Origin of the sequence: Rhizobium sp. 16-488-2b (assembly GCF_017741815.1) — a bacterium.
Classification (GTDB): Bacteria; Pseudomonadota; Alphaproteobacteria; order Rhizobiales; family Rhizobiaceae; genus Rhizobium.
Map to the genome: position 1 here is coordinate 1 of NZ_JAGHMF010000015.1, position 115343 is coordinate 115343.

Consider the following 115343-nt stretch of genomic DNA (forward strand, 5'->3'; position numbering starts at 1 on the left):
GGTCAAGGGTGGGGTCATTTTGAGAGGGATTTTCGGGAGGGCGCGATTTTGCACCCAGCCTTTTCCCAGTCTTTGACCCAGCCAATGACCCACCGTTGCACCCACCCTTAAAGTGGAACGATGGTGGCCGATGACGGCATGGCGCTCGCAAGCCAATAGCGGGTTTGTGTCTGCCCGCTGTCGACGACCAACTTTGCCAGGTGCACTTCCTGTGACTGCCGAAGCATGCCCAGAATGTCCTCCAATCGCCTTTTCTCGATCGACCCTCGCAACTGCTTGATGATCGCTCGCACGGTCATGCCGCTCTCACCTTTGCGAGTTATCATTGCGCGCACCCTCAGGTACTCCGCAGCCCTGTCGTTGTCGGCGATGTTTCCATCGGCACCTCGCAGTATCGTCTGTAGCGAGTTCTCCGCGACCGCATTCGCCCACTCTTGGATCTCCCTGGTTATTACTGGCTCCTTCGGGTCGCAGCCCACCGCGACGATCAAGGCTAGCCGCGCGGCATTTTCGCCGACGCGATTGAGGATTGGCCGATACTGTGGATCGATCGACTTCTTCATCCCACGGATTCTGTCGTCGAACTCCTCGAACAGGTCATCGACCCCCTCGCCCCATTCCGCGGTCATGATCGGGTGAGGCTTCTCATCAGACTTCGCGTTCAGGGCAAAGAACGGACCGGTGAACCGCCCGGCTGAAAGACCAAGAAGGTCAGCGACCATGTTCGAGAGGCGAACAGGGATGCTGTCGATATTGTTCGGGGGCTTGCGCACTTTCACGGGCTCCGAGTTGCCGACGTCAATAAGCACCAGTCGCCCGAGGAGGCCCTCGCTGATGTTGCCGCTCGATAGAGCAGCCCAGAACGTCGACGGGGTCGAAACTCCGTGAAGTGTGAAGCATGGAGCAACGATGCGCGCCACGTTGCCGGCCGCCTTCTCATGGCCGCCCCAAAAACCCTGCGGGGCGCCAGTCAGTTCCATGAGAGCACTGGCAATCTCGGCGCGATGGGTCGCGACATTCCTGCCCGTGTGATCTGCCAGCCACCGGCCGAACTCATCCTGTATGCAGACCGAGCTTGGGGATTTTCGTAGCTTGTTGGTCAGGCCCGGAAGGCTTCGGATCTGGTCCATGAAGAGCCATTCCGAGACCTTGTCGCCCCAGCTGGTGCTGTCCGCTAGAGCTGCAGAAGCTCGAATAGTCGCATCCTTGCCAAACCCAGATTCGGCGAGACCGACCAGATAGATGTTCGAGCGCAGGCCGGTCGGTCCCTTGAAGCGTCTACCAATCAACCCGGCCGTGAAAGCCAGGCTGGCGACAAGCGCCAGGTGGGGCGACGGAAAGCGAGCGCATCCGACGATGAATCGCGCAAATTCGCCAACGGCGCCTGGCGGGTAGCAAAGCTCTACAGGAAGGCCGGCCGTACCAGACCTGATAACGTCCATCGAGTCTGGCTCATCGCCCCCATCGTCTTCGTCGTCGACATGGTTATCGTTGGCGGCAACGGGGGTGGCGATCCGCCGCGACGCTGATGCGATGATGCCAGATGACGCGCGTGCCGCTGCGGCTCGATCATCTGCGTGGTGCGCGCCAAACTTGCTCCATAGGCGAATGAAATCGATGCGCGGATCCCTCGACGCATAGCGGGCAAACCAATTGCCTGTCGCCGACAAGAACGCAGCGCAGGCCTGCTCAGCTGTCAACCCGTCAAAGGCCAACTGCTCAACAACCTTGCTCGCCCAATGCGAACGGTCGCCGACATCATCTGCTGCGAGCATCTCAGCCGCACGAGCCGAGATTTCGAAGTCATTTAAGGACGGGAGATCACCAATCGTCACCGGTGAGTGACTTTCGGTGTTGGACTGCCACGGTTCGAGTACCGTGCGAAGTTCGTCGACGCTTATAAGTGAACCATCCCACGGCTCTGCGATCGTGACGGATGCTGGCTCGGGAGGTCGACCGCGCGCCAGCTTCTTGGCGTTCGGCCAATTCAGGCAGCCGGGCACGCGCCAAACGTGCGAGATGTCGATTGTGCAGTGGTCGGCATTTGCGGCCAGCTTTAGAGATCTGGCAATCGGCTTTGCTTCAGCCGGGTCTAGCGGCCTGTCCAACAGGAGGAAGCACTGATAATTACCAGGTGAGCTCTCAACGACATAGCTCGGCTCGAGAGGCATCTCCCCGGAACGACCTGTGTCATCGTCCAGATCGGCCACGAGCGCGAGCACCGCGACGACGTCTGCTTCGGAACCCTTCATTCCGCGACCTAGCGACGGCCGCATCAAATTCGGGCAGATGTAGCAGTTTGCGTTCGGCGTTTCTGCATGTGCGACGATAGCATCGACCATGCCCTCGACATCGCCGACAGCATGGTGGCTGATCACGCCGCCAGCCTTGTCTTCCCCCGTCGGATTGGCAAAGAAAGTCGATACGACAAATTTACCCGCCATGCCTTGAGCAAGACGGTGCAACATCTCGACATGTTCGCGGATAGATGGCTCGTCGAACGCCGGAATAACAGGTGCGCTAAGCAGCTTTGGAATTGGTGCCATCGGCGGTAGTTGCCTCGTCGTAAACTGTTGATGCCAATTTGGTGACTTGCTCTGCGAAAGCGGGATCGAACGTTGCCGTTCTCCGGTTCCCAGATTGCGCTGCATAGACAATGCGGCGCCCATCCGGCGCTTGCAGTAGCCTCACGCCGTAGAGGCGAAGAAGATTTGACGGCTCGAGATCGAACGTCGCGAGCAATCTGAGAGTCCCGCCGCCTTGATAGGCGGCGAGCTCCATGTTGGTGATCCTCACCGGCTGAACGCCCCGGCCGCATCATTCTCGATTTTCTCTATGACGGCCTGCCAAACAAACTCGCGTGTCCTTGGATCCGCGAAGAAAGCATCGCCGACATGGCGCACGAGCCCGGACGCCGGCGGCACGCCGTCGCCGAGAAACTCGACGAAGCCGAACCGGCGACGGTCGTTTGCCTCGCCTTCCGTCAGCGTGGCCTTCTCGGGAAACAGTGCGGGTGAATGGTCGATGATCCGGGCATCGGCGGCGTGCCCATTAAGAAAATCGATTGCCAGACCGTAGCCGCGAACGCGGGGCATTGCCGGCGTTGCCGCTTCTTCTCGTTCACGGCGCAAACGAAAGGCACGTGGTTCGGTTATCATAGAACGCAAAATTTTCCTCCTCGCCGGCGATGCCGGTCGGCTAGTTGTGACGATTGGTGATGTGTCGATTTCTCAGATCATTAAGTTGGTGAGCGGCAAAAGCGTCAACGGCTGGTCAAAAATAAATTCGCCCGAAGAATTAGTGTGGCGGTCGGTGGGACTTTTAGGGCGAAAAGATACGGACACGGGCGGAGGTTTTTCCGGTCCCACTCTAAGCTAAGCTATTGATTAGGCTTGCTTGTGGTTAGCCCTCCGGGCCCACCATTTTTTATTAAAATCAATGACTTATATGTCAATTCGCCTAGAGATGCATCTTGCGACCTAGACCGCACCATCTCAAGAAAATGTTGTGCGAGGATAGGGATTCTACTCGACCAGTAATCTCGTCAAAATCGGCGAGCGGGCCAGAAAGCCCGCCCACCAAGAATCAATAGAGCAGCGTTAGGATCAAAACGATGATCTGAACCGCCGCCTTCACATCAACATCGAGCTCTAGCTTAAAGCGCATGGCTCATCTCTCCTTCAAAACTTAGAGGCGCTATTGCGCGGACTTAATAGGGAAAGAAGCCCCGATACATCGGGTAAAAGCCACGGGATACGCGCCGTGTCACGAACGCCCTAGTACGACCGGCGACGTCGGAACGCCCTTTAACGGATGGCGGCTCCGAGCGCCCATTAACGGTTGGCGTCACCTACGAGCCCTGACGAATCAGGTCTTGCTAGGATACAAGCACGATTAGCCATATTCAAGATGCCATGCCTCCGTGAGAACTGGGCGCGAGCCTGTGGTCTACGTGTTTCCCGTCATTCGCGCGCCCCCACCGCCTCAGCCACCGCGATCTCCGCCATCTTCAGCGCCGCGTCGCGGCTCTTCGCCGCCGCGATGAAGCGGCCGTTGTGGCAGAAGCTGGCGCCTTCAACGCCGGAGGCGGCTTCGAGGTCGCCGTTGGTGAGGCCCGCCCAGGCGGCCGGCAGGTCGGCGCGCAGCGCGAAGCCTTCTTCCTCGCGGCGAATGCCGGTCACGCACCAGTCCTTGTCGCGCGGGTGGACGACGAAGAGCAGGTGGTCGGCGCCGGCCTTGACGATCGCGGGACGGAAAGGCATGCCCATCGGCAGCTCCAGAACGCGGTTGTCGCCGGCAGCGACGATCGCCTTGTGCACCAGCGCCTCGGCCCTGCGCTTGGCGGCACTCTTGCCGATCCGCGCCTCGACGAAGCTGCGGGCAATCGCGAGCGCGGCATGAAAGGCGCGGTCGTCGGCGCCGGGATCGGTCTCGTCGAAGACGGGCTTCAGCGTTTCCAGAAGTGCCGGCAGCGTCAGCCCGGCCAGCGGCCCGGAGGGGCTGAGCGCGCCATTGTCGGTGAGATCGATCGGCAGCACGAAGCTGCCGTCGAAGGAGGCGTGGATATCCTCGATGTCAGCCTCGGGCACACCCGATGCGGCGAGATAGTCGCGCCCGAAATGCTTCCAGATCAGGCCGAACGAGCTGTAGGGCTGGCCGTCCTCGCGCAGCGGCGCGCCGCGCTGGTGATGGTCGAAGATACCAGCGTCCGCGTCATAGGCGCCGCCGACATCATAGATGATCCTGTCGGGACCGGGCGTGATCCATTCCGGCGCACGGCTGCGCATGATGCGCGCGTCCGGAAAAAGCCGGGTCAGAACGACGGTGGAGAGCAGTTCGTCGGCATGAAAGCCACCGGAATGCGTGACGAGAAATTCAGGAATCATGTAGCGGCGCCCTCTTGTCTGCGGATCATCCGCACATTCAGGCACCAGATAGCTGTTGGCGCAAATCACCTCAACCCGCAGGCGCAGCATTTTCTCCCACTGATGCTGCACCGCATCATCCAATTGGGTGTATTGTCAGCGACCGCCGGCTATGTCCTTGAACATAGTTGAAGGTTAACGTTTGCTTTCATACGAAGCTTCTGAATATGACAAACCCGTGAATTTTACGCTTGCCATCGGGAAAAAGCCGCGCAACTATTCGTGTCGGGAGCATGATAGTGACGGGAACCACACATGCCAAAGACTGGAATAATAGCAGTATCCGGGACATCCATGTCCCGTCAGTGCATTTTCACAGCCGATGACGGCGGCGGAAAAATCCGCGGCTGTCCACGCTTTCTCGGGATGATTTTCGGGAAGCCGAGCGTCCGTCTCGCTGACACGTCGAGCGGAAGATGGGCCTCTATCGAACTCGGCAAGGTCGATAAGCGCGGCAACGCGACGTTTCGCTGGATCTGAGAGTTCGAGACGCGCTTTCAGCTGATCCGCTGACCTCTAAATGATGCTCGACGCCCTTGGGAGATGTGGCGCCGAGCAGCAATAGAGGGAACAAAATCCGCAGTCCGACCGTTGAAGCTGCATCGCCGCATTGCGGCTTGGAGGGGCGCCAAGGCGCCGGCATCGGATGGCGCGTCAGACCTATTGGAAGGGTTATCTCAAGCTGTCGCTCGTGACCGCGTCGGTATCGCTGACGCCGGCGACCACTGACAGTAACCAGCTGCGGTTTCATGTGCTGAACCGCAAGACCAGAAATCGCGTCGAAAGCCGCTACGTCGACAGCGTCACCCACAAGCCGATCTCGGACAAGGATCAGGTCAAGGGTTATCCGCGCGGCGAGGACGATTACGTCATCCTCGAGGACGACGAGATCAGCGAGGTCGGGCTGGAGAGCACCCGCACCATCGACATATCGAGCTTCGTGCCGCGAGGCTCGATCGATTGGATCTGGTACGACAAGCCGCATTTTCTGGCGCCGGAAGACAAGGTCGGCGTCGAGGCCTTCTGCGTCATCCGCGAGGCGATGAAGGCGAACGATGTCGTCGGCATCGCGCGCCTCGTGCTTTACCGCCGCGAACGCGCCGTGCTGCTCGAGCCGCAGGGCAAGGGCATCGTGCTCTGGACGCTGCATTTCGGCGACGAGGTCCGCGAGCCTGCTGGGACAGTCGATCTGGCAGCCAAAGCGGATCAGAAGGTGCTGGCGCTGATGAGCAAGTTGGTGAAGGACCGTACCGAGGAATGGAAACCCTCGATGGTCACCGATCCCGTGCAGAAGCGTATCCGGGCGATGATCCGCGCCAAGCAGAAGAGCCTGCCGAAGCCCGTGGCGGCATCGAAGCGCACGCCGGTCAAATCCACCGGCAACGTCGTCAACATCATGGACGCGCTGAAGAAGAGCATCGCCAAGGATGGTGGACGGCCAAAGCACTAGCGCTCGGCCCACTTCTGGCAATCTTTACTTGCGCTTTTCAAGCGGCGCGGCGGCCTTGAAGAAATCCGCCCAGGGATCGCTCGCCAGCGAATTCATCCGCGACGGCGTATTGTCGACCGTGAAATAGGCCGGGCCAATCTCCTCCGTCAGCTCGCTCCAATCGAGCGGCATCGATACGGCGGCGCCCGGCCGCGCGCGGGTCGAATAGGCGGCAACGGCGGTGTTACCGCGGCCGTTGCGGAGATAATCGATGAAGATCTTGCCGTTGCGCTTCGCCTTGGTGGCGGTCGCCAGATATTTGTCCGGCTGATCTTTCGTCATCACATCCGCCAGCCCCTTGGCGAAGGCCTTGACCTGCACCCATCCGGCCCTCGGCTTCAGCGGCGTCACCACATGGAGACCCTTGCCGCCGGAGGTCTTGACGAAGGCAGCCAGCCCCGCAGCCTCGAGCCGCTGCTTGAGTTCTTCGGCCGCCGCTATCACCTCGGCCCAGGCGACATCGTCGGCCGGATCGAGGTCCATGGTGATCATGTCGGGCTTCTCGAAGCTCGCGGTCGTCGCCCCCCATGGGTGGATCTCCAGCACGGCCGATTGCACGAGCGCCACGAGCCCGTCGAAATCACCGATCCGCAGCAGCTTTTCGCCACCCCTGTCCTTCGGGTCCGCGATCTCCTCGATATGGGCGTTCATCCCCTTCCAGGCATGCTTCTGAAAAAAGCGCTGGTGCCCGGCGATACCGTCAGGGCAACGCAGCAGCGCCAACGGGCGGTTGATCACGAATGGCTCCATGAAGCGCCACACCTGCGCGTAATAATCGGCAAGTCCCTGTTTGGTGACACCTTCGTCCGGCCAGTAGATGCGATCGGGATGGGTGAGTGTGACGCTCGATTGCGGCGCCGGCTCAGCCTTGCTTTTCTCGGTCTCGCGCATCACATCCCCCGCCGCCTTGTCCTCGCGCAGCCCGCGAAATGCCGCATGCCGCAGATTGCCGTCCGCCGACCATGCCTGAAACTCCACATCCACCACAAGCATCGGCTTGACGTGCACAAGCCCGCGCCGGGCCTCGGCCGAAAGCGCATCGGCGAAGGCGGTTTTCGTTTGAGCATCCTCCGAGAGACGATCGTGCAGCATCTTGGCCGTCGCGACCGAAAATCCGGTGCCGACCCGTCCGACATAGTGCAGCTTGCCGCCCTTGTAATAGCCCATGGCTAGCGAACCGATGGCATTCTTCGTCGCCGTCGAGGGCACGAAGCCGCCGATGACGAACTCCTGCCGTTTCGAGCATTTGGACTTGATCCACTCGCCCGTGCGCCCCGAGCTATAGGCGCTGTCGCCGCGCTTGGAGATCACGCCCTCCAGCCCGAGCCCACAGGCGTGGTCGAGCACCAGAGAGCCCTTCTCCATGAAATGGCTGCTGTAGCGCAGCGTCGGATCGTCGGGAGCCAGAAGCGTTTCCAGCAACGCCTTGCGCGAGAGCAGCGATACCTCGCGCATGTCATGCCCATCGAGATGTAAGAGGTCGAAGGCGTAGAATACGAAGCGATCCTTGCGCCCGTCGCTGAGATCGCTCTGCAGCGCGGAGAAATCCGAAGCGCCATTGTCGCGCTCGACCACCACTTCGCCATCGATCAAGGCCGATTGCACTGGCAGCTCCGAGAATGCCCTCGCAAGCGTCTCACCAAACCGCTCCGTCCAGTCCAGACCCGTGCGGGTCAGCATCGTCACCTTGCCTTGGTCGATCCGGATCTGCAGCCGGTAGCCGTCGAACTTGATCTCGTGCACCCATTCTTCGCCGGCGGGCGGCTTCGGCTTCAGCTTGGCAAGCGCGGGCTCGATGAAATCAGGCAGATCAGCCTTGACCGCGCCATCCGGCCATTGGCGCGAAGCTGCCTTGGCCTTCGCGGCCTTCGGTCGGGGAGCGGACGCCTTGCGGCCATTCGCGCTAACCGCCCCCTTGGGCCGCGAGTGCCACGCGGCATCCGGGTTCTTGGCCACCTCTTCGATCTTCCGGCCGGTCTTTGCCGATTCAGGCCGCAGCTTCAGGATATCGCCCTTCGCGCGCGCCTGCTCGTCCTCGGCCTTGATCAGCAGCCAGTTCTCCCTGGTTTCGCCGGGCTTGCCGTGCATCCGCACCAGATGCCAGCGCCCCTTCAGCTTGTCGCCATCGAGGTCGAATTCCATATGGCCCTTCTTGTAGGCCTTGCGCATGTCACCATGCGGTGCCCATGTGCCGCGATCCCAGACGATGACGGTGCCGCCGCCATACTCTCCCTTTGGAATGATGCCCTCGAAGTCGCCATAGTCGAGCGGGTGGTCTTCCACATGCACCGCCAGACGCTTGTCGTCGGGATTGAGGCTCGGGCCGCGCGTCACCGCCCAGCTTTTCAGCACCCCGTCCATCTCCAGCCGGAAGTCGTAATGCAGCCGCGTCGCGTCGTGTTTCTGGATCACGAAGCTCAGCGCATTGCTGTCGCGCGCCGCACTGGCCCGCTTTCCGCCGCGTGGCTCCGGCGTCCGCTTGAAATCGCGCTTGGCGTGATAGGTCTCGAGCGCCATGGTCAGCTCGCCTTCTTCGATCCGCCGTTACCGCGCACAGCGCTCTTGGCAGCGGTCTTGCCCGCCGCTTTCCCGCTCGTCTTGCCGCTCATCTTCGCGCTTTCACGCAGCGCTTCCATCAGGTCGATCACCTTGCCCTTCGGCTCGGCCTTGCGCTTGGGCAGCGCCCTGCCCTCGATCTTTGCCTGCACCAGTTCGGCAAGTGCTGCCTCATAGCGATCTTCGTAATCCCGGGGATTGAAGCTGCCCTTCTTGGTGCCGATGATATGGCCGGCGAGCTCGATCATTTCCTTGTCGAACTTGATATCGGGAATATCCTTGAACACCGTCTCGGCGTTGCGCACCTCGTAATCGTAGTTCAGCGTGGTCGCGACGATGCAGTCGTCCTGCGGCCTGATCAGCACCGTCCGCGTCTTGCGGAACAGAACCGCCTCCCCGAGCGCGGCAACCTTCTGGTCGCGCATTGCCCGCGCGATCAGCGCCAGCGCCTCCTCGTCATCCTCGCTGACGGGCGCCAGATAATAAGGCCGGTCGAAATAGAGCTTGTTGATCTCGTCATAGGGAACGAAGCCCTGCACCGTCAGAAGCTTGTCGCTCTCGGGTGCGAACGCGGCAAGTTCCTCGCCCTCGATCATGACGTAGTCGCCGCTATCCAGCCGGTAGCCCTTGACCTGATCATCGCGCTCCACCGCCTTTCCGGTCTCGCTGTCGACGAACTGCCTCTCAACGCGATGGCCAGTCTTGCGATTGATGATGTTGAAGGAGATGCGGTCGGCAACCGATACCGCGGTGTAGAGCCCCACCGCGCAGACGAGATCGCCCACCTTCAGATGCCCCTTCCAGCTTGCTCGCGCCGCCATGTCTATTCCTCCCGCCCCTTGTTGCGCCGGCGCTGATCAAGCGCCACTATCTTCTCCACCGAAGCGATATCTTGGCTGGTGACGACGGGAACCGGATCGCCGGCGATGGCCTCCAGCACCTCGCTCGACAGCGCGCCATGGCGGATTGCCCACTCCAGCGTCTCGCGCGTCTCCCGTTCGGCCTTCAGCTGCGCGTAGAGCGCGATGATCAGCCTGTCGCGCGCATCGAAATGGCTGCGTTTCTGCTCGGTCTTGCGGACATGCGTCATCGAAACCTGCCTCCCTTGCCGATTGGAGCAGAAACAGCGCAGCGCCAGGAAAGTTCCGCGCATCCCTCATACGTCCAACTGTCGCAAATCTGAGACAGGTCCGATGAGCGCCGTGAAAGCCCCAGCGGTCGCTCACATTGCCGCGAGTTGCCAAGAACATTAGTTTTCGTCACACTCCTGTCGATGATCTGTGGTGGTAGGAGCTGCAGCTCTTTGATGGGAGGAACCCCGATGCACGAACACTCTGCCCATGCGGAGCATGTCTATACGTGCACGCAGCGCGATTCAGCCGCGGCAAGTTCTTCGGTGGTCGCCTCTTGGCGCCGCTGCATCGCCATGCACCAGCTGGCGCCCGAAGAGCGACGCACGCCGCTCCGCCTCATGGACCAGGAGTTCAAGCGGGCGCGCGAGCAATCCGAACAGCTGATCGCAAACGCCACCGACGAGCTCGATCGCCTGTTCACCACCGCTGGTAAGGCCGGCTGCTGCCTGCTTTTGACCGACCGCGACGGTATAGCGCTCGAACGCCGCGGCGCGATCGGTGACGACAAGGAGTTTCACGATCTCGGTCTCTGGACCGGTTCGGTCTGGACGGAAGCGAGCATCGGCACCAACGGCATCGGCACGGCGCTGGCCGACGAGCGCTCCGTCTCGATCTTCCGCGACCAGCACTTCTTCTGCTCCAACATCAAGCTCAGCTGCACGACCTCGCCGATCCGCGATCATCGCGGCCAGCTCGCGGCCGCACTCGACATTTCCACCTGCCGCGACGACGTCAACGAAATGACGCTCGGCATTCTCGCGCAGATGGTGCGCGACGCCGCCATGCGCATCGAGATCAACCTCTTCCGCAGCGCCTATGCCGGCGCCCGCTTCGTGATGGTGCCGGCCGGCGCCAACCCGGCGGCCGCCCTCCTTGCCGTCGACCGCCACGACCTCGTGCTCGGCGCCACGCGCGCCGCGCGCCTGGCGCTGAAGCTCGATGATCGCAGCATCGCCGCCGGCATTCCGGCCGCCGATGCCCTGCATGAGACCCGCATGTCCGACGACGAGGACCTCATCGAGGCCGAACGCGCGGCACTGCTGCGGGCTCTCACGCGCTCCAGCGGCAACGTCTCGCAGGCGGCGATCGCGCTCGGCATGAGCCGCGCCACGCTGCATCGGAAGATGAAGAAGCTCAATCTGCACTGATCCTGTTGTAGTCGGCACTGATGTAGCAGCGATGCGACACTGTGCGGTGCGGTATCGCTCGGCGCCGCTGTATCTCGACACAAAAGGCGCGCAGATTTCTTCCCACGGGTTCACGTCCGAACCTGGCTCATCTTAAGGGAGGATGACATGCTGCATCAGAAAATCGTCGAGTCGCCGTTCAAACTGAAATACGGGAACTATATCGGCGGCGAATGGCGCGAGCCGATCGAAGGCAAATACTTCGACAACATCACCCCGGTCACCGGCGGCAAGCTCTGCGAAATTCCCCGCTCCAGCGAAAAGGACATCAACGCAGCGCTTGATGCCGCCCATGCCGCCAAGGACAAGTGGGCCCGCACCTCGGTCACCGAGCGCGCCAACATCCTGATGAAGATCGCCCAGCGGATGGAGGACAAGCTGGAAGTTCTGGCTCAGGCCGAGACCTGGGACAACGGCAAGCCGATCCGCGAGACCATGGCCGCCGACATTCCGCTCGCCATCGACCACTTCCGCTACTTCGCCTCCTGCGTACGCGCCCAGGAGGGCTCGATCGGCGAGATCGACAACGACACCGTCGCCTACCACTTCCATGAACCGCTCGGCGTCGTCGGCCAGATCATTCCCTGGAACTTCCCGATCCTGATGGCCGCCTGGAAGCTGGCGCCCGCACTTGCCGCCGGCAACTGCGTCGTCATCAAGCCGGCCGAACAGACCCCTGCCTCGCTGCTCGTCTGGGCCGAGATCATCGGCGACCTGCTACCACCTGGTGTTCTCAACATCGTCAACGGTTTCGGCCTCGAGGCCGGCAAGCCGCTGGCATCCAGCCCGCGCATCGCCAAGATCGCCTTTACCGGCGAAACCACGACGGGCCGGCTGATCATGCAATATGCCAGCCAGAACCTCATCCCCGTCACGCTCGAGCTCGGTGGCAAGTCGCCCAACATCTTCTTCGCCGACGTGGCCGACGAGGACGACGACTTCTTCGACAAGGCGCTGGAAGGCTTCGCGATGTTCGCGCTGAACCAGGGCGAAGTCTGCACATGCCCGAGCCGCGCGCTGGTGCATGAAAAGATCTACGACCGCTTCATGGAACGCGCCGTCAAGCGCGTCGAAGCCATCGTGCAGGGCAACCCGCTCGATAGTGCCACGATGATCGGCGCCCAGGCTTCCAACGAGCAGATGGAGAAGATCCTCGCCTATCTCGACATCGGCAAGCAGGAAGGCGCAAAAGTACTGACCGGCGGCTCGCGCAACGACCTCGGCGGCGAACTGGCGAGCGGCTATTACATCAAGCCGACGATCTTTGCCGGTCACAACAAGATGCGCGTGTTCCAGGAAGAAATCTTCGGCCCAGTCGTGTCGGTCACCACCTTCAAGGACGAGGAAGAGGCGCTGTCGATCGCCAACGACACGCTCTACGGCCTCGGCGCCGGTGTCTGGACCCGCAACGGCAACCGCGCCTATCGCTTCGGCCGTGAAATCCAGGCCGGCCGCGTCTGGACCAATTGCTACCACGCCTACCCGGCCCACGCGGCCTTCGGCGGCTACAAGCAATCCGGCATCGGCCGCGAGACCCACAAGATGATGCTGGACCACTACCAGCAGACCAAGAACATGCTGGTCAGCTACAGCGAAAAGAAGCTCGGTTTCTTCTGAGCCTTTTCGACAGCAGGGAGGGCATCCGCAACACCCCTCCTTGCCTCTTTCTCCACGAGGCTTCCACGAGCGGAGATGGGCTCTATTTGAAGTCGTGCGCGTGGCCCCCTCATCCGCCTGCCGGCACCTTCTCCCCGCTGGGGAGAAGAGACTCGTGGCCGGTGCGGCATTCCCCTTCTCCCCTCGGGGAGAAGGTGGCGGCAGCCGGATGAGGGGGGCCACGAACGCATCTGGAGGAGAGAAACCGCATACGGAGGAGAACGCAATGGACACCACAGTCAACGGAGAACCCCGCGTTCTCGCAACAGACGCCGCCGTCGCCCTGATCGACGAGATCAGGCGTGATTATCCCGACATCCTCTTCCATCAGTCCGGCGGTTGCTGCGACGGGTCTTCGCCCATGTGCTATCCGGCCGATGATTTCATCGTCGGCGACCATGACGTGAAGCTTGGAGAGATATCAGGCGTGCCTGTTTACATCAGCGCCAGCCAGTTCGAAGCCTGGAAGCACACGCAGCTGATCATCGACGTGGTGGCCGGTCGCGGCGGAATGTTCTCGCTGGATAACGGCAGGGAAAAGCGCTTCCTCACCCGCTCGCGCATGTTCGGAGGTGGCGAGGCATGCGCGATCCCAGGCATAGAGAAAGCGATCTAATGCTTGCGCACCTTCCCCGTCGGAATGGCGGATGAGGTGACCGAAACCGGATCACTTGCCGGAAAGCTGTCTTCCAGCCCCTGCGCCAGCTGATCTTCCATCTCGTCCACATCGCCGGCTGCCCGCGCGCTTGGCTGCGCCGCGACGGTTTCCACGCTCGAAAGCGCGGCGGTCTCATCGAACGACGCCAACTCGCCCATGACGGCCTTGGCCCGATCGATCGCATTGTTCGACGTCAGCGTCCGATCCATGTCCTTGCGCAACAGCACGGACACGACCTCGCCACCCTTGCCGACGAACTCGACCGTAAATCCTCGTCTCCCGCCCTGCTCCGGAATGACCTGCGTGCCGATGACCTGCATGAACTGTCTCCTTTGCACATCTGAGGAGACAACGGCGGCCATTCCACAAAGTTCCGCGAGACCAGCCCCATGGCGCGGCCAAAAAAAAGCCACCGCTCGTGACGGTGGCCGTAGTCATGAAGGTCTTCAAAACCTCCAGAGGGGAACAGTTGCGTCATCGACCAGCGGGCCGGCCGACTGCATAAGCAACTATAGGTAATATTAGTCCCCTATCGTAAAAATTCAATCAATTGCCGGCTGAATTTATCGAGGGACGTAAATCAAATTTCCAGATCCGCCCGGAAACGGGGGATAATTTACCACTTTCAGGTTGCACGCCAGAAAACGGACGCTCGGCACCTGCGTCGCCCGTGAAAATCAGCGCTGCACCGGCGCCGTCGATTCGCGCAGGATGAGCTCGACCGGCCATAGCTCGTGGATGTCGAGCGGCGAGCGGCCGGATACCAGCTGCAGCACCAGATCCGCGCACCGCGTGCCCGCCGCGCGCATCGACGACCGCGTCGCCGAAAGCGAAGGCGCCATGTTGTCGGCGGTCAGATAGGGAAACACATCGTCATGGGCGATGACGGAAACCTCGCGACCAACCTGCAACCCGAGCGAGCGAACCGCGCGATAGACACCAAGCGCCGTCATCATCGAGCCTGCGACGATCGCGGTCGGCGGATTGGACTGTTCAAGCAGCGAGCGGGCGAAGCGGAAACCGAGTTCGTCGGTGAAATTTCCGCTGGCGATCAACTGGGGATCGAGTTCGATGCCGCGGCTCTGCAGCGCCTCGCGATACCCCTTGTCACGATGTAGCGCATAGGTCGCGCCCGGGCGGCCATTGATCATGGCGATTCTGGTATGTCCGAGATCGATGAGGTGCGAGGTCGCGCGGCGCACCGCACCCTCGTTGTCGATGTCGAGCCAGGCATGCGGCACGTCGATATCCGAGCGGCCGTGGACCAGAAACGGCATGCCAAGCTTGTGCAGCAGCGCGATCCGCTCGTCGTTGGGGCGCGGCGAATGCACGATGATGGCATCGACCCGCTGGCTTTCCACCAGACGCCGGTAAAGCTGCATCTCGTCATTATGATCGGGATCGGCCATCGGAATGACGAGAATGTCGGTGTCCTCGGTGAGCAGCCTCTCGGCCATCCCAGCCATGAACTCGGCGAAGTGAAACTCGCCTGCTCGCCCCATGACCACGCCGATCGCGCCTGCCCGTCCAGTCTTCAATCTGACGGCGTTGACGTTCGGCCGGTAGCCCAGCCGAACGGCCTCCTCCGCCACCCGAGCGCGGGTCACTTCGCTCACCTCGGGATAGCCGCTCAGCGCGCGGCTGACCGTCGTCGGCGACAATCCGAGCTGTTTTGCGAACTCTCTAAGCTTCATGCGCCGACACGTCTTTCATCGCCCGCTATTGGACCCTTCACACACCCTATAAGCCAATCCGTCGATATTTGGCACAAAAACCGCACATCAGCCAAACCGATTTCAATATTCAATCACAATCGACGCGCAGCGCCCGATGTTCTCCACATCCACGCAACGTCACATTCCATTGTTTTCACAGAGAAAATCGCCGTAACCAGCCAGTCGAGACCACAACCAAACTACCCGCTTGACTTGATATCGCGCTTCTGACAATTTTTTCCAACCAAATCGTTTTCAAATTTGAGGACGCAATGGTTCTTTTTGGGAGGAAGATCATGAAGTTTCGTTTCACGACGGCCGTCATCGCGGCCGCGCTCATCGGCGTGGCCATGCCGTCCTACGCCGCCAACATCAGCATCTCTGCAAGCTCCACCGGTAAAAACCTCGACCTGTTTCGCAAGCAGCTTGACGCCTTCGAAAAGGCGACCGGCAACAAGGTCAGCATCGTCACCATGCCGTCCTCGTCGACCGAGCAGTTCTCGCAGTACCGCCTGTGGCTCGCCGCCGGCAACAAGGACGTCGACGTCTACCAGACCGACGTGATCTGGGCGCCGCAGCTGGCCGACCAGTTCCTCGATCTGAAGGATGCCGCCAAGGACGTCGTGGGCGATTTCTTCCCCTCGATCATCCAGTCGCAGACCGTTAACGGCCGCCTCGTCGCCATGCCGCTCTATACCGACGCACCCGCCCTCTTCTACCGCAAGGACTTGCTCGACAAATACGGCAAGCAACCGCCGAAGACCTGGGACGAGATGGCGGCGACCGCCAAGGAGATCCAGGACAAGGAACGCGAAGCCGGCCAGAAGGATCTCTGGGGCTACGTCTTCCAGGGCAACGCCTACGAAGGCCTGACCTGCAATGCACTGGAATGGATCAAGTCCTCCGGCGGCGGTCAGATCATCGAGACCGACGGCACCATCTCGATCAACAACGAGAAGGCCGCGGCCGCCATCGAGCGCGCCAAGGGCTGGGTCGGCACGATCTCCCCGGGCGGCGTGCTCGCCTACCAGGAAGAAGAATCGCGCGGCGTCTGGCAGACCGGCAACGCCGTCTTCATGCGCAACTGGCCTTACGCCTATGCACTCGGCAACGGCGCAGACAGCGCCGTCAAGGGCAAGTTCGACGTTGTACCGCTCCCGGCAGCCACCGAAGGTGACAAGCCCTCGTCCGCGCTCGGCGGCTGGAACCTCGCCGTTTCCAAATATTCGCAGAGCCCCGAGGTCGCGATCGAACTCGTGAAGTTCCTGACCTCAAAGGAAAGTCAGAAACAGCGCGCCATAGAGCTCTCCAACCTGCCGACCCTGTCTGCGCTCTACGACGACAAGGACATCGCTGCCGCGGCTCCCTTCATGCCGGCCTGGAAGCCGATCTTCGAAAGCGCCGTTCCGCGTCCCTCGGCTTCGGCCAAGGTCAAGTACAACGAGGTCTCCGCCAAGTTCTGGACCGCCGTCCACAACACGCTGTCGGGCAATGGCACGGCCGCTGAAAACCTCGAGCTTCTCGAAGCCGACCTGACGTCGCTCAAGGGCGACAACTGGTAATCCATCGATGCGCCGGCGGCGGGCTATCCGCTGCCGGCGCTCCGAAGGACGCCACCGTCAATCGTCTCAGGAAGCGGGTATCTCATGAGTGAAGTTGCAGTTTCTGAAGGCCTGAAAGCGCAGACGCGCGCCAGGGCCACCTCGTCGGACCTGAAGGCCGACCGCGTCCGTTCCGCCTGGATGTTCCTGGCGCCGACGCTGTTCATCCTCGCCGTCGTCGCCGGCTGGCCGCTGTTTCGCACCATCTATTTCAGCTTCACCAACGCCTCGCTCACCAGTCTCGGCGACGCCAAGTTCGTCGGCTTCGACAACTACCTCACCTGGATCACGCTGAAGAGCGGCCGCACCGTCTACAAGGGCCTGCTCGCCGATCCCGCCTGGTGGAACGCGGTGTGGAACACCGCCAAGTTCACGCTGCTCTCGGTCACCATCGAGACCGCGCTCGGCCTCATCGTCGCGCTGGTGCTAAACGCCCAGTTCGTCGGCCGCGGCATCGTGCGCGCCGCAATCCTCATCCCCTGGGCGATCCCGACCATCGTCTCTGCCAAGATGTGGGCCTGGATGCTCAACGACCAGTTCGGCATCCTGAACGACCTCTTCATGGCGCTCGGCCTGATAAGCCAGAAGATCGCCTGGACTGCCAATCCTGAAACCGCGATGATCGCCGTTCTGATCGTCGACGTCTGGAAGACCACGCCCTTCATGGCGCTCCTCATCCTCGCCGGCCTGCAGATGGTGCCGGGCGACATCTACGAAGCCGCCAAGATCGACGGCATCAACCCGATCAAGGTCTTCTGGCGTCTGACGCTGCCGCTGATCCGCCCGGCAATCATGGTCGCCGTCATCTTCCGCATGCTCGATGCCATGCGCATCTTCGACCTGATCTACGTGCTGACGCCGAACAATGCGCAGACCAAGACCATGTCGGTGATGGCCCGAGAGAACCTCTTCGACTTCGACAAGTTCGCCTATGGCGCAACCGCCTCGACGGTTCTCTTCCTGCTCATTGCCACCGTCACCGTGCTCTACATGTGGCTCGGCCGCGTCAACCTCGGCGGGAGTGAACGCTGATGCTTCTCACAGCCACCAAGAACACCCTCTTCTATCTCCTCGTCGGCGTCATCGTCATCATCGCGGTCTTCCCCTTCTACTACGCGATCCTGACCAGCTTCAAATCCGGCACGGCGCTGTTCGCAATCGAATACTGGCCGACCTCGATCTCGTTCGCGAACTACGCAAACGTGCTGACGACAGGCAGCTTCATCCACAGCCTCGGCAATTCGCTGCTGGTCGCCGTCTGCGTCGTCGCCGCCTCGCTGCTGCTCGCAGTCACAGCATCCTATGCGCTGGCCCGCGTCCATTTCCGCGGCCGCGCGCTGCTGATGCTGACGATCCTCTCGGTGTCGATGTTCCCGCAGATCGCGGTTCTCGCCGGCCTGTTCGAGCTGATCCGCTGGATCGGCATCTTCAACACGCCGTTTGCGCTGATCTTCTCCTACATGATCTTCACCCTGCCCTTCACGGTCTGGGTTTTGACCACCTTCATGCGCGATCTGCCCATCGAAATCGAGGAAGCAGCGATCGTCGATGGCGCCTCTCCATGGGTCATCATTACGCAGGTTTTCATGCCGCTGATGTGGCCGGCTTTGGTCACGACCGGGCTGCTCGCCTTCATTACGGCCTGGAACGAATTCCTTTTCGCCCTAACCTTTACGTCTTCGGACGCGCAGCGAACCGTGCCGGTCGCAATCGCCCTCTTGTCGGGCGGGAGCCAGTTCGAGATTCCGTGGGGCAACATCATGGCGGCATCCGTCATCGTCACGGTCCCTGTCGTTGTGCTGGTGCTCATATTCCAGCGCCGGATCATTTCCGGCCTCACCGCCGGCGGCGTCAAAGGTTGAAGAAAGCACGATATGGCACAGATTAGACTCGACAATATCAGGAAGAGCTTCGGCGCTCTCGAAGTCATCAAGGGCGTCACCATGGATATCCGCAAGGGTGAATTCATGGTCTTCGTCGGCCCGTCCGGCTGCGGCAAGTCAACGCTTCTGCGGCTGATCTCCGGCCTGGAGGATATCTCGGAGGGCACGCTCTCCTTCGATGGCCAGGCGGTGAACCAGCTCTCGCCCTCCAAGCGCGGCATCGCCATGGTCTTCCAGTCCTACGCGCTCTATCCGCACATGACCGTCTTCGACAACATGGCCTTCGGCATGAAACTGTCGGGCCGCACCAAGGAAGAGTGCAAGGCCCGCGTCGAGCAGGCAGCCGGCATGCTGCAGCTCTCGCCCTATCTGGAGCGCCTGCCCCGCCAGCTTTCCGGCGGCCAGCGCCAGCGCGTCGCGATCGGCCGCGCCATCGTCCGCGACCCCAAGGTCTTCCTCTTCGACGAGCCGCTGTCGAACCTGGACGCGGCACTGCGCGTCGCGACACGGCTTGAGATCGCCAAGCTTCACCGCAGCATGCACGACACGACGATGATCTACGTCACCCACGACCAGGTCGAGGCGATGACGCTCGCCGACCGCATCTGCGTGCTGCGCGATGGCGTCGTTGAGCAGATCGGCACGCCGCTGGAGCTCTACGAGACCCCGAATTCCATCTTCGTCGCCGGCTTCATCGGCTCGCCGAAGATGAACTTCCTGACCGGCGAACACGCAAGCCCCTACGACGCCCACACCATCGGCGTGCGCGCCGAACACATCGAGATCACCAATCACGAGCCCGCCTGGAAGGGCACGGTGATCCACTCCGAAATCCTCGGTTCCGACAGCTTCGTCTATCTCGACATCGGCACGCCAGAACCGCTGGTCGTTCGCGAAACCGGCGTTTCGCGCCACCAGCCCGGCGACAATCTCGGCGTCTCGCCTGTTGCCGGCGCCATCCACCGTTTCGATCCATCCGGACGCGCGCTCGAAAGGATCCCCTTGAAGGGCGCCGCCTGAAACCAACCCAAACAACCGGATCCCGGCCGCTTCCCAACGGTTTCGATCCACCACGCGCATGAAGGAGCATGACTTTGGCTATTCGCACCATCGTATGGGGTGAAAACATCCATGAAAACACCAACGAGATCGTCCGCGGCATCTATCCCGACGGCATGCACACGACGATCGCCAACGCGCTGAACACCGATCCAGCAATCAGCGCCACGACCGCCACGCTGCAGGAGCCGGAACACGGCCTCACCGAAGCGCGGCTTGCCGAAACCGACGTGCTCACCTGGTGGGGCCACAAGGATCACGGCGCCGTCTCCGACGTCGTCGTCGAGCGCGTGGCCAAGCGCGTATGGGAAGGCATGGGCCTGCTCGTTCTGCATTCCGGCCACTTCTCGAAGATCTTCAAGCGCCTGATGGGCACGCCCTGCGCTCTGAAGTGGCGCGAGGCCGGCGAGCGCGAGCGTCTGTGGACGATCAACCAGCGCCATCCGATCGCAGCCGGCATCGGCGAGAACTTCGTGCTGGAGAACGAAGAGATGTACGGCGAGCAGTTCTCCGTTCCCGAGCCGCTCGAAACCGTCTTCATCTCCTGGTTCCAGGGCGGCGAAGTCTTCCGCTCCGGCCTGACCTGGCGCCGCGGCGCCGGCAACATCTTCTACTTCCGCCCCGGCCACGAGACCTATCCGACCTACCACGACGCCAACGTCCAGAAGGTGCTGATCAACGGCGTCAAATGGGCTTATAATCCGCAAGGCGACCTGAAGAGCATCACCGATGCCCCGAATGTCCCGGTGGAGAAGGCGCTGGAGCCGATCACCGAACGCGGCCCGAGACTGCACCAGGCCGGCGAAGCCGGTTACCGCTGAGGAGAACAGCAATGCGTCTACTCGTTCTTGGCACGGGCGTCATGGCCAAAAACCAGGTCGCCAATTTTCTGGCCATCGATGGCGTCGAGGTTGTCGGCGCCGTCGATACCGATCTCGCACGGCTGACCGAATTCGCCGATCACTTCCACATCGAAAAGCGCTTCCGCACGTTGGAAGAAGCAATCGAATGGGGCGAATTCGACAGCGCCACCAACGTCACGCCTGACCGCATCCACTACGCGACCAGCCTGGCGCTGATCGCGGCCGGCAAGCATGTCTTCTGCGAAAAGCCGCTGGCCGAACACTACGACCACGCGCTGGAGATGACGGAGGCGGCGGAAGCCGCCGGCGTCATCAACATGGTCAACCTCACCTACCGCAACGTCGCGCCGCTTCAGCGTGCCCGCGAGATGGTGCTGGCCGGTGAACTCGGCACCATCAGGCACGTCGAAGCGTCCTATCTCCAGAGCTGGCTCGTCTCCCGCGCCTGGGGCGACTGGCGGACGGAATCGCGCTGGCTGTGGCGTCTTTCGACCGGCCACGGCTCCAACGGCGTGCTCGGCGATGTCGGCATCCACATCCTCGACTTCGCGGCCTATGGTGCGGCGACCGATATCGACCACGTCTTCGCCCGCCTGAAAACCTTCAACAAGGCGCCGGGCGGCCAGATCGGCGAATATCTGCTGGATGCCAACGACAGCTTCACCATGTCGGTGGATTTCACCAACGGCGCTCTCGGCGTCATCCACGCCACGCGCTGGGCGACTGGCCACCTCAACGAGCTGAAGCTTCGCATCTACGGCGAAAAGGGCAGCCTCGAAGTCACCCATCGCCCCGATGGCTCGGATCTCCGCGGCTGCTTCGGCGACGACATCGAAAGCGCCACCTGGCGCGACATCGAGGTGCCGCCGGTGCTGACCAACTACCAGCGCTTCGCCGAAGCCGTGCGCACCGGCAAACAGGACGACCCGACCTTCCGCCACGCCGCCAACCTGCAGAAGGTCATCGACCTTGCGATCGTCTCCGAACGCGAACGCCGCGAGCTCAACCTCCTGGCCGCGCAAGAGCAGGACAGCGCCCCCGACAAGCGCATCCCGCCGCTGACGGTGGTGGTGTAAGGGTAGATTGATGATGCGGGGCCCGCGAAAGCGGGCCTTGCTGCCGGGGTGGCCGGCTACGGAATGTTTCGTAGTTGGCGAGCAAATTCGCATCCGAAAAATTCGGTCTTGCCGTGTAGCCCCCTCACCCTACCCTCTCCCCGAGGGGAGAGGGGGAGAGACCGCGGAGGGTGCCGCCTTTCCCTTCTCCCCTCGGGGAGAAGGTGGCCCGACGGGTCGGATGAGGGGGGCGCTGGAGCTGGTGTTTGCCACTTTTCTGCGACACAATGACATTGCTGCATCCCCTGGTTAGGACATCAAATCGGCCCGAAGCTGTTACTCGGTTGGCCAGTATTTCGGGTGCTGTTGAAAGAAGGATTGCGATTTCGCCTGTCCGTCGCGATCTCTCCAACCCCACTCGATTTCCTTTGCCACGACTCCTATCGAGATATTCTGCATCGGATCCCCACCAACATCAGCCTCAATCTTCCCTACACATCCTCAGCAGTCACCTCCGCAATCGCCGGAAAGCGGGTCTCCCTTAACATCGAGAATTCGGTCACACAGTCCGCAGCGTCCAATCATACCAGTCGAATTCCGTTCTTGGTGTCCACTTGATCATAATGAAGGGATACATGGTCGCCAACCATAGCCAAGCGCAAGCCCTGACCTACTTTGTCCGCATCCCCAACGCGGAGGATGAAACGTGGCGATCTACGACGATCAGACCGACGCCGAAAAGGCGCGTTGGTATTCCAACGGCGCGAAGTTCTATGTCGAAGGTCGCCCCCGCTACCCAGCGCCCCTGATAACAGCGGCGGCAGCGGTCGCGGAATGGCAACCGCAGAGCCGCATCCTTGAAATCGGCAGCGGCCCCGGCACCGCTACCCAGGACTTCGCCACCTTGGGAGGCCGATTTACCTGCGTCGAACCGAACCCCGACTTCGTCGCCATTGCCCGCGACGTTCTGGCCCCTTTCCCGAATATCACCTTTCAGACGAGCACGCTGGAACAGGTCGATCTCGCCGGTCCGTTCGATATCGTTCTCGCGGCATCCTCGTTTCACTGGGTCGATCAGAAGCGCGGTGTCCAGCGGATCGAGGAATTGCTCGCGCCGCATGGATTTGTCGTGCTGCTGTGGAACAAGGAACCCCAGCCCGTCGCACAGCAGGCCAAGGCCGTGGACGAGGCATTCCAGCGCTCCGGTTATCCGCAGCCGATCGAGAGGCAATCCCGCGACGAGATCGCTCAGGTGTTTTGGGGACTGGCCAAGCCGCCAATGACGCCAGCTTTTACCGAGAGGCTCTTCTGCCATGTCGAGACAGCCGAGGACTACAGTGTCGAGCGCTTCGTCGCCCTTCATCGCAGCCTCTCGCCCTTTCTGGCTTTGGCTCCAGAAAAGCAGCCAGAGATAGCCAAAGCGCTGATCGAAAACCTCAGCACCTTGGTGGGCCCGACGATCCGGACAACCCGCATATCCGCAGCCCATATCTTCCAGCGATCGGGACGGCGTTAGAAAACGTCGCCGATAGCCTGATATGGCCGAGCGTCGGCGGCCGATAGTGGTCGTGCTTGTATCAGACAGCATCAGCCGCCGACGGCATCGCTCACGCATTTCTTGGTGTAGGCGGTCTTCGCGGCACCAGCCAGCGCCTTGCCGTTCTTGTCCTTGGCGGACATGTCGCAGGCGGCGGCGGCATCCTTCTGGCACTTGTTCATCGACGACGTCAGCGCAGCACCTGCCAGCGGCTTGCCGTTCTTGTCGACTGCCTTGGAGGCGCATGTGTCGGCGGCATGTGCCGTCGCGGCCGACAGGATCAAGGCTGCTGCAATGAGAACCGTTTTCATCGTCTATTCCTCCCACAATTTGCCGTTATCAGCATCGAAAACGCCACCTGATGTTGAGCCATCAGGTGCAGCTATCTAGCGGAATCTTATAGGCTATTTTGGGGCAGTTGCACAACGAGGATCACGCCGGCGGCACTTCGCGTTAGCCGTCAGCCTCGTCCGTCTTCGGCGCGGCGCTGAAGAGGTTTTTCAAGGCGCTGGTCTTTGTCTTCTGCGCCTTGCTGAGCTTCAACGCGCGGTTGGCGGCCTTGGCTTGCTCCAGCATCATCTCGATCTGGATCTGCTGGATTTCGGTCAGCCGCTCCCACTGTCGGTTCAGAAGATGGTCGACCTTTTCGTGCAGGTGGCGGATTTCCAGTTCGGCCTTGAGGTTGACCTTGTAGTCGTTCAGCGCACGCAGGCGATCCTTCGATTCCTGGCGGCGCTGGCTCATCATGATGATCGGCGCCTGCAGTGCGGCGATGGTCGAGAGGATGAGGTTGAGCAGGATGAAGGGATAGGCATCGAAGGCCTGCCGCTCGCCCATCAGCAGATTGATGCCCATCCAGACGGCGAGGAACAGGCAGAAGGAGATGATGAAGGTCCAGCTCCCGCCGAAAGTGGCGACGACATCGGCCACGCGGTCGCCGATCGAGCGGTGCTCCTCGTAATCCTCTTCGATGTTTTCGGCCAGCGTATCGTGACTCCTGAGGCTCTCAACGACCTCGTCCTCGAGGTTGGAGAGCTCGCCGCGTTCGTCGCGCAACAATTCGGCGATATACTGGCCGCGATAATCGTCGACGACCTTGCGATTGATATAATCGTCCGAGTGCAGCCCCGGATGCTTCTGCCGCATGAACTCGGCCAGCGCAGGGCGCAGATCGTCGAAGTGGATGGCGTCCTTCTTCTTGAGCGCAGCGCCGGTGATCGCATCGACGAGGCGCACGGACTTCGCCTTGGCGCGCTCCAGACTGTCGCTGTAGTCCTTCATCTCGACGGTGGCGGTCTCGCCGTGCCCGGCATCGAAATCCACGATCCCACCCGCGAACTCAAGCGACTTCTCTTCTGCCATCCCGACGATCCTCTGTGCCGATTTCTGCGCTCTAAACATCAAATCGAACAGGATTGTGACATTGCTTGGCGATCCGGGCGAGGCCATTTGTGGGGGCGGTGTGAAAGACCGACGGCACTCACGGCGTGACAACGCAAGCGCCTGCTAAACCAACCCAACGGCAGACTTTCGCCAGTCCCGATTAACGGCATCAAAAGCTTTCCGCCCTAGGCTAAAGCCATGACTTCGAGTGGATTTCGAAATAGCCTTCCGGCGGCCCTTCTGTTCATGGTGATGCTGCTGCAATTCAGCGCCGCATCGGCTGCCCCGGCGGATTCTTTCGAGACACGCAGTTCCTGCTGGGCATCCGCCAGCCTGTCTGAAGACGTGGTCGCGATCGCCAGGAACCAGGATCGATGGTCTTGCGGCGACCAAGCCCGCTCCATCGATGCCGAGCGCGTGCTGCTTCGCTTCGACATCAAAGCCGACCAACCTCCTCCCCACTACCTGCTCTCCAGGCGCGCGGCACTTCAGGCGATCCATCTGCTCGCAATCGATCGCGATGGCACGCTGCGCCAGAACAGCATTCCCGCAGCCGCACTCGCAAGCTCCATGGCCGGCGGCTACTTCAAGGTGCCCCTGCCCGATGTGACCAACGAGACGCGGCAGGTGATCGCCGCGATCGACCTCCCAAGCCACCGGATGACGCTGGAGCGCGCCTATCTCGCCTCGACGGATGCAGCCGGCGGCATCGGCGACATGCGCTTGATGCACGTGTTGGCCGGGCTTGCAGGCATGCTCGTCATGCCCCTGATCTTCAATGCAGCCTTCTACCGGGCGCTGCGCGAACCCTTCGTTCTCTGGCACTCGGCGCTGACATTCTCGCTGCTGATGACCATTCTGGTAACGTCAGGCTTGGCGGTCATGCTGTTTGATCCGCCGGCGATGACCTTGAGCTGGATGACGACGGTGATCTTCGGCATGACCATCGCATCGGGAGCGATGTTCACCTATAGCTTCGTCGAGCCCGGCCTGATGCATCCGCTGCTGCGCCGCGTACTCCCCTATTGCGCGGCATGGGCGATAGCGCTGAGCCTGCTTCACGCGGCCTTCCCGTTCGTCGCCCGCTCCATTCAGTCGAGCGCCTATACGGCCGCCTTCGCGCCGGTGCTTGCGATCTTCATCCTGTCGATGATCGATGCGCTGCGTCGCGGAAGCCGCGCCGCCCGGTTTCAGGCGGTGGGTTATGCGCCGATGGTCGTGGTCGGCTTGATCCGTCTGGTGACTGGTATCGTTCCTTGGCTGCACAGCACCGATGCCACGCTGCTCTTCTATATCGGCTGCATGTGCGAGGTCGTGTTCACGACGCTTGGCGTGGCCGAGCGCTTCGTCACCATGAAGCGCGAGCGCGACGGCGCCCGCAATGACGCCGAATTGCTCGAACGCCTGTCCGAAACGGACCCGCTGACGGGATTGCTGAACCGCCGGGCGATCGAACAACAATTCGAGCAGCTCCGAGCCAAAGGCTTCGTGGCCCTTGCCGTTATCGACATCGATCATTTCAAGGCGATCAACGACATCAACGGCCACAGCGTCGGCGACGAGGTGCTGAAGGCCGTCGCCAAGGCGCTCCAGCCCGGCCCGATCGTTCGCGCCTACCGCCTCGGCGGCGAGGAATTCGTGCTTCTCCTCCGCGGCGAGGACGCCGACACCCAGGCGGAATTGCGCCGCCAGGCAATCCCCGCCATCGTCGCCCGCACGGTGCCCGGCCTCAAGCGGCCGGTGACGGCAAGCATGGGCGTGACTGGCATCGTCGGTGAAGAGGATTTCGCGACCCTCTACGAACGGGCTGACAAGCTGCTCTACGAAGCCAAGAGCGCGGGCCGCAATCGAACCCGCGGCGTGATCAACAACACGCCAGCGCTGCGAGACTTTCCGGATGATCGGGCGATGATCGCCTAGATCAACGCGCCCTTTGTGTCAGGTCACGAACGGCATGATATCCACGCCATCGCCGGGAAAGACGGTGATGTGGGGATGATCGAGGAAAAGCCGTGCCGCGGCCTCGGCATTCTCCGCCTCAACCACCAGATAGCCGCAGAGCGCATTGGAAGCCGCCGCAATCCCGTCCTTGCTAACCCGCGTCGTCTTCCCCACCATGCCGCCGCGATCGAGAATAACCGCAGCATTCCGCTCCTCCCATGCCATCCACAGCGGCACACCTTTGGCGTCGATGGCGTCTTGCTCGGCTTTCGGAAGACGCCGGAAAGCGTCGAAATCCTCGTGTTTCATGGTGTAGACGGCAAGAAATCGGGACATGGGAGACCTCTGTGATGACGCGTCGTGTGCTGGAACATAGCATACCGCTGTGAGGTGCCTAAAGAGAGGTTTTGCCGTGCGTTGCCCCCCTCTGCCCTGCCGGGCATCTCCCCCACAGGTGGGGAGATTGGCCGGGTGTAACCGCTCGCTCCACTCTCATTGTTTGGCTGAGAGCAGGCTACGAGTCGATCTCCCCCCTTGTGGGGGAGATGTCCGGCAGGACAGAGGGGGGTATCCCACGGCACGACGTTCGATCTCAGAAGCCCCACCCAGGGCAACCCTAGCGCAACCGCTCCACCAACCGCCCGATCGACACCGCATCCGCATTGGCAAACGCCAACCGCAAGTACCGCTCCTGCCCCACCCCGAAATAGCTCCCCGGCAGGCAAACCACACCAGCCTCCTTGGCCAGCCGCTCGGCAACCTCGGACGAACTCAAATCCTCGAACGGATGGCGAATAAAGGCGAAGTAAGCACCAAGCGCACCGATCTCCCAGCCGGGCAACTCCGCCATCACCGCCCGCAGCGCATCGGCCCGCCGGGCAATCTCCAGCCGGTTCGCGGCCCGCCAGTCGGCCAGAACGGGCATCGCCTCGGCAACCGCCACCTGCGCAGCCCTCGGCGCGCAGATCTGCATGTTGTCCATCACCTTGACGATCTCGGCGATGACACGTTCCCCGGCGGTGATCGCGCCCAGCCGGTGGCCGGGAATGCAGAAGGATTTGGAGAAGCTGTAGAGCAGGATCAGCGTCTCCTCCCAGCCGGGGATCGCAAGCAGCGGATGCGGCGCGCCGTAGTTCTCCGGCAGGAAGTCGCGGTAGGTCTCGTCGACGATCAGCCACGCCCCATGGCTGCGGCAGAGATCGAACAGCGCGCGCAACAGCTCCGGCGGATAGACCGCGCCCGTCGGATTGTTCGGCGTCACGATCGCCAGCACCTTGGCGCCCGAGGCGAGCGCCTTCTCAGCCGAGGCGATGTCGGGCAGGAAGCCGTTATCGGCATCGCATTCGACCAGCACCCTGTTGATGCCAAGCATCGACAGGGTGGTTTCCTGGTTGAAATAGAAGGGATTGGTCAGCGCCACGCTGTCTCCGGCCCGGGCAAGCGCGATGGCGGCTGCCATGAAGGCCTGGTTGCAGCCGGCGGTGATCTGGACGTTATGGGCAGCGACCGGTGCGCCATAGACGTCGGACATCTGCCGGGCATAGGCTTCGCGCAACACGCTTTCGCCTTCGATCGGCCCGTAGCCTGTTGTCGCGGGCGAGGCCGCCGCCTCGCCCAGCAGCCGCAGCATCTCGGGATGCGCGGGATAGCCCGGAACCGCCTGCGAGAGATCGACCAGCGGCCCATGGGCGCCCTTGTACTCGCGTGCCCAGGCAAGCACCGATGGGATGGGCGGCGGGGACAGGCGGGAGACGAGGAGATTGGCTTCAGCGGCGGGCATGGAGGCTCTCAAATCAATGATGGAAACCATCACTCCTGCACAAAACACCCCGCCTCGGCAACACGCATTCGCAGGGCGCGAGGGCCAGTGCCGTCAGGAACCGCAGCAGGCCTTGAGCTTGGCGAGCTTGGGCACTTCGATATGCCTGTTGGCGACGATGGAAATGACGCCTTCGCTCTTCAGCTTCGACATCTGCCGCGACACGGTCTCGATCGTCAGGCCGAGAAAATCGGCGATATCAGCACGCGATAGCGGCAGGTCGAAGCGGCGACTGTCGCCGGCAGCCTCGGGATCGAGATGAGTCGCGATCAGAAACAGGAAACTCGCGACCTTTTCCGCCGCCGTCTTGCGCCCCAGAGTCACCATCCAGTCCCGCGCTTCGTCGAGCTCGCGCATCGTCTGGTCCATCAACCTTTCAGCGAGCGCCGGCGTGCTCTTGACCAGCCGCTCCATGGCGGCCTTCGGGACGCGGCAGAGATGAACGTCTGACGCGGCCTCCGCCGAGACGCCGTTTTCGTTGGCATGCAACCTGCCGAGGAAATCGGGAGCGAACTGCAGACCGACGATCTGCTGGCGTCCGTCCTCAAGCGTCTTCGTCAGCTTCACCACGCCGCTGATGACGGTGGCGTAGGATTCGACCGGCATCTTTTCACCGGCCAGCTCCTCGCCGGCGTGGTGCGTGACCAGCCGCGTATGGGCGGAAAGAGACAGCAATTCGTCGCCCGTCAGCGCGCCACACATACCCTTGTGGCGGACCTCGCAGCTTACGCAACGTATTGGAATATTAGAATTATGTATATCTTTTCGCATACAACCAGCTCCGCCGGGAGCATAGCCAAGCCCGTCGTCGGAGAACAGCGTTTTCTTGATCGAGATCAAGGCAGTCATCGAAAACCCCCGTTATTTCGGTCCTTGAAAGGACACGCTCATGAACGCCGATCTCATCGCCCGCTATTCCGCCCCCGTACCTCGCTACACCAGCTATCCGACCGCGCCGCACTTCCACGAGGGCGTTGGCGAGATGGATTACCGGCAGTGGCTCGAAGCAAATTCACAAGGCGCACTATCGCTTTACGTGCATATTCCGTTCTGCGACCGGCTCTGTTTCTACTGCGGTTGCCATACCAAGCAGGTGCGCCGCTACGACCCCATCGCGACCTACCTGGAGGCCTTGAATAGCGAGATCGAGCTCGTTGCGACATATCTCCCGCTACGGCGAAAGGTCGCAGCCATCCATTTCGGCGGCGGATCGCCGACGATCGTAAGCCCCGACGACCTCATGCGCCTGCGCACCACGCTCGACGCCAATTTCGACATCGGCCCGGATTGCGAGATCAGCGTCGAAATCGACCCGACCCATGTCGATGCCGAAAAGCTGAAGGCATGGCGCGATTTCGGCATGACGCGGGCAAGCGTCGGCGTGCAGGATTTCGAGCCGATCGTTCAGACAGCGATCAACCGGCCGCAGAGCTTCGAGCAGACGGCACTGGTCGTGCGAACCTTGCGCGAGCTCGGCATCGGCTCGATCAATCTCGACATCGTCTACGGCCTGCCGCATCAGGACCGCGACATGTTGCTGCGCACGATCGACCTGTCGCTGTCGATGCAGCCCGATCGCATCGCCATGTTCGGCTACGCCCACGTTCCCTGGGTCAAGAAGCACCAGTCGGTGATCGATACCGCGACCCTTGCCGGCCCCGCCGACCGCTTCGCGATGGCCGCGGCGGGCGCTAGCGCCATCCTTGCGGCAGGCTATGATGCCGTCGGCATCGACCACTTCGCAAAGCCCGACGACAGCATGGCCCGCCAGCTGCGTGACGGCGAACTCCGGCGCAACTTCCAGGGCTACACGACCGATGGCGCCGACACGCTCATCGGCCTTGGCGCTTCCTCGATCGGCAAGCTGCCGCAAGGCTATGTCCAGAACATCGTCGCAACAGGACAATATTGCCGGGCGATCTCGGAAGGTCGCCTTCCCGTCGCCCGGGGGTTCGCGCTCTCGGATGCCGACCGCGCCAGCGCGCAGGCGATCGAAGAGCTGATGTGCCAGTATGCCTTCTCGGTCACCGAGCTGCGCGCCCGTTTTGGCAAGGCTGCCGACGACGCCTGCGACGACGCCCTGCACGCGAGCTTCAACGAGGATGGCTTCGTGTCCTTCGACGGCGACAGGTTCGCGATTACAGATGAAGGCCGCCCCTTCGTGCGCACCATAGCCGCCAAGTTCGATCGCTACCTCGCGCAGGGCAAGGCCAAACATTCCTCCGCCATTTGATCTGAATCAATAAACCCGGGCGAAAAGCTGACTATCGTCAAATCCGGCGCCAATTGCAGCAGCCCCGGCCTGCCGATTGTCAGCCACGCACTGCGCACTGTGATTTCAGAAATTTCTGAAATCACAGTCATAACGGAAACCTGACCATGAACCTTGCGCCGCTCGTCCAATCCTTCGTCCTGCACTTCGGTGAGATGGGCTCGCGCTGGGGCATCAACAGGACGGTGAGCCAGATCTACGCGCTGCTCTACGTCTCCTCGCAACCGCTCTGCGCCGAGGAGATCGCCGACGCGCTCGGCATCTCGCGCTCGAACGTCTCGATGAGCCTGCGCGAACTGCAGACCTGGAACCTCGTGCTGCTCAGGCACCGGCCGGACGACCGCCGCGACTTCTTCACCACGCCCGACGATGTCTGGCTGATCCTGCGCACGCTCGCCGAAGAGCGCAAGAAGCGCGAGGTCGATCCGACGCTCTCGGTGCTGCGCGAAATCCTGATGCAGCGGCCGGCGAGCGAGGCCGAGCGTCATGCACAGGAACGCATGAGTGAAATGCATGCGCTGATTGAACAGCTGACACATTGGTATGACGATGTGAAACAACTTGAAACAGAAAGGCTTGCAACGCTACTCTCGCTAGGCGCGAAAGTGACGAAGCTGCTCGAGGCCAAGGACCGGGTCATATCGCTCGGCCGTGGCCGCCGTCCCAATCCTGCGAACAAGAGTTAGCGCCATGACCAGTGCCTTTCTCGATGCCAAGCAAGACAAGGCCCGCGACGGACGGCGCAAGCGCGCCCGCCCGCCCTCTGGTCTGCGCAGCGCGGCGCTGGTCCAGACGCTTGCCTCCCTCCTCTGGATCCCGCAGGCCGGTCTCCTCTCGATCGCGGTCGGCCGCATCGCCAATGACGGCGGGGTTGAGGCCGTCATCTGGCCGGCGATCGTCATCGGTTTCCTCGGCATCGCGAAAAGCTGTCTCGACGCGGCAGGAGGCAGCCTCGCCTTTCGCGCCGCCCGCGCCGAACTCACCCAGAGACGCGCCCGCGCGGTCGAAGCCCTTGCGCGCCGGTCACCGGTCGACAGCACCCGCCACACATCGGGCGAGGCCGCCAGCATCGTTGGCGAACAGGCCGAACTCATCGTCCCGTATCTCGCACGTTTCCAGCCGACCCGCTTCAAGGCCAGCGCCGTGCCTCTGGTTATCCTGGCATGCGTCTTCCCGATCTCTTGGATTGCAGCCCTCGTGCTGCTTTTCGCCATGCCCCTCATCCCCGTTTTCATGGCGCTGATCGGCTGGCGTGCTCAAGCCGCCAGCGAAAAGCAGCTGGCCGCGACCGGCGGCCTCAACGGCTTCCTGCTCGATCGCCTGCGCGGCCTTGCCACCATCCGCGCGCTTGATGCCGTCGATGCCACGGCAACGCGCCTTCGCGCCGATGCCGAGGACCTGAAGACCCGCACCATGGCCGTGCTGCGCATCGCCTTCCTGTCGTCGGCGGTTCTCGAGCTCTTCGCCGCGCTCGGCGTCGCCATGGTCGCCGTCTATGTCGGCTTCTCGCTGCTCGGCGAGATCCGCTTCGGTGCCTGGACAAATGGCCTCGATCTCACATCGGGCCTCTTCGTGCTGCTGCTGGCACCCGCCTTCTTCGAGCCGCTGCGCGAACTCTCGGCCGTCTGGCACGACCGCGCCTCGGGCGAAGCAGCGATGAAGGCACTCGATGCGCTGAGCGAAGACGGCATGATGCTGCCGCAGGGAGAAGCCGCTCAAGGCCCCCTTGACGCCAATATCCGCTTCCACGCCGTCGCCTTCCGCTATCCCGGCAGCGATACTTCAGCCATCGAGGACTTCGATCTCCATATCCGCGCCGGCGAACATGTCGCCCTGCTGGGCCCAAGCGGCTCGGGCAAGTCGACCCTGCTGGCACTCGCCGCCAGTCTCGCGGCCTGCGAAAGCGGCCGCGTCGAGATCGGCGGGCGACCGGCCGGTCAAGCCTCGCGGACACGGATCGCCTGGATCGGCCAGAAACCGCATATTTTCGCCGGCAGCATCACCCGCAACGTCACGCTCGGCCGCCCGCAGGTCTCCGCGCAACAGGCCGTCGCCGCACTCGACGCCGCCCAACTCGGAAGGCTCGCAAGCGCCTACCGCAACCGTCCGCTCGGCGATGGCGGAGCCGGCTTGTCGGGTGGCGAGGCGCTGCGGCTCGCCATCGCCCGCGCTGCCGTGGACCCCGAGACGCTGATCGTCCTCGCCGACGAACCGACGGCGCATCTCGATAGCGCAACGGCCGACGACATCACCGAGAGCCTGCTTGCGCTCGCCGAGGGCAAGACCTTGCTCGTCGCCACGCACGACCCGCGCCTCGCCGCCCGCATGGGCAGGACGATCCATCTCAATCCGGAACCCGCACGGGAGGCCGCCGAATGAGCGCGTCGCTGACCGATCTCAAGCCCATCCTCAAGCTCTTCATGAAGGAGAAGAAGCGCGGCCTGCTGCTGGGCGCCGTCATGTCCGCCGCGACGGCCACAGCCGGCATCGCCCTGCTTGGCCTCTCCGGCTGGTTCATCACGGCAACGGCCATCGCCGGCACCTCAGTGGCAACCGCCATCACCTTCGATGTCTTCGCCCCCTCGGCCGGCATCCGCCTGCTGGCGATCGGCCGCACCGCCTCGCGCTATGGCGAGCGGTTGACGACGCACGACGCGACGCTCGCCGTGCTCGCCGCGCTGCGCGAACGCCTGTTTCGTGGCTGGGCGCAGGCCGGTGCTGCCCGTGATCTCGCAAGACGCCCTGCCCGCCTGCTGTTTCGCCTCACCGGCGACATCGATGCGCTCGATTCTCTCTATCTCCGCGTGCTGGTACCCGCAGGCGTCGCGATCCTTGCCGCCATCGCCACAGGCATCGCACTCGGCCTGATGCATCCCCCGTTCGGCCTCTCGGCGGCACTGCTCCTCATCGTCGCCGGCCTCGGCATTCCCATTTGCGCCGGCCGCCTCGCCGCCGCCCATGCCCGGCGCCGCGCCTATGGCATCGAGGCGATGCGGGCCCGTACCATCGACCTCGTCGCCGGCCAGTCGGACCTGCTGATGGCAGGCAGGATCGAAGCGCAGACGGCAGCCATAGCCGCCGCCGACCTCTATTCGGCCAATGCCGACGACAGGCTGAACCGCATCGAGAGTAGCGTGACCTTCGGCTTCGGCATCGCCTCGACGCTCCTGCTCACCGGCGCCCTGTTGGCCGTCGCGGCCCTCGCCGGTGCCGGCACCATCACCGCACCCGTCGCCGCCCTCGGCATCCTGATTGCCTTCGCCGCCGTCGAGCCCTTCGGCGCGCTGCGTCGCGGTGCGCTGGAACTCGGACGCACGCTGTTGGCAGCAAAGCGCATTGGCCCGCGCCTGGCCAACGAGGTAGCAGCCCGCCGACACCCGGCCCCCGCCGCCGGACTGACGGTCCAACTCGCCGGCGCCAGCGCCGCTTATGCCGCAGCCGCGACGCCGGTTCTCGCCGATATCAACCTCACCCTGAGGTCGGGCGACAAGCTTGCGCTCGTCGGCGCCAGCGGTGCCGGAAAGTCGACGCTGCTCGCCCTGCTCGCCGGCGAGATCGAACCGCTCAAGGGCACGGTCGCCAACGATCCGGCCACCCTGTTGACCCAGCGCACCGAGCTCTTCCAGGACACGGTCGCCGGCAATCTGCGCCTGGCCTGTCCCAACGCTACCGAAAGCGATCTCAAGTCCGCACTCGCCGCCGCCGGCCTGCTCGCCGATATCGCCGCCCTGCCCGATGGCCTCGACACCCGCCTTGGCGAAGGCGGCATGGGCCTCTCGGGCGGCCAGTCGCGCCGCTTGGCACTCGCCCGCCTCTTCCTGCGCGACACGCCGCTCTGGCTGCTCGACGAGCCGACCGAGGGCCACGACCGCGCCACGGCACTCGATGTCATGGCCCGCCTGTCCGAGAGGGCGAATGGCCGCTCGCTTGTCATCGCCACCCATATCCGCCGTGAGGCGGAGATCGCTGATGTGATCGCCACGCTCGATGGCGCCCGCATCGCCAGCATTTCGCGCCGCGGAGAGACGGCGTTCGAAGAAGCTCTGAATCGGCTGAGACCGGACTGAGCGCGTGCATGACCGCCAGGCAATCCGGCCCGGCGGAAAATCTTCGTACCCCCATGGGGCGTGGGAGAAAGACTATGGAACTAGACATTGTCGACTTATCGCGTTTTCAATTCGCGCTGACAGCGCTCTATCACTTCCTGTTCGTACCGCTGACGCTCGGCCTCGCCGTGCTGCTCGCCATCATGGAGACCGTCTACGTCATGACCGGCCGCCAGATCTGGCGGCAGATGACGAAGTTCTGGGGCGTGCTCTTCGGCATCAACTTCGCCATCGGTGTCGCCACCGGCATCGTCATGGAATTCCAGTTCGGCATGAACTGGAGCTACTACAGCTACTATGTCGGCGACATCTTCGGCGCGCCCTTGGCGATCGAAGGTCTGATGGCCTTCTTCCTCGAGGCCACCTTCGTCGGCCTGTTCTTCTTCGGCTGGGAAAAGCTCTCCAAGGTCGGTCACCTCGTGGCGACATGGTGCGTGGCGCTCGGCTCGAACTTCTCCGCGCTCTGGATTCTCGTTGCCAACGGCTGGATGCAGAACCCGGTGGGATCAGCGCTCAACCCGCAGACCATGCGCATGGAAGTGACGAGCTTCTTCGATGTGGTCTTCAACCCGGTCGCACAGGCGAAGTTCGTCCACACGGTATCGGCCGGCTACGTCTGTGCCTCCATCTTCGTGCTCGGCGTCTCGGCCTGGTATCTGCTCAAGGGCCGGCACATCGAGATCGCCAAGCGCTCGATGACGGTCGCCGCCTCCTTCGGCCTCGCCTCCGCGCTTTCGGTCGTCGTGCTCGGTGACGAAAGCGGCTATCTCGCCACCGAAAACCAGAAGATGAAGCTCGCCGCCATCGAGGCCATGTGGGAAACGGAGCCGGCACCGGCCCCCTTCACCGCCATCGGCTTCCCTGATCAACAGGCGCGCGAGACCCATTTCGCCGTTCATATCCCCTGGGTCATGGGCCTGATCGGCACCCGCTCGCTGGATACTGTCATCCCCGGGATCAATGAGCTCGAGGAACACGCAAAGACCCGCATCCGCGAAGGCATCAAGGCCTATGACGCGCTGATGCAGATCCGCGCCGCCGGCTCGCCGGAAAAGATCACGGCGGAAACCAGGAGTGCTTTCGAGGATCTCGGTCACCAGCTCGGTTATGCCCTTCTCCTGAAGCGCTATGTCGATGATCCCCGCACCGCCACCGATCAGCAGATCGACCAGGCCGCCCGCGACACCATCCCGCATGTGCCGACCCTCTTCTGGTCGTTCCGCATCATGGTCGGGCTCGGCGTGTTCTTCATCCTGTTGACGGCGACCTTCTTCTGGCTCTCGGCCCGCCGCCGTCTCGACGCCCATCCCTGGCTGCTCCGCGTCGCCGTCCTGGCGATCCCGCTGCCCTTCATCGCCATCGAGTTCGGTTGGGTGGTTGCCGAGGTCGGACGCCAGCCCTGGATCATCGAAGGCGTGCTGCCGACAGCCGCCGCCGTCTCCAGTCTCGGCGCCAGCACCGTACTGCTGACGATCCTCGGCTTCGCGGCGCTCTACACGGTGCTGATCATCATCGAGATGACGCTGATGGTGAAGGCCATCAAGAAGGGCCCGGAACCGGACAACGAGCCGGAAGCCGAGCTGATTTCCGAAACCCTCGTTCCTGCCGCGGAGTGATCGATCATGATCCTGCACGAACTCATCGACTATGAAACCCTGCGCCTCATCTGGTGGCTGCTTCTCGGCGTCCTCCTCATCGGCTTCGCCGCCACCGATGGTTTCGACCTCGGCGTCGGCATGTTGCTCCCCTTCGTCGCCAGGACGGATACGGAGCGGCGCGTCGCCATCAACACGATCGGCCCGGTCTGGGAGGGAAACCAGGTCTGGCTGATCCTCGGCGGCGGTGCCGTCTTCGCAGCCTGGCCGCCGCTCTACGCGGTCTCCTTCTCCGGCTTCTATCTCGCGATGTTCGCCATCCTGCTTGCGCTCATCCTCAGGCCGGTCGCCTTCAAGTACCGCTCGAAGCGCGAAAGCGCCCGCTGGCGTGGGAATTGGGACCTCGCGCTCTTCATCGGCGGATTCGTTCCGTCGCTGATCTTCGGCGTCGCCGTCGGCAACGTGCTGCAGGGCGTGCCCTTCCGCTTCGATCCGGCCGACATGCGCATCTTCTATGAAGGCACCTTCATCGGCCTGCTCAACCCCTATGCCCTGCTCTGTGGTCTTTTGTCCGTTGCGATGCTCAGCATGCACGGCGCCGCGTGGCTGGTGTTGAAGTCGAGCGGTCCTGTGGCGGAGCGTGCGCGCGGCTATGGCAGCATCGCCGCCATACTCGTCATCGTGCTCTTCGCGCTCGGCGGCGTCTTTCTGGCGCTTGGTGTCAACGGCTACACGATCTCGAGCGCCATCGTCACCGACGGCCCCTCGAACCCGCTTCTGAAAACGGCGGCACATGAGGGCTCGTGGCTCGCCAATTACGGCACCTATCCCTGGATGATGATCGCCCCGGTCGCCGGCTTCGCCGGTGCCCTCGCCACCCTGATCGCCATCCGCGCCAGGCTGGAGGTTGGCACGCTGCTCTTCAGCAAGCTGTCGATCTTCGGCATCATCTCGACCGTCGGCGTCTCGATGTTCCCCTTCATCCTGCCTTCCTCGCTCGATCCGAAGTCGAGCCTGACGGTCTGGGATGCATCGTCGAGCCACCTGACGCTGTTCATCATGCTCGTCGTCACGCTGATCTTCCTGCCGATCATCCTCGCCTACACGGCCTGGGTCTACAAAGTGCTCTGGGGCAAGGTCGACGAGAAGCAGATCACCGACAAAAGCGGTCACGCATACTGAAGGAGAAATAGGATGTGGTATTTCGCATGGATCCTTGGCCTGCCGCTCGCGGCCGCCTTCGCTGTCCTCAACGCCATGTGGTACGAGCTGATCGACGATGAGGCCAAGAAGAAGAAGTCCTGAGTGACAGGATAACAAAAGAGGCTGCGCTCAATCCGGGCGCAGCCTCTTCTCGTTCACTGAAGGGAATTGACGTCAGTAACTGGCCGCGATGAAGATATCGGCCAGCGCCTCGATCCCAGCCTGATCGTCAGCATCGAAGCGCGAAGGGATCGGGCTGTCGAGATCGATGACGCCGAGGATTTCGCCATTGTGGCTGAGCGGCACAACAAGCTCCGAGCGCGAGGCAGCGTCGCAGGCGATATGGCCTGGAAAGGCATGGACGTCCTCGACGAGGATCGACTGGCCCTTAGCGACCGCCGTCCCGCAGACGCCGCGTCCGACCGCGATCCGCACGCAGGCGGTGCGCCCCTGGAACGGCCCGAGCACCAGCTCGTCCTTCGATTTCAAGAAATAGAAACCGGCCCAGTTGAGCTCCGGCATCATCTCGAACATCAGCGCCGAGGTATTGGCCGCGTTGGCGATCACATCGCGCTCGCCATGAAGCAGCCCGGTCAGCTGTTGCGCGAGCTCGCGATAGAATTCCTTCTTGTCGGCCTGATCGATCTTCGCCGTTTGAAACATGTCGGTTCACTTTCCAGTCGATGCTTGCACGCGTTGGGGCCTGATATAGCGGTCCTGATAGCGCTTGCCAATTCGCCGCCGTGCAGCCTTCGCCCGCAATCACCGCGCGAATTCACGCCGGCTCCTTTTAAATTCACAGGGGATTGAAGGAAGCGATCTTGTCCGGCGGCGATCGGGCCATATGTCCATAATATGTCGGTCGGATATCCGACGCTGGCGGCCGCCGGCGGCATCCGATCGACGAATGCAGACGCGAAAAGGCCGTGCTCGCGCACGTCTGCCTGCCATCGAACCCGCAAGGCGATGGCATCGCGCGATCGTCGGCGCAGGTATTGGCCGACAACGATAGAACCATCCATTTTCAGTTTCAGTTCGAGGTAAAGGCAATGACACCGGAAGACAGACAGGCAGTTTTCAGCCACCGCGAGATTGCCGCAGTCATAAAGGGAATAACGCTCGACGATGGCACCGACGCGCCGATCACAGGTAAGTCGTTGGGCGAAGCCATCCTCTTCGTATCGGAGGAAGCGTCTACAAACGCATCAAGCGCGCATGTGATCTACGGCGCCAACGAATCGCTGAGCTACACCGATTGCCTCAGCATCTACCGCGACTACGGCCCGGCGCTCAGACGCGGCACCAACTGAGGATATAGCCAATCATACGTGGTGGCGGATCGCCGCCACGCAGGCACAGCGTGGCGCGGCTATCACACCTTCGCTTTAAGATGGGCGCGGCCTTCTCCTCAATTGTGCAGGGCAGCATTCTCAACTATACCGCCTGTTGTCGGCAACGATGCCCCGGCGCCCGAAGCTCTCTTCAAATTGAAACTGCTCCCATGACTGCTCCCCATTCGCCCGCGCGCGGCGTTCTCATCGCGTTTGCCGCCTATGCCGTGTTCGCGTTCAGCGACGCTTCGATCAAGATCCTCCACGGCAGCATCCCGTCCTACGAGATCGCCTTCATGGGCGCCCTGTTCGGCACCGCCGCCCTGCCCTTCATCAAGGCCAAGGAAGACTCTTGGCTGGATGTCGTTCGCTCGACCAACCGCACGCTGTGGCTCGTACGCTTCGTCTGCGGCGCGATCGGTGCGATCGCCTCGATCATCACCTTCACGCTGTTGCCGATGGCGGAAGCCTTCTGCCTGCTCTTCCTGCTGCCATCCTTCGTGACGATCCTGTCCGTGATCTTCCTCAAGGAAGATGTGCGCTGGCAGCGCTGGGCAGCCGTTATCGTCGGCTTCCTCGGCGTTCTGGTGGTGCTGCGCCCCGGCTTCCGCGAGCTCTCGGTCGGCCATCTCGCCGCAGCGATTGGCGGCCTGACGGCGGCGATCTCTATCGTTGTGCTCAGAAAGATGGGGCCGGCCGAAAAGCGCCTGTCGCTCTACGGCGCCGCACTGCTCGGCACCATCATCGTCAGCGGCATCCTGATGGCCTCGCAATTCGTCATGCCGACACCACGGCAGTGGCTGTTCATCGCAAGCTACGGCCTGCTCGGCGCAGCCGGCAACGTGCTCTTGATGACCGCAGCACGCATCGCGCCCGCCAACCTCGTCGCACCGCCGCAATACAGCCAGATGCTGTGGGCGATCGCCTTCGGCTATCTGATCTTCGACGACGCGATCGACCTGCCGATGGCAGGCGGCATCTTGCTGATCATCTGCTCCGGCCTGCTAACGCTGGCGCGCGAACGCAAGCGCGGCACGCCGCTGCCGACATCCGTCGTCTCCTCAGACAGCCAGGCGCCGCTTGCTACCTCGGCCGCCGGCGAAAGCACGAACGCGCCGAAAGGCTGACCGGCATCTGCCGCGGCCCAAACAATACCCCGAAACGAAAACCACCCCTGTCCGCGTCTCCACGCAGGCAGGGGTGGTTTCATTTCAAACTATCGCAAACCGGCCTGTCAGCGCAGGACCGGGCAACCGCGAACGTTGCCGAATGTGATCTCGTCAGGCCCACGACGCGTGAAACCCTGCACGATCACCCGGCGCGGCGTGATATCGACCACACGCGCGCGGCGGAACCCGTAGTCCATCGCCTTGTCCTCAGCCAGACGCGGATCGCAACCACGCGGCCGGCCGCCATAATACGGTGGCGGCGGTGGGCGGCCATAAACCGGCGGCGGTGGCGGACGGCCATAGCCTGGAGGTGGCGGTGGGCGTCCGTAGCCCGGAGGCGGTGGCGGACGACCATCGTCTATATAGATGTCCACCTGAGCGGAGGCCGGAACCGTAGCGCCGGCAAGCGTGCCGACGCCCAGTACCAGGGCAATCCCCGCCTTGGTCAGAAACTGCATCATCGAAATCTCCATATCACGCGGTTGCGACCGCGCTCCTTTTTCGATTCTCTCGGCCGGTCGGAAGAACGGCCCTCCCGGATAAACGCATTGTTATGCGATTCGCACAAAGCAGGCCGAAAATGGCGCGGCCAAGGCGATGCAGTTCCTATTGTGGCTAGATCCGACTATCAGCGGATCAGCGACGAATCTCAGGGCAACCGCGAACATTCGCGAAGAACATGCGGTCCCAATGGCCGCGATAGCCACGGCCGGAAACGACGACGCGACGCGGCGTGATATCGGTGACGCGCGCGTTGCGCAGGCCTGCATAACGGGCCTTTTCGACAGCCCGGATCGGCGAGCATGCGCGCGGCGGAGCGGGGCGGTGATACTGAATCTCAATGACCGATGCACGCTCGGGGCTGGCGGCTGACGCAACCGAGAACGTCGCGGGAATGGACGCAATTGCAAGGATGGCGGCGAACGAAGCTTTGGCGATAAAATGGGTCATGTTCATGCTTTCATTGGTTATCGATGGTCTCCCTTGCGGGATTGGACAAACGATAAACGTCTGAAAATGAACGATGTTCGAACCGGTCGTTCACATTTGGTTCAGTTGCCAAGGTGCAGCACGACCTCGCGCCGGTGCGGACTTTCGCGGTGTTCGAACAGATAAATCCCCTGCCAGGTGCCAAGAACAAGCCGCCCGTCCATGACGGGAATGCCGATCGAAACCTGCGTCAACGCCGCCTTGATATGGGCGGGCATGTCATCCGGCCCCTCCATCGTATGAATGATCCAGCGCATCGACGGATCGGACGATGGCGGCACGAGGCGGCGAAAGAATCCGTTGAGATCGGTGCGCACATCCGGGTCCGCATTCTCCTGGATTAGCAGCGAACAGGAGGTGTGCCGCACGAAAACGGTGAGCAACCCGGATTCGACATCTGCGGAATGCACGAAGGCAGCGATCTGATCGGTAAACTCATAAAGGCCCTGCCCGCAGGTCTGCAGGCTTAGAATCTTTTGTTGCATGGCAGCACCTCCGGACAATGAAACTCCGCCCAGAGGTCGCGCACACCCACCGTCATGTCAATGCCGGTGATCGGTTCGTGTCAAAGCCAAAGCAGCGGAACGAAGCCGCCGTAGATCATCCGCTTGCCATCGAAGATATCAAGGCATTCGGTGACTTGCAGTTCAGGATCCGCCATGACCTTCGCATTAATCTCATCGCGCTGCTCGCGTGAATCATAAGTGATCCACGAGAACACCACGACTTCGTCATCGGTTGCCTGAACCGCACGCGGAAACGACGTCAACTCGCCATAGGGCACGTCGTCCGCGACGCATTCGACATAGTCCTTGGCGCCATGTGACTTCCAGACAGCGCCGGCCTTGGCCGAAAGCGCCTTGTATGCCTCGATATTCTTCTTCGGCACGGCAACGATAAAACCGTCGACATAGGACATGATTCTTCTCCCTTGAAGGTTGGTATCGCTTCAAGGACGAACGAGGCGCACCCGAACCGACACCTCTTTCAAAATAGGCGCCGTGCCTGCTGGACAAGATGTCGGGCGCGCCGAGGAGAATCGAGTTACGCTGCGCCCGCGCGATCGCCCTCGATGGCAACGTTGAACGTCCGGAAGCGCTCGACGAGGAAGTCGACGAGGGTGCGCACTGCCGTCGGCAGGCCGCGCGATGCCGTAAACACCAGATAGATGGTCGCCTGCGACATTTGATAGTCAGGCAGCAGGCGGACCAGCGTTCCGTGCCGCAGGCCCTCGGCGCAAACGATATCTGGAAGCAGGCCGACGCCCACGCCAGCATGGATGGCTTCCAGAACGGCAGGCACGCTGCGACAGCTCATGCGCGGCCGATGCTCGTGCCTGTGAAGCGCGCCATCCGGACCGGTGAAATCCCAGACGTCCACCTCGCGCCATTCGGCCATGCCGCCGGTGAACGAGACGGTCGGCACGCCATCCAGCGATTCGATACCCTCCCCCTTGGGCAGCCGCGCCGCCATGTCTTTGTTGGCGACAAGGATGAGATCGACCTTGCTCAAGACACGCATGGTCAACTCGGCGTCGGTCTCTTCCGTCAGTTGAGCTCGGATCGCGAGATCAAGCCGGTCGTTGATAATGTCGACGCGCTGGTCGGTGGCAAGAATTTGCAGCTGGATTTTCGGGTGAAGCAGCAGGAAGTCGGGAAAGATTGCGCCGAGCGATCCTTCAAGCAGCCCCGTGGGCACGCTCAGTCTTATGGTTCCCTGGGGTTCGCCGTTGGCATCGGCAACAGCTTTCGTGGCGCGTTCCGCCTCTCGGAGCATATTCTCGCAGTAAACATATAGTGATTGGCCGATCTCGGTCACACGGAACCGGTGTACCGTCCTTTCGATCAATCTGACACCCAGCCGATCCTCAAGGGCGTTTATATGCCTGCTCAGTTTCGACTTCGGCAAACCCAGTACGCGCCCGGCGGCAGAGAAGCCACCATAACGGACAACCGCTGCAAAATAGGCGTAATCGTTCATGTCCGGGAAAATCGTTTCAGTCGCCGGCATTAGTTATTCCTTTTGCAACGGGATGCTAAAATGCTTCCTTGCGCTGTCGCTTACGCCCCTTGATGGAAGATGCCAACTCCCGTGTGAAAACTTTCGTTCCAAATTTGGAACATAGCGTTCCAATGCCCCCACTTCATTTTGCTGCGGCGCGACATTATCTCGCCGACATGGCCGCGGATGTATCTGCGTCGCGGCGTTGTCGTGCCCTTTGCGGCAATCGAAATAGCGCCGATATTATGTTGCTCCGCAGCTGCCGGGGCGTCGCGTCTATTTGCCTAAGTATTTGATATTGTGGCATATTCGCCACATTTCAGACCTAACAAGTTTCACAAACAACGATTTCGCTGTCATCCGAATTGATAGATTTACTGAAGGATGAGAGAAGACCGTCAGCGGTTCGCTGATCCGCGCGCCGAAAGGCTGTTTACCGGAACGGTTGCCTATCACCTCCCGGTGTGTGGCGGCGGTCTCTTCTAAAAGGAAATGGATTTCAAATGAACATTCGGATGGTTATGCTGACGTCCGCAGCAGCTCTCGCTGCCGCCGCGTCCCCCGTCTTCGCTGCCGACGCCATCGTCGCAGCTGAGCCTGAAGCAGTAGAATACGTTCGCGTCTGTGACGCTTACGGCACCGGCTACTTCTACATCCCGGGCACCGAAACCTGCCTCAAGGTCGGCGGTTACCTGCGTTTTGAAGTATACGGCGGCCCGAACCAGAAGGGTTCGTCTGACTGGAACGCTCGTACGCGCGCTCAGGTTTCGTTCACCGCAAAGAGCGATACCGAGTACGGCCCCCTCACCGGCGTTATCGTTCTGCGTAACAACGGCGACAACACGTCCACGACCTCGACGCTCGACTCCGCCTACATCGACATCGCCGGCCTGCGCGCCGGTCTGTTCTACAGCTGGTGGGATGACGATTTGAGCGGCGAGCCGGACGTTCTGTCCAGCTTCGAAACTCTGCACAACTCCATTCGTTACCAGTACGAATCCGGCGACTTCTACGCTGGCGTTTCGATCGACGAACTGGAAGACGGCTACTACAAGACCGGCGAAGGCTCGAACAACTTCGGCGTTGGCGCAGCAGTTGGCGGCAAGTTTGGCGCCATCAGCTACCAGGTTATCGGCAGCTATGACTCCGACAACGAAGAAGGCGCCATCCGTGGTATGCTCTTCGCTGACATCGGTCCTGGCACGCTCGGCCTGGCTGCAGTTTATGCAACTGGCCCGAACTCCTACTACTCGCAGTCTGAGTGGACCGTTGCTGCTGAATACGCAGCAAAGATCACCGACAAGTGGACCATCACCCCGATGGCTCAATACTTCGGCAACTACGTTTCCGACATGGACAACGGCGCTATCCCGTCGTCGTTCGACGGTCTCGGCGACGCTTGGAAGGTCGGCGTAACCGTTGACTACCAGATCGTAGACAACCTCTACGCCAAGGCAACCGTCGACTACACCGACGTTGACCACGAAGACAGCGTAACCAAGGGCTTCTTCCGCCTGCAGCGCGCTTTCTAATCTGACTATCGGCGCCCCGGTCCAGACCGGGGCGCCTTTCACAAGTTTGCCTTTTCTGATCCGATTGACCTCCGATCAGTTACGGGGATTGGTCCGGTTTCCCTGCCGGACCATCCTTGGAATTTCGAGACAGGTTTGCAGCGACCGATCGCCGAACCCAGCTCTCCGTCAAGCCGTCGGCGTCTCGCCTCCTCTAGACCGGCAGTTTCTCGATCGAATCGACACGATCGGGGTAGAAGGCAAGATGGCCCTTGATCTCGCAGACGGCATCCGAGGGATCTTCATAGCTCCAGATTGCGTTCTCCGAACGCTTCCCATCCGACGTGATGCTGTAATAAGACGCCTCCCCCTTGTAGGGGCAAAAGCTCTTGTGCGTGCTGCGGGTCAGCAACGCCATGTCCACATCAATGCGAGGGATATAGAAGACGGCGGGATAGCTGGCCTCGTTGAGGGTCAACGCCTTGCGGCTATCGGCGACCACATGACCGTTCCATGTGACCACCACACGCTTCGGATTGGGCGCAATCGTAATCGGATGATCCGGGCCGGGTATCTTCATCGCTTGACTGGACATCGGCAACTCCCTGGATGCTCATGACATCGATATGGGGAGCGCCGCGCTCATTTGCAGGCAAGACGGCATAACGATGCGGTGATAGAAACGCGCAGACGCCTTTGATCAGCCTGAATCAACCCGTCAGAAGAACTCGTCAAGCATCTGATATCGCAGCATTTTGCCAGTATCCAACGACACGATGCCATAGTAGCGGCAAAACGCTGCAACGAACGCCTCACCGAAATTCGCAGCAATGCTGCGGCAGGCGAGCGCAATATCCTGGTAGCGATCCGCGACACCGAGGCGACCGCAATCGATATAGCCGGTGAAGACATCGCCCGATGCCACGAAGTTCGGCAGGCAGGCGTCACCATGGGTGACGACCAGATCTTCCTCGCCAGCAGGCATCTGGCAAAGCTCCGAATAGAGATCGGCCGCGCTGCGCCCAAGCCGCGTCTCGTCAAAATCCTCTTCATCGACCAGCCCGGCACGCATGCGCCGCTCGGCGACGGCCAGCCGCTTCGACCAACGGTGATCGAAGGGGCACGAGGCAATGTCGAGAGAATGAAGCGCGCGTAACGCGGAGGCCAGCATGACCACCCGCGCCTCGGCATCAATAGCCGAATCCGACGCGAGATCGCGGCCCGGCAGGGCGCTCATCAGCAGCCAATCATAGTCGTCGTCAGTGCTGAAAGCGACAACCTCGGGACACGGCAGCACCTGGCCTGACAGCCATCGCAAGCGCGCCACCTCATCCGCCAACTCGCCATAGGCACTCCGCGCCTCGCGCTTGAGATAGAGCGCAGGCGCACCTTCACGCTCCAGGCGAAACACTTCGGAGGGAGAGCGCCCCACGGGATCACGATCCCAGGAATAGCCCGCGATAAAGCTGTCCAATGCAACGGGATGAGCCAAGCAAGGCCTCAGGCAGTTGTGCCCGCCTCGATCGAGGCTGCGGCGATCAGTGCAATGTTTCAGGCTGCATTTCGCCGTGGAGGATGGAAAGCGCGTCTTCGAGCGCGGATACCAGCATGTCGGTCAACTCGTCGCCACGGCTTTCGATGATCGCTACCTTGGTGGCTTCGTCCTGCTGTTCGAAAAAGCGCTCGATTTCGTTCGACATGTCATTGTCCCCTCTTGTGCCGCTAACATCCGGCGATGGGACAAAGCTAGGCGGTCATGCTTGTGTCGGACTGGAGCGGAGAATGATTAACGATTCCGTTTCACTTCGACACAGCCAACTTAGCGCATTTCGAAAACGCTTCCAGACCGTTCAGCAAAACTTCTGTTATTTCCCTAACATCCTGCCTCATCACTTTGTTCAATCATCGAGGTCATCCAAGTCGAAAACGCCTCCATCGCGGGCGTCACGGGGCGTGAATGCAGCCGCGTCAGCCAGTAGCTCCCCATCGACACAGTGATCGCGAATGGCTGCGCCACCAGACCCGACGTCAGCTGGCGCTCGAACATCTTCGGCGGAGCAAGCCCGACGCCGATCCCCTGCTGGATCGCCTCCATCATCGCCAGTGAGGTGTCGAAGACGATGCTCTTCTGCATCGGCCCCGGATGTGAAACGCCGGCAGCCTCGAACCACCGCGTCCACTCGTCCGGCCGATAGGAGCGCAGGAGCGTCTCCCCCATGAGATCCTCCGGTCGCTTCAGCCCTTCCGCGAGATCGGGCCGGCAGAGAACAGACAGCGGCGCCTCGAAGAGCCGCGTCGCCTCCGTCGCGTGCCACGCCCCACCGCCGAAGCGGATGGCGAGATCGAGCCCTTCGGCGGCCAAGTCGACCCGGTTGTTATTGGTGGAAAGCCTGAGGTCGACATAGGGATAGCGCTCCTGAAACGACGGCAGGCGTGGCAGCAGCCAGCCAACCGCGAAGGTACCGACCGCGCCGACCGTCAGCACCTCGCGCACATGCCCGTCGCGCAACCGCTCGACAGCATCAGCCATGCGATCGAAGCTGTCGCGCAAAACCGGCAGCAGACTGTCACCCTCCGCCGTGATCATCAGCCCGCGCGGCAGCCGCCGAAACAACGTCACGCCGAGTTGCGCCTCAAGAGCGATCACCTGATGGCTGACGGCCGCCTGCGTGACGTTGAGCTCTATCGCCGCCTTGGTGAAGCTCAAATGCCGCGCAGACGCCTCGAAAGCCCGGAAGGCGTTCAGCGGAAGATATGGCCGAACCATGTTGAAGCCCCAATTTTTCTAATGGCTTCATCTAGTATTGGTCCTTTGTCGCGGGGTCAAACGACTGGTAGCTATCTACGAAAGCCACCAAGAAAGGGCCATTCCATGCATCTCCGCTCCACCCTGCTTGCCACCGCAGCGATCGTCGCAATGAGCACGACCGCGCAAGCCAAGACAATTTGTACTGTCGTGGCCGACGCCAAGACCGGAGAGACGATTGTCCAGGAGGGCGATTGCGAAGGCCGCGTCACGCCGGCCTCGACCTTCAAGGTGGCACTCAGCGTCATCGGCTACGACAGCGGCTTCCTGAAGGACGAGCACACCCCGACCCTGAACTTCCGCAAGGGCGATCCCGATTGGGGCGGCGAGAACTGGAAGAAGCCGACGGATGCCGTCCGCTGGCTGAAATACTCCGTCGTCTGGTTCTCGCAGCGCATCACCCGCGCGCTCGGCGAAAAGGCGCTGCACGACTACGCGACGAAGCTGAACTACGGCAATGCCGATTTCTCCGGCGACAAGGGCAAGAACAATGGCCTCGACCGGGCATGGATCGCCTCGTCGCTGAAGATATCGCCGTTGGAACAGGTGGCGTTTCTGCGCAAGCTGGTGAACCGGCAACTTCCCGTCAGCGCGCGTGCGACGGACATGACGCTGAAGGTCGTCGAGACTATGCCCGAACAGGACGGCTGGACGATCCAAGGCAAGACCGGCGCCGCCATGCCCAGGAATGCCGATTACAGCTTCGATGAAGAGCACCCCTGGGGCTGGTATGTCGGCTGGGCGACGAAGGGCGATCGGACTGTGGTCTTCGCGCGCCTCATTCAAGACGATCGGAAAACGGCAGGTACGCCTGGCGTCCGGACGCGCGACGCCCTCATCACCGAATTGCCGTCGCTGCTAGCGAGCAGCGGCAAGTAGGTCTCGATCAGGCTAAATCGGGCGCCGCAACGGCGCCCGATTTAGCCTATCAAAATTCCGGGAACCCGCGGCTGCGCCACTGCGACTTCGGGATTGCGGCACCGACATCGTAGGCGAACGACAGCACCTTGGTTCCGTCGGTATCGACCTCGCAGCGGAAGCTCATATCGTACCAGCGCGCACTGGCACGGAAAGCGCCGCGCTTGATCTCCAGCACATTGCCCTGCTGCAGCCGGTAGGACGGCAAGAGCTCCGGCCGGAACCTCTGCGGCGAGTGTCTGAGCTGCTCGCGCAGTTCCGTCGTGCAGAGCTCCGCAACGCGCATGCCGCGCGGCATGCCGTCGATCGCCGTCCGCGCCACGTCTCCGCCCGTGTCGTTCTGCGAATAGAGCTTCTTCACCTTGGTCATCGGATCGGCCGCTGGAGCGGCACTGGCGGCGGGGTCAGCCTTGGCGACCTCCTTCGGCTTGGCCTGCGTGATTTCGGTCGTGACCACACCCGTTGCCTCGGCGGCCGGTCCGTTGTTTTCCTGATGCGCATCGGCGACATCGACCTGCGGCAGGTTGATATCGTCAGGCATGGGCTTGGCAGGCGGCTTGTCATCGGCATTGGGCTTTCCGGCTGATGCGGGATCATCCGTCGGCTTTTCCGCATCAGGCGCGCCCGCGGGCTTGCCCGTCTCGGTGGAAGCATCGCCATCCTCGGCCTTCCTCGGGCCACTCGCGTTGTCGCCAAATTCGAAGACGGGACGCAGCGGCTGGATTGGTTGCGGCTTGCCATCAGGTCCCTTCGGCTGCTGGTCGGCCTTTGCCTGTTCGGCCGGATCAGGCTTCGGCGGCTCCTCGGCCTTCTTCTCCTCGGGCGGCTTTTCTTCCGGAGGCTTTTCAGGCGGCGGCGGCTGAGGCGGATTCTCTTCAGGTGGTTTGGGCGCTTCCGGCGCCTTCTCCTCCGGCGGCTTTGGTGGCGGCGGTGGCGGTTCGGCCTTGGCCTCTTCCTGCTTGGGCTCCGGTGGCTTTTGCTCGGCCTTCTTTTCTTCCGGCTTCTGTTCGTCGGCTGGCTTTTCGGCCGCAGCAGGCTGCTCGGGTTTCTTCTCCTCGGGCTTCGGCTCTTCCGGCACCTTCAGCGCAGCCTGCTCCTCCGGCTTCTTCTCTTCGGGCTTTTTCTCTTCCGGCGGCGGCACCATCTCGACATTCACCGTCTCCTCCTGAGGAGGCGGCGTCGGCTGCGGCAGCTTGATCAGAAAGCCGGCGACGACGACAATATGAAGCAGCACCGAGGCGATGACGCCCCAGCCGAACACTCCCAATTGCTTTTCCGTTGCCTTGGCCATACCCACGCAATGCTGAACGACAAGTTGTCGATGTGGCCTTTTAAGAAGGCATCATCAAGCCTTAAAGGCAAAAAACACGCACACCTGACAAGGGCGTGAACGTCAGGGCACATAATCCCCAGCCGAACACCGTCAGAAACGAGAAAAGCCGGACCAACGGCCCGGCTTTTCCAATGACATATGTCCGCGACTTAGCTGTCGAGGAACGACCGCAGCTTACGCGAGCGGCTCGGATGCTTCAGCTTGCGCAGCGCCTTCGCCTCGATCTGACGGATACGTTCGCGGGTAACCGAGAACTGCTGGCCGACTTCTTCGAGCGTATGGTCGGTGTTCATGCCGATGCCGAAACGCATGCGCAGCACGCGCTCTTCGCGCGGCGTGAGCGATGCCAGAACACGCGTCGTCGTTTCGCGCAGGTTCGCCTGAATGGCCGCGTCGATCGGCAGAAGCGCGTTTTTGTCCTCGATGAAATCGCCGAGGTGCGAATCTTCTTCGTCACCGACAGGCGTTTCGAGCGAGATCGGCTCCTTGGCGATCTTCAGGACCTTGCGGACCTTTTCGAGCGGCATGGCAAGCTTCTCGGCCAGTTCTTCCGGCGTCGGCTCGCGGCCGATCTCGTGCAGCATCTGGCGCGAGGTACGAACGATCTTGTTGATCGTTTCGATCATATGCACCGGAATACGGATCGTGCGGGCCTGGTCGGCGATCGAGCGGGTGATCGCCTGACGAATCCACCACGTCGCATAGGTCGAGAACTTGTAACCACGGCGGTATTCGAACTTGTCGACCGCCTTCATCAGGCCGATGTTGCCTTCCTGAATGAGATCGAGGAACTGCAGGCCGCGGTTCGTGTACTTCTTGGCGATGGAGATGACGAGGCGAAGGTTCGCTTCGACCATTTCCTTCTTGGCGATACGCGCTTCGCGCTCACCCTTCTGCACCATCGACACGATGCGGCGGAATTCGGCGATCGAGATGCCGGTTTCTGTGGCCAGGTTCTGGATCTCCTGGCGGATGTCGCGGATCGTGGTGTTTTCGCCCTTGGCGAATTCCTTCCAGCCGCGTGCGGCCAGATTGGCGATCGACTTCATCCAGTTCGGATCGAGTTCGGCGCCCTGGTACTGTTCCAGGAACGAGTCGCGCTTGACGCCGTAGGATTCGGCCAGACGCAGCAGGCGGCCTTCGTTTTGCATCAGTCGCTTGGAGATGTCGTAGAGCTGCTCGACGAGGGCGTCGACGCGGTTCTGGTTCAGCGACAGAGACTTCACAGCCTTGATGAGCTCATCCTTGAGCTCCTTGTAGCGGCGCTCCTGAGCGGAAGACAGCGTGCCGGTCGCAGCCAGCCGCTGCTCGACCTGCTGGTCCTGCAGCTTGCGCAGCTTCTTGTAGGTCTCGGCGATGATGTCGAGCGTTTCCATGACCTGCGGGCGCAGTTCCGCTTCCATGGCGGCCAGCGACAGGTTGGATTCGTCCTCGTCTTCTTCTTCCTCTTCCGGAGGCAGGCCCTCGCCGCCGACATTGGTAATGTCGTCGTCGCCCGAACGGGTACGGCGGGTCTTTTCCTTCTCTTCGGCAGCCTTGCGGTCAGCCTCAATCTTCTCGGGGCTCTGGAACTGCGGAGCAGCCTTCGCCTCGGGACCGGAATAGGTCGTTTCGAGATCGATGATCTCGCGCAGCAGCGTCGTGCCTTCGTTGAGTTCGTCGCGCCAGATGATGATCGCCTGGAAGGTCAGCGGGCTCTCACAGAGACCACCGATCATCGTTTCGCGGCCGGCCTCGATGCGCTTTGCAATGGCGATTTCGCCTTCGCGCGACAGAAGCTCCACCGAGCCCATTTCGCGCAGATACATGCGCACGGGGTCGTCGGTGCGGTCGGTCGGCTCTTTCTTCTTGGCGGTCGCAAGTGCGGTACCGCCGGAGGGAGCAAGCTCGCCGCCTTCGCTTTCGTCGTCGGAGCTGGAATCGTCGTCGCCGCCGTCGCTGCCGCCAGCTTCCTCGGCTTCTTCATCCTCGATGACGTTGATGCCCATATCCGACAGCATCGACATCGTGTCTTCGATCTGTTCGGATGTCACTTCCTCGGACGGGAGAACGGCATTGAGCTCGTCCATCGTCACATAGCCGCGCTTCTTGGCGGCCTTGATCATTTTCTTGACCGCGTCATCGGAAAGATCGAGAAGAGGGCCGTCGGTACCGCCGTCGCGTTCGACTTCCGCTTCTTCGTTCTCTTTGACCTTCGTTGCCATGTATATCGTCGCCTTCCTGACGCTATTCAAACTCGCTGCGGTAAAACGGCCCTATCAAAGCCGGCGCGCCGCAAACGGCCGTCTCGAATCACCTGATCCCAAATAACGGGATGACATTTAATGCCTGATTAACCACGATTGCCGGCGCCGGACGACAGAGTTCATATGTCACCAAATGTCCGGCCATGGTTGTGCGATCTGCCCTTGACCCAGTTCACCGCTATTCAAGTCGAACGGTGATTCCCACAATTTTAGTTCTCGTCAAGCTTTTCCAGCAAAAAAGCGCGAGAAAACTTGGAAAAGGCCTTATCCACAGGCCACAAGCCGCCGAAGCGGTTGCCAAGCATAGATAGGATGTCACCACGGGAAGACAAGAGCGTGCCGCATTCTTCTGAAACGACCAGTTGTCGCACACATCACGCACACCGCCTCGGCCCGACCTCCGTTCACGCCAAGGCTCCAGCCAACCGACAGACTAATGCGACTTGCCGTCCCAAGGCTGGATCTCGATCGTCGCGAGATCGACGGCGGGCACGCAGCGCAGATTGATGCATGCCATCTTGGTGCCATCGGGCATCTTGCCCTCGCTGAATGGGCCGACGCCGCAATTGCTGCAGAAGTGATGCTGGATCACATGCGTGTTGAATGTGTAGGTCGATAATGTCTCGCGCGGCGTCTTCAGGCTGAACTTGTCGCGCGGCACGAAAGCGAGCAACCCGCCGCGGCGCCGGCAGAGCGAGCAGTTGCAGTCGATCGCCGAAGTAAAATCACCCTCGACGTCGAAAGCGATCTGGCCGCAGTAGCAGCTTCCTTCATAGTTCATGTCATTCTCCTCCCATTACCAGTCCATCACCACCTTGCCTGAGTTGCCCGACCGCATCGCCTCGAAGCCCTCGCGGAAATCGTCGATGCCGATGCGGTGGGTAATCACAGGCGCAAGGTCCAGCCCGCCCTGCACGAAGGCGATCATCTTGTACCAGGTCTCGAACATCTCGCGGCCATAGATGCCCTTCAGATTGAGCATCTTGAAGATCACCTTGTTCCAGTCGATTTCGAAACCGGCGGGCGCAATGCCGAGAATGGCGATCTTGCCGCCATTGTTCATCTTGTCGATCATGTCGCGAAAGGCAGGTGCCGCACCCGACATCTCCAGCCCGACATCGAAGCCCTCGGTCATCCCGATCGAGGTCATGACGTCGGAAAGATTCTCCTTCGACGCATCGACGACATGATCGATGCCGAGCTTGCGGGCGAGATCGAGCCGGTGCGGATTAATATCGGTGATCACGACCTTGCGCGCTCCCGACCGCTTGGCAACCAGCGCCCCCATGATGCCGATCGGACCCGCGCCGGTGACCAGCACGTCCTCGCCGACGAGATCGAACGACAGCGCCGTATGCACCGCATTGCCGAACGGATCGAAGATCGCCGCGATCTCATCGGGAATATCATCGGGGATCGGCACGACATTGGCTTCCGGGATGCAGACGAACTCACCGAAGGAACCTGGACGGTTAACGCCGACGCCTTGCGTATTGCGGCACAGATGCCCGCGCCCGGCGCGACAGTTGCGGCACTTGCCGCAGACGATATGCCCTTCGCCCGAGACTCGCTCGCCGACATGATACTTGGTGACGGCGGAGCCCACCTCGGCGATCACGCCGCAGAACTCATGCCCCACCACCATCGGCACCGGAATGGTCTTCTGCGCCCACTGATCCCAATTCCAGATATGCACATCGGTGCCGCAGATCGCCGACTTCCTGACCTTGATCAGCACATCGTTCGGCCCGACCTCGGGCACCGGCACCTGCTCCATCCACAGCCCGACCTCGGCCTTCGACTTCACCAGCGCCTTCATCATGTTCGACATCCAATTCCTCCCAATTGCTGCGTTCCCCCTTCTCCCCACCGGGGAGAAGAGGAGCGCTCACGGCGCTAAATCACACCCAACTCCCGCCCAGCCTCGGCAAACGCCGCAATCGCCCGCTCGACATCCTCGACCGAATGCGCCGCCGACATCTGCGTGCGGATACGCGCCTGCCCCTTCGGCACCACGGGGAAGGAGAAGCCGATGACATAAACGCCCTTCTTCAACATCAGCGCCGCCATATCCTGCGCCAGCTTCGCATCACCCAGCATGACGGGAATGATCGGATGCCCCTCGCCGGCAAGCGTGAAGCCGAGCTTCGTCATCTCCGAGCGAAACAGGTCCGCATTGGCGGACAACCGCGCCCGCAAAGCATCGCCATGATCGATCAGGTCGAAGACCTTCAGCGACGCCGCCGCAATCACCGGCGCCAGCGTATTGGAAAACAGATAAGGTCGCGACCGCTGCCGCAGCCACTCCACCACCTCCGCCTTCGCCGACGTATAGCCGCCCGATGCCCCACCCAGCGCCTTGCCGAGCGTACCGGTGATGATGTCGACGCGCCCCTCGACGCCGCAATGTTCGGCCGACCCGCGCCCATGCTTGCCGACGAAACCGACCGCGTGACTGTCATCGACCATGACCATCGCGCCATACTTCTCGGCGAGATCGCACACGCCCCCCAAGTTGGCGATAATCCCGTCCATCGAAAACACGCCATCGGTGGCGATCAGCTTGAACCGGCTGCCCTCGGCCTTCTTCAACTCCTCCTCGAGCGCCGCCATGTCATTATTCGCGTAGCGGAAGCGCTTGGCCTTGGAGAGCCGCACGCCATCGATGATCGAGGCATGGTTCAGCGCATCCGAGATGATCGCATCCTCTTCGCCAAGCAAAGTCTCGAACAGGCCGCCATTGGCATCGAAGCAGGAGGAATAAAGGATCGTGTCTTCCATCCCGAGAAACGACGAAATCCTGGCCTCGAGCTGCTTGTGCTCCTCCTGCGTGCCGCAGATGAAGCGCACCGAAGCCATCCCATAGCCATAGCGATCGAGCGCCTTCTTGCCGGCTTCCGCCAGCTCCGCGTTGTCAGCAAGGCCGAGATAATTGTTGGCGCAGAAATTCAGCACCCGCTCGCCGGATGAAATCGCGATCTCACCCGCCTGTTTCGAGGTGATGACACGCTCCGCCTTATAAAGCCCGGCCTCCTTCAGGCCAGCAAGCTCGGTGCGCAAATGGGAGAGGAACTGCGAGGTCATTGGTGGCCCTTCTTTGAGACTTCCCGATGCCATCGCACTAACATATCAGCATCCGTTTGTCTTGGCGGGACCAAAGCCGATCCGTCACGGGATCACCCATCAAACCCCAAAATCACCTCCAAAAACGCGTCCCCATAGCGCTCGAGCTTCGACTGTCCGACGCCGGAAATGCCGAGCAGTTCCTTGTGCGTGCGCGGCCGCTCGGTGGCGAAGGCGATCAGCGTCGTATCGGGGAAGACGACGTAGGGTGGGACGCTGAGCGAGCGGGCGATTGCGGTGCGCTCGGCGCGCAGCGCCTCGAACAGCGCGTCGTCGGAGCCTGACAGAACCGAGCGCCGCTCCGCTTGCGCCGCCCTCTTCGGCCGCCGTTCGGAGGCCGGGCGGTCCTTGCGGAAGAACACCTCGCGTTCGCGCTTGAACACGGCGCGCGCGCCCTCCTCCAGCTTCAGCGCGCCGAAGGCGCCGTGATCGACACGCACCAGACCCATCGCCAGAAGCTGGCGGAACACGGATTGCCAGGTGCGCGCGGCGATATCCTTGCCGGCACCGAACACAGGCATTTCGGTGTGGCCGAAGCGCTCGGTCTTTTCGTTGACATTGCCGATGAGGACATCGACGACGTGCCCCGTGCCAAAACGCTCGCCCGTGCGGTAGATCGCCGCCAGCGCCTTGATTGCGGCATCTGTCCCATCCCAGGTCTCCACCGGCTTCAGGCAGGTGTCGCAGCCGCCGCAATTGCCGGCATGGCTTTCGCCGAAATGCGACAGGATCGCCTGTCGCCGGCACGACGCCGTCTCGCAGATGGCCAGCAGCGCGTTGAGCTTAGAGCGTTCGACGCGCTTGATCTCGTCGGCGGCACCGCCCTCGTCGATCATTCGCCCGCGCTGGATCACGTCAGCCATGCCGTAGGCCATCCAAACCTCGGAAGGCAGACCGTCGCGCCCTGCACGCCCGGTCTCCTGGTAGTAGGCTTCGACAGAGCCCGGAAGATCGAGATGCGCGACATAGCGCACGTTCGGCTTGTCGATCCCCATGCCGAAGGCGACTGTCGCAACGAGGCAGAGATCCTCTTCCTTGAGGAAGGCATCCTGGTTGGCATCGCGCACGGCGCGGTCCATGCCGGCGTGATAGGCAAGCGCCCGGATACCCTGGCCGTTCAGCCACTCGGCCGTATCCTCGACCTTGGCGCGCGACAGGCAGTAGACGATGCCGCTATTGCCTTTGTGGCCAGCCAGAAACCGCAACAGTTGCTGGCGCGGCTGGTCGCGCTCGACGATTTCGTAGCTGATATTCGGCCGGTCGAAGCTGGTGGTGAAGATCTTCGCGCCATTGAGGCCCAAGCGCGCCGCGATATCGTCACGCGTATGCGGATCGGCCGTCGCCGTCAGCGCGATGCGGGGAACGCCGGGATAAAGCTCGCCGAGCTTGCCGAGTTCACGATACTCCGGCCGGAAGTCGTGGCCCCATTGGGATACGCAGTGCTTTTGGCGGATCGACTCCAGAAAATATCTGGGTCACGATTAAATAACAGCAACTTACAAGGAAAACCATATCACTTGATTTTCTGCCTATCGACCGTTTGGTCGGAGACTACCCTCAAATGAGGGACCCTCTTCTCGACGGGCCGATCCTTGGGGAGGACATACTTGTCCATCGCGGCCTCAATGACGCGGTAGAACCGATCGTCCTTACAGTCATCAAACGCGTAGATAACCCGCCGGAGAAGATTGCATTCGTTCGGCTCCATGCGCCAACTGACGGAGATGAGGGCATTCATCATATCCTTCCGAGCCTCGACCGAAGGCTGGTTTGCCTTCATTTTGTGCCGATCCCGGGCTTGATCAAGATAATAGCGTTCAGTCGTGGATGGCCTTTTATGACCTGCGAGCTCGGCCAGGCGATTCATCACATTATTTGAGACAGCAATATCTGGACGGTACCCGGCTTTTGCTAATTCCTGATTCCACAGCAACCAGGCCATCTCGGTCAAATAATAAGCGCGAAGGCGATGGCCGCTGCCCGCGATATCAAGCTCACTGAACGCATCCTTGACGATGTCACCAATGTGCTTGAGGCCAAGCCTCACACCGTTTCCTGTCGAGGATATGAAGATCGCGTCATGGTCGAGATCGGTCTTCCCCTCAGCCTCCCAATGCGCAAATAGCGCTTTCCTGACGCTCCAAACGCCGACCTCCAGCAAGCTAAGCACAAGATCAAGTGGAAACTCGACCGACCGTTCCTTTCCGCCTTTGGTATAGACATCGACGTTGAGCGTCGTGTTTCCCTGAGCAGCGAATCCTTCGATGCGGCTTATAATCTGTGCTCGCAGCGCCTTGTCATGGACTGCATCGTTAATAGGATTTGGGTGAGCGTCGTTTCGCCAGCGACCAGTCGGCATCGTGATGATCCGGTGCTTCGACAGTGCTTCGGCTACCTTCAGCAGCGAAAGGTTCCGAATTTCAACGCGGCGAAGTCCCGCTCTGGCTTCGCAGCAGGCCACAAGCCAATTGCGCTCGGCCGCAAAGACTCGCAACGTCTGCTCCCAGGTTCCGTCGAGCGGCTCCATTGCGGCCGCCCGAAGATGGTCAAGAATACGCTCTACATCGTCGAAACTTGGCGTCGGCCTACTGGAGGAGCGTCGGACAACCTTGTTCCATCCGCTCCATCGCAACGTCTCCCCAGCACGACGGGTGGTGATCGGTGAGACATCATTATCGCCGACGAACTGCGGAGTCGGATTGCCCCCCAAAAATGGCATCGCCTTGTGTATGGTCTGATAGAAGCGAAACACGTGTTCGAGCTTTAACTCGACTTGCGCGGACGCCAATTCGCGTTCCTTGACCCTTTCCGAGAATGAGTTTCGAAATGATCGAAGGTTTTCGTCTCGGCCGCCATCGACCCAATCAATTCCCGCGTTCCGCAGGTAACACAGGTATTCACGAATCGAATATGAATCCGGCTCCATAGAACTTTTCGACTTGAAAATCTTCTGCAGCCATCCGTAGCCAAAGTAGCGGAGGGACGGCTCAAAAATCGAGCCGTCGGGATTTTTGATGACCGGGATGTCGGACATGTTTTCCGACTGCCAGAAGAATCCCTGTTGGGTTCTACCCATCTCAAAATCAATCGGAAGGTAGCGCATTGGCTTTTCTCCGCTTCCGCTTCAATGCGACCGTCGAATCCTTGATCGACAATATCTCTTCCGCACGGCGCAGCCGCATTTCGAGCGACGACTTCTCGGCAATCAGGAGAATGTTTTGCAATTCAAGCGCTTGCACCTTCTCCGCGAGGACCTCCTTTACCGGGCGAATGGTGGCAGATCTGTTGACACGCAGCAGGTCTCTCGCTTTCCTCCATTTCGCAATCAGCCCGCGGTTGCGGCCACGCGGATGATCGGGCGTGTCGTCGCTCCATGCCCAGAGTCTCTTTTTTGGATCGTGCCACTGCCGAAGCTTGACGCGAGAGGATCCGACCTTTCGCCAGTCGAATCCTTGGGGGACGCCCTTGGCGGCCCACCGCTGGAGCTCAGCGACCTTGCGCATCAATGATGTGTCGATGCGCTTTCGTTGGAGCGCTGGATCCAGCCTCTTGAATTCAGCCATGGTCATTTCCCCATCCCAGATTTCTTCGTCGCTCACAGGCCACCTCCTCGCGAAACGGGACCTGCGCGGGCTATGTCGGCTTCGAGTTCCGCCAGGAGCTGCCCCCCCTCATCCTTCAACGCAGCCGTCGCGGCATGATCGACAGCATGCCGACGCTGATCGACTTCCGCCTGGATCGCCCTTTGCCCATCGTTGAAGGCAACGCCGAACTGGCAGCCGAGGCAGATCCGGTTGCATGCAAAATCGAAGTCCGGCATCAAGTCCTCAGGAACGTCTTTCTTCACCCAAGGAGCCGATCCCCTAGATTTCAACTTGAGGCAAGCAGCCTCAGCACGATCGGCCGGATTGTTAGGATCCGCCGCACACCACATGTTTGTGCCCAGAACCGGTTCGAGAAAGTGGGCGTTTGCGTAGTCGACAAATCGCTGGAGCAGCGGAACTTGCAGTGCGTCGGGATCATTGGCGCGCGATCCGATCCGGACCGATGCCATCGCGCGCTCGGCGATCGCATTCACGCTGTTGTACAGCGCCCTCCCGCCCGCACCGATTACGCTTTCGGTTCCGCGCCATATTCCGATCAACTTCTCCACGAATGCTTCGCATCGCAACTCGTTGAATGCCTTCAGGTGGGTCTTTAGGAACGACAGACGCTCGTAGGCGCCGTCGAGCCAGGTCTGCTCATCGATCGTTCGGTTTGCGATGGAGTTCTGTAAGCGCGCCGCGAGATCCTTCTCCAAGCGGTTGATCTCGCCAGGCAAGATCGACGTAAAGTAGACGCGGGTCATATATGGATCGTTGTGACGATACATCATCGACAGTGCGTCGGTGCTGCCGCCCGTCAAGCCGTAAAAATACCAAATGCCGAATCCTCGCCTGAGCATATGTATGCTCAGATCCCAGGTTTCCTGACCCTCTGGTGGAGCTATCTCGGCGAATTCCAAGAACTGGTTAATTGTTTGATGGAATCGCGAAGAGACCATCCGCTTCAAATTCTTTGGATCGATCGCCACTTCGAAAAGCCAATCCTTGCCGCTCGCTGCTCGAGTATCGGCGGAGATTGTCTCAAGGGCGCCGATGACATTTCGTAGGATTTCAGGGACCGGGACATCGACGCGATCCTTGACCGTCTTCGCAATGTAGAGGGACATCAGAAGCATACCGGCCGGATCATCAGTGAGGCACCCAAAGTGGGCACTTCGCACACCAATGTCGCGCCGCGCGGCGAAAGCCCCGATCAGTATCGCGGAGGAGGCGAATAGGTGGCGGATGGCCTCATCAAGCGAAATGACATTGCTGGGAAGAATAGTCGATCCAAGGTCGAATCGCGGATAAACAAGCTTTCCTCCTGCAGGCCCGATAGCTTCAGGCACGTTGGAAGTCGTGCGACCCGCTTGGAAGTCCCTGCATTTCTGGAGCGCATCGATGACATAAGTAGAATACATCGCGACGTATTTTGCCGCTGCTGTCATAGCTCGCAACATATCCTGCGGGAGGATAGTAGCGGTTCGGTCGTTTTCCTTGCCATCGCGCGCGAGGATCGCGTCGACCGACATTTCCTCGAAAGGATCTTGCAGGCGATCGTGCGCCAGTTCGCGACTTGATAGGCGAAACAAAAATTCGAGAATCTCGAGCCAGTACGCCAAGTTCTTCCTGGCCGCAGCATCGGACACGATGCTCAACATTGGATCGTCTTCCTCACTGCCTCCTTCGTCAGGGTCACTTACGTTGGGTTCTGGAGAAAGGAGGCGGAACGTTGCCGTCTCGATGCCCTGAAGGCTGGAGATCTCTCGCAACGCTAGCTTAAAGTTGGACGACCGCGCGAGAGCGTTCGCGGTAACCCCAAGCAGCTTCGCAAGCTCCGAATGGGTACCCGGTGGCTCGGAACCATATTGCTCGAACATCTGCTCAAGCCTCTCTTCGATCGGCACAAGCGCAAGGACCCCTCCGCGCGTAAGCCGCCGCGACAGATCAGAGGCGAATGATCTCGGGATCTTTGCAAACGAAGAGAACCCTTCCGCGATGCGATTCCGGAGCACCCAATCGTACTTACGAAGAATCTGGGCGGTGTAGGTGGCATCCAGGGCACCGTTATCGCGCGGTCCGGTCGTGAGGCAGGAAAGCGTCAACGTCTTTTTCGTGAGCCGGTCAGCGTTGAACGCATCATCCGACAAGCATACGGCGGGAAAGTCGATCGCAGTGTCGAAGGACACGATGTGCTCGACCTCCTTCCTCTTCTTGGTGCCATCGGCGGTAGCGATGATCCAGCAATTGTGCAGTAGACTTCTGTTACGGCCACGTGACCAGCCTTGTGTTACCCGTCGACCACCCGGCGGCGTAGATTGTCGGGTGGCGACAATCGCCGCCGGAATGAACTTTTTTGCGAGGCAGGCCTCATATTGGGCTCGGTTCATGATCAGTAACCTCCTGAAAGATTCAATGGTGGCAGCACGGTTCTAGCTGCGCGGACATCGTTGACGAGCTCCTTGCAGATTCGCGTGAGCAGCCGACTGGCACCGGCTCGTTTGAGTTTGGTTTCGATGGCTTGGATAAAGCCGCGGAGGGGAATCCCGATCAGCCGCCAGCGGCGAGGATTGGCATTCGGTTCCTCAGCATCAAGGGACAGACTGAGGGCCAAAAGTGATCGGACCTGATCGTCAGTCGGGTCGAAAACCAAACTGGGAACATTCACGACGGGCATAGTGACACCGTAGCCACATGCGGATCCGACCCCTGACGCCATGGCCAAATTGTAGAACCACTCCTGTTCCTCGGCTGACATGGCGACTTGAAGGGGGCTGCCGACCTCGGCAGCGATCAGCGCTTGTATTGCGTTCTGGAAGAACCGGGTGCTCTGTTCGAGTTCGCGCCTCATCTCCTTCGAATTCAGGTAGTGTGGCAGCAGCACCCCGGTCCCTGCGTGATCCGCCACCGAACGAAGAGATTCGACGCTGCCGACGACTCTCATGTTGAACTCGAGAAATGACTTTCGGATTAGCTTTAGTGAAAGCCCTCTGGTTCCGAGCACACCGGTCTTGAACTGGGAGTTGATACTTCCCTGATTTGTCGAAACGGCGGTGTTCCAACCCAGATACTTGAAGAAGCGAGACCTTGTCCCTTCGTCCGACGTAAGTTCTGTGAGCGGCTCCATCAACGGCCGCATGAGTTCGATCATCTCGAACGCAGGGCTGGTATAGCTCAGAAGATGTCGTTGATCGAAGTCTTGCCACGGGCGGTCGCGCTCGGCATCCTCCCAGGTCGCCAACGCATCCGTTCCACGACCTTCAGATAGGGTCGAATGCTCGAGAAACGCCTGCACGTGATGTCCGGCCCGTTTCTTGAACACGCTCACAAAACTCGCGCTAGCGATACCCGCCTTGTCCTTGAGCCTGAAGACAAACAACTCGCCTGGGATGTCTTCGATCGGTTGGGCGTTCCATCCCGTTTCGGTTGCAAACACGACTTTCGACGCCAGAACGGCTTCGTTCGTCGCACCGATGGCAGCGCATACCAGCTGCATTATCTGCTGGAACGACAAGCAATCGGCGCTCGGCAGGAATTCGCTAACGCCCATTTGCTGCCAGACGACCGGATCAGCCAGCACGGTCATCGCCTTATCGACTGCACGGCCATTGGTTCGGAGGCCAAGCTTGGAAAACTGAGATACTCTCGTTGCCTCCAGGCTTCGAACCTCAGCGCGCAAGACCGTCGCGACCGCACTGAACGCCTTCACTTCCGCCTTGGAGGCACCAACAAGCAACTGATCGTCTCGCGCAGGGGCCATAGCCTTAAAATAGCGGACGTTTGATCGAACGACCTCCATGGCAGCGTCACGAACGATTTCCATGGATCGACGCAGCCGTGGCGCTCCGGTAAGATGGGTTGCGCCCACGATATCGATGTCTGCAATTGTCTTTCCCTCGGTCGGGATATGTCCAAACTTCTTGTATCGCCGGCTGTAGTGAGGGTATGCCCGCCCCTTCAGCTCTGCGAGAAACTCGAAGAGATAGCCGCAATTTCGCATGAGGCTCGAAAGGGTTGGATGCGCAAACGCTCCAGATTTCCTTAGAAATGCTTCGCACTCGTCGATCACGGCCTTCACGACCGGCGCTTCGCAAGTCGTGTTCGGATCACCAGAAAGAGCAGTAAGAAGCGTGTCCGAGTAATTCGAAGGATTCGCCTTCAGGAAGGCCATGAGATACCGGAAACCCAATGACTTCGCGGTGCCGCGCGCGTTTCGTACCCCGCCGAATGCGGTGAGGTCGGTCAAGAAGGTCGCGCCAAGAAGCGAGCCGATCTCTTCGACGCTCATCGGGTCGATTGGTGGCTCCGCACCCTTGTTGTTTCTCAACCGATTTTGCCGTGGCGCCCTTTCCAGTTGGACTCCCCGGGGGAGCGCAGGATAATTGCCCTTGGCCTCCGCCAGCCATCGGAACACGCCGATGCCCTTGCGCGCATGTTCACGGGCGGCCCCTGCAGAGTACAAACCGGATCCAACGAGCCTTTTGTGTGAACGCTGAACAGCGTCGCGAAGCTCGTCCGTGTACAAATTTTGATCAGCGGCCGCCTTCGGATTGCGAAGGTGATCTCGGAGTCCGTGGAAGGATTCCTCCTCCTCTATGAATCCTAGGATTAGCCTGACACTTAGCTCGCGGGCCTTTCTCTTAATAGGCGACTTTATGCAGGACACATATTCCGCGACGTCGGCAGCAAGCTGCGGATACAATTCTTGAAATTCCTCTGCCTGCAGGGCGAGCGTCCTCGCGCCCGCAAACACATGTTTTGCGGTGTTCATGATCGGTTTCCTGATGTGGGTGATGGGACGGCCCGTTGGCCGCGAGAAGTTACGTCTTGGGCTCTGAGCTCGGATCAGTGCGTCCGACTTCGTCCCTATCCAAGTCGAGGTCCGCAGCCGGCCTCGGCCTTTTCGGCACGTTGAGAAGTCTTCGAGGGGGAGCATCCCCCTCGACGAATCCTGCGTGGAGCCTTTCGTCTAGTTCGCGTTCCCGCCGTTTTTTGACCGATTTCAAGAAGGACACGCGCTCGACGAGCTCGGTGGCAGGCTGCGAATCCTGCTTTTGGAGTTCCTCGATCGATCGGGCGAGCGACTTTATGGGCCCTATTCTTGCGATGTTCACCGGCGTTCCATCAGTTCCAGAGATAGGGGCGGCCAAGAGCTGTGCACGAGGATGACCGTGCTCAACGCGGCGGTCAGGGATTGGACTCGCGCCACCACTTCCAGCTGGCGACGGACCTTCTTCTTCCGTAACAAGTCGCCTTGGACGCCATCTCGGTCGCCAGCCATGCTCCAACCGGTCGGCACGGCGACTTTGACGCAATGCCTCCCACTCATTTTCCTCGATCCCGAGCCAGCCGCCTTCCCCTTTCCGGAGAATTTTCATAGCGCTCTCCCGACCGAATCCTACAGCTTCAAGGATTGAGAGATATCCTATGACGCGTCGATCAAGGGCCTCCGGCGATAGTTGGTAATCCGGAACGGAAGGATTTCCTTTCGCCGCACTCGCTATCATGGCATCGAAGGTCTGGTGACCAAACATCTTCGCCATAAGATGCCTCACTCCCACGCCAGGATCTACGCCTGTCTCCTTGATCGATGCCTTCAGAACGCGACGCAACCGTTTCACCACACCCTCGTCTCGAAACTCAATTGGCTCACCGACGGCCTGGATATGCGGTTCCTGAGGTTGATTACTTGGTCGTTCGGTGTTGAACCGCCACCATTTCCCGCAGTAAACCGTATTGACAACAATCTCGGCTTCCTCAAGAGAGAAGTCATTTTCCGAGAGGACTCGAACGTACTGGTGGTAGCGCTTTTCCCTTTCTGCGGCGCAAGCTTCGCCGTCGGGGATCGATGGATCAGCCAGACCAAGACGACCGTCCAACGCACTATAGTTCTCATGCCCGAACATCCTCGAGACGATAATCAAGGCATGGGTATACTTTAGGGTGTCTCCCCATTCCTCGACTATTCGCTGGAGCTTCCTCGCGAGCTGCTTTGGGATTCTGCCGGATTCAAAGTCGATTATCATAGGGTTCGCTCCTTAGTGGAGGAGCGAAGGCATCTTGAAAGAGGCTGGCAAGAACGGCTGCGGGAACCGTGTCGGAAATAGTTCAAATTACCGCTTAGAGGTCCCATTACACGCAACGCTGCCAGTCTGATAACTGCCATGCGTCTTAAGTGGCAACGCAACTGTGTTTGCCGGCAGCTCTGCACGTGGAAGTACTGGGCGATTAGGCGGAACGGATAGCGACTTCCGCCTAGTTCACAGGGGTTCGGCTCCATGCTTTCTCCAAATTGTCACAGGTTAGCAACCTCCCAGGCACCATGCATTGGGAGTGTCAGGACGACGAGGAATACCAAGGCTCGGGCGCACCATTCGGAGAGCGCACTGATTCGGCTCCTAGGATGACAAAGAGGCACTCGGCTCAATCAAGGCACGAGTTCTCTTCGTCCGCTCCTGGCGTCGTCATCGCAAAGTTAGTTGGGAAATCGCAGCAATAATCGATACTTAGCTGCAAGGCACGGGAGTGCCTTGGTTGCATAGAAAAATCGCTGGCGAAATGGAGAATATTACTTTACCAATGGCTCATGCCTGCCCTTTCTCAATGGCTGGGTTGCATATTCGGGCGGGTGCTTTTCCAGGGGACTCGCCCGAATCGTTTTCTCGAGGAGCAACCTAACAAGGAGTCCTCCTACTCACAAGTAGTAAGGCTCCCATACTATTCGGATTTTTACTGGAGATTTATTCCTTGTCCGATCCTGCCGCCGACCAGCTCGCGATCACTCTCGACATGCTGGAAAAGCAAATTCTGGAGAGAGAATCCGAACTTGCAGAATGGAGGGCCTTCCTCGTCGAAAGGGAGGCCGAGATCGCTCTCGGCAAGAAGCGTGCAGAGAACCTGCGGACCATGCTCGAGGAAATGCGTCAGTTTCGGCCTGCGGCAAAACCGCTCTCACTGGAAAAGTATCCCACTGCCCAACCCGGGCGGCCCGGCAAGCAATCCGAACAGATCAGGCAACTCGCCAAGGTGATTCTCCGGGAAGCCGGCAAGCCCATCATGCAGCTCGATTTGAAAGAGCGCATGGAGGCCAAAGGTCTTTTGCTGCAGACCGTCAATCCGGTCGACCTAATCCGTTCGGCACTCCGAAACCAGCCAGAGTTTCGTCATATTCGCTCGGAAGGCTGGACGCTCGTCAATCCGCCAGAGTGAGACATCGCTAAGTCGCGGACGAAGACGTCGGGCTTTACGCTCCATGTCATCCCCCGATCAGCGCAGTTTTGATCGACAGTATTTAATGGATCGCTGAATGCAGGGCTCTGAGAAATCTCGAACCATAGCGCTCCAGTTTTGTCTGCCCTATTCCAGATATCTCCAGCATCTCTTCCAAAACCTCAGGACGACGCGTGGCGAGGGCTATCAAGGTCGTGTCCGGAAAGACGACGTAGGGGGCCACGCCTAGCTCCCTGGATAGCTCAAGTCGCTCCTGGCGAAGAACCTCGAAGACTTCGCGATCCTCGGCAGAAAGTCCTGAGCGGGATAGAGAGTTTGAAGTGTCGCCGCGCGCTCGCGTGCTCCGGGTTACCAAGCGATCCCGTCGAAGCGTCACCACGCGCTCCTTCTTGAAGACCGCTGCGGCGGCCTCCTGCAGCTTCATGGCGCCGTACTCGTCGTGTTCAATCCTGATTAGGTTCAACGTGAGGAGCTGGCGGTATATCGATTGCCAAGATCCCGCGCTGAACTCCTTTCCAGCACCGAACACGGCAAGCTCTACGTGTCCAAACCTTTTCGTTTTCTCGGTCACCTTCCCAATCAGGACGTCAATGACATGACCCACCCCAAAGCGCTCTCCGGTCCTGTAGATCGCGGCCAGACCTTTGATCGCCGCGTCAGTGCCATCCCAGGTCTCGATCGGCTTCGTGCAGGTGTCACAGTTTCCGCACTGCCCTGGATGTTCCTCACCGAAATGTCCAAGTATTGATCGCCGACGACACGCTGTGGTTTCACATATGCCGACCAGAGCGTTTAGCTTGGCGCGTTCGATCCGTTTAACCTGGTCGCTTGAATCGCCTTCGTCGATCATCCGCCCGCGTTGGACGATATCCTGCATTCCGTAGACCATGAATGCCTCCGAAGGCAAACCGTCGCGCCCTGCCCTGCCCGTCTCCTGATAATAGCTCTCTACCGAAGACGGAAGATCAAGGTGGGCGACATAGCGGACATTGGGTTTGTTGATTCCCATGCCGAACGCGACTGTCGCCACTAGGCACAATCCCTCCTCCATACGGAAGGCATCCTGATTGGCGGTCTTCACGGCCGGATCTAGCTTTGCATGGTAATGCCTTGCGCGGATCCCATTTTCATTGAGCCATTCCGCAGTCTCCTCGACCTTCTTTCGGGACAAGCAGTAGACAATGCCGCTCTCGCCCTCGTGGCGCCGCAAGAAATCGAGAAGCTGAGTCCGAGGATTGCTGCGGGGGACGATCTCGTAGCTGATGTTCTTCCTGTCGAAGCTGTCGATGAAAATCTCGGGGGCGACGAGGTTGAGCAGGTTGACGATGTCCTGCTGCGTTCTCGGATCGGCGGTAGCGGTGAGCGCCACGATCGGCACGCTGGGGTACATCTCCTTCAGCCGACCTAGAGCTAGGTAATCCTTTCGGAAATTGTTCCCCCAGGCACTGATGCAATGCGCTTCGTCGACGGCAATCAGGGAAATCCCTCCATTGCCGAGCATCGAATCCAGGCTACCCGTCGCAATCCGCTCAGGCGTGACATAGAGGAGCTTCAGGTCTCCCGAACGAAGCTGCCGCTTCACGTCGATGGCGTCGTCCGAAGACTGCTCGGACCATAGAGCGCCCGCACAGACCCCTAACTCCCGCAACTCCTCAACCTGATCACGCATCAAAGCAACCAGAGGCGAAACCACTATCGCCGTGCCGTCGAGACACAAGGCCGGAAGCTGGTAGCACAGCGATTTCCCCTTCCCCGTTGGAAAGAGGACGAGAGTGTCGATGCCAGCGATGACGTTCCGGACTACGTCGCTTTGCATTCCCCGGAAATCCGGGTAGGCCCATACGCGCTGCAGCACGTCCAATGGATTCGATTTCGGCATGCGACGCGTGCGACCCGCCCCGTCAAACACGTTGTCAATCGAATGAGCCATTTCACCTGCCTGTCTTTGAGATCCGGCATTAGACCGGAATCGAGGATCTCCCGTAGAGTGTTTAGCACAGTCAAACGCGTCCGCCCCAGGACAGCGGCAGGAATTCCACTGGTTTGGCCATCGCATATCATCGGCCACGGTGGCATCGGCCAGAGTTCCACTCATTGAGCAAACTACCAAGTTGCAACTCGTCGCAGCATGAGGAAAGCTCGGCTCCCGTCCCGCAAATCGATTCGACATGAGGCCACATGCGCGACGCGCTAGTCCAGTTCATCGCCGACTCCTTCATCGCAAGCGCGGAGCGCGACGGATTCAATGGAACTCCAGCATCACTTCTACTAGAGGCTGTCCAAGACGAGCAAGCATTAAGGGATGCGCTGGGGGACATAGTGGGGAGCGGACAGATCACTGCGGTGTTTAGCAGCCAAGCAGAGAATATGCATATCAAGCGTTTCCCCGATCGCCCCGTCGTGGAGCAGCTCCAGATGTTGAAAACCGAACCTTTGGCAGGCACGTGCCTGTATCCGACAGCCGATGTGGTGAAGTCCCGAACCGATGTGTCGCTTTGGCAGGACCGCCCATTCACCCAGGATTTGCTTCTAGCAGCGCCCCAACTGGGTTACAGGGCCTTCGAATTGGGCGTTCTTGAGCGCTACGTGAACGACCCCCGGTATGTGATTCATTTCGCCGACTATATGGGCCGGATGTCGATTGGCGAGGAAGCGCATGCAGACAATCATCATCCCGACCGAGACAAGATCTACCTCAAAAGCTTCGGATTGGGCTTTGCCCCGGACCGTCGACCATTCGTCGTGGCATTCCTCCGCTATCTGGCAACACTGACGCCCCAGCATCAGCAATACTGGAACAGCTACACGGCCGACGGCGATATTAGAATGTCCGAGCCCTACTTCCGATCCAGCATCGAGGGGAACTTTTGGTCAAATCGATCAATCCGCAACGCGATTGTCGAGGAGATGCGCCTGATCCGGGAACTCAGCAAGGCGATATGGGGGAGCAGTCTATTTCGCGATCTGCCGGTGGGAGACGTTCCGATTGACCTTACGTCGTTCCTTCGTCCGACCAGGGAGAATTTTAACAGATTCGTGATGGCCCTGGACAAGATGTTGTCGGATTCAATCGACGTTCGGTTCTTCGAAGGCAAGGTCGCGTTGGAACGCGAAACCGAACGAAGGGATGGCAAGGTCGTAGTGTCGCGCAAAGGCACGCTTACCCTACTGGAAGAGTGGTTGGGGACAGAGGTATCCTGGTGGGATCCTCAGGCGTTCCGAGAGGTCGTCATCGAACCGCTGCGCGAGGTAAGGCGTCTTAGACAGAAGCCAGCTCACGGCTTCAGCAAAGATACATATTCGTCCGAGTTCGACGAGAAGCGCAAGAAACTGCTTTGGGCTGTCTTCAATAGCCTCTCCAACATCAGAGCTACGTTCTCCAGGCATTCTGACGCAGTTGCCGTTCAGATCCCAGCATGGCTCGACGGAGACGGGATCGATGTCTTCTGACATGAGACTCTAAACTGATGGGGTGGATGCCCCCGTCCGGCAGGCATCCACCCCATCAGTTCAAACCTCCAATGTCGCGACCACGAGGTCGATTTCAAAGGTTCTCGATATAGAGGCCAAACCTGCCCCGGTCCCGCTTCAGTTGCATCAATTGCATAGGCTCATGTTTTCTGGCGAGCATCGACAGTATCTCACGATCATCTTCGGTAGTGCCAAGTCCGAAGATGATCCCATCCAACTCCTCCATGCCAAAGAACTGGTCCTCGTATAGCTTGTCTTTATCGCGACCCGAACCCAAACTGATCCGCCATTCCTGCTCATAGGACCAGTGAATCGACTTGGTGTAGATGATCTTGTCGACTGCCATCCTCGATGTGATCAGCTTCCTCGCCGTTATGTGGTCGATAAGCTCCTCGTCCGTGAACAAATCGGGCAACTCGCTCACGTAATCGACTGGCTTTGCCATGAAGAACGGCGACTTCTTGTCAGCACTTTTGAACCTCAAGACTACCCCGCGATAGGAGTCAGCATAGTGCGCCCACATCGTCGGGATATCAGGGCGAACTGTTAGGCTAAGTATCTTCAAGTCCCGCAAGAGAGGTGCAGCGTCCACGTGCATACTCGGCAGCGACATCTGCATGGTGTCGAGCCACCCGTCGATCGAAATTGGAAGCTGGGTCTTGAACGCACGCTCCCTCTGATCAGCGGGGATCGATCTTGTCCACTCGAACACCGGGTGGAGCGTCGAATCCTCGGGCACGGTGTCGGACACAAATTGCTTCCAGCACGCCTTCAGCGCGGCTGTTTTTATAGCATCCCTGTTCGGCTTGAGTGGCAGGTCGAAATTCATGTCGAAGGGATCGTTCAGCATCGCGCTGCGTGACCACCTAAGGGTTCCGGCGTTGACAACGATCTTCGCTGTCTGCGTACTCATGTATTTGAAGAAATGCTTCCGATTGTTGAAGCTGAAATCAGGAGCATAGTCCACGGTTGCGTCGAAATCGGTGTAGATCATTGTTTGGTGAAAGTTCCCTTGCCGCAGTGACATTTGAGCGGTGCGGCTTGCTGTTTAGGATGTATGGAATGCTCCTGATCGCCGTCAAATTCCCTAAAATTGCCAAGGAATAGGCCAGTTATCTCATCGGTCAGGGCACAGGGATATGGAACAGCGCCATCGTCCAGCCAGAAGAGGTACCGGATGGACAATCGAAGCAGCAAGGGCATCGACGCAGGAGTGAGCAAAGGTCGGCTCAACACGTTGCTTATTGCGTCTTCTTGACCAAGCTGGCTCCGGGCTCGAGCAAGATGGCGTAGTTCAGGCACTTGATGAGGTGATGGAGCCTATGCACTTCACGAAAGAGCGCCAGCATCCGTCGCATGTAGTCCAACAGGAAGATCTCCTCCTTGCTGGCTCGCTCCATGCCTTCGAGCTTGGGATAGTAGGTGATCTTCTGAGTCACCTCATTGTAATCGATCTTCGCATGGGCAATTCCGTTCCTAAGCTTGTTATCGTGCGCAACAGGATCGAGGTCGAACCAGGAGTCATCGAGGAAGCGCGGCTTGTTTCCTAGCGGGACGTCAGCGTATGCCTCGAGATTTTCGGGCGCCTGATCCTTCCCCTTCGCAGTTACCCACACGCCACGCGCAAAGGCATCATGGTCTCCCCGCTTGAGCACGTTGTTCAACCCTGCGACGAGAACGAGTTGGCGACTGAGGATTTCCGCCATGTCCTTGTAAACTTCCTTGTATTCTTCGAAGTCGTTCGTGCTCACGCGCATGGGCACCTCGCCTTCGACGTAACTCATGTCGAGATCGAGAAAAAGTGCGGGCCGAAGCGGAAGCTCTGCGTGGAAGATCGGCTTGTAGATCTTCAGGCAGTCTCGCTGAAGATGAGCCAGATACTCGGTATCGGACAGTTTCTGCAGAAAGGCGCCCATCTCCTGCTTCTTGTTCTGGAGCAGATCCATCATTGTGTCCGTGAACTTCCTGGAGACGCCCTGGCTAGTGTCAGGCAGCGTGAAAGGAAGCACGAAGTGGCTCACTACTCGGTAGAGCGCAGCATTGATGTCCTCTAGGCGCTTGCTCTTGATCTCCACTTTGAAAGTTTTCCGGGCAAGCTCCGCAAATGGCCCATGGAAGCCATTATTGTACATTCCGATCAGCTTTATGACCTGCGGGTACTTTTTGTACTGCGCGTTAATCAGACCGAGTCGGTCGCGATGGAATGCTGCCTTCTCTGCACCGGAACGCATGCTTGCCTGCATGTAAGGTGTGTTGCCCATCACGTACTTGCCGAACACGACCGGGAAATCCAAATGGAGGTCGACGAAGTCGGTTTCCGGATTGAAGGGTTGTTCGCGAACAACCTCCGTTGCGCCAGTCACTCGGCGCTTGACCCCTTGGTTCAACTTCGGCGGCTTGCGCTTGTTCTTTGCCGACAGCATTGCGGCCAGGGCCATAGTATCAAGGCTGTCCCCGTCTTTGACGTCAAAGTTGATGCCGATCGCGTTACCGCAGCTTCTGCACGTGAACTTCAGCGGCTGGTAATCGCGATTGCTCATGCCGCAACGGCAGTTGGTGATGTTCGAACACTCGTCACATTGTACGGTCAGGTTGATGTTCATTTCGGCCGCATCCAAGTCGCTTCCACGTTATCTTCCAGCCTCGGAGGGCATGCCGGTGGATCCATCATTATTGGGAGAGGCATGATGGCATCGGCACCTACAATAAGGGCTTCCCCGTCCCGCAGGTTGGGAAGGAAAGATGCCGTCGGGCCATCTAGGGCACCGCTCGCGTTGATCACGACAGCTTGGTCACGCTCGTTGATGAGGCGATGCACGACAAACATACCCATCTGGGAGAGCACGTCTTCCGGTATGTCTCGGGGGCGCTGCGTGGCCAGGAGGCAGGTGAGGCCGTACTTCCGACCTTCCTTGGCAATCACGCCAAATGCATCGAGGTAGATCCGATTATTGTCGTCCCCTACGCTCTTACTGAGAAACTGATGGGCCTCGTCGATCGCCACGACAAGCGGAACCTTCTGGAAGCGAGCCGCCCTGGCCCTTCCGAGCAGGTAGCGGCCGATCGCATTCACCACTAGCTCCCGGGTGTTGTGTTCGAACGCCAAGTAGCGCATCGAGACGCGCAGAACCCCGACCTTGTCGTCGGCAAGGAATTCCTCGATGACCTTGGTCAGATCAGTCATGTACTTGGGCGGTGAAAAAATCGGTGCGAGATGCTGAGATTTCTGATGCGTTGTGATCCGCATGCACAGGGTCACGCAACTGTCGAAGGAGAACTGATGACGGTTGCCCCAATGGTTCTTCTCCCCGATCGGCTGGACACATTCGGCGAATACCTGCTCGACGAGATGGCGAACATCGAAGTAGGCGGATTCGGCATGCAGCGCCCGATCGTGGGTGACGATGGCGCGGTTGATTTCCTTCTTTGGACGACCCTCTTTCAGCAGGATCTGAGAGCCCTCCTCCAGCAGACCGGGCTCTATCTCCACGAGCTTCAGGCTCTGGATCGCATCTCTCAGCTTGGGAGCCTGGATCCCGGGACTGGGTTGCAGAAAGGCGAACAGGTCCATCTCGCTCAAGTGGAAGTATGGAAAGGAGACAAATTCCCTCTTATCGTCTGCGCCGTCACGGACGCCGCCGAGATGAACGTGTCGCACACCATCCTTCAGCGTATGGTACTCGCCTGTCGGATCGAGGAGGATCACCTTTCCTTTTCGAGCAGCTATTTCTTCGACGAGCCGCGCCGTGGACCAGCTCTTGCCGCCGCCTGTTGAGCCAAGCACCGCACAGTGCCGACCGAAGATTGAGATAGGTGGAAGCGCCAGCCGTGTTTCAGGTGCGCCGCTGAGATGTCCAAGGTCCACCAGGTCGCGTTGGCCACCCTGCGTCGAGATGATAGCGTGGCGGATGAAATCCGGATGCGCGAGATAGACGTAGTCGCCGACACGTGGCGCCTCACCGATCCCCCGGCTCGAGCGGTACGTATTTAGGTCGACCGATCCGAGAAGGCGGATGTTGCCGATAGGGTTTGGCACCTCGTCGCCGTCGGTTCGTTCCGGCTCGACGGAAAGCCTGTCGCGGTCGGGAAGCTGGATCTCGGTGATCCGGCCAATGATTGCGCTTCCGAAGGATTCAATCACGACGAACTCGCCAACCTGTCCCCGAGTTACGCGGTGTCCTGCGTATTGAGACGGCGCGACTTCGGTCGCGAATGGGAAATTTACCCGCACTCCCAATGGACTTACGCGGGCGACGGAGCCGAGGTATCGAGACCGTTCGAATGGATAGGTCGGGAGCCCGTCAGCCATTGAGGTTGCCGATCGCTCGGACCCGTTCAGCGTGACGTTCGAGTTCCGTTTCAGCGATCACGTCGGGGACGACGGGAACAACTTCCTCGAACTTGGCCGCAATGAGTGCGAGCCTAGCATCACCACCGTCGATGAGCGACGAAATGGCAGCGAGATACGCGTTGCCATCAGCACCGCTGGCTTCTTCGATGTCCGGATTCACGACAATCACATTGAGTGAGAGATTGGCCCGGATGGCAGCGAGGATGGGCTCGGCAATGTGCTTGTCGTTGAACCCGAATCCTATCACCAGCAAGGTCGTATTCGACGCGCGCAGCCCGCCTTGAAGTGCGCCCATCATCTCAATGTAAGGCTGGCTGAAGGCCATTTCGTACTTGTTGGAGCGCGGATAGATCAGAAGCGGGGAAACGCTGCCGGGCCTCCTTGAAACGTGGCCCGACTTTTCATTCAATTCCCAATCGATCGATCCATGGAGCTTGTAAAGGTGAAACAGGTTCTCGATGAAGTCGGACTTCTCTTCCCCCACTGATCGACGCACAACGTCGTAGGTGAATTGCGCGGGGTCGAAGACGTCGTCGCTGCCGAAGGCAAATCCATCGACGACAACGAAGCCTGTTAGACGGGCCGCCCGCTCGAAACAGAGGTCGTAGTTCGTTGTGAATATCTTGGTACGAGCCCTTCGAGCCGAGCGCCTGGCGACGCGTCGAAGGAAGGCTTCGTGAACTGGAAGCAAGGTCGAACCCTTGAGGAAATCGACCTTCTGCCTGATCACGCTCTCTGCAACGGTCAGCAGTTCTTTGAGAGCCGCAGCCGTGTCTTTCTGCAAGAACTCTACGGCCAGCGTCGCCCTTGACATCAAGTGCTCGAGATCCTGCGTATCTTCCGCGACGTTTGCCAAGCTGGCAAACGTCTTCCACCTCGTGCCCGCTTCCGCATTCTTGGCTTTGTCGATTTCGGCAAATGCGGCTTTGAGGCCGTCCAGAAGCTGCGCCATAGTCGGAGCCGCCCTTGCGCCGTTCTCGGTCACGCAGAGCGACGTACCAAGCCCGGTGAGGACAATCAGATTCTGCGCCCTGACTGCTGCCGAAAGCACACGCCGAATGTCGGCCAAACCCGCGTCGGGTCCGTCGTCGGCAGCAGCACTGACCGAGAGCCAGTTGCCGCCACCGTGCGAACTTTTGATCTTCAAGATGATTCTCCCCCGCTTCGTGGAGAGTTTGCCGAATGGGGTGTTGATTGCAATCGCTTTTCGAGCGCTCGCATCAAAGTAGCATTGAGATCTAGCGTAGGTATTGCGGCTAGGCGCTGAGGCCACGTAAGCCAACCCAATGTTGGACCCGCATAGTTAGCTTTCCGTCCTAGTAGGAAAGACCTCGACAGGTCCTTTCCCATTCATATGATGGGATTGGGTATGGGGAGATTCCGATGAGGTTTGTTCTGTGGTTGGTTGCGATGGCGGTCGTAGCCATCGGGGCATTTTTATTACGCGATCAAGTCGCCAATTTTCGGTATGAGTATTATGCGGCAGTCGCCATCTTGATGCTTGCCGTGAGCGGAACATTCTGGGCATCGACCGCCGTTGACCGCATAGTTCAACCTGCAAGCGGCGACTCCCGCCACATCTTCACCTTCCTCTTCATCGTCGCCTTTATCCTTATCGGTGCGGCAACTGTGTTTGGATTGCATACAGAGTGGGAAGGCAAAAACCTCGGCACACTCGGTGACTTTCTCGGCGGAACACTGAATCCGATCCTGACGTTCCTCAGCTTTATCGCTTTGCTACTGACAATTGTCCTTCAGCAGCGGGAAATACACTCGGCTAAGGATGACGCCCGCAGCCTGAAAATCGAGCGCATCCAAGATCGAACTCGTGCTGAAAAGCAACAGTTCGAGAATACGTTCTTTCAGATGCTCAACTATCACAATTCAATCGTAAACTCGATTGACATATGGAAGGGACAAACGAAGGGAACGTTACGCGGTCGTGAATGCTTTAAATATTACTTTGACGTGATGAAAGCAGAGTACGACAGAGTCGATATGGTTGAAGAGCGCCAGCGTGCACTCCATGCCTATGAGTCGAAAGTATGGGAGACGTTCCAAAAGGATTTGGCACACTACTATCGATTTCTGTACAATCTCATCCGCTTCGTGAAGCAAAGCAAAGCCGTTTCGAAAACAAAATACATCCGAATACTACGGGCGCAGATTTCCGACTTCGAAATGTCTATGCTTTTTTACAATGGCCTGACGCACGATGGCGAGCGATTTAAAGAGTATATTGAGTTCTTTACGCTATTCGACAACCTGCCAAACAACGTTCTTTTGAATCCCAGGCATCGCACATTTTACATTGAGGGTGCCTTCAACGAATCTGTGCCGAAGCAGCCACTGTCGTTTAATGATGTGGACCCCGAGGATGAAATGGCCGCAAGCGCTGCTGAATAATCAATGCTGCGCCTAGCAGATCGATTTCCACGTGCGTCACAGGCAGATACCAAGGCTAGTGGAAATTCCGGCTCCTAATCTTGAGCGTATCGATGTGCAAATCCCGGACGAAGATGTCCCTCGCCTCCAGCACTGGCCGCGGTCGATCCCGTGAATCCGGGCTTCCGGACGCCCCATGCGCGAACTCGTCTCCCCTGCCCGTCGGGATCCGGACGTCTATATCGAGATCAGCCAGTGCGGACAGGTCTCCCGATAGATCGAATAGCTGCTGCGCAACGAGGTGGACGACATCGCCCTCGCGTTGAATCTTGCCGTTGATGGCCATCATGCTCGATCCCAAAACTACCCGGCGCCGCTTCTCGAACAACGAAGGCCACACAACGACGTTCGCTGGTCCGGTTTCATCCTCGATGGTGATGAACATGACGCCCTTGGCGCTGCCCGGTTTCTGGCGGACGAGAACCAATCCTGCTGTCATCAGCCACCTCCCATCTCGGCCGTTCATGGCCTCGGCACAGGTCACGATGCTCCGCTTTTCCAAGTCGCGGCGGAGGAATGCGACCGGATGCTCTCGCAGGGTCAGCCCGACGTGGCCGTAGTCCTCGACTACGTTGTGACCGTCGGTCATCTGCCGAAGCTCGACTGCAGGTTCCTGCTGCTCGACGATAACCCTCTCCTCCCGCTCGGCAGCTGCCGCAAACAGCGGCAGTGGCTCGTCGCGAAGTGCTTTGATAGCCCACAGGGCATCGCGTCGCTGGTGTCCGAAAGAAGGTCGAAAGGCATCGGCCTCGGCGAGCTGGACGAGGGCTTCGGTCGGAACGTTCGACCGCCTCCACATGTCGTCGACGCTTTCGAAGTCCCTGTTCATGCGTGCAGCGACGATCCTTGCGACATCGGCGACGGGAAGCCCCTTTATCAGCCGCATCCCGAGCCTGACGGCGTGTCGGTCGGTATTGCCGATGCGCTCCAGCGTGCAGTCCCATCGCGATCGGTTGACGCAGATCGGCCTGACTTCGACCCCGTGATTGCGGGCGTCGCCGACGATCTGCGCCGGAGCGTAAAAGCCCATTGGTTGGGAATTCAGCAGGGCGGCGCAGAACACGTCGGGAAAGTGACATTTGATGTAGTTCGAAGCGTAGGCGATGAGTGCGAAGGATGCCGCGTGACTTTCCGGAAAGCCGTAACTGCCGAAGCCCTCGAGCTGGGAGAAGGTCTTCTCCGCAAATTCCGGCGTGTAGCCGTTCTTCACCATCCCACTCACCAGCTTGTCCTTGAACCGGGAGACGCCGCCCGTGAACTTGAAGGTGGCCATCGACTTGCGGAGCTGGTCCGCCTCGCCACCGCTGAAGCCCGCGCAGACCATCGCCACACGCATTGCGGATTCCTGAAACAGCGGGACACCCAGCGTCTTCTTGAGGACGGCCTCCAGCTCGGGCGTCGGGTACTCCTCCTTTTCCTTTCCTTCGCGCCGGCGCAAATAAGGGTGAACCATATTCCCTTGAATCGGGCCGGGCCTGACGATCGCGACCTGGATCACGAGGTCATAAAACGTCTTCGGCTTCAGGCGCGGCAGCATGGACATCTGTGCGCGGCTCTCGATCTGGAACGTCCCGAGGGTGTCCGCCTTTCGGATCATCGCATAGGTCGCCGCATCTTCCTGCTTGATGGCGGCGAGGTCGAGATCCTCGTCCTTGTGCTCGCGGATCAGATCGAAGGCCTTGCTCATGCAGGTGAGCATACCCAACGCCAGCACGTCCACCTTCATGAACTTCAACGCCTCGACGTCGTCCTTGTCCCACTCGATGATCTGCCGATCGGCCATGCTCGCAGGCTCGATGGGCACTAGATCGTCCAGGCGATCATGCGTCAGGACGAAGCCGCCCGGATGCTGGCCGAGGTGGCGCGGCGCTCCCATGAGCTGTTGCGCAAGCTTCAATGTCAGGACGAGACGGCGGTCCTCGGGATTGAGGTTCAGCTCGCGGACGTTCCGGTCGCTGACCTCCTCGGACCACGACCACATGCCACTGGACAGAGCCTTGATCACGTCTTCCGGGAGCCCGAGTGCCTTACCCACATCGCGGATCGCTCCCTTGGCGCGGTAGCGTGTCACGGTTGCGCATAGTGCCGCCTTCTCGCGAGTGTAAGTCTTGTAGATCCACTGAATGACCTCCTCGCGGCGCTCGTGCTCGAAGTCGACGTCGATGTCCGGCGGCTCGTCACGCTCCTGGGAAACGAAACGCTCGAAAAGAAGATCGTTGGTCGACGGGTCGATGCTCGTGATGCCGAGGATGTAGCACACCGCCGAATTCGCGGCGGATCCGCGGCCTTGGCATAGAATTCCCTGACTGCGCGCGAACTTGACGATGCTGAAGACGGTCAAGAAGTATGGCGCATACTTCATCTTCTGGATGAGGTCGAGCTCGTGCCGGACGGTCTTCAGTACATCCGGCGGCAAGCCTTCGGGATATCGGTTCGGCACGCATTCCCACAGGTAGTGCTCAAGGGATTCCTGCGCGCTCTTCCCCGGCACGATAGCCTCCTCCGGATATTGATAGGTGAGCTCCTCGAGCGAAAACTTGCAGCGATCGACGATCTCCATCGTTCGCCGGAGTGCTTCAGCGTAGCGAGGAAACAGGCGCTCCATCTCCTCGGGAGGCTTCAGATATCTGTCCGCGTGGCGCTCGCGTTCAAACCCGACCTCGTCGATGGTCGTCTTGTTGCGGATGCAGGTGACGATGTCCTGAAGCTGCCGCCTGCCCGGCTCGTGGAAGAGCACATCGTTGGTGACGACTGTCCTCACCCTGAACTTCGTGGCCATGTTGGAGAGTTCGTGGAGGCGCATCTGGTCGTTCGGGCGGCGACGAAGGCAGAGCGACAGGTAAGCGCGGTCGCCAAAGATCTCCGACATCTTCCTGAGTTGGACGGCACAGGTTTCGTCCGGGAGATCCGGCACGAGGATCCCGAGCATGCCTTCTGCGTAGAGAGCAACATCGTCCAGATGCAGGATGCAGTGATTTTTCCCGCCCCTGCTCTTCCCCAACGTGATCAGGCGCGTGAGACGGGAATAGGCGGCACGGTCGGTCGGATAGACGAGGATGGACATGCCGTCCTGGAGATCCAATCGACAGCCTACGACGAGGCGGATACCCGTGGATCGAGAGGCTTCCAGGGCGCGGATAATCCCGGCGAGCGAGTTCCGGTCGACCACACCTACGGCTTCGATGCCTAACAGCTTGGCGGTCTCGAACAGCTCCTGCGCGGAACTCGCACCGCGCAGGAAGCTGAAGTGGCTGGTGACTTGAAGCTCCGCGTACCGCATCAGCCGAAGATCCCGTGCATGAACCAGCGATGGTTTCCCGTTTCAGGATCGATCCCGTCACCGGATCTGTAGACCCACAACCGCTCGCCCGCCTCGTCTTCGATCACGAAATAGTCGCGGACTGCCGCCATCTCTGAAGTGCGTTCCCACCATTCGCCGAAAATGCGTTCAGGACCGTCCGCGGCCTTCACCTTGCGACGTTTTCCACGCCACATTATCCAGGCAGGCGGATGGTCAGGCATCAGCGCCATGACATCGACCTGTTCCGGTCTAGCCAATAGGCGGACAGGACGACGCCAGTGATTGATCCACGATCCCTCTTCCGTGTCCGTCGCGGCGCCGATCCTCTTCACCGACCGCTCCGGAACGTCGGAGGCAACAGGGGCCACGCGGTAGACGCGCGCTCCGCGGTTGCCGAAGATGTCGATCAGGGGCGTTACGTCGATGACTTCTTCTTCGACCAGGGCTGACGCCTTCTGCGTCTCCTCGAGCGACTCCACCATGACAGCGACCAGCGTTATCCTTTCGATGCCATATCCCGGCTCGATGTTCTCGGTTCTGTCCTTGAAGAGCTTGGTGAGCCACGCGACATCACGCGCAGGCTTTGCGGTCCCAGCTCTTATGGCTTGCCGGGTGCCGTCGACCTTCTCGATGAGGAGGTCGGTGCGCCGGACGCCGAGGCCCTTCTTCTGAAGCTCTTCCACCAACTGGGTGACCAATCGAGCGACGTATTTGTTGATCGTCTCCGCGGCACCAATAGGCTCTGCGAATGCCCGGCTGACCTCAACGATGTCGGCGGTGCGAATGGGTTCTATCGGCTCCGGCTTGCGGCCGAACATCTGGTCGAGGCGGCGACCGACTTCTGGCCCAAAGCGAAGCGTCAGCGGTGCCCGAGGCGTATTCGCGAGCTCGCCGATGTTCTTGAAGCCAAGCATCCTCAGATCGCCGACGATCTTGTCCGGTAGCCGCAAGAGAGATAGCGGCAGCTTCTCGACGGCTCGGACAGTCTCGCCTCGCGGAACGATGACGGTCTCGCGGGTGATGGCTCGAGCGCAGGCATTTGCAGCACCCCATGTGTCGGCGATGGCGACCCTCGCCGTCAGGCCCTTGGCTCGGAATTGGTTGGCGATCCGAGCCAGCATCGGCTCCTCGCCGCCCTGCAGGTGGTCGGCGCCTTCTGTGTCCATAACGATCCCGTCGAGACCGTCGACAGCAACGATCGGCGAATATTGGGTCAGCGCCCAGTAGGTGATCCGCTCGAGTGCTGCCGCATCTGCAACAGGATCCGCGTCAATCATCGTGAGGCCTCGGAACAGCGCCTGCGCTTTGGCAGCCTGCATTCCGACGCGGACGCCAGCCTTCCGCGCGGCGGCATCGGCGGCCGACACCCAGCGCTTTGATCCCGACCTGGCAATCACGGCAATCGCCTGGTCAGGCGGAATGGACGGATCGGCCCGACGTATTCGATCGGTCGCCAGATCCGCCAGATATATGGATACGACCCGTGTCATCGCAGGCTCCAATTTCAAACTCAGCACACTGGCCCGCACGCGATCTCATCAACTCCAACAGCCACCTGGGCCGCCCGACCCCAGGCACCGGAAGTTCTTCGGACGGCCTGACACTCACCCTCCATCGTGTGGTCGATGCTGTAGGCTGACCGAAATCGTTTGCCTCGGCCTGCCGCCGCCATCGTCTGACCGCCAGCGCCATTGTTCCTGTTTTCTCCGCAGCCAGCTGCAGTCGACGCGACGCGACCATCGGAAGCCGCACGATCTCGCCAACGACAGCACCCAAGCCGCCAAACGCCAAGGCGTCCTCCATGTTCGCCAGCACCTCCTCTTCCTTGTCGGTCTCGACGAAGATCACGCGTTCCGCCTTCAGCCCGACCTGGGCCAAAGCCGGAAAAAACAGATCCGGTCTGGTCACGCACCAGACGATCGGCCCCGTCGTTCGAGTGGCAATCCCGGCAACGAACAACGCCGCGGCGGCCCCGTCGACTGTCCCTGCGCCGCCTCCCGCAAATTCATGGAGAGCGCCATGGGCAAGTCCGCCTCCCGGAAGAACCGCATCGATCTCCGGCACACCGAACGCCAAGCATCCGGCCTTCTTTACCGCGTGCGTTTCGATGGCGCTGATGCGCTCCCGAAGATCGGCAATGACATGTGCGCGGACAGCGGACATCGATCACGAATCCTGTTCAGATCGCGTTGAGACTGACGACTTCATGCCGTTCAAACGGTGATGTTCTTCTTCTGTTCCTTTCGGAGCGAGGAGTCAATACGTCCAAAGATAGGAATATGGTCCCACAATATGAGGATTATCGAAAATTGTTTCGATGAATCAGAGACGTAGGCGAATGTCGTAAGTTACCGGCTTTATTGAAATAAATTTGGCCGCCAGTGGAAGCATTGCGTTTACTGGCGTGCGAGACTAATGACGCTGCCGAGCATCAAGGAGCTACCGTTGCCCGGAAAGCCAAAGAGACCCCTCGACCTTTCCTCCACCCTCCGTCAGGTGCGCGATCCGATCATTGAAGTCGAGTGTCGCGCCTGCGGCCGGACGGGCAGCTACGTCCGTGCCGAACTTGTCAAGAAGCACGGCGCAAGTGTCACGTTCGGTAGACTCCGCAGGATGTCTGCTCTGGGATGCGAGCGACTGGTGGACGCCTCCGGTGATCGGTGCGGGACAAGCTTCCCGTGTCTAACCGACCAAGCCTCTTGACGCGACGAGGGTGACCCTTCGCTACAGCTTCAAGCTCTCGCCACAGGTTCCCATCCGGTGTGGTTCAGCTGACCTCGACGCGGAATGCTTCCGAGATATGGGCCTACTTGCCTACGATCTCCTTCCAATCGTCGGTCATGCTGACAACATGAAATCCAAACTGTTTTGCGGCATCGAGTGAGTAGCTGTCGGACTCTGAGTATGCGAACTCGCGCTCAGCATCGTCGTGATTGATCAAGATTTGGAAGCTCGGGCCATCCCTGTCCCTAGACCAACGCATCATAGCGATGTCACCCCGGCCACCTTCGTTGCCGCCGACAAAGACCGGACGTTTGCCGATAGCAAGGTTGAGCGTCACGGGCTTGCCTTCCTTATCGTTCAGGTGGCCGATCTTACCCGTATAAACGAGGACGGTTCTTCCATCGCGCTCGCCCAGCTTCGTTTCAAGCCAGGTTCCCATGACGTGTTCCGGCGGAATACCGAACATTTCCTCGGAAATCTCTCGCGTGAATAGTACCGGGCTGCCGCTGCAGATGTAGACTGTGAAGCCACTCTTCTTCAGCAGCTCAATGAGTTCACGCATCGGTTTGTAGGTCGTCTTGGTGTATGGGACCCCAAACTTCTCGGAGATGGCCTTTTCCAGCATCGGCCGGACGTTAGCCGCGACCTCCTCCGTGGTTTTCCCATCCGTCGCAGCAGCGATGATGTCTGCCTGTCCGTCCTCCCCTAGCGCGACGACCGTCTTCAGATCGCCTCTCAACAACGCGGCGACGGCTGGCCGAGCGCCCAGCGATGGGTTCTTTGCGACGTTCGCCTTTATGTCCGCGAGGACCGGAATGACGGCGATCGGCATCGGATGCTCGGGTGTCAGGGTGCCATCCATGTCGAACGCAGCGATCCGATCGTCCATCGGAACGAAGTCGGCCCCGCCCTCTGTTGAAGCCTTAGTGACAAACTCGACGATGGCCCTCTTTGTTGCGGTGTCGTTCCATAAAGGCAGAGCATCTGTTTGGGCAAATGCTTGGGTGGAGATGATGATGGCGAAAATCATCGGGCACCCGGAGAGCGACAAACCTCTCCAGGTGCCATTCCAGGAGAACCGCGTTGATTGAGCAGACATTTATGCCTCCTGACGAATACGCCCCAAATCTATCGGTTATTTGGACGACTCGAAATCACCCGGCTTCCAGGTTCCGTCGAAAGCGGCGGGTTGCGGACCATAAATCCGAAAATAGACGAACCAACCCTTTCCCGGCGTCGTCTTGATCCAGCGGCCTTCGTGTCCGGCAGGTGCGTCGGGACCAAAATATAGATCGACAGTTTCGCCCTTGAGGTCCTTGAGTTCGAACAGGGATCGCAAGGCGGCCTTTGCCTGGTCGGTTTGTATCTGACTGCGCGTCTCGGCATCATAAACAGTCACCGACCAGAAGAGGCGGTTGGGCACGGGAAGCGGAACGCTGAGTTTGTAACTCTTGCCGCCGTCGAGGTAGTCGCCGCCTTTATCGCGAAGCCCAAGCCAGTAGAGGGAGCCGGCGGCGGGATCGCGTCGAAACATGGCGGGAGACGTGGCAATCGCCTGATAGAACCATTTGTCGGCGGCATGGGTATCCCGATAATCCGCCGTATCCCACGTCCCGTTCTCGAAGCGCAATGCGGCCCACTGCCATTGGCGGTCGGGCCACACCATCCGGTCCGGGCGCTGATCCGCAAAGGATTCGACACGCATCTGCGCCGACCCCTGCTTGGCCGCCCGTTCGAGAATGCCCTTCATTCGCTCGTCCGGATTAAAAGGGTGTCCCTTGATGATGCCAAGTGCAGCCAGATCGCCGTAGTGCGTCCGCTCATCCTGTAGCGGCGGTTCGGCGTCTACGATGTCATGGAGCATCTGCCAGTATTCCAGCGTGTCCTCGATCTTCGTCGGTGTCTGATCCTGCGGCATCGGCGTCTGGTCTATCCATGTCGGCTCTTTCCAGTCGATCGTGCTATCCAGTGGATGGACCTTGATGGTCTGGAGACGTTTGATCGCTCCTTGCACGTCGCCTGCCTCAGGCAGAGCGCGCATCCCCGCTATCACCTGGAACGACGTTGCCCGAGCGACATAGTAGCCATCCGGGACATTCCCTTCGTATCCGGGCGGTAGAAGCAGGTGCTTTCCACCTTTGCCACCGTCCGGGCCAGGAACGCCCATATCTGCTACCCAGCGCTGGTTGATATCGAGGACAGCACCCAGAAGCGGACCAGGCGGTAGTTCGATGACCAGCGGACCGACATTGAGATCAAGGAGCATGCCGCCGTAGGGCGTGTCGGAGTTCAAGGTAAAGCCGACGTGGCGGGGCTGGGTGTCCATATACCCAAACACCTTGTTCGGCTGCACACCGAGCCGTTTCATCTCCCGGAAGATCGCCGCACTGGACACCGTCGGATAGAAGAACCGGTAGGCGTGGATTGCGCGGTTGAGGTCGGTCTCATCGGCGGCTTTCTGCACTGTTGCCGCCGTGGGATAGCCTCCCTTGAACTCGTAGTCCTGCGCCATGGAAGGCCCAGCCCATGAGGCCGCGGCCACGGCGAAGAGGGCCAGCAGTCCGATTGTGCGATGTGTCGATGTCATATCGTCTGCTCCATTTTCAATGGCCACCGCGAGGTGGCTCGGACGAGGCGTCTTGTCAGTCCGTCTGTGCAGGTACGCCGTCCAGTGATCGTTGCACGGTCGTGAACATGAGGGTTGCGCCGCCCAGGTAGACTGCCACGAATAGCCCTTGTCCGAGCAACCAGGTGTTTTTGCCGATCGTGATCGGCGAATAGTAGTAACCGGGCCAGATGGTGTCGAAGACGAAGTAACCGGGATAGCCGACGGCGAATACGCCAAGAAGACCAACGACACACAGCCAGAGAGCCGCTGGATTTGGAACGGCACTCATCGGTGAAAAGCGCGCGGCCAACATTTGCGCCAGTCCGAGCGCGACCATACCCAGCCCGCCCGCCTGCACCGCGGCGACAGAGAGTGTCCACGGGCAGGCCCACCAGAGCGTGATATTCTGCATGAACAACTCGCCCGTCGGCCAGCGTGCCCCGACGCAATAATGGGCCACAATCCCAAAGGTCAGGAAGACTCCGAACAGAAAGAGGCCAAGGCCCCACTTGACGAACCGCGTGCCTAAGGTCATCCGCGCCTCCCGGCTACCGAGCCGAAACCTTCTCCGCGTCCGGCAAGGTCCATGCCTTTTCGAAGAATTCCTTCTTCGGGCCGTAGACGCGGACCATCAGCTCGAACTCGCGTAGCGGATCGGTGGGAACCCAGTTCGACTCCTTGCCCGCTGGGGCCTGCGGTCCGAAGTAAAGGTCGACTGAACCGTCAGCGTTTTTCTGGACATCGGCCGCATTTGAGGCGCGGCTGGCCCGCTCCATGTTTCGGACCAAACCGTGCGTCTGCCGATCGTAAACCGTGACGGACCAGTATTGGTCCACAGGAGCATTGGGCGGAACCGTCAGCTTGTACGTCTGCGCGCCATCCAGAGCATCGCCAGACTTGTCCTTTGCAGTGAGGAGATAGAACTGCCCAGTCCCAAGCCGTTTAATACCGATGTAGCCAAGCGTGTAGATCACGGCTCGCGCGTCCGTCGGGTAGGCGTCCGGCAGGGCATATCCAGCCTGCGCGGCCTTGGCCAGTTCAGGAATTGCCGCGGGCCGCCAGTGGGTGCCTTCGTAGAAGGACGTCCATCCCGCTTCGTACTTGGCGTCGAGCCAGGCCTTCGCCTCTACGGCGGCGGCATCGAGCTGGAAGCGGGTTTCGGCATCCGGTTTGAAAGGCTTGCCCTTCTCGATGCCGAGCGTGCGCAACGGATCGATCATCGCGTCATCGCGAGCGATCCACGGCTCGTTCTGAACAATGCGATTGAGATGCTCGAAGAAGGTCGAGTCGAAGCGGATCGTGGAGTCGAACAGGACATCCTTCACATCGGTGAAGATCGTCGGCGGCGGGTTGTCTGCCTGCGCCAGTGGGTAGACCTTGATCTTCTTGCCGTATTCAATGGATTTCGCGACGTCGGCGTCGCTGTGGCTTGCCAAATTCGAGCGCAGCAGCGCGTAGCCGCCGAACGTATCGGATTGCAATGCGCTGAAACCCTCAGGCACTTTTCCGGAATAGCCGGGTGGCAAGATCACAAACTTGCCGCCCGCGCCCTTGTCGACGCCCAACAGCCCGACATCTTCGAGCGGCATCTGCCAAGCGGTGACGATGTTGCCATTCAGCGACCCGCCGTTTGCTGGCGGAACCTCGATCACCATGGGCCCGTTCCGCGTATCGAAGAACGTCATCAGGTAGAGCGTGTCGGGATTAGGCGTCAGCGTCTGGTTCATCCAGTCGAGTGCCTTGCCCCAATAGATCACCTCGCCGGGCTTGCCCTTGGTCTTGGTCAACATCTCCTGCAGCATGAGGTCGTAGTTGACCGCGGGCATGCCCCAGATGACTGCTTCGACCGCCCTGCGGTAGAGGGCACGATCGTGGAGTTCATCGGCGGTGAAGCCTTGAGCTCGGGCGGTGCTTGGCCACGAGAACAGGCCTCCATTCCCTAACGTTGTCGTCAGCGTGAATGCGAAAGCAAGAGCAACAAGTCGTCTACGCATCAAACGTCTCCATTTTTGCCCGTGTTCACGGAAAGAAACTCCACATCGAGAAGACAGCTGGCGGCGGCGGCGGGGCTACGTGTCAGAACCGAAAGACGACCCCGAGGATCGGCCCGTGTTCAACGATGTCGTTTGTCAGGCTGCCGTTGGAGTAGTCGACGCCGAGCGCTCGATAGCCGATGACAGCGGAGATCGACTCCTTCCACTTGTAACCAACGCCAGCCATGACATCCCAGTCGAGGTCTGCCCCGCCCGCTCCGATATAGCCCCACCCGGTCAGATAGATTTCCGGGGTGATGGAATAGACCCCGCGGAAGCCTGCCAGGCCGTCGACCCAAGTAGCTTCATCCGTTCCCGAGATACCGCCCAGCGGTCCTCCGGTGAAAGATATCGTGGTCTCCGTCCACCAGAGCTTGGCACCTACGACGGCGTCGAGCCTGCTCTCCTCGTCGCCGATCAGGGTGTAGCCGACGCCCAGCATCGCGCTGAAGGTCTCCTGTTTGAGGTCGACAGAGTCCGCCAACACGCCGCGCGGCGTAGCGGAGTCGGAAGTGACACGCGCGTATGAAATGTCCGTCAGGACGCTGAAGTCGCCATACCGCAGCTCTGCGGCTCCCATGAAGCCGAAATCGACGTCCTTTAGGATGTCGCCGAAGCTTTCGCTGCTGTGCACCTCTGGAAGTCCGAACACAGCGGTGTCACCCGTGATGCCCGCGATCCAGAGGTAGGGCGAGAACGCGAATGTAACACGGTCCGGATCGCGCTCAGTCGGGCTTGGGGCGATGACGGGAAGAGCGTCTGCGGCAAAGCACCCGGAGGCAGGCAGCAGTGCAGAGGTCATCAGAAGTGCCGCGCCAATCGGTATCCAAAACGATTTTGACATTGAGCCCCCATTCATGCGGTCAAAGTCTATCAGTCTGGAATCAAAGCACTATGGGATCGCGTCCCAAATCCTGTGCTGTCGTCTCAATCAACCTGAAGGTTAGCCAGCCATTCGCAAAACGCCCCGCCCAGACCACCAAGGCTTGACCTTCCAGCGGGAGGGCGTTTTCCCCTCGCATCGCTGGGAGCGTAGCCGAACTCGCGTCGAAATGACTTCGAGAACTCTTCTGGCGAAGAAAAGTGAAATTCGCTCGCGATGGCGTAAATGGGCTTCCGTGATCCGGCGTCGGACAGCGCCCTGTGGCTGGCGAGGAGCCTTTGCGTTCGGATTTCAGAGGCTACGCCATTGCGTTCGAAGAGGCGGTAGAGCTGCGACCGCGACATCCTGAGAACCGTGCAAAGCTCCTCCGCGCAGAGGGTCGGAGAGTTCAGGTTCGACCTGATGTGCCTTCGCGCACGGTCGAGCAGTGTTGCAGAAAGAGGCCCGCCAGCTTCGTGAAGAGCATCGGGTTCCGGCGCGATACAGCACCTCAGCATCGCCTTGGTTGCCTCGGAAATATCCTGAAGGTTTTCAGGCTGGACGAATGCGACCTGTCTTTCCAGAGATATCAGATAATCCCTCAGCAGTGCGGCGAACGCCGGACGAAGCCCGTTTCTTATGGCGGCGTCGAACGCAGCGGCCCTTTCCGGAAAAAGTTTACGCGGCACATAAAGGAACAACATATTCTGCACGGTCGCCTCACCGCGCAGCGGCATCGCTAGGGATCGAACCGAAATGGCACCAGCCGGGGTGGTCAAAACATCGCCACCAGCTTCCATGACGGACATCCCGCCCCTGTTCACGCTGATTACCCAGTGCTCGAGATCAGCGCGCCTGACAGCCGCTGGTCCAATTTCGTATGCCATCGGGTCGAAGGTCTCGTTGGACAGGATGAAATCGCCCAGATGGTACGCAGTCATTTCTGCCGCATAGCCATCGTGGGCATTCGGCTTCAGGTTCTTGAGGTCAAGTATGGGATTGGCGAGTTCCTGCCATGCGTCAAACTGTTCGTGAAGCGCGAAATCACGCGTGTTGAAATTTATGGACCGACTGGGAACCGGGGCTGCACCTTCATCGTTGGGCCGCATGGGCGCTCCACAGGGTTGAGCTTAAATTGTTCCAGCCCGCAGAATACAACTATAGCTGCCACTTGGGAAGCCTCGACACTATTGCGACGAGAGGTGATTGCAGGACGAAGTAACCCTTTTCATCACGTCTCGACTTGTGTTCCGTTTGTGCCAGGTATCGCGAGCATCAGCAGGTGAAGCGCGAGTTTTCCCGGCCTGCCGCGAAGCTTTTGTTGAAGGCGTTCCCGTTGGAATTGGAAAACCGGATTTCGCTGAGGCGCCGGCGGAATGATGACTGCGAACACAGACTGAAACCCATGGTCAGCGACAGGTCCGAACAGACCTTGCCATCGCGTGTATTGTGGCTCCGGATCACAGGTTGGCAGCTTTAGTGCTGTCCGTTACCTTGCCCATCCCAACTAATGGTGAGGTAGCTCGTGTGCAATCTATACCGAATGGAAGACAAGGACTGGGTCTCGAAATGGGCGCAGGATGTTGAAAGCCTGATCAACATCATGCCCAGCTACCAGATGAACCCGGACCAGATGGGGCCAATCGTCCGCAACACCGCTGACGGCCGAACGCAGCTCGTCCACGCACGATGGGGATTGCCATCGCCGTTTTTCGTTCAGAAGGCAGCGGCCGAAAAGCGCGCCGCGAAGCTCGCGGACAAGGGGAAGCCCTTCGATATGGATGAATTAATCCGCATGGAGCCGGACCGGGGCGTCACCAACGTCCGCAAGCTCAATATCCCTCATTGGAAGCGCTGGTTCGGCGTCGAGCACCGTTGCATTGTCCCCGTCACTTCCTTCGCGGAGCCGGATCCTGCCAGCCAGCGGCCGGGCGGAAACGTTCCGAATGCCTGGTTCGGGCGCAGCGAGAACAAGGAGCTGATGTTCTTCGCCGGAATCCACGTGCCGCAATGGAATAGCGTCCGCAAGGTCAAGGATGGGCTGACGACTGACGATCTCTACGCCTTCCTGACGACCGACCCGAACGATGTCGTCAAGCCGATCCACGGGAAGGCGATGCCCGTCCTATTGACGACGAAGGAGCAAACGGATCTCTGGATGAACGGCTCCTGGGAAGAAGCACAGCATCTAGCGCGTCCGGCGCCGAATGACGCGATCATGATCACATCCCGCGAGGCATACGGATCCAGGATCGTCTCGAAGGAAGGGGAACCTGTTCAGGCGAGCCTGCTCTGACGGAGGAGCCGGATTTCTATGGTTTTGTCTAGTACCAGCGAGAGGCTCTACCTACGCCCGCCTATCATCGCGTTCCCCGCCAAGATCGCACTCAGGCTATGTTCGCGAAACCTCCGTCTAGGAACCAGTTGTCGATCGAAAGGGCATCGTACATAGCGTACTGCCAGCTATTTGGTCGACTGGAATTCGTGCTCTTCCTGCAAGTATTCTTGGATGGGAACAGGCCCGCCGCGATCGTACATCTCGACAAAGGTCGACTTCAGCATGGAGAGTTCGTCATCTGCGTTTGAAGCGTAGAGTACACAAAGACCGCAGTGCTAGGCTGCCGTTGCCGATCGGTGCGCAATCTGTCAAAAGGCTGACCTAATTGCAACAAATGAGCGAAGATCCATTCAAATGCCTCGACGCCCCCTCCAGAAGCTACAAGCCTCTCTCGTCGCTCGCCGCTTCTATATCGAGCAAAAGACCAAGTCCCAGATCGCCGACGAATTGGGCATCTCTAGGTTCAAGGTGGCCCGCCTTTTGGACACCGCCCTCGCTGACGGTATTGTGAAGATCGAGATCAACGACCAGGGGGACATCAACACCGAGCTTGCCGAGAAGCTGCGCCAGAAGTTCGGCCTCAAGGCGGCGCTAGTCCTCGACGGGCCGGACCTGCACTCGAGCGAACTGTTCGAACCACTGGGACTGCTTGCGGCTGACTACCTCGAAGAGTCGCTAATCGACGGACAATTGCTCGGTCTCAGCTGGGGACGCACCCTCTCCGCCACCGGGAAAGCCGTCGGCCGATTGCCACGGGTGGATGTCGTTCAGGCCGGAGGCAGCCCGGCAGGCCTCGACCTTTCGCAGAATCCCACCGAACTGGTTCACCGCGTTGCGCGCGCCAGCGGCGGTGCCGCTTATCCCCTCTTCGGCCCTATGTGGGTCGACGATCCCGACCTGATCGCGAGGCTTCGGAACGAGACTTCGATTGCGAGTGCAATGTCCCGCTACGACAAGATCGACGTGCTTGCCGTTGGAATCGGCTCTTGGCGCCCGGCGGAGTCCTGCCTGTGCTCCGGTTTCCCGGAAGATTGGCGCCGCGACGCATTGAAGAAAAACGTGTGCGCCGACGTATGCGCGACCCTCATCGACGAAGCGGGAGAAGCCGTCGCCAGCCCGCTCGACCAGACCGGACTATGCCTCAGCACGGAGCAACTGCGCCGCATTCCGGAACGCATCGGGATCGGCGGTGGCATCGAAAAGGCCGACGCCATCCGGGCGACCCTCAAGGGCAAGTGGGTCACGACACTGATCACTGACGCTGGCGTCGCGAGGAAGCTCATGGCTGGTTAGATGTTAATAACGCTCAAATGAGCGAATATGCACTCACTTGACGAATTTAGTAGAGTGGCATATGACTCCCGCCATCAGGGAGGCTTCCTATGCAGTCAGAACACGAGTGGGTCGGTCGCGCTAAGCAGGTAATCCGTGCGGATGCAGCGGCTATTCTTGGAACGCTTGACGGGGTCGATGAGACCTTCCTCGCGGTTGCCAAGAAATTTATCGAGTGCAAGGGCAAGATCCTGGTCACTGGAAGCGGCACATCTGGCGCAATCGCCAGCCGGGCCGCGCATCTTCTTTCAGTCGGCGGCACCCCCGCCTTCTACCTGCCGCCGGCAGATGGTCTCCATGGCGGCCTCGGCGTCTTGCAGGACGACGACCTTGTCCTCGCTCTTTCGAAGGGTGGCAGCTCGGACGAGCTGAACGACTTCTGCGCCCGCGCCAAGACACTCTGCGCCGGCCTCATATCTATCACCGCAGACCCGAAGTCTCCTCTGGCCCTGATGTCCGACGAGGTCATCCAGCTGACCCTTCCGGCAGACAGCGATCTTGGTGCAGTCGTCGCGACTGGCAGTTCGCTCGCGACCGCTGCCGTCACCGATGCTCTCGTCGAAGTCTGCCGCGTCGCTCGGGGCTACAGCTGGGACAAGCTGCTGTTCACGCATCCGTCCGGCGCCGTCGGACGTGACGCAGAAGACAGCTTGAAGCGCCTTCAGAACGCCGAGGGCTGATCAGATGCAACGCGATCTCGTCGCCGGCGTCGATTCCTCCACCCAGTCGTGCACGGTCGTGCTGAGACGCCTGGAAGACGGAGCTGTCGTCGCGGAGGCCCGCAAACCGCATCCGCCGACTACGCCGCCGCGCAGCGAACAGGCGCCCGAGGCTTGGTGGCAGGCCCTTGTGTCTGCCTTCGGCGAACTGACGACCTATCTCCCGCGTATCGCTGGAATCTCGGTCGGCGGTCAGGGCCACGGTCTCGTGATGCTCGGAGAAGACGGCCTGCCGCTTCGCGATGCCAAGCTCTGGAACGACACCGAGTCCGCCCACGATGCCTCAATTCTCCGCGAAATGCTTCCGCAGAAGGATTGGGCCACTCGCACTGGCTCCGTTCCCGCCGCAGCACTGACCGTCAGCAAGCTCGCTTGGACCGAGCGCACGCATCCCGGCATGGTTGCCAAGGCGCGGCGGATCATGCTGCCCTCAGATTACCTGCTGTACAGGCTGAGCGGCCGGGCGACCACGGAACGTGGCGTGTCCTCGGGAACCGGGTACTTCAATCCGTTCACAAACTCCTGGGATTTCGCGCTCGCCGATCTTGCCGTACCGAACATCGACTGGGAAACCGTGCTTCCGGAAATTATCGGCTCCAGCGAGGGATCTGGCCCGGTGCAACGCATCGACGGCTTGGAAGCGCTTCAAGGCGCTGTCGTGGGTGCGGGTTCCGGAGACAACATGACCGCCGCGCTCGGCATGGGTATACGCGAGGGCGATGTGATCATCTCCTTCGGCACAAGCGGGACACTTTACGGCCGCACGACGGTCGGCATCAAGGACGCCACGGGCTCCATCAACGGATATGCTGATGCTGCTGACGCCTTCCTGCCGATGATCACCACCTTAAACTCAGCGAAGGTCACCGATGCATTTCGGCGGATTCTCCGCGCCACCACCGAAGAATTCGACACCCTTGCTCTTGCCACTGAGCCGGGTGCCAGAGGATTGGTGCTTGTTCCCTATCTCGACGGTGAGCGGACACCCAATCTGCCGGATGCGACCGGCATCCTCGCTGGAATTCGAAGCGACGTCGAGCCGGGCCAGATTGCCCGCGCTGCCGTCGAAGGGGTTATCTGTGGCCTCCTTGAGGGCGGCGACTATCTCGCATCACTTGGCGTCGAACGCGACGGCCGCTTGATCGTGACGGGTGGCGCATCGCGGTCGAAGGCATACCGTCAGATCCTTGCCGATCTCACAGGGAAGCAAGTTTGGACCTGCGACTTGCCGGAAGCCGCCGCCGCGGGCGCTGCTGTACAGGCAGCCGCCGCAGTGACCGGAGGGCATACGAGCGAAATCACAGAAAAGTGGGAGCCTCGATACGAGGTCGTGGCGGAACCGCGCGAGCGAGATGCCGCGCGAATGGAAGAAGTGCGGGGCGCCTATCGCTCCGCCCTGCCGCTTGCAGAGTGGAGGAAGGAATGACAGACATGACACAAATCCAACCGCATGAGGGCAAAGGAATTCGCGTTCCTGCCGAAGCAGGCATCGCCTTCGTCCTTCTCGTCGTTATGATCGCTGGCGCAATCGCGTCTCCGAACTTCCTGACGTTTTCAAACATCTTCGTGCTGCTGCTGAACGGAGCCGTCATCGGGTTCCTTTGCCTGGGGCAGTCCTTCGTGCTGTTCACGGGCGGCATCGACCTCTCGTGCGGCTCGATCGTGGCCATGACCTGCGTCATCGCAGCGGTGTTCATGGAATATGTCGGCCTCCCCTGGCCTGTCGCCGCGGTGCTGGTTCTTGCGGTGGGCGCCCTTGCGGGTGCGGTCAATGGATTGATCATCGATAAGACTGGCGTACCGCCCTTCATCGTTACCTTTGCCATGATGGGCGTCGCGGCTTCGATCCCGCAGATCATCACGGGTGCAGAATCCATCCGAGTCATGGATTTTGGTTACCGCTTCATCGGCCAGTACAAGCTGTTCGGCATCCCTTTCCCGGTCATTGCTCTCGCCATAGCCGTGATTACAGCCGCGCTCTTCATCAAGCGCACGGTGACCGGAACGCACATCTTCGCCGTCGGCGGCAACGTCGAGGCAGCGCGTCTTGCGGGCGTCAACACTTCGCGGATCACGATCCTCGTCTATTCGATCTCCGGCTTGTGCGGCGCTTGCGGCGGCCTCATCTATGGCTCCCGTCTAATGACCGGGTATCCGACTGCAGGTCGCGGTGACGAGTTGTTCTTTTCGATTGCAGGCGCAGTCGTGGGTGGCGTCAGCCTCTTCGGCGGTATCGGCTCCATCTGGGGTGCGATGATCGGCGCCACGTTGATCGCGACCATCTCCAACCTCATGAACGTCCTGAACGTCAACGCGTACTGGCAGCCTCTCGTCATTGGCGTGATCATTCTAGTCGGCGTAACGTTCGACACCATGCGGTCATCCAGTCGGCTTTCCCTGCCTTGGGTCACCATGCTGAAGAAGAAGTTTTCGGTCAGCGCCTGAGCGTGCGAACCAGAGACGGCGCCGGCCGATCCGGCAATCACTTTCATCATCCAAATAGGAGGAGCAACGATGAAGAAACTCGTGAAGAATTCCGTGCTGGCAGCATTTGGCATGTCCCTCGCGCTGTCGGCTGCAGCCGTTCATGCGCAGGACAAGAAGGTTCTGGGCGTTGCCCTTCCGAACCTGACCAACCCCTACTATGTCGCCATGAAAAAGAGCTTCGAGGAGAACGCTGCCAAGCAGGGCTTTGACGTCCGCGTGCTGATCGCCGACAATGACGACGCAAAGCAGCTCTCTCAGGTTCAGACACTTGCTCAACAGGGCGTTGCCGCCGTAGCACTCAACTGCGTATCTTCCGGCCCCTGCGTCGCGTCGGTCTCGGAACTGAACCAAGCAAAGATCCCGGTCTTCACGATCAACCTGCTTCCTGATCCGGCGGGCCTCAAGGCTGAGAACCTCAAGGTCGAACAGGCCGTTCAGACGGACCAGAAGGCTGGCGGCGTTTATATCGGCAAGCAGCTCCTTAAGGATATCGGCGCCGATGGCAAAGCTGTAATCGGCATTGTCGGTGAACCGACTTCGGTTGCAGCGAATGCACGCGATGACGGTTTCAAGGAGGCGCTGGCCTCTAATCCGAACGTGAAGTTTGTCGCGCTGGTCAACGGCAAGGTCGAAGAGACCACTTCGTTGAAGGTCACCACGGAAATGCTCCAGGGCAATCCTGACATCACCGTCGTCTACTCCGACACCGAGCCGTCTGCACTCGGCGCAATCGCCGCTATTCAGCAGCTCGGCCGCGACGACGTGAAGCTCTACGCCTTCGTCGACAAGCTCGGTGTGAAGCATATCGAAGACAACACGACACTGAAGGCTGGCGCTATCCAGGAGCCTGCAAAGCTCGCACAAATCCAGGTCGAGAACATCAAGAAGTTCCTTGATGGCGAGAAGCTTGAGCCTGTCATCGACAGCCCACCGCTGCTCGTGAACAAGGACAATGCGGCAGATACGGTCGACAAGGCCTACTAAGCTCCACCGGGCGCGCGGAACCCGCGCGCCCGGGCATCTGTCCCAATCTGTGAGGTACGTTACATGTCCAGCTACAAGGCGACCGGTGTCACCAAGTCCTTTGCAGGCGTCGGGGTTCTGCACGGTATCGACTTCGAAGTGAAGCCGGGCACAATCCACGGTCTTTTTGGCCACAACGGCGCCGGGAAGTCGACCTTGCTCAAGATCCTTGCGGGCGCGCAACCGCAGGACAATGGCCACCTCATTGTGGACGGCGAAACGGTCGTGCTGCACTCACCCAGAGAGGCGCTCGCCAAGGGCATCGGCTGCGTCTACCAGGAACTGCGCCTGATACCTAACCTCACGGTGTCCGAGAATCTGTTCCTCGGGCGGGAAGTCAAGCTTCACGGACTGAAACAGACATCCGAGATGAATACCTACTCGAAGACCTTGCTTGCAAGTTACGGCTTGCAGGTCGATGTCACCCGGACCGTCAAGGGCCTCTCCCATCCCGAGAAGCAGCTCCTTGAAGTGATCGCGAACCTCGAAGGCAAGGCGCGTTATCTCTTCCTCGACGAGCCGACGACCGCGCTGGACGGCAACCAGTCCGCCGAGTTGCTCGCTCATGTCCGGCGCATCGCGCTCGAGCGAAACATCGGTGTAGTGCTGGTGTCCCACAAGCTCGACGAAGTTCTCACCGTGTGCGACGAAGCCACAGTGCTCTCCGGCGGGCGTGTCGTCTATCACGCGGCAGGCTCGGACGTCAGTAAGCAGGCTATCGTCGACGCCATCGTTGGGGATGCGCATGGCAAGCATGTCGCCAGCCGTCGTGAGGTTCGCGCAGCTGGCGACGTCTTCCTGAAGGTCAAAGGACTTGCCGGAACACGACTGAAGGGCGCCGACGTCGAGGCTCGCCGCGGCGAGGTACTTGGCCTCTACGGTCTTGTCGGATCAGGCCGGACGCGCTTTCTCCGTACTCTGTACGGTATGGAGCCGGTAGCATCGGGTATCGTCGAAATCGCGGGCAAGCGCTACGTCCCCTCGTCTCCCAAAGGAGCAATCGAGAGCGGCATTGCCTTCCTTACGGAAGAGCGGAAGCATGATGGCTTCATCCCTCTGATGTCATCCTTCCAGAATGTCGTACTGTCGACGCTCACCCGCTATCGCAGCAAGGGGCTTGTCGATCTTAACGAAGCCCGCGCGTCGGCTCGGAAGACCCTCGCCTCGATCGGGACTCGCGGCCGGCTCGACGCGCCCACCAAATCCCTTTCCGGCGGCAACCAGCAGAAGGTTTTGCTCGGCCGCATCATCGAACAGAACGCCGACCTGATCCTTCTTGACGAACCCACCAAGGGCGTCGACATCGGTGCCAAGTCGGACATCTACGACATCATCCGGCGCCTTGCCGCCGAGGGTCGATGCATCGTCGTCGTGTCTTCCGAGGAGGAGGAGCTGGTGGAGATCTGCGACCGCATTGCGATCTTCCAGCACGGATACTGCACCACAGAGCCGAAGCCCGTTGAAGAATGGACACTGGGCAAGCTACGCGAAGCAGCGTGGGCGCCCGCAGCATGACAGCTCTCTCCGCATCCGTATATGCAGCCGATCCCTTCCGGCTGGCTGAAGAAATCGAAGCCGTGCTGCCGAATATCGAATCCTTGCATCTCGATGTCATGGACGGCGTCTTCGCGCCGGAATATGGCCTTACGGCAAGGATAATCCGTGATCTTGCCGAATGCGCCTCCAGACCGCTCGACGTCCACCTGATGGTGGAGCGGCCCAAGGACTCTGTCATCCGGTTCTCGGAAATGGGCGTGAGATCGATTGCGATCCACCTGGAATCCGGGGAGGATTTCACCGAGCTCTCCCGTATCGCACGCTCGAACGGCGCGAAGTCTTTCGCGGCGATAAGGCACACAACTGCGGTGTCCGAGCTCGCACGCGTCGCAGAGCATGCTGACGGCTGCTTGTTTTTAACGGCGCCGGCGGGCGGGGGAGCCTTCGACGAGCATGCGTTCACACGTCTGTCCGAGCGGCCTGTGGGTCTCTACACGATCGTCGACGGCAAGATCGTTCCGGATCATTTCGGTCGCCTCGAAAAACTACACGTCGACCTCGCGGTCGTCGGAGCGGCCTTATTCACAGATGGCGAGGCTGAGGAGCGCTCCAAGGCATTCTCGAAGATGCTCGGCAGCCTCGCGGCGTAAGACCAGACGTCTTCCGCGCATACGGGTCGCGCAAGACAATACAATCTTTAACAGCAGTTTCTGTGGCCAGACGAAACAATCGCTAAACTTTCAATCATAAAGCAGGTTATTGTTCCGTTACTGCCCTCTTACCTTGTATTTTGAGGAAGCCATGGAACTGAAGTCTGCCAGGGTACAGAATTTTCGATCCGTAGAAGATTCGGGAGAATTCACCCTCGAACATCTCACTTGTCTGGTTGGGAAGAATGAGGCTGGCAAAACTGCGATATTGCAGGCGCTCGCCGGACTTAATCCGCACCCCGCAACACCATTTCGCTATGAGCTTGAGCGGGACTACCCAAAGCGTTACTTGGCCAGATATGCCGAACGCCACGAGGGGCGTAGCGCCGAGGTGGTATCAACAGTTTGGCAGCTCGCCCCCAATGAGGTCGACAAGCTTCGGGCGGAGTTTGGACCAGATGCGATTAGTGGCGATACCATCACCGTAGCACGGACATATGACAGCGACGGCGCGTGCTGGTCACTGCCAATTTTCGAAGAGAAGGCACTCCAGCACCTTATTTCGCTTTCCGGCTTTTCTGCTGCAGAGCGCAGTCAAGTCGGGAACCCGCGGACATCGAGAGAGTTGGTTTCAAAGCTCAAGGAGCTCACTCGGAACGTAAAGCATCAAGCGCTACTGAACAAAGTCTCGGCTTTTCCTTTGCAAAGCTGCCTGTCCCGGGCTCGCCAGATACTCGAACCAAACTTCCCCCAATTCATGTACTTTTCGAATTACGATCGAATGAATGCGGTGGTTCATCTTCCGAGCCTCAAGCAGCACGCCGACGACGGCTCTCTGTTCGAACGCGAAGATCTACGCGGTGACCGCCTATTTTGGGAGTTCCTCGAATACTCGAGCGTGACGCTCTCCGACATTCTGTCGACGACAACATTCGAGAGCTTCAATGCTAAGCTTCAGGCGGCTTCGAACATCCTGACGGAAGAGATTCTTGAATATTGGACCCAGAACCAAGATATTGAGATCCGCGTCAGCGTGAACGAGGGATTGTCCGACGACCCGGCCCCATTCAACTCCGGAGCCGTAGGGCGTGCGCGAATCTACAATATGCTTCACCGCGCGGACACGTCCTTCTCTGAACGAAGCGCCGGGTTCACCTGGTTCTTCTCGTTCTTGATAAAGTTCGACCGTGTAAAAAAGGACGCAACTGGCAGAGTGTTTCTCCTGCTTGATGAGCCCGGACTCACACTCCATGGCCTGGCACAGGCTGACCTTCTTCGCTACTTCACCGAGAAGCTCGCGCCCCACCACCAGATCGTCTATTCAACGCATTCGCCGTTCATGGTGCCACACGACAACATCATGGCTTCTCGCATCGTCGAGGATCTTGTCAACGTGGATGGCCGCGGGCGAAGAACACCTACTGGAACGACCGTCAGAGAGGATGTTCTGAAGGCAGACAAAGATTCGATCTTTCCGCTCCAAGGTGCATTAGGATACTCGCTCACGCAGTCCCTGTTCGTTGGAAAACACACGATTCTCGTCGAGGGCCCAGGTGACATTCTGTATCTGCAGGCTTTGTCGGCCGAACTAACGAAGCGCGATCGAACTGGACTGGATACGAAATGGGTCATGTGTCCTGCCGGCGGCATCGACAAGATTCAGTCTTTCGTTTCACTGTTTGCGGGAAACAGCTTGGATGTGATCGCCCTGTCCGACTACACGAAGAAGGATAGGAACAAGCTGGAAGCCCTTCGCAAGTCAGAGATAATCAAGCAAGGCGGCGTGCTGTCGATTGCGGATTTCGTCGACCAAGAAGAAGCCGACATCGAGGATTTGTTCGATCCTGAACTCCTCTGCAGAATTATCAACGGTGCATACGGCCTAGTAGGCGCTCACGCGCTCGATGTGACGAAGCTTTCTGAGGCGGACACGGGCACCGAACGCCTCGTCAAGAAGGCGGAAGCATATTTCAATATTCTCCCAGACGAGATTCCAGTCTTCAACCACTTCACCCCAGCGCAATGGCTTCTGCAGAACTCAGAAAGTCTTGCTGGTTCGGATGAGGCGACCAATCGTACCCTAGACAGAGCCGAGAACTTGATAAAGACGCTCAACAGCCTTGTAGGGCCTGTTTCAAGGAGCTGACGACGCGGGGATCGGTTACGAACCCATGGCAGCTGAAGCCTCAACGCCACTGGAGAATAGCCTCTGATGCATCAGGCAAGCAGCCCCATATGCAGCACCCTCGCCGCCACGCGCTGAGACTTCGATATGCGGCTTCGGCACGCCTTGGACCAGCGCGGAGGCAAGGTATTCGTCCACCTGTGCGGCAACATAGGAATAGATCGGAGCGACCGATCCCCCCAGCACAATGAGCGCAGGATCAAAGAACTTGACCACTTGGGCGAGACCATAGCTGAGCGCATCCGCCCAGACGGCCGCAGTCTTCAAGGCAATATGGTCGCGGGCAGCCAGGGCGCGAAGGAGATGATCGAGATCCCTCTTCCCTCCGAATTCCATATAGAGATCAAGGACAGCGTCCTTGCCGATCAGGGTTTCGAGCTCTCCTGAAGAGCCACGCCTCACCTGACGCTGCGGCACGGACACCGAGAGGTGCCCGAATTCGCCGGCGAAGCCGTGGGCGCCACGAAACAGGTGCCCGCCAATAACTATTGCACCACCGACACCGTTCTCGATGTTGAGGTAGAGTGTGGGCGGCTGCGTTGCATTTCCGGCGATGTAGCTCTCGCCAATCGCGAAAGCATTCGCGTCATTTTCCGTGGCGACCTCTACCGGGAACGGCAAGCAATCCTGGAGCATCCGAGTAATAGGAACGTCTCGCCACCCGAGCATCGGAGCATTGCGAACAACGCCGGTGGTGTCCATCAGAGCGGGAAGCGTCAGACAGGCGCCACGAAGGCGCGCGACGTATTTCGCCGGGACAGTCTCCGAGGCGAGCGCTGCGGCTCTGGCGACGACGTCCTTGGGATCGGCGGTGACGCACTCAAAGGCCACGGTTCTGTGACCGACGATGTTTGCGGACAGATCGATGAGGACGGCTGTGAGCCGATCGATCCCTATTTCAAGACCAAGAAAGAAGGCGCCGTCGTCAGACAGCTTGACCATGATGCCGGGACGGCCCGTTCGTCCCTCGTCGGCTGGACGTATGGCGTCGCCCCCCTCGTCGACAAGAGATTGGGCAATGAGCGAGCCAACGATATTGCCGATGGAAGACCTGTTCAATCCGAGGCGGCGAGCGAGGTCCGCCCGGCTCATGCCGCCCTCATAGAAAAGAACGTTCAAAGCCTCGATCTCATTTCGCAATCGGATTGTCTGTGGCTTGTTCATCGGACCTTCCAAGTCGGAGGACGCTCGATTGAGCGCCCTCCTCTTCATTTTAGTTGCCAGCCATGACCTTGTCGACGTTCTCCGAAGTCACTGCGAGCCATGGAACATAGTAATGCTGCTCCTTGCCACCGTTCCACGCCAGCTTGCCGCCGTTCGTGTCCCAGACCTTTGCGCGCGGCTTGTAGCTGTCGCCGAGAAGCTTGTTGAGAGCGAGGTCGATTGCGCCCTGCGCCTGGCCGTTCGCATCCTGCAGGATCGACATGCTCTGCTCGCCACGCTTCACAGCTTCGAGAGCGTCCTTGATGCCGTCGACACCGGCGACCGGGATCTTCTTCGGGTCGAGGCCGTGGTTGCGAATACCTTCGATGGCGCCAACGGCCATTTCGTCATTCTCAGCAAGCACGCCCTGCACGTCGTCGCCGTGGGATGTCAGGAAGTTTTCCATCAGCGTGATGGCTTCCGCGCGAGACCAGTTGGCGGTGTTCTGCTCCAGCACCGTCACCCCGGAATTTTCCTTCAGCACCTTGTTGATGCCTTCGAGACGCTGGACCTGTGCGGACTGGCCGAGCATGCCTTCGAGAACGACGACCTTCGCGTCCTTGCCGACCTTGTCGATCACAGCGTGGGCAAGCATCTCGCCCGCTTCGACGTCGTTGGAGTTGATGTAGGCGTCATAGAGGTCGGTTTTGGACACGACGGTGTTTGAACCGAAGACCGGAATGCCAGCGGCCTTGGCGCGCTCGATCGGATCGTTGCCAGCATCGATGTCGACCGGGATGAAGATGATCGCATCATACTTCTCGGTGATAGCGGTGTCGAAGAGGTTCGACTGCGTCAGCACGTCCTGGCGACCATCAAGAACCGTAAGTGTCGCGGTGCCGTCTGCAAGGGCCGGATGAGCCTTGGCAGCGTCAGCCCACAGAACGTTGTATTCCGTGTTCAGGCTCTGCACGATGGCGGCGATCTTCAGGGTCTTTGCGTATGCCGGAGCGCTGGTGAGAGCAGTACCCATAAGGCAAAGGACGGTCGTCGCGCCCAAGAGGGCACGTCTGGTCATGTTCATTTTGGACTTCCTCCACTATTGGCGCGGCACCCCGCCGCGCCTTCAAAGTAAGTTGCTATTCGCCCCGGGACCGGGAGCGGTCGATCAGCACCGCGAGGACGATGATCGAACCCTTGATGATCTGCTGGTAGTATGAGGACACACCCATCAGATCGAGACCGTTGCTGATCATGCCGATGATCAGGACACCCACGAGCGTGTAGCCAATGCGGCCGACGCCCCCAGTGAGACTTGTTCCGCCAATGACCACCGCAGCGATGGCGTCCAGCTCGTATCCGATACCTGCCTGAGGTAGTGCGGAAGTGGTGCGGGCCGTGAGCATGACGCCCGCAAGCCCGGCCAGAGCGCCCATGATGATGTAGACGGAGAAAATGATGCCGGACGTGTTGATGCCGCTCGTCTTGGCGCTGCGGGGGTTGCCGCCAACGGCATAGACCCGGCGCCCGTAAATCGAGTAGCGCAGCATTACTGCCGCGATGGCGAAGACAATCGCGAAGATGATGACTGGGACCGGAATGCCGAGGACGAGACCCTGACCCAGCCAGCGGAACTCGGGGCTTAGGTTCGGGATCGGACGGCCGCCACTATAGAGCAGCGTCGCTCCGCGGGCCACGCTGAGCATGCCGAGGGTCGTGACGAAGGCGGGAACCCTGAAGTGAGCAATCACCGTGCCGTTGATGAGCCCGCAGATGGCACCGACGCCGAGGCCGGCGACAACCCCGAAGAAAGGATTCATCGCATCGGGTCCTGTCACCAGGCTGGCAGCGACGGCGCCCGCGAGGGCTAGGATCGAACCAATGGAAAGGTCAATGCCTGCCGAAAGAATAACGAAGGTCATGCCGACGGCAAGCACTCCGTTGATCGACACCTGCCGCAACACGTTCAGCAGATTGTTCGCCGACAGGAAGTTCGGCGAGGCCATCGACAGGATGATGAAAAGCAGGACAAACGAGATGACGATGCCGTAGCGGGCGATCATCGAGCCGACGTTCATGTCGCGCTTGGCGAGGGTTGCGGTACTCATGGTTTTCTCCTCCATTACCCGACGCCTGCGTTAGGACGACAGATGGACTAGGGTTTCCTGGCTGGCCTCCGGTCCGGATACCTCGCCAGCGATACGACCGCGCTGAAACACGACGATGCGGTCAGCGTTGCCAAGGATTTCGGGAATTTCGGACGAGATCATCAGGACGGCGTTGCCCGCCTTCACGAAGTTCTCGAGAAATGCGTAGATCTCGCGCTTCGCGCCTTCATCGACGCCGCGGGTTGGCTCGTCGCAGATCAACACTCTGGGATTCGTGTCGATGCAGCGGGCCAGAACGACCTTCTGCTGGTTGCCACCGCTCAAGGATTGAACGGGAAGATCCGGCGACGCGGTCTTGATCGAAAACCGCTTCACGTGTTCCCGGACGCTCTTCGCCTCCTCGGCGCCGTCCATGAACCCGCGCTTCGCATAATGCGGGAGATTGGCGACAGTTATGTTGTGGGCGACCGATGCCGTCAGGGAAAGGCCAGTCTGCTTGCGGTCCTCGGTGACCAGCGAGATCCCGGCCGCGATGGAGTCGGCCGGCGTCTTCAGATTGGCAGGTTTCCCATCAATGAAGACTTCGCCGGTATCGCGCGGCTCCGTCCCGTAGAGCGCGTTGACGAATTCGCTGCGGCCGGAACCGAGAAGACCGTAGAGGCCGACAATCTCGCCTTCGTGCAGTGTGACGTTGATGTCACTGAACTTGCTGCCGGACGAGAAGCCCCTCGCCTCGAGAAGGGGCTTTGCGTTCTCGAAGGACTTCTGTTCGCGCCTGTGATCGAGAAGGTCGCGCCCGACGATGGAGCGAATAAGTCCTTTGCGGTCGATGTCGGCGATGGCGCCACCACCGACGAACCGCCCATCACGGAAAACCGTATAGTCGTTCGCGATCTCGAAAATCTCGGTCAGCCTGTGCGACACGTAGACGATGCCAACTCCGTCAGCAGTGAGACGCCGGATCGCGTCGAACAGCATTTGGGTCTCGCGCTCGCCGATGGCGGAAGTCGGCTCGTCCATGATCAGGATCTCGCTGCGTCGGCTGATCGCCTTCGTGATTTCCACGAGCTGTGACTGAGCGACGGAAAGGTCCCGGAGCCTCGCACGGGCAGGTATGTCAAATCTCAGGCGCGCCAGGATCTCCTCGGCGTCGGCAATCATGCGGCGGTCATCAACGAAGAAGCGTCCGCGGCGCTGTTCGCGACCAAGATAAAGGTTTTCTGCAACGGTCATGTCGAGGAACGGGCTCAGTTCCTGTGTGATGATGGCGATGCCGTTGTCGAGCGCGTCGGATGGCTTCGCGAAGTCGACCTGCATCCCCTTGATCGCGACCGTTCCCGCATCGCGACGGAGAAGGCCCATCAGGATGCCGAGAAACGTGGACTTTCCGGCCCCGTTGCCCCCACAGAGAGCATTGACGGTTCCAGCCCGAAGAGTGATTTGCCCGTCGATCAAGGCGGCAACCTTGTTGAAACTCTTGGCGACGCCGGTCGCCTGTAGAAGGTTCTGTGTGGCGGCGGGTGAAACCCGTGTGGCCTCTGTCGTCTGCATGAATTCCTCCCGCAGTATCGCGCTCGCCGAACCCTGCGCTGCCGCAGGCTCCGTCGTGAGTTTCGCTTAATTGGCAAATTGCGGAGGACGTCCTCTAGTCGCTCCGGCAAGGTCGTGGACATCGCATCACGACGTCCCGCTCCCCATTTTCAATTTGTATGTTGTCACAACAAACAAACAAGTCAATATAATTTACATCGTCTTCCGGACTTTTCGACAGCCTGGCGAGGCGCTCAACAACGCCTCGCCAGCGACCGTGTCACCAGCAGGTGAACCCAGCGTCGACATTGACGATTGCGCCCGTCATGAGGCTCGCAGCACCGGAGGCAAGGAACAGGACCGCGCTCGCCACCTCTTCCGGAGTCCCCATGCGACCCATTGGAGTATCGGCGAGCCAGATCGGAATCCGCTCCTTGTTCGCCTCGACCGATGCAACCATTGGCGTCTCGATGTAGGTCGGCGCCACCGCGTTGACCCTCACGCCATGATGCGCCCACTCCGCCGCGAGCGACTTCGTGAGATGGTGGACTGCCGCCTTCGACACATTGTAGGCCGTCTGCGGCTGCGGGCGGTTGCAGATGTTGCCGGACATCGAACCGAGATTCACGATCGAGCCGCGCTTCGACGAGACCATATGGCGCCCGAATGCTCGCGAGCACCAGAAGACGCCATTCACGTTGACGTTCATCATGCGGAGCCAGTCAGCGTCCGTCACATCCTCGGCGGCAATGCCATTCTGTCCGATCCCGGCATTGTTGACCAGGATCGTTGCCGGGCGGCCCGAGCCAGCAAACTCGGCTGCAATCTCTTCCATTCGAGCGGAGTCGGTCACGTCGCCAACACGGACCTCGATCTCGTATCCCTTGCTGCGAAGAGCAATAGCCTCATCGGCATCCTTCTCGCTTCGCTCGATCACTACGATGGCAGCCCCTGCCTCGGCGAGGGCTTCCGCGCAGCAGAGACCGATGGCTCGCCCTCCCCCTGTAACGACCGCGCGCTCTCCGTCCAGGCGAAATTTCTTCTGATAGGACATGTCAGGCTCCTTAGATGTCGAATGCGCTCGGAAGCACGACCACATCGCGGATGGTCACGTTCCGCGGGCGCGTCAGCATAAAGATGATGGCATCAGCGACTTCCTTCGGCTCGATCAGCGCTCCGGCTTCCTTGGCCTTCCTGAGGTTCTCCTCCGGCCAATCCGCGAGTAGCGCACTGATGACAGGCCCCGGGGACACGGAGCCGACGCGGATGCCACTTTTCAGGAGCTGGCGACGCATCGTCTGTACGAATGCATGCATCGCCCACTTCGACGGTGAGTAGACTGGTTCCCACGGCACCGCCGAGTGCCCTGCAACCGAACTGGTAACGACAATATCGCCGGTGCCGCGCTCGATCATGTGCGGAGCGACGGTGCGAACATTCTTGATGACGACGTTGACATTGAGATTGAGCATGCGGTCGATAGCATCGAGATCCGCGTCGACCAGATCGCCACCGATATAGGTGCCTGCGTTAGCGTGCAGGATATCGAGGTGATCGACCTTTGACAGAATTCCGTCGAGCAGCGTGGCGCACTTTTCCGGGTTCAACAGGTCGATAGTCAGAGGAACTGCTCGGTCTCCAAGCCGGGAGCAGACCTCCTTGAGCGCTCGTTCATCCCGGTCGACGAGCACGACCGTCGCGCCTGCGGCGATCATGGCTTCCGTCGAGGCAAGTCCTATCCCTGACGCGGCACCCGTCACCGCGGCGATCTTACCGTTCAAATCGTTCATCTTCTCCTCCTCTGTTGCTCCCTAATTAAGCTTTTCCAACGCCGCATGCGGCGTGGTAGTCGGCGATGCTGCGCGTGACTCTCCAGATCAGCAGCGCTTCCGGATCCAACGGCTTCGACGCGAACCCGGATGCGGCTGGCAGGTGCTGCCAGAACAGAGGCAGCGGCACGGACTGGCCGCGAAGCGCGCCGCAGAGCCGGTCGACTGCTGCAGCAGCTTCCGGCGCCGCCCAATAGTAGCGGATGCGGTCCGACAGAGAATAGTGACGAAGCCATCTCTTCTCGTCGTTGGTGCCATGGTAATGCTTTCCCCAGTTCCCCGGCTGGCTAAGCATCAGCGATTCCATCGCCGCATAAAGCGGGCGGCTGCCGTAGTTCGGCAAAAGATCCGAGGCGATTGCGTCGAGCGCATAGAGAGCCTCGCGAAGAACGAAGGTGAGTTCGGGACCAACCTTCAGGATAGCGAAGCCGTCCTGGACCAAGGCGGACAGCGGCCCCGTGCCCTGATAGTCCGTAGAGTGTGCCTCGAAGACGAACTGCGGCTCGTCATCGAGAACGGACTTCAGCGCGTCGATCTTGCTTCGGTCGTAGAAAATCACGTTGTGATTTCCAAACTCGACACCCGGCTGAACCACGAGGCCGATCGCGCGGCCGAACGCCTGCTCGAGTCCCTTGTCTGTGAAGACCTGGCGATGAATGCTGATGGTCTTCAATGCCGCCGCAGCGGATGTCGGCTCGATCGTATCGAGAGCATGGTCCGCCCCGCCTGGAGGCGGCACCTCTGTGCCGATGATATACACAGGCATCTCGCCGCCCGCCCTCTCGGCATGAGCTTCGGCAACCGCCGCAAGTCGCGCAGCGCGGTTGGCGGTCGTCTCGTCGTCGAGCGCCATCGGCTCGCCCTTGCAGCCCATCGAGGCGTCGAGGTGAATCTTTCGGAATCCGGCGTCGACATACGCGGCGACCATTTTCTCGGCCTCCGCCATTGCCTCTTCCGCGGGTAGATCTCGCCAAGGGTTCGGCCCAAGATGGTCACCGCCAAGGATGATCAGCTTTTCCGGGCAGCCCTCTTCCGCTGCGATCTTGCGAACGAGTGCCGCGAAATCGCTCGGTGTCATCCCGGTATAGCCGCCGAGATGGTTGACCTGGTTGCACGTCGCCTCGATCAGCACTGTGCTTTCGTGCTGCCTGCCGTGGCGAATCGCAGCTCGAATCACGATCGGGTGGGCGGAGCAGGCAGACGTCACGCCCATTGGACGTCCTCGCTTCCGACGCGACGCCAGTTCCCTCAGATCGACCTGCATCACGAGCGCCTTTCCGTCGAAGAAATGAAGGCGTCCAATTCCTGCCGAGTTCCAGCGCCCTCCATCGGACCGCGAATGGTCACATTGCGGGCGCCGGCAGCAGATGCGTAGGTCAGCGCTTCGGCGGGAGACATGCCAAGACGGCGGCAGGTGAGGTATGCACCTCCGAAACAGTCACCTGCTCCGGTCGGATCGACCTCTTCGACGACGAAGGCGGGCGCGTCCACTCGCTCCCCGTTTGCGCCGAAGAAGGTTGCCCCGTCGGCTCCGCGCTTCAGGACAATTTCCTTGACGCCAAGCTCGAACAGCCGCCCGATGGCATTGTCCTCGCCTTCCACGCCTGCGGCTCTCTCAAGCTCTTCGCCGGACGGCAACAGAAGATCCGCAGCCTCTACAAGCTTTGCGAAGCGTTGTTCGGTCGCCGGGTCCAGCTTCAACTCCTTGCGGATGTTCGGGTCGACCGAAATCGTGCCTCCCCTCGCCTTGACGATGTCGACGGCGCGGTCGATGACCTCGCGCGCGCTCGGCACGGAAAGAGCCGATCCCATCACGTGCAGATGTCCGGCGCGGTCCATCAGCGCCTTGACGTTGTCAGACCATCCAAAGCGTGCGGCCGCCGACGTCGCGATGTTGTAGACGAAGTCGCGCGAGCCATCCTTACGGTACCGAACGAAGGCGCTGCCCGTCGGGAATTCGCTGTCGACGGAGATCGTCGAGATCTCCACGCCATCGCTTTTCAGACGGTCCGTATTCAGTCGGCCGAAGTCATCGTTGCCGACTGCGCCGACCATGGCGGAAGATCCGCCGAGGCGTCCGCACTGCGAAATGAAGATTGCGGGTGCGCCGCTTGGGTATGGTCCCACTAGCGGCTGGGCCTCGGTAAATCCATCTCCGATCGTGGTGGCGACGATCTCGACAAGAATCTCGCCTACGCAGACGGTCGGACCGAGCTGGTCCGGAGCAAGTACTGAAGCCATCACATTCCTACTTTCGAGTGTGTTCCCTATGTCGCTGCCAGATGAGGCAGTGTGCCGTCGTCGCTTCCGAACTCCTCGTTCTCGAGAGAGAGAAAGCGTTGGTGCAGCATGCAGGCCGCACCGAATGCAGATCCGAACTCCGCATCGACATCGACGACGATCTCGGGATTCGGGAATGGAATGTTCTGCCCTTCCGACATGTGAACGGCGACACGAGCCGCGACCATCGGATAGAGCGATGCGACCGAACCACCGAGAACGATCCGATCAGGATCAATCAGCCGGCAGGCCTGAAGCAGTGCGTATGCAAGGTGCTTCGACCAGGTCTCAGCGATATTCACGGCATCCGGGACGCGGTCGCGAACATCAGCGAGGAAGTCCTGGATGTCCGCCGCTTTCCTACCGGTAGCCTGCCTGTACTGCCTGATGAGCACCTCGCGACCGATAAGCTGCTCGAATTTCTGTCCGCCGCTTCCTGGCACCAAAGTGTGCCCGATCTCTCCCGCAAGGCCGTGGCCTCCGCGGAAAAGCTTGCCATCGATCATAATGCCGCCGCCGACGCCCGTCTCCATCGTCAGGAATAGAGTCACTCCGGTAGAACCGTGCCGGTAGCTATCGCCGATGGCGAAGGCATTGGCATCGTTCTCGATCAGAATCGGCACCGCTGCCGGAAAAGCAGCCCGGCCGATCTCCTTCAAGGGAACCTCACGCCATCCGATGATCGGCGCCAAGCGAACCGTCCCGTCGAGACCTATGTGAGCCGGTGCCGAAATCCCAAGACCCTTGCATCCACGGATCATGGCCTTAGACATCGCTCCCAGGATCAGCTCGACACCCTGCGCAACAGCCTGCTCGACAGTTGAGGAAGGCGTGTCAAAAGCCATCTTGCGACAGACGCGAACCTCGGCCGCAAGATCGATCACCGTGGCCGATATATGCTCGACGCCGATCTCAATACCGACAAAATACGCAGCGTCGGATACCATCTCCAGCATGATCCCCGGACGACCGAGCCGCGTGTGATCGCCGCGCGGCTTGGCGGTTCCTTCCGATTCTTTGACGAAACCGCTTTCCGTCAGCTCGGCCACGATCTCGCCCGAGGAGGAGCGATTCATCCCGAGCTTCCGCGCGAGATCCGCGCGGCTCAGCGAGTGATGAGCATAGATCGTCTGCAGCGCGGCGACGATGTTGTTCTGCCGAATTCTGCGAGGTGAACTTCCGGTCGAAGCGGTGTCGTTCATGGTCATTTCCCTTCAAATCAACGTGCTCCAATCCTTACACAATTGGAGCACGCCGCCAGAAGGATAATTAGGGCCGCGCGTTCGTGACACGGCGACGCTTTGCCTCTTCGTATTTCAGCTCGATGTACTTCTTCGCGTGCGCTGCGAGCGGATCGTTGTCCGTCCACGTGTCGCGCCAGATTGCGCAGGCAAGCGACAGACCCTCGTCGACGACGGCAGTGGAGAAGCTTTCAAAGACGACATCCCGCTTGTAGTCGATGTCCAGAAGCGCATCGAAGATCAGGTCGAAGTTGATCGTCCCGTCGCCGAGATAGCCGCGGTTGCTTTCGCCGATATGGAAGTAGCCGATTTTGTCGCCTGCTAGCCGGATCGCCGCTGCGGGGTTGGCTTCCTCGATGTTCATATGGAACGTGTCGAGATGCAGGCGGACATGATCGGAGCCAGTTTCTTCAATGAACTTCAGACCCTGGGCCGTCGTGTTCAAGAGGTTTGTCTCGAAGCGGTTCACGATCTCGAGCACGAGATCCACGCCTGCGCCCTTCGCGATCTCGGCCGTGTCGGCGATAGCGGCGACGCTGTTGTCCCAACCCGTCTTGGTGGGAGCGCGATCGTATTTGGAGTGCGCCGAGTAAAGGATGCCGCCAAGCTTGTTGCCGCCGATATCCCGGACCGCACGCACGGCATCGGAGAGCGTGCGCTTACCTGCTTTGACCGCAGCCTCATCTTCGCTCGAGATGTCGTTTTGGAAGCCGAGGCCCATCGTTACTCCTATCTCGACGTCGAGCGACTGGGCGAGCTTCGCAAGTCTGTCCAGGTTGAACTTCTCCGGCCGCAGATACGCAAACTCGATGGTCCTGTATCCGTGCTCCGCCGACTTGTTGAGGGCCATCTCAAGACCCTCCTGAGTTTGGCCGCCTGTCCATACAAATGAATGGATACCCAATCGACGCATAACCGTTTTCCTCCACTAAATGCCTTCGGTTGGCCAACAGCTATTTCATTTAGTATGGCAACACAACAAATAATTTGAACCGCCGCAAATTTTGGCATTGCGATAGAGATACATTGCATTGCAGCATCTTGAGCGGATTATCAGCGCCAACCTGGGCAGCACGGATAGCCAACCAAATAAGTTTCCGGAAATATCAAACACATAGTTGGTATATTTGCATGTTTAGGCAACAAATGTTGCAGCTTTGTCTTTTTTCATTTACAAACTCGTTCGGCGAAATGACTTCGCTGCTATCTGGGAGGATTGAAATGAAGTATGCATTGAAGGCCAGCGCACTTGCGCTGACGGTAAGTCTCGCGACCGCCGCATCGCCCGCATGGGCTGATTTCTGGTCGGACGCAGGCGCCAAGTTCAAGGGTGTGACCCTTCACGGAGTGACCGAATCCACTCCTCCGTCCAACTACATCAAAGATGTTCTAGCTCCGGACTTCGAGAAGAAGACCGGGATCAAGGTCGAAATCGAAACCACCTCGTGGGACCAGATGTACGACAAGGCTATCAAGGACATGGAAGCCAAGACTGGCATCTATGACATGGTCTACATTGAGCAGGACATCATCTATTCCTACCTGGCCCGCGACTTCCTTGTCGACGTGACGAAGACCCTCAAGGACCAGCCGGACCTCAAAGCGCCGACCTACGACGACAAGAACTTCACGAGCTTCGCGGATTATTTCAAGGGATCGAATGGCGATCTCTACGGCATTCCGATGGAAGCATTCCTGAAGACCTATCTTTACCGTAAGGACCTCTTCGATGATCCGAAGGTCCAGGAAGCATTCAAGAAGGAGACGGGCAAGGATCTGAAGCCGGCGACCACACACGAGGAATACACGCAGATTGCGGAATTCTTCACGAAGTGGGGCAAGGACAACGGCGAACAGCTCTGGGGCACGACGGCGCAGGCTCACACGGGTCATCCGGCGTCTTGGTACGAGTTCTTCGAATCCATCGCGCCAACGTTCGGTGTCTACAACTGGGGCATCGACGCCAAGAACAATTATGCTGCGACCGTCAAGAACGGCGGCTCCATGAATGGCGACAAGTCCAAGGCTGCCCTGAAATACTGGCTCCACCTGCGTGACATCGCTCCGCCTGAGTCCACCCAGTCGACCTGGACGGAAACCGCAACGACGTTCGCTGCCGGCCGCGTCGCCCAAGGTCTGATCTACGGCGAGAATGCCGCGTGGATCGCAAGCGATCCGGCGCAGTCCAAAGTCGTGGACAAGGTCGGCTTCGCCCTGCCTCCGCTCGAGCCCGGCGTGCTCGACGACGCCAAATCCGGAAAGGGCTATATCGGCTATTACGACGGCGGCGCCTTCGGCCTTCCGATCACCTCGAAGAACAAGGAAGCAGCGCTGCTCTTCCTTCAATACATCGGCCAGAACGATGTTCAGCCAGACTGGGCGATCGCCGCTCCGCGCATCACCAACACCGCCACCTTCGACGATCCGAAGGTGAAGGAGATGGACGTCAAGCTCGGCGGTTTCTACACAATGCTGAAGGAGCAGGGCAAGCTCTTTGCGGGCGCGCCTCCGTACCCGTTCCACGCCCAGGTGCGTGAAGCGACTGCACCGATCTTCTATGACATCCTGACTGGCAAGATCGCCCCTGACGAAGGACTCGACCAGATGGCCGCCAAGGCCGAAGAAGAACTGACGTCTCTCGGCTATCGCAAATAAAGCATCCTCCCCAACTTGGCGGGTCGTCTTCGCTTGGCGACCCGCCCCTTTCCGGCTCGCACGGCTGCCTCACGGCTGCCAGAGGATGAGGTCATGCATTCACAGAAGCTCGGATGGCTGCTGCTGTCCCCAACGATCATAATCCTTGGGCTCTTCGGCATCTTCCCTTTCATCTACGTCGTCTGGGTCTCCTTCCATCAATGGAACCCGTTTGCCGCAAATCCTGCAGCAGTGTTCAACTGGGCCGCAAACTACCGCACCCTTGTCTTCGATCCGGGCTTCCTGGCATCGCTCGGCGTGACAATCGCCTTCGTCTTCTTTGCAGTGGTTTCAGAACTCGTTCTCGGTTACGTGCTGGCACAGGCGCTCATGAAGGATTTCCCCGGCAAGGCATTCTTCCGGACAATCCATACGCTGCCCCTGATTATGGCACCTATTATCGTCGGCTCCGTCTGGAAGCTTATGACGACGCCGTCGATCGGCATCATCCCGCACCTGCTTAGAGCCTGGTTCGGCTACGACCTCAACATCGGCCAGAGCGCCGTCGCGGCCTTCACCGTGACGATCATCATGGACGTCTGGCACTGGACGCCTCTTGTGACCCTGTCGCTGATCGCAGCGCTTGTTTCGCTGCCGCCGGATCCCTTCGAACAAGCTCAGATCGACGGCGCTGGCAAGAGCCAGATCTTTTGGCACATCACCCTTCCGCTGATCCGCCCCGCACTCATCGCGACAGTTTTCATCAGACTGATGGACGCGCTGCGAACCGTCGATGAAGTCCTCATGCTGACAGGCGGCGGCCCAGGATCATCCACCCGCTACATCGGCGTGCATATATTCAAGGAGGTCTTCCCCAAAACGAATTACGGCTACGGCTCGGCGATCTCCGTCATCGTCCTCTACCTGACCATCGTCGTCTGCTGGCTGCTTTATGTCGGCCTAATCGCACCACGCGTGAAGAGGAACTGACCCGATGAATAGACACAAGCCATGGCTTTCCCTTCTCCTCTGGACATTGCTCAGCCTCGCCACGCTGTTTCCGATCTACTGGCTGTTCGTCATATCTGTGAAGCAGCCATTCGACCTGTTCTCGACCCCTGACGTGATCCTCCGGAGCTTCTTCTGGAAGAACTACCAAGACGTGCTGACCAACGAGACGCTCCGGCGCTACATGTACAACTCGCTGATAATCTCCTCTGGCAACGCTCTCCTGGTGACCACGTTGGGCTTTCTTGCCTGCTATGCGCTATCTCGTTTTGAAATGGCCGGAAAGGAAAGCATTTTCTTCTGGACGATCACCAACAGAATGGCGCCGCCCGCCGTCTTCCTCTTGCCGCTTTTCCTGCTTCTCACGCAGGTCTACAAGATCGGCGACTTCTCACTGCTCGACAGCCGGACCGGAATGATCCTGGTCTACTGCTCCTTCAACCTTCCATTTGCGATCTGGACGCTGCGCCCGACCATCGAGGGGATACCCAAGGAACTGGATGAAGCAGCATATGTCGACGGTGCAAGCCCCTGGACGGTTCTCTCCGATATCGTCTTCCCACTCGCGCGTCCCGGCCTCGCGGTAACCTTGATCCTTACTTGGGTATTCGCCTGGAACGAGTATCTGCTGGCCGCAACGCTCACCAACTTCAACGCACGCACTCTGACGACAGGCCTTTCCGAATACGTCACGACGACAGGGACGGCATGGGGAATCATGGCGGCAATCTCGATGCTGACGCTGATCCCGGCCCTCATCGTCTTCTCGGTCGTTCAGCGTCACATCGTCGCCGGTCTGACCTTCGGCGCAGTGAAAGGATAGTGACATGGCTACGGACACTCAAAAGAACGAAAAGCAACCCGGATTCCTCCCGATCGAAACCAATTGGTTCGACCGCCTGTTCATCTCGGTGGTCATCTGGGTTGCGATCTCGCTCCTCTGGCTGCGCTTCCTTGAGCCGATGGGGCTGTCGATATGGATCGCGGTCGCGATCTCCGTCGCCCTCGGCGCTTACATCGTCCGGAAGGGGTGATCCAATGCAGTCCGTCAAACACAACACAACGCAAGCCGTTCTGATTTAGGGGAGGAACGACATTGGCAAACGTACAGGTTAGCGACATCACCAAGAAGTATGGTGCTCTTCAGGTCATGCACGGCGTGAGCGTCGACATTGAGGATGGCGAGTTCGTTGTCCTGGTCGGCCCCTCTGGCTGCGGGAAATCGACACTCCTTCGCATGATTGCCGGATTGGAAACGGTCAGCAGCGGCGACATCCGGATCGGCGGTCGCGTCGTCACCAATGCTCCTCCCAAGGAGCGAGATATCGCGATGGTGTTTCAAAGCTACGCGCTCTATCCCCACAAGACCGTCGCCGAAAACATGGGCTTCCCGCTCAAGATGGCGAAGCGGCCCAAGGCGGAAATCGACGAGAAGGTCCGGCGCGCAGCCGAGATCCTCGACCTTACCCGCTACCTCGACCGTTTCCCGAAGCAGCTTTCGGGCGGCCAGCGGCAGCGCGTGGCCATGGGCCGAGCCATTGTCCGCGATCCGCAGGTCTTTCTCTTCGACGAGCCCCTCTCGAACCTAGATGCGAAGCTGCGCGTCACCATGCGCGTCGAGATCAAGGAACTGCACCAACGGCTCAAGACCACGACCGTCTACGTC

General features: G+C 60.0%; 98 protein-coding genes and 1 pseudogene (1 of these 99 running past the window's edge). 40 read left to right on the forward strand and 59 right to left on the reverse strand.

Translation table 11 applies throughout. The annotated features are described in order from the left end of the window. Window positions 1-107: 107 nt before the first annotated feature. The 4 genes from J5286_RS14645 to J5286_RS14660 all read right to left on the reverse strand — a co-directional run bounded on the left by J5286_RS14645 (window position 108) and on the right by J5286_RS14660 (window position 4886). Window positions 108-2546: a DNA-primase RepB domain-containing protein gene (locus J5286_RS14645; RefSeq protein ID WP_209215356.1), complete on the reverse strand. Its 2439-nt coding sequence runs from the start codon at window positions 2544-2546 to the stop codon at window positions 108-110. Further along, entirely contained in the window at window positions 2521-2781 is a 261-nt protein-coding gene (locus J5286_RS14650) for a hypothetical protein (protein ID WP_209215357.1), read from the reverse strand. Before J5286_RS14650 ends, J5286_RS14645 begins: the two co-directional genes overlap by 26 nt. Before the next feature lie 11 nt (window positions 2782-2792). Beyond that, the gene (locus J5286_RS14655) at window positions 2793-3095 is read right to left on the reverse strand and encodes a hypothetical protein (protein ID WP_209191009.1); all 303 of its coding nucleotides are present in this window, start codon (window positions 3093-3095) and stop codon (window positions 2793-2795) included. Between the two features lie 867 nt (window positions 3096-3962). Next, the gene (locus tag J5286_RS14660; protein ID WP_209191011.1) at window positions 3963-4886 is read right to left on the reverse strand and encodes an MYG1 family protein; all 924 of its coding nucleotides are present in this window, start codon (window positions 4884-4886) and stop codon (window positions 3963-3965) included. Between the two features lie 685 nt (window positions 4887-5571). Between J5286_RS14660 and ku (J5286_RS14665) the strand changes: the two genes are divergently transcribed. Beyond that, complete coding sequence (ku, locus tag J5286_RS14665; protein WP_111562153.1) at window positions 5572-6375, forward strand: non-homologous end joining protein Ku; 804 nt, start codon at window positions 5572-5574, stop codon at window positions 6373-6375. Window positions 6376-6399: 24 nt separating this feature from the next. Here the strand turns inward: ku (J5286_RS14665) and ligD are convergent, their stop codons facing one another. Genes ligD through J5286_RS14680 form a run of 3 tightly spaced genes read right to left on the reverse strand, consistent with a single transcriptional unit; the run spans window position 6400 to window position 10060 of the window. Further along, entirely contained in the window at window positions 6400-8931 is a 2532-nt protein-coding gene (gene ligD, locus J5286_RS14670) for a DNA ligase D (protein ID WP_209191013.1), read from the reverse strand. Window positions 8932-8933: 2 nt separating this feature from the next. Then, on the reverse strand, window positions 8934-9791 hold the full coding sequence (ku, locus tag J5286_RS14675) for a non-homologous end joining protein Ku (RefSeq protein ID WP_209191015.1): 858 nt from the start codon (window positions 9789-9791) through the stop codon (window positions 8934-8936). 2 nt (window positions 9792-9793) lie between these two features. After that, on the reverse strand, window positions 9794-10060 hold the full coding sequence (locus J5286_RS14680) for a hypothetical protein (protein WP_209191017.1): 267 nt from the start codon (window positions 10058-10060) through the stop codon (window positions 9794-9796). Between the two features lie 231 nt (window positions 10061-10291). On the opposite strand from J5286_RS14680, the gene J5286_RS14685 reads away from it, so the two are divergent. From J5286_RS14685 to J5286_RS14695, 3 genes are all read left to right on the forward strand, one after another. Continuing rightward, window positions 10292-11251, forward strand: coding sequence for a helix-turn-helix domain-containing protein (locus J5286_RS14685; protein WP_047505916.1), 960 nt, complete (start codon window positions 10292-10294; stop codon window positions 11249-11251). Window positions 11252-11398: 147 nt separating this feature from the next. Beyond that, window positions 11399-12907, forward strand: a complete 1509-nt coding sequence (gene adh, locus J5286_RS14690) for an aldehyde dehydrogenase (RefSeq protein ID WP_209191019.1) — start codon at window positions 11399-11401, stop codon at window positions 12905-12907. A gap of 265 nt (window positions 12908-13172) precedes the next feature. Then, the gene (locus J5286_RS14695) at window positions 13173-13562 is read left to right on the forward strand and encodes a DUF779 domain-containing protein (protein ID WP_209191021.1); all 390 of its coding nucleotides are present in this window, start codon (window positions 13173-13175) and stop codon (window positions 13560-13562) included. On the opposite strand, the gene J5286_RS14700 is transcribed toward J5286_RS14695, so the two are convergent. Both J5286_RS14700 and J5286_RS14705 read right to left on the reverse strand, forming a co-directional pair. Further along, on the reverse strand, window positions 13559-13924 hold the full coding sequence (locus tag J5286_RS14700; protein ID WP_209191023.1) for a hypothetical protein: 366 nt from the start codon (window positions 13922-13924) through the stop codon (window positions 13559-13561). The two genes, J5286_RS14695 and J5286_RS14700, sit on opposite strands and share 4 nt — an antisense overlap. Window positions 13925-14281: 357 nt before the next feature. Next, a complete protein-coding gene (locus tag J5286_RS14705) occupies window positions 14282-15298 on the reverse strand; it encodes a substrate-binding domain-containing protein (protein ID WP_018897489.1) in 1017 nt (338 codons plus the stop codon). Window positions 15299-15615: 317 nt separating this feature from the next. Between J5286_RS14705 and J5286_RS14710 the strand changes: the two genes are divergently transcribed. From J5286_RS14710 to J5286_RS14740, 7 genes are all read left to right on the forward strand, one after another. Next, window positions 15616-16881, forward strand: coding sequence for an ABC transporter substrate-binding protein (locus tag J5286_RS14710; RefSeq protein WP_209191025.1), 1266 nt, complete (start codon window positions 15616-15618; stop codon window positions 16879-16881). A gap of 84 nt (window positions 16882-16965) precedes the next feature. After that, window positions 16966-17952 carry a carbohydrate ABC transporter permease gene (locus J5286_RS14715; protein ID WP_209191027.1) on the forward strand — a complete coding sequence of 329 codons (987 nt, stop codon included), beginning with the start codon at window positions 16966-16968 and terminating at the stop codon, window positions 17950-17952. Further along, window positions 17952-18782: a carbohydrate ABC transporter permease gene (locus J5286_RS14720; RefSeq protein WP_018897486.1), complete on the forward strand. Its 831-nt coding sequence runs from the start codon at window positions 17952-17954 to the stop codon at window positions 18780-18782. The genes J5286_RS14715 and J5286_RS14720 overlap by 1 nt, the downstream gene beginning before the upstream one ends. A gap of 12 nt (window positions 18783-18794) precedes the next feature. Then, a complete protein-coding gene (locus tag J5286_RS14725; RefSeq protein ID WP_209191029.1) occupies window positions 18795-19823 on the forward strand; it encodes an ABC transporter ATP-binding protein in 1029 nt (342 codons plus the stop codon). Between the two features lie 74 nt (window positions 19824-19897). Beyond that, window positions 19898-20683, forward strand: coding sequence for a ThuA domain-containing protein (locus J5286_RS14730; protein WP_209191031.1), 786 nt, complete (start codon window positions 19898-19900; stop codon window positions 20681-20683). Window positions 20684-20694: 11 nt separating this feature from the next. Then, window positions 20695-21801 carry a Gfo/Idh/MocA family protein gene (locus J5286_RS14735; RefSeq protein WP_111562163.1) on the forward strand — a complete coding sequence of 369 codons (1107 nt, stop codon included), beginning with the start codon at window positions 20695-20697 and terminating at the stop codon, window positions 21799-21801. A 685-nt stretch (window positions 21802-22486) separates the two neighbouring features. Further along, window positions 22487-23296: a class I SAM-dependent methyltransferase gene (locus J5286_RS14740; RefSeq protein ID WP_209191033.1), complete on the forward strand. Its 810-nt coding sequence runs from the start codon at window positions 22487-22489 to the stop codon at window positions 23294-23296. 71 nt (window positions 23297-23367) lie between these two features. On the opposite strand, the gene J5286_RS14745 is transcribed toward J5286_RS14740, so the two are convergent. Beyond that, window positions 23368-23628 carry a hypothetical protein gene (locus J5286_RS14745; protein ID WP_018897481.1) on the reverse strand — a complete coding sequence of 87 codons (261 nt, stop codon included), beginning with the start codon at window positions 23626-23628 and terminating at the stop codon, window positions 23368-23370. 142 nt (window positions 23629-23770) lie between these two features. Then, window positions 23771-24679: a DUF1003 domain-containing protein gene (locus J5286_RS14750; RefSeq protein WP_209191035.1), complete on the reverse strand. Its 909-nt coding sequence runs from the start codon at window positions 24677-24679 to the stop codon at window positions 23771-23773. Window positions 24680-24898: 219 nt separating this feature from the next. Here J5286_RS14750 and J5286_RS14755 point away from each other — a divergent pair, with 219 nt between their 5' ends. Beyond that, window positions 24899-26620, forward strand: coding sequence for a GGDEF domain-containing protein (locus J5286_RS14755; RefSeq protein ID WP_245206078.1), 1722 nt, complete (start codon window positions 24899-24901; stop codon window positions 26618-26620). Window positions 26621-26638: 18 nt separating this feature from the next. Here J5286_RS14755 and J5286_RS14760 read toward each other — a convergent pair whose 3' ends face one another. From J5286_RS14760 to J5286_RS14770, 3 genes are all read right to left on the reverse strand, one after another. After that, window positions 26639-26977 (reverse strand): hypothetical protein, encoded by a 339-nt coding sequence (locus J5286_RS14760; RefSeq protein ID WP_209191037.1) that lies wholly within the window; start codon window positions 26975-26977, stop codon window positions 26639-26641. A 280-nt stretch (window positions 26978-27257) separates the two neighbouring features. Then, on the reverse strand, window positions 27258-28421 hold the full coding sequence (locus tag J5286_RS14765; protein ID WP_209191039.1) for an aminotransferase: 1164 nt from the start codon (window positions 28419-28421) through the stop codon (window positions 27258-27260). Window positions 28422-28514: 93 nt separating this feature from the next. Next, a complete protein-coding gene (locus tag J5286_RS14770; RefSeq protein WP_280638478.1) occupies window positions 28515-29162 on the reverse strand; it encodes a Crp/Fnr family transcriptional regulator in 648 nt (215 codons plus the stop codon). A 187-nt stretch (window positions 29163-29349) separates the two neighbouring features. Between J5286_RS14770 and hemN the strand changes: the two genes are divergently transcribed. The 7 genes from hemN to cydX all read left to right on the forward strand — a co-directional run bounded on the left by hemN (window position 29350) and on the right by cydX (window position 37738). Continuing rightward, on the forward strand, window positions 29350-30693 hold the full coding sequence (gene hemN, locus J5286_RS14775) for an oxygen-independent coproporphyrinogen III oxidase (protein ID WP_209191043.1): 1344 nt from the start codon (window positions 29350-29352) through the stop codon (window positions 30691-30693). 146 nt (window positions 30694-30839) lie between these two features. Next, a complete protein-coding gene (locus J5286_RS14780) occupies window positions 30840-31418 on the forward strand; it encodes a GbsR/MarR family transcriptional regulator (RefSeq protein WP_209191045.1) in 579 nt (192 codons plus the stop codon). Between the two features lie 4 nt (window positions 31419-31422). Next, entirely contained in the window at window positions 31423-33111 is a 1689-nt protein-coding gene (gene cydD, locus J5286_RS14785) for a thiol reductant ABC exporter subunit CydD (protein ID WP_209191047.1), read from the forward strand. Beyond that, on the forward strand, window positions 33108-34799 hold the full coding sequence (gene cydC / locus J5286_RS14790; RefSeq protein ID WP_209191049.1) for a thiol reductant ABC exporter subunit CydC: 1692 nt from the start codon (window positions 33108-33110) through the stop codon (window positions 34797-34799). The genes cydD and cydC overlap by 4 nt, the downstream gene beginning before the upstream one ends. 74 nt (window positions 34800-34873) lie before the next feature. After that, window positions 34874-36454, forward strand: coding sequence for a cytochrome ubiquinol oxidase subunit I (locus J5286_RS14795; RefSeq protein WP_209191051.1), 1581 nt, complete (start codon window positions 34874-34876; stop codon window positions 36452-36454). 6 nt (window positions 36455-36460) lie between these two features. Then, the gene (cydB, locus tag J5286_RS14800; protein ID WP_209191053.1) at window positions 36461-37615 is read left to right on the forward strand and encodes a cytochrome d ubiquinol oxidase subunit II; all 1155 of its coding nucleotides are present in this window, start codon (window positions 36461-36463) and stop codon (window positions 37613-37615) included. Window positions 37616-37627: 12 nt separating this feature from the next. Then, window positions 37628-37738, forward strand: coding sequence for a cytochrome bd-I oxidase subunit CydX (cydX, locus tag J5286_RS14805; protein WP_018897469.1), 111 nt, complete (start codon window positions 37628-37630; stop codon window positions 37736-37738). A 72-nt stretch (window positions 37739-37810) separates the two neighbouring features. On the opposite strand, the gene msrC is transcribed toward cydX, so the two are convergent. Further along, window positions 37811-38299, reverse strand: a complete 489-nt coding sequence (gene msrC / locus J5286_RS14810) for a free L-methionine (R)-S-oxide reductase MsrC (protein WP_209191054.1) — start codon at window positions 38297-38299, stop codon at window positions 37811-37813. 263 nt (window positions 38300-38562) lie between these two features. Between msrC and J5286_RS14815 the strand changes: the two genes are divergently transcribed. Then, complete coding sequence (locus J5286_RS14815) at window positions 38563-38946, forward strand: hypothetical protein (protein WP_245206081.1); 384 nt, start codon at window positions 38563-38565, stop codon at window positions 38944-38946. A gap of 191 nt (window positions 38947-39137) precedes the next feature. Continuing rightward, complete coding sequence (locus J5286_RS14820; RefSeq protein WP_209191056.1) at window positions 39138-40094, forward strand: DMT family transporter; 957 nt, start codon at window positions 39138-39140, stop codon at window positions 40092-40094. A gap of 107 nt (window positions 40095-40201) precedes the next feature. Here J5286_RS14820 and J5286_RS14825 read toward each other — a convergent pair whose 3' ends face one another. The 5 genes from J5286_RS14825 to J5286_RS14845 form a co-directional block, all read right to left on the reverse strand. Further along, entirely contained in the window at window positions 40202-40597 is a 396-nt protein-coding gene (locus tag J5286_RS14825) for a hypothetical protein (protein ID WP_047506436.1), read from the reverse strand. Window positions 40598-40772: 175 nt separating this feature from the next. Continuing rightward, window positions 40773-41087 carry a hypothetical protein gene (locus J5286_RS14830; RefSeq protein WP_111562266.1) on the reverse strand — a complete coding sequence of 105 codons (315 nt, stop codon included), beginning with the start codon at window positions 41085-41087 and terminating at the stop codon, window positions 40773-40775. 101 nt (window positions 41088-41188) lie between these two features. Further along, complete coding sequence (locus tag J5286_RS14835) at window positions 41189-41611, reverse strand: secondary thiamine-phosphate synthase enzyme YjbQ (RefSeq protein WP_209191058.1); 423 nt, start codon at window positions 41609-41611, stop codon at window positions 41189-41191. An 80-nt stretch (window positions 41612-41691) separates the two neighbouring features. Continuing rightward, window positions 41692-42045: a DUF1428 domain-containing protein gene (locus J5286_RS14840; RefSeq protein ID WP_113010424.1), complete on the reverse strand. Its 354-nt coding sequence runs from the start codon at window positions 42043-42045 to the stop codon at window positions 41692-41694. Window positions 42046-42170: 125 nt separating this feature from the next. Beyond that, window positions 42171-43136, reverse strand: a complete 966-nt coding sequence (locus tag J5286_RS14845; protein WP_209191060.1) for a LysR substrate-binding domain-containing protein — start codon at window positions 43134-43136, stop codon at window positions 42171-42173. A gap of 494 nt (window positions 43137-43630) precedes the next feature. On the opposite strand from J5286_RS14845, the gene J5286_RS14850 reads away from it, so the two are divergent. After that, the gene (locus J5286_RS14850) at window positions 43631-44659 is read left to right on the forward strand and encodes a porin (protein WP_209191062.1); all 1029 of its coding nucleotides are present in this window, start codon (window positions 43631-43633) and stop codon (window positions 44657-44659) included. A 193-nt stretch (window positions 44660-44852) separates the two neighbouring features. Here J5286_RS14850 and J5286_RS14855 read toward each other — a convergent pair whose 3' ends face one another. The 4 genes from J5286_RS14855 to J5286_RS14870 all read right to left on the reverse strand — a co-directional run bounded on the left by J5286_RS14855 (window position 44853) and on the right by J5286_RS14870 (window position 47405). Beyond that, window positions 44853-45233 carry a DUF427 domain-containing protein gene (locus tag J5286_RS14855; RefSeq protein WP_209191064.1) on the reverse strand — a complete coding sequence of 127 codons (381 nt, stop codon included), beginning with the start codon at window positions 45231-45233 and terminating at the stop codon, window positions 44853-44855. Between the two features lie 123 nt (window positions 45234-45356). Next, window positions 45357-46130, reverse strand: coding sequence for an APH(3') family aminoglycoside O-phosphotransferase (locus J5286_RS14860; RefSeq protein ID WP_245206091.1), 774 nt, complete (start codon window positions 46128-46130; stop codon window positions 45357-45359). A 46-nt stretch (window positions 46131-46176) separates the two neighbouring features. Continuing rightward, window positions 46177-46338, reverse strand: a complete 162-nt coding sequence (locus J5286_RS14865) for a hypothetical protein (protein WP_018897457.1) — start codon at window positions 46336-46338, stop codon at window positions 46177-46179. A gap of 173 nt (window positions 46339-46511) precedes the next feature. Next, window positions 46512-47405 (reverse strand): LysR family transcriptional regulator, encoded by an 894-nt coding sequence (locus tag J5286_RS14870; RefSeq protein WP_209191065.1) that lies wholly within the window; start codon window positions 47403-47405, stop codon window positions 46512-46514. A gap of 105 nt (window positions 47406-47510) precedes the next feature. Here J5286_RS14870 and blaOXA point away from each other — a divergent pair, with 105 nt between their 5' ends. Continuing rightward, complete coding sequence (gene blaOXA, locus J5286_RS14875; RefSeq protein ID WP_209191067.1) at window positions 47511-48323, forward strand: class D beta-lactamase; 813 nt, start codon at window positions 47511-47513, stop codon at window positions 48321-48323. 49 nt (window positions 48324-48372) lie between these two features. Here the strand turns inward: blaOXA and J5286_RS14880 are convergent, their stop codons facing one another. The 11 genes and pseudogenes from J5286_RS14880 to J5286_RS14930 all read right to left on the reverse strand — a co-directional run bounded on the left by J5286_RS14880 (window position 48373) and on the right by J5286_RS14930 (window position 64674). Further along, window positions 48373-49653, reverse strand: a complete 1281-nt coding sequence (locus tag J5286_RS14880) for a DUF930 domain-containing protein (RefSeq protein WP_209215358.1) — start codon at window positions 49651-49653, stop codon at window positions 48373-48375. Window positions 49654-49844: 191 nt separating this feature from the next. After that, on the reverse strand, window positions 49845-51899 hold the full coding sequence (rpoD, locus tag J5286_RS14885; RefSeq protein ID WP_113236394.1) for an RNA polymerase sigma factor RpoD: 2055 nt from the start codon (window positions 51897-51899) through the stop codon (window positions 49845-49847). Between the two features lie 475 nt (window positions 51900-52374). Further along, window positions 52375-52722 (reverse strand): GFA family protein, encoded by a 348-nt coding sequence (locus tag J5286_RS14890; protein ID WP_209191071.1) that lies wholly within the window; start codon window positions 52720-52722, stop codon window positions 52375-52377. 15 nt (window positions 52723-52737) lie between these two features. Next, entirely contained in the window at window positions 52738-53772 is a 1035-nt protein-coding gene (tdh, locus tag J5286_RS14895; RefSeq protein ID WP_047505982.1) for an L-threonine 3-dehydrogenase, read from the reverse strand. Between the two features lie 65 nt (window positions 53773-53837). After that, window positions 53838-55025: a glycine C-acetyltransferase gene (locus J5286_RS14900; RefSeq protein ID WP_209191073.1), complete on the reverse strand. Its 1188-nt coding sequence runs from the start codon at window positions 55023-55025 to the stop codon at window positions 53838-53840. 92 nt (window positions 55026-55117) lie between these two features. Beyond that, a pseudogene (locus J5286_RS14905) lies at window positions 55118-56512 on the reverse strand (RecQ family ATP-dependent DNA helicase); the annotation flags it as partial. A gap of 65 nt (window positions 56513-56577) precedes the next feature. Beyond that, window positions 56578-58167 carry a site-specific integrase gene (locus tag J5286_RS14910; protein ID WP_209191075.1) on the reverse strand — a complete coding sequence of 530 codons (1590 nt, stop codon included), beginning with the start codon at window positions 58165-58167 and terminating at the stop codon, window positions 56578-56580. After that, window positions 58148-58663, reverse strand: a complete 516-nt coding sequence (locus tag J5286_RS14915) for a hypothetical protein (RefSeq protein WP_209191077.1) — start codon at window positions 58661-58663, stop codon at window positions 58148-58150. Before J5286_RS14915 ends, J5286_RS14910 begins: the two co-directional genes overlap by 20 nt. Next, window positions 58660-61038 carry a site-specific integrase gene (locus J5286_RS14920; protein ID WP_209191079.1) on the reverse strand — a complete coding sequence of 793 codons (2379 nt, stop codon included), beginning with the start codon at window positions 61036-61038 and terminating at the stop codon, window positions 58660-58662. The genes J5286_RS14915 and J5286_RS14920 overlap by 4 nt, the downstream gene beginning before the upstream one ends. Window positions 61039-61040: 2 nt before the next feature. Then, entirely contained in the window at window positions 61041-63419 is a 2379-nt protein-coding gene (locus J5286_RS14925; RefSeq protein ID WP_209191082.1) for a hypothetical protein, read from the reverse strand. Window positions 63420-63468: 49 nt separating this feature from the next. Next, the gene (locus J5286_RS14930; protein WP_209191084.1) at window positions 63469-64674 is read right to left on the reverse strand and encodes a hypothetical protein; all 1206 of its coding nucleotides are present in this window, start codon (window positions 64672-64674) and stop codon (window positions 63469-63471) included. A gap of 721 nt (window positions 64675-65395) precedes the next feature. Between J5286_RS14930 and J5286_RS14935 the strand changes: the two genes are divergently transcribed. Then, window positions 65396-65857 (forward strand): hypothetical protein, encoded by a 462-nt coding sequence (locus J5286_RS14935; RefSeq protein ID WP_209191086.1) that lies wholly within the window; start codon window positions 65396-65398, stop codon window positions 65855-65857. Window positions 65858-65939: 82 nt separating this feature from the next. On the opposite strand, the gene recQ is transcribed toward J5286_RS14935, so the two are convergent. After that, a complete protein-coding gene (gene recQ, locus J5286_RS14940; protein WP_245206137.1) occupies window positions 65940-67757 on the reverse strand; it encodes a DNA helicase RecQ in 1818 nt (605 codons plus the stop codon). A 299-nt stretch (window positions 67758-68056) separates the two neighbouring features. Here recQ and J5286_RS14945 point away from each other — a divergent pair, with 299 nt between their 5' ends. Continuing rightward, the gene (locus tag J5286_RS14945; RefSeq protein ID WP_209191090.1) at window positions 68057-69328 is read left to right on the forward strand and encodes a hypothetical protein; all 1272 of its coding nucleotides are present in this window, start codon (window positions 68057-68059) and stop codon (window positions 69326-69328) included. Window positions 69329-69422: 94 nt separating this feature from the next. Here J5286_RS14945 and J5286_RS14950 read toward each other — a convergent pair whose 3' ends face one another. From J5286_RS14950 to J5286_RS14965, 4 genes are all read right to left on the reverse strand, one after another. After that, entirely contained in the window at window positions 69423-70343 is a 921-nt protein-coding gene (locus tag J5286_RS14950; RefSeq protein WP_209191092.1) for a DUF2971 domain-containing protein, read from the reverse strand. A 247-nt stretch (window positions 70344-70590) separates the two neighbouring features. Continuing rightward, a complete protein-coding gene (locus J5286_RS14955; RefSeq protein ID WP_209191094.1) occupies window positions 70591-71952 on the reverse strand; it encodes a hypothetical protein in 1362 nt (453 codons plus the stop codon). Further along, the gene (locus J5286_RS14960) at window positions 71949-73490 is read right to left on the reverse strand and encodes an ATP-binding protein (protein WP_348529270.1); all 1542 of its coding nucleotides are present in this window, start codon (window positions 73488-73490) and stop codon (window positions 71949-71951) included. Before J5286_RS14960 ends, J5286_RS14955 begins: the two co-directional genes overlap by 4 nt. A gap of 160 nt (window positions 73491-73650) precedes the next feature. Continuing rightward, a complete protein-coding gene (locus J5286_RS14965) occupies window positions 73651-74847 on the reverse strand; it encodes an SIR2 family protein (RefSeq protein ID WP_209191098.1) in 1197 nt (398 codons plus the stop codon). Window positions 74848-75083: 236 nt separating this feature from the next. On the opposite strand from J5286_RS14965, the gene J5286_RS14970 reads away from it, so the two are divergent. Beyond that, window positions 75084-76106, forward strand: coding sequence for a putative phage abortive infection protein (locus J5286_RS14970; protein ID WP_209191100.1), 1023 nt, complete (start codon window positions 75084-75086; stop codon window positions 76104-76106). Between the two features lie 55 nt (window positions 76107-76161). On the opposite strand, the gene J5286_RS14975 is transcribed toward J5286_RS14970, so the two are convergent. The 9 genes from J5286_RS14975 to J5286_RS15015 all read right to left on the reverse strand — a co-directional run bounded on the left by J5286_RS14975 (window position 76162) and on the right by J5286_RS15015 (window position 88782). Next, complete coding sequence (locus J5286_RS14975) at window positions 76162-79425, reverse strand: error-prone DNA polymerase (protein ID WP_209191101.1); 3264 nt, start codon at window positions 79423-79425, stop codon at window positions 76162-76164. Next, complete coding sequence (locus J5286_RS14980; protein ID WP_209191103.1) at window positions 79425-80936, reverse strand: Y-family DNA polymerase; 1512 nt, start codon at window positions 80934-80936, stop codon at window positions 79425-79427. Before J5286_RS14980 ends, J5286_RS14975 begins: the two co-directional genes overlap by 1 nt. Then, window positions 80857-81609, reverse strand: a complete 753-nt coding sequence (locus J5286_RS14985; RefSeq protein WP_209191105.1) for an ImuA family protein — start codon at window positions 81607-81609, stop codon at window positions 80857-80859. Before J5286_RS14985 ends, J5286_RS14980 begins: the two co-directional genes overlap by 80 nt. Window positions 81610-82252: 643 nt before the next feature. Next, entirely contained in the window at window positions 82253-83269 is a 1017-nt protein-coding gene (locus tag J5286_RS14990) for an HAD family hydrolase (protein ID WP_209191107.1), read from the reverse strand. A gap of 36 nt (window positions 83270-83305) precedes the next feature. Then, entirely contained in the window at window positions 83306-84757 is a 1452-nt protein-coding gene (locus J5286_RS14995) for a DUF1254 domain-containing protein (protein WP_209191108.1), read from the reverse strand. A gap of 55 nt (window positions 84758-84812) precedes the next feature. Next, window positions 84813-85313 carry a hypothetical protein gene (locus tag J5286_RS15000; protein ID WP_209191109.1) on the reverse strand — a complete coding sequence of 167 codons (501 nt, stop codon included), beginning with the start codon at window positions 85311-85313 and terminating at the stop codon, window positions 84813-84815. Between the two features lie 13 nt (window positions 85314-85326). After that, window positions 85327-86772 carry a DUF1254 domain-containing protein gene (locus J5286_RS15005; protein ID WP_209191110.1) on the reverse strand — a complete coding sequence of 482 codons (1446 nt, stop codon included), beginning with the start codon at window positions 86770-86772 and terminating at the stop codon, window positions 85327-85329. 82 nt (window positions 86773-86854) lie between these two features. Continuing rightward, on the reverse strand, window positions 86855-87613 hold the full coding sequence (locus tag J5286_RS15010) for a hypothetical protein (RefSeq protein ID WP_209191111.1): 759 nt from the start codon (window positions 87611-87613) through the stop codon (window positions 86855-86857). Window positions 87614-87738: 125 nt separating this feature from the next. Then, window positions 87739-88782, reverse strand: a complete 1044-nt coding sequence (locus tag J5286_RS15015) for a helix-turn-helix domain-containing protein (protein ID WP_209191112.1) — start codon at window positions 88780-88782, stop codon at window positions 87739-87741. Window positions 88783-89198: 416 nt separating this feature from the next. On the opposite strand from J5286_RS15015, the gene J5286_RS15020 reads away from it, so the two are divergent. From J5286_RS15020 to J5286_RS15060, 9 genes are all read left to right on the forward strand, one after another. Next, complete coding sequence (locus J5286_RS15020) at window positions 89199-89969, forward strand: SOS response-associated peptidase (RefSeq protein ID WP_209191113.1); 771 nt, start codon at window positions 89199-89201, stop codon at window positions 89967-89969. A gap of 396 nt (window positions 89970-90365) precedes the next feature. Next, window positions 90366-91304 carry a sugar-binding transcriptional regulator gene (locus J5286_RS15025; RefSeq protein WP_245206093.1) on the forward strand — a complete coding sequence of 313 codons (939 nt, stop codon included), beginning with the start codon at window positions 90366-90368 and terminating at the stop codon, window positions 91302-91304. A gap of 89 nt (window positions 91305-91393) precedes the next feature. Next, the gene (locus J5286_RS15030) at window positions 91394-92023 is read left to right on the forward strand and encodes an SIS domain-containing protein (protein WP_209191114.1); all 630 of its coding nucleotides are present in this window, start codon (window positions 91394-91396) and stop codon (window positions 92021-92023) included. A gap of 4 nt (window positions 92024-92027) precedes the next feature. Beyond that, entirely contained in the window at window positions 92028-93488 is a 1461-nt protein-coding gene (xylB, locus tag J5286_RS15035; RefSeq protein ID WP_209191115.1) for a xylulokinase, read from the forward strand. Between the two features lie 5 nt (window positions 93489-93493). Further along, window positions 93494-94507, forward strand: coding sequence for an ABC transporter permease (locus J5286_RS15040; protein ID WP_247749722.1), 1014 nt, complete (start codon window positions 93494-93496; stop codon window positions 94505-94507). Window positions 94508-94576: 69 nt separating this feature from the next. Continuing rightward, a complete protein-coding gene (locus J5286_RS15045) occupies window positions 94577-95533 on the forward strand; it encodes a substrate-binding domain-containing protein (protein WP_209191117.1) in 957 nt (318 codons plus the stop codon). A 63-nt stretch (window positions 95534-95596) separates the two neighbouring features. Next, entirely contained in the window at window positions 95597-97087 is a 1491-nt protein-coding gene (locus J5286_RS15050; protein WP_209191118.1) for a sugar ABC transporter ATP-binding protein, read from the forward strand. Then, entirely contained in the window at window positions 97069-97719 is a 651-nt protein-coding gene (locus tag J5286_RS15055; RefSeq protein ID WP_209191119.1) for a beta/alpha barrel domain-containing protein, read from the forward strand. Before J5286_RS15050 ends, J5286_RS15055 begins: the two co-directional genes overlap by 19 nt. 151 nt (window positions 97720-97870) lie before the next feature. Beyond that, window positions 97871-99865 carry an AAA family ATPase gene (locus J5286_RS15060; RefSeq protein ID WP_209191120.1) on the forward strand — a complete coding sequence of 665 codons (1995 nt, stop codon included), beginning with the start codon at window positions 97871-97873 and terminating at the stop codon, window positions 99863-99865. 15 nt (window positions 99866-99880) lie between these two features. On the opposite strand, the gene J5286_RS15065 is transcribed toward J5286_RS15060, so the two are convergent. The 10 genes from J5286_RS15065 to J5286_RS15110 all read right to left on the reverse strand — a co-directional run bounded on the left by J5286_RS15065 (window position 99881) and on the right by J5286_RS15110 (window position 110948). Then, complete coding sequence (locus J5286_RS15065; protein WP_245206095.1) at window positions 99881-101068, reverse strand: ROK family transcriptional regulator; 1188 nt, start codon at window positions 101066-101068, stop codon at window positions 99881-99883. Between the two features lie 49 nt (window positions 101069-101117). Continuing rightward, on the reverse strand, window positions 101118-102131 hold the full coding sequence (locus J5286_RS15070; RefSeq protein WP_209191122.1) for a substrate-binding domain-containing protein: 1014 nt from the start codon (window positions 102129-102131) through the stop codon (window positions 101118-101120). 55 nt (window positions 102132-102186) lie between these two features. Continuing rightward, entirely contained in the window at window positions 102187-103155 is a 969-nt protein-coding gene (locus tag J5286_RS15075; protein ID WP_209191123.1) for an ABC transporter permease, read from the reverse strand. Window positions 103156-103185: 30 nt separating this feature from the next. Then, window positions 103186-104706, reverse strand: coding sequence for a sugar ABC transporter ATP-binding protein (locus J5286_RS15080; RefSeq protein ID WP_209191124.1), 1521 nt, complete (start codon window positions 104704-104706; stop codon window positions 103186-103188). Between the two features lie 259 nt (window positions 104707-104965). Further along, window positions 104966-105739, reverse strand: a complete 774-nt coding sequence (locus J5286_RS15085) for an SDR family NAD(P)-dependent oxidoreductase (protein WP_209191125.1) — start codon at window positions 105737-105739, stop codon at window positions 104966-104968. Window positions 105740-105749: 10 nt separating this feature from the next. After that, entirely contained in the window at window positions 105750-106475 is a 726-nt protein-coding gene (locus J5286_RS15090; RefSeq protein WP_209191126.1) for an SDR family oxidoreductase, read from the reverse strand. A gap of 25 nt (window positions 106476-106500) precedes the next feature. Next, window positions 106501-107778, reverse strand: coding sequence for a D-tagatose-bisphosphate aldolase, class II, non-catalytic subunit (locus J5286_RS15095; protein ID WP_209191127.1), 1278 nt, complete (start codon window positions 107776-107778; stop codon window positions 106501-106503). After that, window positions 107778-108755 (reverse strand): tagatose kinase, encoded by a 978-nt coding sequence (locus J5286_RS15100; protein ID WP_209191128.1) that lies wholly within the window; start codon window positions 108753-108755, stop codon window positions 107778-107780. The genes J5286_RS15095 and J5286_RS15100 overlap by 1 nt, the downstream gene beginning before the upstream one ends. Before the next feature lie 26 nt (window positions 108756-108781). Next, window positions 108782-109996, reverse strand: a complete 1215-nt coding sequence (locus J5286_RS15105; protein WP_209191129.1) for an ROK family transcriptional regulator — start codon at window positions 109994-109996, stop codon at window positions 108782-108784. A 67-nt stretch (window positions 109997-110063) separates the two neighbouring features. Further along, window positions 110064-110948: a sugar phosphate isomerase/epimerase family protein gene (locus tag J5286_RS15110; RefSeq protein WP_209191130.1), complete on the reverse strand. Its 885-nt coding sequence runs from the start codon at window positions 110946-110948 to the stop codon at window positions 110064-110066. Window positions 110949-111256: 308 nt separating this feature from the next. On the opposite strand from J5286_RS15110, the gene J5286_RS15115 reads away from it, so the two are divergent. From J5286_RS15115 to J5286_RS15135, 5 genes are all read left to right on the forward strand, one after another. Beyond that, on the forward strand, window positions 111257-112690 hold the full coding sequence (locus J5286_RS15115) for an extracellular solute-binding protein (protein WP_209191131.1): 1434 nt from the start codon (window positions 111257-111259) through the stop codon (window positions 112688-112690). A 93-nt stretch (window positions 112691-112783) separates the two neighbouring features. Beyond that, entirely contained in the window at window positions 112784-113659 is an 876-nt protein-coding gene (locus J5286_RS15120) for a carbohydrate ABC transporter permease (RefSeq protein WP_209191132.1), read from the forward strand. A 4-nt stretch (window positions 113660-113663) separates the two neighbouring features. Next, window positions 113664-114500 (forward strand): carbohydrate ABC transporter permease, encoded by an 837-nt coding sequence (locus tag J5286_RS15125; RefSeq protein ID WP_209191133.1) that lies wholly within the window; start codon window positions 113664-113666, stop codon window positions 114498-114500. Between the two features lie 4 nt (window positions 114501-114504). Further along, window positions 114505-114711, forward strand: coding sequence for a DUF2160 family membrane protein (locus J5286_RS15130; RefSeq protein WP_209191134.1), 207 nt, complete (start codon window positions 114505-114507; stop codon window positions 114709-114711). Between the two features lie 62 nt (window positions 114712-114773). Next, window positions 114774-115343, forward strand: the 5' portion of a protein-coding gene (locus J5286_RS15135; protein ID WP_209191135.1) for an ABC transporter ATP-binding protein. 492 nt of this gene lie beyond the right edge of the window; 570 of the gene's 1062 nt are visible here — the first part of the coding sequence; the start codon lies at window positions 114774-114776; its stop codon lies off the right edge, out of view.

Bases quoted from the DNA above. Each gene is read 5' to 3' on its own strand.
- J5286_RS14645 (WP_209215356.1), bottom strand. From the start codon at position 2,546: ATGGCACCAATTCCAAAGCTGCTTAGCGCACCTGTTATTCCGGCGTTC.
- J5286_RS14650 (WP_209215357.1), bottom strand. From the start codon at position 2,781: ATGGAGCTCGCCGCCTATCAAGGCGGCGGGACTCTCAGATTGCTCGCG.
- J5286_RS14655 (WP_209191009.1), bottom strand. From the start codon at position 3,095: ATGCCCCGCGTTCGCGGCTACGGTCTGGCAATCGATTTTCTTAATGGG.
- J5286_RS14660 (WP_209191011.1), bottom strand. From the start codon at position 4,886: ATGATTCCTGAATTTCTCGTCACGCATTCCGGTGGCTTTCATGCCGAC.
- ku (WP_111562153.1), top strand. From the start codon at position 5,572: ATGGCGCGTCAGACCTATTGGAAGGGTTATCTCAAGCTGTCGCTCGTG.
- ligD (WP_209191013.1), bottom strand. From the start codon at position 8,931: ATGGCGCTCGAGACCTATCACGCCAAGCGCGATTTCAAGCGGACGCCG.
- ku (WP_209191015.1), bottom strand. From the start codon at position 9,791: ATGGCGGCGCGAGCAAGCTGGAAGGGGCATCTGAAGGTGGGCGATCTC.
- J5286_RS14680 (WP_209191017.1), bottom strand. From the start codon at position 10,060: ATGACGCATGTCCGCAAGACCGAGCAGAAACGCAGCCATTTCGATGCG.
- J5286_RS14685 (WP_047505916.1), top strand. From the start codon at position 10,292: ATGCACGAACACTCTGCCCATGCGGAGCATGTCTATACGTGCACGCAG.
- adh (WP_209191019.1), top strand. From the start codon at position 11,399: ATGCTGCATCAGAAAATCGTCGAGTCGCCGTTCAAACTGAAATACGGG.
- J5286_RS14695 (WP_209191021.1), top strand. From the start codon at position 13,173: ATGGACACCACAGTCAACGGAGAACCCCGCGTTCTCGCAACAGACGCC.
- J5286_RS14700 (WP_209191023.1), bottom strand. From the start codon at position 13,924: ATGCAGGTCATCGGCACGCAGGTCATTCCGGAGCAGGGCGGGAGACGA.
- J5286_RS14705 (WP_018897489.1), bottom strand. From the start codon at position 15,298: ATGAAGCTTAGAGAGTTCGCAAAACAGCTCGGATTGTCGCCGACGACG.
- J5286_RS14710 (WP_209191025.1), top strand. From the start codon at position 15,616: ATGAAGTTTCGTTTCACGACGGCCGTCATCGCGGCCGCGCTCATCGGC.
- J5286_RS14715 (WP_209191027.1), top strand. From the start codon at position 16,966: ATGAGTGAAGTTGCAGTTTCTGAAGGCCTGAAAGCGCAGACGCGCGCC.
- J5286_RS14720 (WP_018897486.1), top strand. From the start codon at position 17,952: ATGCTTCTCACAGCCACCAAGAACACCCTCTTCTATCTCCTCGTCGGC.
- J5286_RS14725 (WP_209191029.1), top strand. From the start codon at position 18,795: ATGGCACAGATTAGACTCGACAATATCAGGAAGAGCTTCGGCGCTCTC.
- J5286_RS14735 (WP_111562163.1), top strand. From the start codon at position 20,695: ATGCGTCTACTCGTTCTTGGCACGGGCGTCATGGCCAAAAACCAGGTC.
- J5286_RS14745 (WP_018897481.1), bottom strand. From the start codon at position 23,628: ATGAAAACGGTTCTCATTGCAGCAGCCTTGATCCTGTCGGCCGCGACG.
- J5286_RS14750 (WP_209191035.1), bottom strand. From the start codon at position 24,679: ATGGCAGAAGAGAAGTCGCTTGAGTTCGCGGGTGGGATCGTGGATTTC.
- J5286_RS14755 (WP_245206078.1), top strand. From the start codon at position 24,899: ATGACTTCGAGTGGATTTCGAAATAGCCTTCCGGCGGCCCTTCTGTTC.
- J5286_RS14760 (WP_209191037.1), bottom strand. From the start codon at position 26,977: ATGTCCCGATTTCTTGCCGTCTACACCATGAAACACGAGGATTTCGAC.
- J5286_RS14765 (WP_209191039.1), bottom strand. From the start codon at position 28,421: ATGCCCGCCGCTGAAGCCAATCTCCTCGTCTCCCGCCTGTCCCCGCCG.
- J5286_RS14770 (WP_280638478.1), bottom strand. From the start codon at position 29,162: ATGTGTGGCGCGCTGACGGGCGACGAATTGCTGTCTCTTTCCGCCCAT.
- hemN (WP_209191043.1), top strand. From the start codon at position 29,350: ATGAACGCCGATCTCATCGCCCGCTATTCCGCCCCCGTACCTCGCTAC.
- J5286_RS14780 (WP_209191045.1), top strand. From the start codon at position 30,840: ATGAACCTTGCGCCGCTCGTCCAATCCTTCGTCCTGCACTTCGGTGAG.
- cydD (WP_209191047.1), top strand. From the start codon at position 31,423: ATGACCAGTGCCTTTCTCGATGCCAAGCAAGACAAGGCCCGCGACGGA.
- cydC (WP_209191049.1), top strand. From the start codon at position 33,108: ATGAGCGCGTCGCTGACCGATCTCAAGCCCATCCTCAAGCTCTTCATG.
- J5286_RS14795 (WP_209191051.1), top strand. From the start codon at position 34,874: ATGGAACTAGACATTGTCGACTTATCGCGTTTTCAATTCGCGCTGACA.
- cydB (WP_209191053.1), top strand. From the start codon at position 36,461: ATGATCCTGCACGAACTCATCGACTATGAAACCCTGCGCCTCATCTGG.
- cydX (WP_018897469.1), top strand. From the start codon at position 37,628: ATGTGGTATTTCGCATGGATCCTTGGCCTGCCGCTCGCGGCCGCCTTC.
- msrC (WP_209191054.1), bottom strand. From the start codon at position 38,299: ATGTTTCAAACGGCGAAGATCGATCAGGCCGACAAGAAGGAATTCTAT.
- J5286_RS14820 (WP_209191056.1), top strand. From the start codon at position 39,138: ATGACTGCTCCCCATTCGCCCGCGCGCGGCGTTCTCATCGCGTTTGCC.
- J5286_RS14825 (WP_047506436.1), bottom strand. From the start codon at position 40,597: ATGATGCAGTTTCTGACCAAGGCGGGGATTGCCCTGGTACTGGGCGTC.
- J5286_RS14830 (WP_111562266.1), bottom strand. From the start codon at position 41,087: ATGACCCATTTTATCGCCAAAGCTTCGTTCGCCGCCATCCTTGCAATT.
- J5286_RS14835 (WP_209191058.1), bottom strand. From the start codon at position 41,611: ATGCAACAAAAGATTCTAAGCCTGCAGACCTGCGGGCAGGGCCTTTAT.
- J5286_RS14840 (WP_113010424.1), bottom strand. From the start codon at position 42,045: ATGTCCTATGTCGACGGTTTTATCGTTGCCGTGCCGAAGAAGAATATC.
- J5286_RS14845 (WP_209191060.1), bottom strand. From the start codon at position 43,136: ATGCCGGCGACTGAAACGATTTTCCCGGACATGAACGATTACGCCTAT.
- J5286_RS14850 (WP_209191062.1), top strand. From the start codon at position 43,631: ATGAACATTCGGATGGTTATGCTGACGTCCGCAGCAGCTCTCGCTGCC.
- J5286_RS14855 (WP_209191064.1), bottom strand. From the start codon at position 45,233: ATGTCCAGTCAAGCGATGAAGATACCCGGCCCGGATCATCCGATTACG.
- J5286_RS14865 (WP_018897457.1), bottom strand. From the start codon at position 46,338: ATGTCGAACGAAATCGAGCGCTTTTTCGAACAGCAGGACGAAGCCACC.
- J5286_RS14870 (WP_209191065.1), bottom strand. From the start codon at position 47,405: ATGGTTCGGCCATATCTTCCGCTGAACGCCTTCCGGGCTTTCGAGGCG.
- blaOXA (WP_209191067.1), top strand. From the start codon at position 47,511: ATGCATCTCCGCTCCACCCTGCTTGCCACCGCAGCGATCGTCGCAATG.
- J5286_RS14880 (WP_209215358.1), bottom strand. From the start codon at position 49,653: ATGGCCAAGGCAACGGAAAAGCAATTGGGAGTGTTCGGCTGGGGCGTC.
- rpoD (WP_113236394.1), bottom strand. From the start codon at position 51,899: ATGGCAACGAAGGTCAAAGAGAACGAAGAAGCGGAAGTCGAACGCGAC.
- J5286_RS14890 (WP_209191071.1), bottom strand. From the start codon at position 52,722: ATGAACTATGAAGGAAGCTGCTACTGCGGCCAGATCGCTTTCGACGTC.
- tdh (WP_047505982.1), bottom strand. From the start codon at position 53,772: ATGTCGAACATGATGAAGGCGCTGGTGAAGTCGAAGGCCGAGGTCGGG.
- J5286_RS14900 (WP_209191073.1), bottom strand. From the start codon at position 55,025: ATGACCTCGCAGTTCCTCTCCCATTTGCGCACCGAGCTTGCTGGCCTG.
- J5286_RS14910 (WP_209191075.1), bottom strand. From the start codon at position 58,167: ATGCGCTACCTTCCGATTGATTTTGAGATGGGTAGAACCCAACAGGGA.
- J5286_RS14920 (WP_209191079.1), bottom strand. From the start codon at position 61,038: ATGAACCGAGCCCAATATGAGGCCTGCCTCGCAAAAAAGTTCATTCCG.
- J5286_RS14925 (WP_209191082.1), bottom strand. From the start codon at position 63,419: ATGAACACCGCAAAACATGTGTTTGCGGGCGCGAGGACGCTCGCCCTG.
- J5286_RS14930 (WP_209191084.1), bottom strand. From the start codon at position 64,674: ATGATAATCGACTTTGAATCCGGCAGAATCCCAAAGCAGCTCGCGAGG.
- recQ (WP_245206137.1), bottom strand. From the start codon at position 67,757: ATGCCGAAATCGAATCCATTGGACGTGCTGCAGCGCGTATGGGCCTAC.
- J5286_RS14945 (WP_209191090.1), top strand. From the start codon at position 68,057: ATGCGCGACGCGCTAGTCCAGTTCATCGCCGACTCCTTCATCGCAAGC.
- J5286_RS14950 (WP_209191092.1), bottom strand. From the start codon at position 70,343: ATGATCTACACCGATTTCGACGCAACCGTGGACTATGCTCCTGATTTC.
- J5286_RS14955 (WP_209191094.1), bottom strand. From the start codon at position 71,952: ATGAACATCAACCTGACCGTACAATGTGACGAGTGTTCGAACATCACC.
- J5286_RS14970 (WP_209191100.1), top strand. From the start codon at position 75,084: ATGAGGTTTGTTCTGTGGTTGGTTGCGATGGCGGTCGTAGCCATCGGG.
- J5286_RS14975 (WP_209191101.1), bottom strand. From the start codon at position 79,425: ATGCGGTACGCGGAGCTTCAAGTCACCAGCCACTTCAGCTTCCTGCGC.
- J5286_RS14980 (WP_209191103.1), bottom strand. From the start codon at position 80,936: ATGACACGGGTCGTATCCATATATCTGGCGGATCTGGCGACCGATCGA.
- J5286_RS14985 (WP_209191105.1), bottom strand. From the start codon at position 81,609: ATGTCCGCTGTCCGCGCACATGTCATTGCCGATCTTCGGGAGCGCATC.
- J5286_RS14990 (WP_209191107.1), bottom strand. From the start codon at position 83,269: ATGTCTGCTCAATCAACGCGGTTCTCCTGGAATGGCACCTGGAGAGGT.
- J5286_RS14995 (WP_209191108.1), bottom strand. From the start codon at position 84,757: ATGACATCGACACATCGCACAATCGGACTGCTGGCCCTCTTCGCCGTG.
- J5286_RS15000 (WP_209191109.1), bottom strand. From the start codon at position 85,313: ATGACCTTAGGCACGCGGTTCGTCAAGTGGGGCCTTGGCCTCTTTCTG.
- J5286_RS15005 (WP_209191110.1), bottom strand. From the start codon at position 86,772: ATGCGTAGACGACTTGTTGCTCTTGCTTTCGCATTCACGCTGACGACA.
- J5286_RS15010 (WP_209191111.1), bottom strand. From the start codon at position 87,613: ATGACCTCTGCACTGCTGCCTGCCTCCGGGTGCTTTGCCGCAGACGCT.
- J5286_RS15015 (WP_209191112.1), bottom strand. From the start codon at position 88,782: ATGCGGCCCAACGATGAAGGTGCAGCCCCGGTTCCCAGTCGGTCCATA.
- J5286_RS15025 (WP_245206093.1), top strand. From the start codon at position 90,366: ATGCCTCGACGCCCCCTCCAGAAGCTACAAGCCTCTCTCGTCGCTCGC.
- J5286_RS15030 (WP_209191114.1), top strand. From the start codon at position 91,394: ATGCAGTCAGAACACGAGTGGGTCGGTCGCGCTAAGCAGGTAATCCGT.
- xylB (WP_209191115.1), top strand. From the start codon at position 92,028: ATGCAACGCGATCTCGTCGCCGGCGTCGATTCCTCCACCCAGTCGTGC.
- J5286_RS15040 (WP_247749722.1), top strand. From the start codon at position 93,494: ATGACACAAATCCAACCGCATGAGGGCAAAGGAATTCGCGTTCCTGCC.
- J5286_RS15045 (WP_209191117.1), top strand. From the start codon at position 94,577: ATGAAGAAACTCGTGAAGAATTCCGTGCTGGCAGCATTTGGCATGTCC.
- J5286_RS15050 (WP_209191118.1), top strand. From the start codon at position 95,597: ATGTCCAGCTACAAGGCGACCGGTGTCACCAAGTCCTTTGCAGGCGTC.
- J5286_RS15060 (WP_209191120.1), top strand. From the start codon at position 97,871: ATGGAACTGAAGTCTGCCAGGGTACAGAATTTTCGATCCGTAGAAGAT.
- J5286_RS15065 (WP_245206095.1), bottom strand. From the start codon at position 101,068: ATGAACAAGCCACAGACAATCCGATTGCGAAATGAGATCGAGGCTTTG.
- J5286_RS15070 (WP_209191122.1), bottom strand. From the start codon at position 102,131: ATGAACATGACCAGACGTGCCCTCTTGGGCGCGACGACCGTCCTTTGC.
- J5286_RS15075 (WP_209191123.1), bottom strand. From the start codon at position 103,155: ATGAGTACCGCAACCCTCGCCAAGCGCGACATGAACGTCGGCTCGATG.
- J5286_RS15080 (WP_209191124.1), bottom strand. From the start codon at position 104,706: ATGCAGACGACAGAGGCCACACGGGTTTCACCCGCCGCCACACAGAAC.
- J5286_RS15085 (WP_209191125.1), bottom strand. From the start codon at position 105,739: ATGTCCTATCAGAAGAAATTTCGCCTGGACGGAGAGCGCGCGGTCGTT.
- J5286_RS15090 (WP_209191126.1), bottom strand. From the start codon at position 106,475: ATGAACGATTTGAACGGTAAGATCGCCGCGGTGACGGGTGCCGCGTCA.
- J5286_RS15095 (WP_209191127.1), bottom strand. From the start codon at position 107,778: ATGCAGGTCGATCTGAGGGAACTGGCGTCGCGTCGGAAGCGAGGACGT.
- J5286_RS15100 (WP_209191128.1), bottom strand. From the start codon at position 108,755: ATGGCTTCAGTACTTGCTCCGGACCAGCTCGGTCCGACCGTCTGCGTA.
- J5286_RS15105 (WP_209191129.1), bottom strand. From the start codon at position 109,996: ATGAACGACACCGCTTCGACCGGAAGTTCACCTCGCAGAATTCGGCAG.
- J5286_RS15110 (WP_209191130.1), bottom strand. From the start codon at position 110,948: ATGCGTCGATTGGGTATCCATTCATTTGTATGGACAGGCGGCCAAACT.
- J5286_RS15115 (WP_209191131.1), top strand. From the start codon at position 111,257: ATGAAGTATGCATTGAAGGCCAGCGCACTTGCGCTGACGGTAAGTCTC.
- J5286_RS15120 (WP_209191132.1), top strand. From the start codon at position 112,784: ATGCATTCACAGAAGCTCGGATGGCTGCTGCTGTCCCCAACGATCATA.
- J5286_RS15125 (WP_209191133.1), top strand. From the start codon at position 113,664: ATGAATAGACACAAGCCATGGCTTTCCCTTCTCCTCTGGACATTGCTC.
- J5286_RS15130 (WP_209191134.1), top strand. From the start codon at position 114,505: ATGGCTACGGACACTCAAAAGAACGAAAAGCAACCCGGATTCCTCCCG.